Genomic DNA, 113,388 nt, shown 5'->3' on the forward strand with positions numbered 1-113,388 from the left:
CGCGAACCCGCCCGCTACAAACCCTGGCAAAAGGGCATGGATGGGGGTGCCCGAAATCCATTAGGCGCGCGTGCCTTGTATCTTTTCAAGAATGGCAAGGACACGTTGTTTCGTATTCACGGCACGACCGAGCCGTCGAGCATCGGCAAAGCCGTCTCGTCGGGCTGCATTCGAATGGTCAACCAGGACATCATAGACCTTTATAGCCGCGTGCCTGATGGTTCGAAGGTCGTGGTTCGGTGATGCGCATGAATGCTGGCGCAAGTCCGTTAGCAAACTAGGAAATCCGGATGAATGTGGATGAAAATCAAAGTCCAAATTCAGTGCCGTGGCCGCCGCTCATTCTGACCATGGCCGTGGCGGCAAGCCTGGGACTTGGCATGTTCAGGCCTTTGCTCGTCCTGGGCAATCTCTGGGTATGGGTTACGGCGTACGTCGTTGCGTCCATCGGCATCGCCCTTGATCTCATGGACCATCATGACCACGAAACGGGCTCAAACCAATATTCCCCCCTCATCAAGGCGCCACCCAGCGGGTGACCACCGGGCCATTCCGGCTCCCGCGTAGTCCCAAGGCATGCGGAGTTGTTGAGAGATGCGATCTGCGTGCGAGTCCAAGAATTCCTGGCTAATCGGCGTCGCGTTCGCCAATGCTGCAGGCAACAAATTGCTCGCGGAGACTTCCCGGTCAGGCGCCACCAATGAGGATACCCACACCCAAGACAATGGTCCCTCCGAGTACGATCTGGAAAGCGGCCTGGAGGAACGGCGTATCCATGTATTTCGCACGCACGTACGCTATAGCCCAAAGTTCGACGAACACGACCGCGCCCGCAGGAGCCATCGTCGGATAGCGCCTCGGCGAAGCCCATGCTGATACCCGCTCCGATCGACGCCGCCAGACCTACTAGAAACGTTTGCCAGTTGTGATGGGTGGCGAAAGCCGCCGCAAAAAGCGGCGCAAGTGTCGACACCGAGCCATCCATAAGGCCTGCGAGACCGGGCTGCACGTATTGCAGAACGAACATGCGCTTGCTGGTTTTGTCTTCCTCCGCGCGGACGTCCGGGGTTAGAAGTGTGTCGCTGAGCTTCGCTGCAATGTCTTCGTGCCCCTTGGCTCGGAAGGTTCGCATTGGCTGCTCTATGCGCTGGTTTTTATCACCACATTGACGGGTTGGTTCTTCGCATCGTTTCGTGGTTGGCACATTTCGTTTTTATTTGCGGTGCCGCTACCGATGCTGACCAATTCCGACGCTACGGTTGGTCGTGTGATCGGCGGTTGGCATCAAATCGCGGAATGGGGCTTGCTCATCACTATCGTAATTCACGTCGCGGCGGTATTGATACATCTGTTTCTGATTAGAGACCGGGTCATGCAACGGATGCTTCCTCTCGCCCGGACCTTTCGATCTTGAATTTACGCGAGCGCGTACTTCCGCCGCAGGTCTACCTCGAAACCGATGAATTACCGGCATTTCAAGAATCGCGCTGCGCAGCTGATGCTTCTCGCATAGGTAGTTTTCTCCAGTCTCATCGCTATGGATGGCGACGGGCAAGATCGGAAGCTTTTGAAGAGGAGCCCGACCGACGCGCGCGACCCAACGCCGCGCCGATACGCCCCAACTCGGCCAGGCGCAAATGGCCCGACCGGCTCACTTCCAATTTTGTAGCGAACCTATCTAGCCTCAGTCAGTGCCTGGGATAATCGCACAGCGGAGACGGGTCATGTCGGCTGCAGCGCCATTCCACAGATGGGACAGCTACCCGGGCCTATCTGCCGGATCTTCGGATGCATCGGGCAGGTGCAGATGGTGCCCTCGGGAACGTCCGCCGACCGTAGGGTCACGGACTTGTCGAGACACTGTTGCGGCGTGGCCGCGAACTTGGTGCGGCAACCAGCCGAACAGAAATGACGTCTCGCCGCAACCCATACCTGTAGGGGCATATGGAAATGTGCAAAGACATCAAGACGTCCTGTCAAAAACGCCTGAGCCCAATCGAGGGACGAGTGCGAGGCTTGTCCAAGATGGTCGACGAGGAACGGTACTGCATCGACATCGTGACGCAGATATCCGCCGTCCGGGCCGCACTGCGGCGCGTCGAGGAGGAGGTCAAGGATCACGTCTCGCACCGCGTCGAACATGCGACCGCGAGTGGCGACAAGGCGAATCAGCGCTAGAAGATTGCGGTACTGATGGCCGTCATAGGACGTGCGGAACGATGATCATCCGGTCCGGTTCCGTCTTGGCGGCCGGAGCTTTCGCGGCTATGTTTCCGAATCCTAACTGGGTAAATCGAAAGTATTGACGCGGAATGTTCGTCGGCCTTACCAGGACGCAGCGGTTGAGGGCAGGAGGGCAGGATGGCTGGTTGCCCTAGCCTATCTGTTTTGCGTGCTGGCCCCGACGATCTCCTTCGCGTTGCCCGGCGGTCATGCCACACCCTATTGTCTGACCGACGACGATCAAGGGCCCGGCGTGGTCCATGTGCACAACGAAGGCATCGTGCCGCATGTCCACAAGGACGGACATCTCCATGATCACTCCGGCATCCAAAGCCATGCGCATGCCGCAGGGGAGCATCACGCGAATCCGATCGCGTTGAATGACGGCTCTAGCCCCGCGAAGGCACCGCATTCGTCGGACGGAAAATGCTGCGGCCTGATGTGCGTCACCGCGCTTCCTGCGACGCTCGTCGACGTGGCAAAGCCATTGGTGCCGAAGGCCGTGCGCGAGGCCGAAAGCTACCGGAAGCTGACCGACAACGCGCCCCCACAGCGCTATCGCCCCCCCATTTCCTGATCTGACCAAGTGTGACGCGGTGCTGCGCCCGTTCAGGGTACGCGCACCTGTAGTTCATCGTCAGTTCAGGAAAGTATTATGTCAGCGCAGATTGGGGCGACTTCCGCCGCCGTTGGTTCGGTGGTGGGCAGACTATTCGAAATCAGGTTTGGAGCATTCGCGGGACTGGCCTTTGCGGCCATGATGCTCGGCGGCTGCGTGCTGCCTACTGCGCCGCTGGTCGGCAAAGATCCCGCGGATCCCGGCGCGAAGGTCGCAGGCGTCGGCTACCGGTCGAGCATAGCGCCTTACAGCAGCCTGCGTCCGACGGTGCCGTCCGGTTGGAAGGAACAGAACCAACGCGTCACTCCGACGCCGAAGTCCGGGCAATAGGAGCGTCCCATGACAAACATCGACTACGTCGGGCATCGCCGTTCGCTCCCAGTCGCTCGCAGACATCGTGCAATATTGGCAGTCTCGATCTCGCTTTTGCTTTCCGGCTGCGCCACGTTTTCGCCTGATGGCGGCATGACGGCCGTGGCCGACATCGCCAGCAACACGATCAAGAAGGACGTGATCGCGATCCGCTCGGTGGACGACGCGCAACGGGCGGACGACAGCGTCAAGCGCCTGCTGCACCGGACGCTCAACGTCGAAACCGCGGTTCAGATCGCGCTGCTCAACAATCGTGGGCTGCAGGCGGCCTACAACGAATTGGCGCTGGCGGAAGCAGACCTTGTTCAGGAGAGTCTGCCGCCGAACCCGACCTTCTCGATCTCGCGGATCGCGGGCGGCGGCACGGTCGAGATTGAGCGTCAAGTCGTCGGCGACATTCTCGCGCTGGCAACGCTGCCGTTCCGCTCGGAGATCGCAAGACAACGGTTCCGGCAGGCGCAACTACGGGCCGCACTGGAGACGCTGCGGCTCGCGTCCGATGTTCGGCGATTCTATTACCGTGCGGTTGCCGCCAATGAATTGGTCGGTTTGTTGACCGACGCGAAATCGACGGCGGAGTCCACCGCCAAGCTGGCTTCGAAGCTTGGCGAAACCGGTTCGCTCAACAAACTCGATCAAGCCCGCGAGCAGGTGTTCTACGCAGAGACGACCGCGGATCTCGCTTCCACGCGTCAGGAGGCGACCAGCTCGCGCGAGCGGCTCGCCCGACTCCTGGGCCTTTGGGACGGAGGCCTTGCCTTCCGGCTTCCGAAGGCACTCCCGGTGCCGCCGCGCCGCCCATCTGCGCTGCCTCTGATCGAGGTCGATGCAGTGACGCATCGGATCGACCTGCAGATTGCCCGGATCGAACTCGTTGCGCTCGCGAAGGCGCTCAATCTGACGGAAGCCAGCCGTTTCGTCACACTGCTCGATGTTGCGGGAATTGCGAAGACCACCAGGGATCCCGATGGCTCCCGGTTTCGCGAGCGCGGCTTCGATATCCAATTCCAGATTCCGATCTTCGATGGCGGTGAGGTCCGGGTCCGGCAGGCCAGCGAGACCTACAACCAGGCCTTTAATCGGCTGACGGAGAAGGCCGTCAACGTGCGTTCGGAGGCAAGGGATGCCTACCGCGTCTACCGCTCGACCTACGAGATCGCCGGACAGTACCAGCGCGAGGTTCTGCCACTCCGAAAAATTATCACCGAGGAGATGCAACTACGGTTCAGCAGCATGCAGGTCGACGTCTTCGCCCTGTTGACCGAGGCACGGCAACGCATCGCCTCGCTGCGCGCCGGAATCCAAGCCAAACGCGACTTTTGGTTGGCGCAATCCGACCTGCAGACCGCCATCAACGGTGGCGGCTCTGGAGACACTCAGAAGGAATCCCGCCCCACGACCACCGCCCAAGCGGGCGGTGGCGGCGGCCATTGATGGAGACGAGCATGCTATCGCGAAGAGGATTTCTCGGTACCGCAGCGCTGATGAGCGCCAGCGCCGTGAGCGGTCGTGTCCAGGCGGCCAACATTCCGGAAGCGCCGATCATGGACAAGGTGACGATGCAGCCGCCGCTGCATCCGACCAGCGGTCCGGATTATCGACCGGTCGTGACGCTGAACGGCTGGTCGCTGCCCTGGCGGATGAACGGCGACTGGAAGGAATACCATCTCGTCGCGGAGCCCGTGGTGCGGGAGTTCGCCGACGGCATGAAGGCATATCTGTGGGGTTACAACGGCCAGGCGCCGGGCCCGACGATCGAGGCCGTCGAAGGCGACAAGGTCCGCATCTTCGTCACCAACAAGCTGCCCGAGCATACGACTGTGCACTGGCACGGCATGATCGTGCCGAACGGCATGGACGGCGTCGGCGGTCTCAATCAGCCGCATATCAAGACCGGCAAGACCTTCGTCTACGAGTTCGAGATGAAGAACAGCGGCACGTTCATGTATCACCCGCACTCCGACGAGATGGTGCAGATGGCGATGGGCATGATGGGCATGGTCATCGTGCACCCGCGCGACCCGGCGTTCCGTCCTGTGGATCGCGACTTCGTCTTCATCATGAGCACCTACGACATCGATCCCGGCACCTATCTGCCGAAGGTCAACGAGATGACCAACTTCAACATGTGGACCTGGAACAGCCGGGTGTTTCCGGGGATCGATCCGTTGCCGGTCCGTCTTGGCGACAAGGTTCGTGTCCGCATCGGCAATCTCACTATGACCAACCATCCCATCCATCTGCACGGCCACCACTTTGCCGTCAGCTGCACCGACGGCGGCTGGGTTCCTGAAAGCGCGCAATGGCCGGAGACGACGACCGACGTACCTGTCGGCGCGGTTCGTGCGTTCGACGTCGTCGCCGACAATCCCGGCGACTGGGCGTTTCACTGCCACAAGTCGCATCACACCATGAACGCCATGGGACACGATATGCGCAACATGATTGGCGTCTCGAAGAAGGATTTGGCCAAAGCGGTCGGCAAGCTCGCACCTGACGCCATGGTGATGGGTTCGACGGGCATGGCGATGGGCGAGATGGAAATGCCCGCGCCGGACAACACGCTGCCGATGATGACGGGCTCCGGACAATTCGGGCCGATCGAGATGGGTGGCATGTTCACGGTGATGAAGATCCGCGAAGGCATGGCGCGCGACGATTACAGCGACCCCGGTCCCTACAAAAATCCGCAGGGCACCGTCGCCTATGAGGTCGATGCTCCATCTGCGGAGCCTGCCCGGCAGGACGGCGGCAAAGACAAGGGCGGGGCGACGGAGATGAAAAGCATGAAGGGAATGAAAGGCATGAAGATGAAGGGGATGTGAGCGCGAGGTTCAGACCGAATGTTTCAACCGAACGAAGGAGACGCGACATGAAAGAACTGCATCGAACTGGCATCGCATTATTTGCAACGCTGCTCTTGGCGGCGCCGGCATGGGCCGGGGCAGGGCCTGCCGGACATCAGGACGACACGTTTTCGGCTGGTGAGCCGGGCGAAGCGAGCAAACCAGCACGGATCGTTCAAGTGACGATGGGCGAAGCCGACGGCAAGATGACGTTCACGCCGAACAAGATCGAGGTCAAAAAAGGCGAGCAGATCAAGTTCATGCTGCGCAACAACGGCGAACTCGACCACGAATTCATTCTCGCGACCACTGCCGAAAATCTCAAGCATGCCGAGTCGATGAAGAAGAATCCCGACATGGAACACGATGATCCGAACGGCAAGCGCCTCGCGCCGAAGAAGACGGGCGAAATCGTCTGGAGATTCACCAAAGCAGGAGAATTCGAATATTCATGCCTGATCCCGGGACATCGGGAAGCGGGGATGATCGGCACGGTCGTCGTCAAGTGACTCGCATGATGTTTGCCGCGCAAGGAGAAACCTTGGACGAATGCCAAATCGACTGCGTGCCGGACGACGGTTGGCACGCAGCGATGGGTGCGTTTGCCGACGTCCACTACGAACAGACGGCAATCTACGGCTCCGGACAACGGGGCGAACGATCGAGCCATATTCTGCTGCGACGCGAGAGCACTCCCGTCGCAGGTGCCCGGATCGGATTGTATCTCGTGCCTTATCTCGGCCGCGGCATGGCGCTCGTGCGCTTCGCGCCTTTCTGGCGCCCCTTTGACGTTGCTCCCGACCCGGGGCGCTACCGGACGGTGGTGGGAGCGTTGGTGGACGAATATTGTCGGCGGCGAAAGCTTTACCTCGTCCTCCGTCCGCGTCCCCATCCGGACTTCTATCCGATCGAAGCGCAAATTCTGACCGAAATGGGTCTTACGGACTCCAAGTCATCGATGCTTGACCGCTATTTCGTCGATGCGTCGCTCGACGAGGCGGAGCAGCAGAAAAGCCTGGATCAGCGATGGCGCTACAATCTCCGCAAGGGTCTTGCGCACGGCCTTGACGTTCGTATCGGTGACGCTCCGGCCGACATCAAGACCTTCCAGGACGTCTATGCCGAGATGGTTCGGCGCAAGAACCTGAACTATCCGGGCGTCGATCTGCCCGCATCCATTCCGGACCTGATGCGGCTTCCGGAGCGAATGAAGATGCGCATTGCCTTGGCGTATCACGGCGGAAAGCCGATCGGCGGCATCGCATTCAGCGTCGTGGGCGATCTCGCCTATTACGTCTTCGGTGCGACGAGCGACGAGGCGACCACACTGAACGCCGGCTACGTCCTGCAATGGCACGTCATGCGCTGGCTGCGGGAGAACACGAAGGTGCGCTGGTACGAACTCGGCGGGCCCGGCGATCCGGGAATCCGGCAATTCAAAAAGGGACTCGCGGGCAAACGTGGCGTTCTGCTTGCCGTCCGGGAATTTCACTACTGCCCCGACGTGACCGCGCGCGTGGTCGTGGGAGGACTGTTCGCCCTCCGTGACGCGCGCAACAGGATCCAGCGCTGGCAGCGTGAAAGAAGGCCTTCCGAGGGAAGGCGAAGTAACTGAAGAGGAGTGAAAATGAAAAAACGCAACTTCATAGCGGGAATTCTCGCGATCTCTTTCGCTTTGTCGTCTGCCGCTGTAATGGCGCAGGCCGACATGGCCAAGGGCGAAGTCAAGAAGATCGACGAGTCCGCTGGCAAGATCACCTTGAAGCACGGGCCGATCAAGAACCTCGACATGGACGAAGACGGCATGACGATGGTGTTCCGCGTTCAGGATCCGGCGATGCTCAAACAGGTCAAGGTCGGCGACAAGGTGCAATTCCAGGCCGAACGGGCAACGGCTGGCATCACCGTCACCAAGATCGAGAAGCAGAAATAGCACCCGGCTTTTCGACGCCGTCGGCCTCAGGTTCGGCGGCGTCGAATGCGGCGGAGCAGGAGTTTTATGATGGAGGGATCGTTGCGTCGTAACAATGGGGCCAATGCAGAGTTTTTCTACGACCGCCAGAGCGGCAACCTAAGTGGGGCAAGCCTGGTCGACCAAATGGCGGTCTACGCACTGCAGATCGGCTCCGTTGTTACGCGGCCCTTCGGTCACCGCGGTTACGGATGGGGGTGCGACGTGGTTTCCTGCGCCGTCGCGCAACGCGACATCGTCGTTGGATTGAATGCAGATGCAAGATTTGCGATTCCGTTTTGTGATCGATACTGGAGCCGAATCCTCAACGGTCGATACGACTACGAAGAAGAGATCGAGGCGTTTCTGAAGAGCGTCGCCGACATCAGGTACAGCTTCGTCGATTGCGGGGCCAATTTCGGCTATTGGTCGGTTCTCGCATCGAGCGAACCGTTCGGCCGCCAGACCGTCCTGGCGATCGAAGCCTCACCCGATAACGCCGCGCGGCTCACATTGAACGCCGGATTGAATGGTAACCGGTATCGCTGCGTGAACGCGGCCATCGGCGGCAGCACAGGCGGATTCGTGCGTGTCGCGGGACGACGACATGAGGCATTTTCGACTTATGCGGTTGCGGATGACGATCACGGAGCGGTGAGACGAGTCTCGCTCGACGGCCTACTTGGCAGCGTCCTCGATGCACAGGCGCCGACGGTCATCAAGCTGGATGTCGAAGGGGTTGAGATCGAAGCAATCGAAGGCGCAAAGAACTTGTTGTCCGGAGATTCGCTTTTGATCTGCGAGGATCACGGCTCGGATCGGGCGCACGGTGTTTCGTATCATTTGATGAATGAGGCCGCGTTGAGGCTCTACATATTCGACCCCGCCGATTGTCGTTTCGTTCGCGTCGAAGGTCCGGCGGTGCTGGATCGCGTGAAGCGATATCGTTGGGTCGGCTACAACGTATTCGCCACGCGAAGCCCGGTTTGGGAAGACCGATTGCAGTCTGCGCAATGGATTCGCCGATGACCGAGGGCGACATGCGGTGCGCACCGAATGCAGGTTCGCCTGGCGGAGGCACGGTCGAAGGCCATGGAGTACGCAGATCATCATCCTTGGGGCGCGACTTGCGGCTGGATCTGTTCCGCGGACTGGCGAACTGGGCGATCTTCCTTGACCACATTCCGAACAATACGGTGGCATGGGTGACCACGCGAAACTACGGCTTCAGCGATGCCGCGGACGTTTTCGTGTTCATTTCCGGTTACACCGCAGCGTTCATCTACGCACGCAGGATGGCCGCGCAGGGATATCTCGCGGGGACGGCCTTGCTGATCCGCCGGGTGTGGCAGCTGTATGTGGCGCATGTCCTATTGTTCGTGTTCTACGCCGCGGCCATCGGGTACGTGGCGCAGGACTACGGACATTCCCACTTGCTGGATGAGTTCAACGTGGCCGGGCTTATAGAGCGGCCGGTGGCGACGCTCACACACGGCCTCCTTCTCCAGTTCAAGCCGCTTAATCTGGACGTCCTGCCTTTATATATCGTGTTGATGGCGGGCTTTGCCCCGTTGCTGATGCTGATGATGCGGACTCCGAATACGGCGCTGGCTGCCGCAATCGCGGTCTATTTGCTGGCCCGCCATTTCGGTTGGAATTTTCCTGCCTATCCCGCGGGCGGCTGGTACTTCAATCCATTCACATGGCAGCTTCTGTTCACGATGGGAGCATGGGCGGCGTTGGGCGGCGCCGCCCGGGCGCAAGCGTTGGCTCGGACCCGAACAGTCCTGATCGCGAGCGTGGCTTTCGTGGTTTTCGCATTCGTTGTAACGGTCGGCGCTCGCCTCGGTCTATCGACGTCGTTGTCGCCTGTTTTCGATGTGCTCAGCGAAAAAACCAATCTTGCCCCCTACAGAATCCTTCATTTTCTGGCGCTTGCTGTGATCGTGGTTCGTGTCGTTCCGCGAGACTGGAACGGCCTTCGTTCGAGGCTGGCGCGTCCGATCATCGTATGCGGTCAGAGGTCGCTGGAGGTGTTCTGCATAGGAATTTTCCTGTCGTTCGTCGGGCATTTCATTCTGGAGATGTATTCGGACCGTCTGCTTACCCAAATCGGGGTGAGTGTTGGCGGACTTCTGCTGATGACGGCCGTGGCGTTCTATCGGACATGGTCCCGAACGCTTGATGCTCGCGCCCCCAAGGCGCCGGTTACGCGCGCCGCCATCGACTGAAAGGAGAACGTTCAATGACGAGGGACAAATTCACACGCCGCGCGATTGCGGCTTCGTTCTCGCGAAGAACGATAAGTCGGCTCAGGCGTTGAGACGGCAACGCCGCAACAAGCCGCAGGCGATGCTGCGATCGCTGAACGCGGCAGCGATTGTACGCGAGTGAGGTCTCCATGATTGCACTTCCTTATGATTATTTCCTGATCGCCTGGTTCGTCATCGCGGCCGCCTCCACAGCGTACGTTGCATTCGACCAGTTCAACGGCAATCCCGAACCGACGGTCATGAAGTGGGGCTTCATCCTCGTCACGCTCTACATGGGGCCGTTCGGCCTACTGATCTACGTGCTGGCGGACAAAGAGCCGCATCCTGGTGAGCACGAGCAGTTCACGTCGCCGCTCTGGAAGCAGGGGATCGGAAGCACCATCCATTGCGTCGCCGGCGATGCCACGGGGATCATCCTCGCGGCCACAATAACGGCGCTCATGGGCCTTCCGATGTGGATCGACCTGATCGTCGAGTACGTTGCCGGGTTCTCGTTCGGCCTCTTCATTTTCCAGTCCCTGTTCATGAAGAAGATGATGGGCGGAACGTACTGGGAGAACGTGCGCAAGAGCTTCATGCCCGAGTTCATCAGCATGAATGCCATGATGGCGGGAATGGCGCCGACGATGAGCTTTCTGATGATGGGCCGCGACATGCGCGCCATGGACCCACTTGAACTGGTGTTCTGGGGCGTGATGTCGTTGGGAGTGATGGTCGGGTTTGCGACGGCGTATCCATTCAACGTCTGGATGGTGAAGAAGAAGATCAAGCACGGTCTGATGACCGAGCGGGTCGGGGACGCGGCATCGCGGACGCATCACGAAGGGCATGAGGAGCAGCATGATGCCGGACATCACGGCGGCGGAATGCAGCATGGCGGCGGTCACCGGATGGACGGCGAGGCCACCGTCCCGCAGTTGGTGGCATTGGCCGGGGTAACCTCGTTTCTTCTGATCTCCGGAATGGTGGTGCCGGGATTTTCGGTGAACTTGGGCCTGAGCGCCCGCGACGTCGATGCCTCCATCATGCCGCCGGGCATGATCAACACGTTCGACCTTCCGGGCGAGGCCATGAAGGACATGGCCGCGGTGAAGCCACGACAGGTTACCTACATTGCTCCGCGCGATGCAAAGGGCGACCAGGTGCTGCAACCGCGGATTGAGAACGGCGTCAAAATCTTCGACATCGAAGCCTCTATCATCCGCTGGAACATCCTGCCCGACGTCGCGGTCGATGCCTACGCCTACAATCATCAGGTGCCGGGCCCCCGACTACAGATGACCGAGGGAGATCACGTCCGCATCAACTTCCACAACAATCTTCCGGAATCCACCACCGTGCACTGGCATGGCCTGATCGTACCCAACGAAATGGATGGTCCGGCGAAGATCACCCAGGATCCGGTGCCCCCGGGCGGGTCCTACACTTACGAATTCACGGTTGGACAAAGCGGCACGTACTTCTATCACAGCCACGATCATCCGGATCGGCAGCAGGCGCTCGGACTCTACGGCGCGCTGCTGATCGCGCCCAAGGACCCCAGTGCCGAAGTCAAGGCCGACCTCGATTACACGATACAGCTACAGGAATGGCTCAAACGCGAGTGGCTGACCTATCCGGCCATGCTAATGGAGGGGGCGTTGCCGAACTATTTCACCATCAACGGCAAGGCCTATCCATCCACCGACACGGTACCGATGAAGGTCGGTCAGACCATCAAGCTGCGATTCATAGGCACCAACAACAATTTCGTGCACCCGATGCATGTCCACGGTGGGCCGTTCGAGGTCGTTGCCGTCGATGGTGTGACTCTTAACGAAAGCGCCCGGTATCAGGCGGACACCGTCAACGTCGGGCCGGGCCAGCGTTACGATGTCGTCTGGACGGCCCGCAAACCCGGCAAATGGCTGGTGCATTGCCATATCCCGCATCACACGGCGAACAACAATGTCGAGCAGCAGGGCGGCGGAGGCCTGATGCTCGTCCTCGACGTGAAATGAGCTTCCGCTTCACCGCAACAGGAAAACAAATGTCGAAGACTTCAACGGCCATGGGATTGATCGCAGTAATCTTTTCAAGCGGAATAGCTCTTGCTCATCCGCAACTCGAGGCGTCCGAACCTGCTGCTGGCGCAACGACGTCGTCGCCCAAGCAGATCAGGATCACTTTCAATGAAGTGGTGATACCCAAATTCTCCGGCATCGAAATCAAGGACAAGGCGGGTCGGACGATCACGACCGGGAAGTCTACGGTCGATCCGGCCGACAAGAAGCGATTGGTGGTGCCGGTCAAAGAGGAATTGTCTTCCGGCGAGTACAAGGTCGATTGGCACGCAGTCTCGGACGATACCCATCGCGTCAAGGGGACCTATTCGTTCAGCGTGACCCGCTGATGATCGAGGTCGGACTCATCATCGCGCGGCTCCTGCATTATGCAACGACGATCACCCTCGCGGGGCTGTCGTTGTTTCCGCTTTATGCGTTTGCGGGAGCCGAACCTGAAGTCTTGAGTCACTGGCGGCAAAGGTGGCTGTTGTGGACCGCCGTTGCAGCGTTGTTGAGCGGCCTCTGCTGGTTCGCGTTTACGGCCGCAAACATGAGCGGCAGCATGAACGATCTCGCCGATGTGGAGACGGTTTGGGCGGTCGTCCACGACACGGGTTTCGGTCACGTCTGGACGCTGCGCATGCTCCTTGCCGTCCTCACGGTTGGCGTGGCGGCATGGGGTATCCGTTCGAAGGCGGCGGCGCATCGCCTCAATTGGATGATGCCGCTCCTGGCCGCGCTTCTTTTGACATCTCTGGCCGGAACGGGTCACGCCCAGATCGAGGAAGGGTGGGCAGGCGTCATTCACGTTGTTGCCGACGCCGCGCACCTTCTCGCCGCTGGGGCTTGGCTCGGCGGTCTCATTCCGCTGGCCCTGATCCTGCATCGTTACCTTGGGACGGACCTGAACGTCGGACCGAAGGACATGGATCGAATTCTGATGCGGTTCTCCGGCACGGGATATATCGCGGTTGCCACCTTGATTGGGTCGGGCCTCGTCAACAGCTGGTTCCTGGTCGGATCGTTGTCCGGATTGAACACGCCGTACGGCCAAATCCTTCTCGGGAAGCTTGCCCTGTTCGGTGGAATGCTCGCGCTGGCGGTCGCAAACCGGTTCTGGCTCGTGCCGTCGATGCGCAACGTCCGGACAGACGCGGCCGAGGAATTGGCAATGTGGTCTGCAAGGCTGCGCAACCATGTGCTCGGAGAACAGGTCTTGGGGTGGATGGTTCTCCTGGCGGTAAGTATCCTTGGCACGATGCAGCCGGCCGTGGTCGGGCCGTGACAATGGATTCACGCAAAGGGATCGGCGATGAAGGCGATAGGCTTGGAAGGAGGATCAAGATGAACACATCTGACGTATCGCGGCGGAGCGCACTCGGAATTGGCGCGGCGGCATTGATGTCTCCGACGGTTTCCGTGGCCGCACAAAGCCCTGTCATTCGTGTCCACAAGGACCCGAATTGCGGCTGCTGCACCGGTTGGGTGCGCCATCTCGAATCCGCGGGATTTCACGTCACGGTTCAGGAAGAGAGAAACCTTCAGGACATCCAGAAGCGTCTTGGCGTCCCGGCCGACCTGGCCGCATGCCACACGGCCGAAGCGGGCGGATATGTCATCGAGGGACATGTTCCGGCGGCGGCCATCCAGCGTCTGTTGAAAGAACGCCCCGCTGCTACGGGCGTGGCGGTTCCGGGAATGCCGGTGGGGTCGCCCGGCATGGAGGGCGGCACACTTGAACGATACGCCGTCGTTCTCTTCGGGCCGGATGGTCGGCGTACCTTCATGGAGTTCGAAGGCCTGCGCCCCGTCGGTTGATTTAATCGCCCTGGGATTGCTCACATAAAATCCGTTCAGGCAACGACGTCAATTTTGCGCGGGTTCAAGGGAGCGTCGACGATATCGGCACCGATCGTTTGACGCCCCGAGTATGATCGGATGTCTCTGAATGGGTTCATTGATCTGAACGTCCGAATCCAAGAAATCCCGGACGTGTGGAGCGTCGACTCCGTTGTTCATTCGGTTGCAAAAACGGTTGGCGCCGTCCCATCCTTGGCGACGGCATAAATCGTAAACGGTCCTCTCTTCTGGCCCACCATGCCCGGAGACCCGGTCGGCATCCCCGGCAGGGTGATGCCAGCGATCGCGGGCCTTTCGGTCAGCAGTTTCCGGATCGTCTTGACCGGCACATGTCCGTCAACGACGTAGCCATCGATAAACATGGTATGACACCCCTGCAAGTTCTCCGGGATCCCGGCGTTGAGACTGATCTGGGCGAGGTCATTGGTGGGCTTGACGTCCACCGCAAATCCGTTCTCGCGCAGATAGGCAGCGTAGCCGTCGCAGCAGCTGCAATCGGGATTTTTGTACAAGGTGGCATGGAGCGTCTCCGCACGAGATGTCAGCGGCAATCCGACCAGCGCGGCGGCCGTCGTTAAGCAAAAGATTCGTCTGTTCATGGTCGCTCTCCTCTTTCGGGATTTCATCTCACGTCCAGGACGGACATCATTCCCGACACCTGATGGTCCGTGATATGACAATGCAGCATCCACTTGCCGGGATTGTCGGCGACAAAAGCGACATCGACGTTGTCTTTCGGCGCCATGAGCACGGTGTCGCCCCACTGACGGTGCGGAACAGGGGTCCCGTTCCGGCGCAACAATTTGAAGCTGTAGCCATGCAGGTGCATCGGATGCCACCACGCGGTCTTGTTCTGCATCTTCAATATGATGCTCCGTCCCCGAGGCAGCGTCAGGAGTGAGGGCATGCTCGCTTGGCCGTCTCCGATCATGGAGTGGCCATTGATGCTCCAACTCGCGTCGTGCGCCATTCCGGACATGCCGCCCATGCCATGCATCATCCCGCCGCCCATCATCCCGCCTTGCAAGACGATCTGATGCGGTTCGGCGCCCTGAAGATCCGGTTCGGGCAGGGGATTGCCCGGAAGCGGGACGTCGTTGTCGTCGCGCGCGGTGCGCAACGCTGCGTTTGCACTATAGTTGAGATGGGTGACCGTATAGGCGAGATTCTCGTAGAAATCGTCGCGGACGGCATAATGATGGCCGGGCTTTCCTCGCAAATTGAGCACAATGTCGATGCGCATCGCTGGCCCCAGTAAGAGCCGGCCGTTGGGGGGCTGGTGCGGTTGGCAGGGCTGGCCGTCAACGGCGATGATCACCGGACGGTGGCCTTCGAAACGAAGCGCCATGATGCGCGCAAGCGCGCCATTGATCAGCCGCAGGCGGATCCGCTCCCCGGCGTGGACTTGTTCGCCGCTCGAAATAGCGCCGTTGACCGTAACGGTGTTGCCGACACGACCGGACATCGCGGCTTCCATGGCGTTGCCAAATCCGGATGCAATCTGCGCATCCGTGGTGAGCCGCCAATCCGCGAACATCCAGACCAGATCGCGATCGACCGGATAACGTTCCGCCTCCTCGACAATCAATGGACCAGTGAGGCCCCGGCCGAGTTGCTGCAAGCTGTTGCTGTGTGAGTGGTACCAAAATGTTCCGGCGTCCGGCGGCGTGAATTTGTACGTGAAGGTTTCGCCAGGAGCGATCGGACGCTGCGTCAAGCCCGGGACGCCGTCCATGTTGTTGGGAAGCCGTATGCCGTGCCAATGGACCGTCGTCTCTTCCGACAGACCGTTGCGCACGTTGATACGAACAGGCTCGCCCTGACGGACTCGGATCTCCGGACCCGGAATGCTGCCATTGTAGCTCCAGACCTCCGTCCAGGGACGCGATGCGCCCAGGATCGGTGACTGCGCGCTCGCTGCGGTCAGGTTGTACTCGGCGCAGGGTGCTTCAGCGCGTCCGGAGCGCGGCAAGAGTCCGGCGGCGGCGGCGCCAGCACCCGCCAGCAAAAACGCGCGCCGATCAACAATTGGACTACCGAGTGAAGACATTGCAAATCGGCTTTCCATAAACGCGGCGTCCCGTACCGTGATCGGGAAGGGAGGTGCTTCGTCAACACCTCCCTCGTTGTGGCGGACCGGATCCAATTCGTTCCGTCCGCCACGTTCGTCAGGGCATCGGCATGATCGATTGGACGGTATAGGTGCCGCCGGAGCCGCTCAGGGTGAAATTGACCTTGTCGCCGGTCTTCACCTTCGCGAGATCGACCGACGGAGCAACGGCGAACTCCATCTTCATGGCGGGCCAGTTGATGGCGGGAATCGGACCGTGATCGAAGGTGATCTTGTGGTCGGCGGCGTTGAGCGCCGTGATCGTGCCGGTGGCGGTCGCGGTCGTCGCCGCCTTCGCGTCGCTCATCGGCGGCATCTTCTTCATGTCGGACATGCCCGCGCTTCCCTGAGCGAACGCGGCTGCCGCCGGCAGCGTCAGTGCCGCGCCGAGCAGCGCGGCGGTCATAACTCCGGCACGGCTGGCCCGGTGATGGCTGTCGATGAAATGCATGGATACTCTCCTGTTCTGGTGTGACGGTTGTTGAGCGCAGGGCTCGGAACGAATGAACCGATCCCACGAGGATGGTCCTCGCGCCCATTGCCGCCGTTTCCGGCGCGCAATTCTTGTGTGGCCGCTCGGCGTCACTGCACGTTCTCCGCACGATGCAGGTCGAGCTTCGGCGTCGAATCCCGCCGCCGGCCGCCTTTCTCTTCGCCGTCCTGCGGCGCTGCGGGCAACCCGAATCCCTTGACGACCGCAAAGATCGCGGGAATGACCACGAGGGTCAGCACCGTCGACGAAACCATGCCGCCGATCATCGGCACGGCAATGCGCTGCATGACCTCCGAGCCGGTCCCCGTGCTCCAGAGAATCGGCACCAGGCCCGCCATGATCGCGACGACCGTCATCATCTTGGGCCGCACCCGGTCCACCGCGCCGACCATGATCGCGTCGTACAGATCGGCGCGCGTGAAAGGCTCGCCCGTGGCCGCGCGTTCCGCCTTCAATTCGGCCATGGCCTGTTCGAGGTAGATCAGCATGACGACGCCAGTCTCGGCGGCGACGCCGGCCAACGCGATGAAGCCGACGGCGACCGCGACCGACATGTTGAATCCCAGCGACCACATCAACCAGATGCCGCCGACCAGCGAGAACGGCAGCGACAGCATCACGATGAGGGTGTCTGCCAGTTTCCGGAAATTCAGGTAGAGCAGCAGAAAGATGATCAGCAAGGTGACCGGTACGACGATCTTGAGCCGCGCCTCGGCGCGCTGCAGATACTCGAACTGTCCGCTCCAGGACACGTAATATCCCGGTGGAAACTTTACCTTCTGCGCGACCGCCTGCTGTGCCTCGGAGACGTAGCCGCCCAGATCACGACCGGTAATATCGACGTAGATGTAAACCGCGAGTTGACCGTTCTCGGTGCGAATCGACGTGGCGCCGCGGGTCAATTTCACGCTGGCGACCTGGCCGAGCGGGACGCTCCCGCCGGACGCCAACGGCACCTGGACATCGGTGCTGATCGTTTGCGGGCTGGAGCGCAACGCACGCGGATACCGAATATTGACGGAATAACGTTCCCGGCCTTCGACCGTCGTGGTGACCGTTTCACCGCCGAGTGCCGTCGAGATCACGTCCTGGATATCACTGATCGTCAGCCCGTAGCGGCCCAACGCCAAACGATCGGGGATGATCTCCAAATAGTATCCGCCGATCACGCGCTCGGCGTAAGCGCTTGAGGTACCCGGCACCGATCTGACCACCCCTTCGACTTCGCGGGCGATCTTCTCCATTTCCGCAAGATCCTTGCCGAAAATCTTGATCCCGACGGGCGTGCGGATTCCGGTCGACAGCATGTCGATGCGGGCGCGGATCGGCATCGTCCACGCATTCGACACGCCCGGAAACTGGAGCGCCTTGTCCATCTCGGCCTTGAGGCTGTCGATCGTTACGCCAGGCCGCCATTCCGACTTCGGCTTCAAATTGATGATGGTCTCGAACATTTCGGTCGGCGCCGGATCGGTCGCGGTCGAGGCGCGGCCCGCTTTGCCGTAGACCGATGCAACTTCGGGAAACGACTTGATGATGCGATCCTGGGTTTGCAAAAGCTCAGCAGCTTTGGTGATGGACAGCCCCGGCAGCGTCGTCGGCATGTACATCAAGGTGCCTTCATTGAGGCTCGGCATGAACTCGCTACCGAGTTGGCGGGCGGGCCAGATCGTCACCGCAAGCGCAACCAGCGCAAGCATGATCGTCAATGTCTTGGCGTTGAGAACCCACCGGATCACCGGTCGATAGACCCAGATCAGGAACCGGTTCACGGGATTCTTATGTTCCGAGATGATCCGCCCGCGGACGAAGACGACCATCAGGGCAGGCACCAACGTGATCGAGAGTAGGGCGGCCGCGGCCATCGAAAATGTCTTGGTGTAGGCGAGCGGCCCGAACATGCGTCCTTCCTGGTCCTCCAGGGTAAAGATCGGCAGGAACGCGACGGTGATCACCAGCAAACTGAAGAACAGCGCCGGTCCGACCTCGCTCGCCGCATCGATGAGGATTTGTGCCCGCGGCGTGCCGGGCTCCGCGCGCTCCAGGTGCTTGTGCGCATTTTCGATCATGACGATCGCCGCGTCGATCATGGCGCCGACCGCGATGGCGATGCCGCCAAGGCTCATGATGTTGGCGCCGAGTCCCATGAATTTCATGGCGGCGAAGGCCATCAGGATGCCGACGGGAAGCATCAGGATGGCGACGAGGGCACTGCGCAGGTGAAGCAGGAAGACAAAGCAAACCAAGGCAACGATGATGCTCTCTTCGAGCAGGGTACCCTTGAGTGTTTCGATGGCCGCTTTGATCAGTTCGGAGCGATCATAAACCGTGACGATGTCGACGCCCTTGGGCAGGCTTGAGGCAATCTCCGTAAGACGCGCCTTGACGTTGTCGATGACGGTGAGGGCGTTGGCGCCAAAGCGCTGCAGTGCGATGCCGCTGACGACCTCGCCGTCGCCGTTGAGTTCGGTAATTCCTCGCCGCTCGTCGGGACCGAGTTCGACGCGAGCAACGTCCCGCAATCGAAGCGGAGCCCCCGCGTCGGTCTTCAGCACGATATTTTCGATGTCTTCGATGCCTCTCAGATACCCGCGGCCGCGGACGACGAATTCAAACTCGGACAGTTCTACGGTGCGCCCGCCGACATCCATATTGCTGGCCCGAACGGCACTGCGGAGCTTGTCCAGGGAAATGCCCTGGGCGCGCAGTTTTTGCGGATCGACGACGATGTTGTACTGCTTGACGAAGCCGCCGACGCTGGCCACTTCCGCGACGCCTTCGGCTTTGGAAATGCCGTACCGGATGATCCAGTCCTGGACCGACCGCAGTTCGGCGAGGGTCATGTTCTTGGCCACGACGGCGTATTGATAGACCCAGCCCACGCCGGTTGCGTCGGGCCCAAGAGTGGGTGTCACGCCGTTAGGAAGCCGGCGCGCTACGGTGTTGAGATATTCCAGCACGCGACTTCGGGCCCAATAGGGGTCGGTGCCGTCCTCGAAGATAACGTAGACGAAGGACACGCCGAAAAACGAGAAGCCCCGCACCACCTTCGATTTCGGCACCGTCAGCATCGCCGTGGTCAACGGATAGGTCACTTGATCTTCGACGACCTGCGGCGCTTGCCCGGGATATTCGGTGTAGACGATCACCTGCACGTCGGAGAGGTCGGGGATGGCATCGAGCGGCAGGGTGCGCAGCGCATAGATGCCCGCCGCGATCGCGAACACTGTCCCGATCAGGACGAGCATCAGATTTCGCGCCGACCAGGCGATCAGGCGGGCGATCATTTCGATTTCTCTCCGTCTGTAAATGCCTGCAAGGCCGATTTCAGGTTGCTTTCGGCATCGATCAGGAAGTTGGCGGCAACGACAACGCGATCGCCTTCGCCGACGCCTTCGCGGATCTCAGTGTAGTCCTCGCCGTGCGTGCCGACCTTGACTTCACGCGGCTCGAAACGGCCTTCGCCTTTGTCGATGAAAACGATCTGCCGGGCTCCGGTATCGATCACCGCGCCGTTGGGTACCGCGACGACGGGCTTTTCCGCACCCGACGCGATTTCAACGTCGGCGAACATGTCGGGAAGAAGCACGTCGTCCGGATTGGGTAGTTCGATACGTACCTTGGTGGTGCGCGTCTCGGTGTTGACCTGGGGATAGATCAAGGCGACTGATCCCTTGAACTCCCGACCCGGCAGGCTCCGGACCCTGATCGTCGCAGCCGCGCCGATCTTTACGGCATCGATATCCTGTTCGGCGACGTCGGCGATGATCCAGATTACAGACGTGTCAGCCAACCGAAACAACACGTCGCCGGGCATCGCCCGCATGCCCTCGACGGCCGTTCGCTCCAGAATCACGCCGTCGCGCGGAGCCGTCCAGGTAATGGTCAGCGGGACCGTTTTGGTGCGATCGATCTCGGCGATTACGTCGGCGGGCACGGCCAGGTTTTCGAGTCGCCGCCGCGCGCCCTCGATCAGTTGCTTGCGTCCCGCGAGATTGGCAGTTCCAGCGCTGTCCCCGACGATGGAGAGATATTGGGCGCCGGCGGATGCCACATCCGGGGAATAAAGCTTCAGAAGGGGCTGTCCCTTGGTGACATGATCGCCTGTCGTGACGTTCTCGACGCTTTCGATGAATGACTGGGCTCGCAGCGAGATTACCGCCACGCGCCGCTCATCGAGCTTGATCGTTCCGGGCGCGCGGATGGGCCGCGTCACGGTGCGCAGAGCGGCGGGCTCGGAGCGCACGCCGGTGCGCTGCAATTTGCCTGGTGAAATCTGGATTGTGGAGGCGTCGTTCTGGCCTTCATAGACGGGGATGTAGTCCATCCCCATCGAGTCCTTCTTCGGAACGGGAGAGGTGTCAGGGAGACCCATCGGATTGCGATAGAAGAGAATACGCTTGGCCCCGGAGTTTGCGTCCTGGGTCGGCGTTGCAGCTTCGACGGGCTTGGCGGGCTGGGATCCGAGGAGGGCTGCGACACGAAGCGGGACCCAGCCAGGCAACGTTTGGTTAGAGTGGCCGAGTCGATAGCCAACTCCCAGCATTGCGACGAGTGCGCTTGTAGCAAACGCAACGAGCACGATCCGTTTCGCGGTCGATCTTCCGGTTTGGGCGCGGGGCCTCACGTATCCATCCTCGAATGGACGGTGTTCGGTCAACTTATCCATCAGTAGTGTACCCCTTGCACTGCTGCGGAATGCCGCAACTGAACCTGATTGCGTCTTTCCGGCAGAAACGATGTCAGCCCGGGAAGCGATCGCAAGCGGGTCGCCCGTTTCTGGCGATCCCTCCGTACCCGACCGCAAGCGGGTCGCCCGTTTCTGGCGATCCCTCCGTACCCGACCGAGCCGTGCTCGGCCGGGCACATCAGTCCACCGGTCGAAGATCGTACAAACGAACCACCGATTAGATCGCACCGGACACCGGACCGGTTACAGGCTCACGGCGATGTGAAAGACCCACTTGAATGGTCATTCGATGCCCCGAAAGCCGATTGATGCCGAGGCCGAACGATTCATGGACGCCTTTCCGAATGCAAAGTTCATCGATTGGCATGATGATCGGACGGCGGCTGTTTCAGCCGTGACGGTCTTTTTGCTTCGGTGCATCTTGCTTGTCGTGACGCTCGTTGCTGGCCTTCATCATTTGATTGCAGCTTTCCATCATCTGCTGCATTTGGCTCATCATGCCCATCATTCCCTGCATGCCTTGTGAGCCGTTGCCCATCATGGGTTGATTGGTTTCCGTCGGCGTCTTCGGTGGCGTGGACGTTTCGTCCGCCTGGACGGCGGCGGAAGCCGCTAACGACGCAATCAATGCGAGCGGGATGAGAGTGGTGATCTTCATTTTGTTGCCTTTCTAAAGAATGGCGCGCGTCGGTGGTGAACGCGGGCTGCGGTGCGGTTTGGAGTAGATTGCGACGCTTCGCGTCGCTCGCATCCCGAGGCATTGTTGCCACGAGAACATAGGTGCAGGGCGCACATGGCCAGACAGGGGAGGACTGGCAGGAGGAATGGCAGGGCACCTGATACCACGAGCCACCGCCAGTTGAACGCGATTCCGGCAAGCAACGCCGATGCAGCCAAGACCAGCCACAGCGTACGGCTGCGAGAATCAAACGTGCCAAGCATTCGGCGTTGGACGTCCAACGTTGGCATTAACATGGTCACCGTCGCGTCTTCCCGATCGTTCATGCACTATGCACCCACGTCTTGGCGCTCACCCTGGAAAGCGAGCGTCATCTGTTAGTTCGGGAAAAGGGTGCGTCCGGTTACAAGCTCACGATCTCGTGAGATCAGGCAGCCGACAGGAGTCCATCGGCATCAACGAACCCGAGGTCAGGTATCGTCTTCGCACTTACGTCCGCCGATGGCACGGCTTCCCGTCTCGAGATGAAGCCGATCTGGAATCCAAACACGCAGCCGATCTTGTCGAGGGTTCCGCGGGTCGGATTCGCGCCGCCTTCGGGAGTTCCGCGACCTGACGGATGGTCCGTCGATTTACCAACGCAGCAATTTGGGCCCGAGCACGGCGCCGGTGACCGTACATAAAACGATTGTGCCACCATACCAGAGCGCAATGAAGGGAAGCAGGTCATCCATGCAATGCAAAGCGTAGGCGGTTGCGCTGACGCCGCCCGCGACGAGTCCTGCAAGCGCGCCGGTGCGGACCAGGTCCGTAGGCGCGGCGCGGCGAACCGCCGACATGATGGCGGCGAACGGCACGACCGCGACCGTCGGGATGGCGATCAGACACTCAAGCCAATAGCTGCCGAATACCATGGTCTCCCAGTGCGACCGCGGTGCCGTGGCCAGACTGATCGCCGCGATGATCATGGCCGCGAGAAACGGCAGGACGGTGAGGGCGAACCGGACCCGGAATTCGCCGCCGGGACGGATGTACTTGACCAGGTAATGCGAGGCCAAAATCACGACCGACAAACTGAAGGCCAGTTTTGCGACCAGGAAGACTTGGGCGTGCATCTCGTTGAGGTCGGTGCGAACGCCGAGGACAAAAACCACCGCCAGCAGGGATGCCGCGGCGCCAACCAAGATTGCAATCCGGACGTTCCGGACAACTTCCCGCGTATCGACCGGGTCGACCTGCGAACTGAGCATGGAAATCAATTCATTGGTTTTCACGCTTTGGTCTCCCGTGCAATCAATGCGGTGAGGATCTTCAGCCCTCGGTGAATGTTGACCTTGACGGCGGATGGCGACATCCCGCTACGATCGGCGGCCTCGGCCACGCTCAGGCCGTCGAGCTTCACGTATTGGAGCGAAAGTCTCATTCGTTCCGGTAACCTCTCAAAGAGCTTGGCGAGATCGAGTTGGCTTTCAGCGGCGGCGTTGTCGTCGGATGCCAGGATGTATTCGGCGTTTTCCAATGGCACGTCCGCCGTCGTGGTCCTGGTGCGCCGCAAATGGTCGATCAGCTTGTAGCGGGCAATGGCGTACACCCACGGCGTCAGCGGCTGCTCCGGATCGTAGGTGTGACGTTGCGTGTGGATGACGATCAAGGCTTCCTGCACGAGGTCTTCAGTTTCCTCGGCCGGGCGTCCGGATCGCAAAAGTCTGCTCTTGTAGTAGCTCCGCAGATGTCCGCTCAAAGCCGTCAGCAGCGATCGATGCGCGATGGAGTCGCCTTGGAGGCTCGCCGTCATGAGCGCTTTGAGGTCGGACTCCTTCGTCATTTCTCCCTCTTTGAATTCGAATGAAGAATGCCCACGGTTACACTCTCACGAGATCGTGAGGCCCGCGCGGCGCGAAAGCCATGCTCAATCGCGAAGTGGGGGTCGGATGGAAATGCGTCCATTGATCAAACCGTTCGGACTTCAAAAACTCTGCTGGGAGTATAGCTTGCATCTGACTGCGCGCGGGTTGCGGATTCGCAATGTCTCGGGCCGTCAGATGAACCGTTAGCGACCTACGTTAACACCATCTTCCATCTCACAGGCCAAGTCAGGCGACTACGTGGCGCCCGACCGACTTCGGCACCGAGCGAAAGCTGCTGATCCGGCGTCAGTCGGGACGGCGGGTTGAATGCAGGTGTGGATGCGAAGTCGGCCGGAAATGATACCGTTCCGTCCGATCTCCCAACCTCTTTCCTTTCCCGCAACTTCCGTCTGCGCGGCGAGGAATTCAACCGCGCTCACATAGTCGTGACCTGTAACCGGCGCAGCTTCGTTTCCGAATTCATTCATGTGCGGTCCATTCAGGATCGGACGGCTGAGGAATCGTGGGAGGTAAAAATGTGCAGATCAAGCCTGGTTGCATTGTTGTCGTTGTTATTGGTCGCTTCAGCATCGCCAAGCTTTGCGCGCGCGACCGGGACCGAGGCACGCTTGGGTCCTCAGAGGACCTCGACCGCGGAGCAGATGGCACCTGTGATGCCCCGCACCGATCGGGCCGCTGCTCCACGTCCGCGCCCGAAAACTTGCAACTATCGCGGAGGACCCAAAACGGGTATCTGGTCGTGCGAATAATTTTCCCGGCCTCACAAGGGCAAGGCCACCCGCAGCACGGGGCGGGCTGCCTGACTGCTCCGCGAAGTGCAATCGATCGGTCCGATCCCGATAAAGAGACCTACGTCTTTTTTGAGAACGTGCGGCAGCGCCGCGCAGGGGATCAAACCAATGCGATGGGATCATCGCATCGGGTCTTAACGATCGAGTACCCGATTCAACACCCACTGTTTCGCGCAACCACTCGTGGCGTAATCATCTGATTTTGATCGGGATGATGATGTCGCCGCCGAACGTAAATTGCGAACGCTTCGTTCCGGCGCCGAATGGCGTCGTTCCGTTCAACGAAGTATCGTAACGAACTTCGGGCCTGACAACCAGGCCGTCGAATTCTTTGGGGACCGGGGGCCTGATCGCAAGTCCGACCGTCAGGGCGCCGTAGGTGGTCGCGCCGCCGCCGATCGCCGTACCCAACGGATTGCCATGCTCGACCCTGACAAAGTCTAGGTTGCCGGGGAATGCGGCAACGAAGAAACCACTGTTGTCGCGCCAGACTTCTCCGCGTCCGGTGATCTTGAGCCAATCGTTGAGGGCATAGGTGACGTATTGCGCGACGCCGCTTCCGACCGCGTTGAAGCCGTCCTCACGAATATAGTTCAGGTCGGTGGTGAGCGTGAGCTTGTCGGTTGCCTTCCAGACGATCGTCACATCGTTGAGATAACGCAGAGCCCTATTCGGATTGACACCCGCAAGCACGGCCGACGAGACATTGGGATTTTCCGGGCCGATGTGGGTCGTCGCCAGCACGGTCAGCGCGCCGTCCATCAAATTGAGTCCGATCCCACCGTGGAACGCCGCAGCCGTGTTGTTGTCGCCGCCATTGAAGCGGTCGAACCTGTTGCCGAAGGTTGTATTCACACCGGTGTCGATGCCAGCATAAACATCGAGGAGGTGCGTTAGATGGGTGGTCGTCATGATCCCGGTGTGCTTGAACGGAATGCCGAAATTGAAGATGTAGGAGTGCGAGTAGAGCGCATTGTCCGGCGCGTAAATAACTTCGGCGCCTTCCAGGGTTACGTATTGTCCGACCTTCACATCCACGCCACCCGACGTGAGCCACGGCAAATGAAACAGAGCGTGGGCCTCGACGATGTCAAACTGATTGCGGCCGCTGATCGATTGATCGAACTCACCCAGAAAATGCGTGTACCGGGCATCCGAGCCGTACATCGCCTGGAACTTGAATCCGAAATCGTATCCGCTCGCTTTGGGATCGAGCGGACGCTGAACCGTCAGCAGCGCCTGGTTCATCAACAGGGAATTGGCCTTATCGGTGAAGAGGTGGCCAAAATTAATGCCGCCGGAAGGCCCCTCATTGAAGGTGATCCCCGCTTGCACATGGCCGGTTATGGTGACGGTATCCCACCAGGACGGCAACGCGGGTACGGAAGTGCGCGCCTTCGTCGTCAAATCTGCACCCGCCGCGCCGCCGACCGAAAACACCAAAACGACCAGTCCGAGCAGTACACCCTTCCGCATTGTAGGCTCCCCCGCGCGACTACTTGCAATTTCGTCCTGTCTTGGAATTCAACAAAGCTTATCACGCTCCTTTTCCGCGGGGCGGTGATGGATCACCCAGAGCTCGACCGCGCCAATGGCTGCGACGACGATCCCCACCACGAGATGCACCTGCATCGCCATGGTATCGTCGTTGAAGTTGAGGACCCACGGGCATATTGCCAACCACGATCCGATCGTCAGATTGATCCATTCTTCCGATTCGAAAAACGCCGGAATTGAAACGGTGTCAAAAAGGTCGGCAATCGAAAAGATTGCGACGACGCCAATGGCGGCGCCGGCCATCCATGATGTGTGCCATCCGAGTTGCGATTTGAATCCGAGTAACCACGGCGACAAGATCAGAAAGCCGCCCAATGCGAGATTGATGAAATCGACGAAAGCTTCGGTTTTCCGGTTTCGCTGGAACATGGCGACCTCGCTTCGTGAAGGCCACACCACACTATTGTAACGACAGTATAGTCTCGTTCGACGGAAATGTGCCAGCGGTTTCCGCTTGGGAGCCCAGAGGACAACGCCATAGCATGCTCCATGGCCTAATCGTTCGCGGGGCTGGAGAGGCCGGCATGAGCCAAGCCGGCGCGGGGCGTTCCTGCGATGACGGGTTTGAAGCCGATGTTCAAAGAATCCGACGACGGCCTGTAACCATGCGTTCGCTCTGTTCGAACTAACTTAATAACAGGCGCGCGAGGAGCGATCGAGGTTCGCGAAAAGACGGGCCGCGAGCGGTGAGGACGCATAGCTTTGTCGTTTCGGGCGGGAGCCGAGAAAAGAAACGATATGCACTGCTTCTATTGTTCCGACTCATTGATTAAAACGCGGGGTCGGGCATCGCGTTGAGGCCATCGGATGGCCGTCCATAAACGCGGCGATTGCAGAGACAAACGCGCGCGTCAGGAGACGGGGCGTTTTGGCCGATCAAGAATCGGTACGAGGCAGATAAATGAACGAAAATATACTCTGGGGAGGAGCCACGATTTCAATCGTTGTCGTATCGTGGTGTTTCTACCGCCTTGTCGTGCCGAAGGGCTGGCGGGAGTGGACTCGCGCTGGAATCGTGCAGGCATTCGTCATCGCATTTTATGCCGAGATGTATGGATTTCCCCTCACGATTTACCTATTAGCCCGAGTCTTCAATCTGGACGTCGCGGGAAATCTTTGGGATGGCAATCTCTGGGTTTATCTGACGGGCAGTTGGTGGGTAATGCCAGCTTCCATGGCTCTCGGTTACACTGTTGTCTTTTTTGGAGCCGCTCTGATCATCGCCGGCTGGCGTGAAGTGTATCGAGCGAGAGCGAGAGGGCGGCTCGCCAGGGGTGGCCCTTACAGCTTGATGCGCCATCCACAATACGCTGGCATCTTTCTGGCGCTGTTTGGCGAAAGTGTTGTGCATTGGCCAACGCTATTCTCACTGACGGCCTTCCCTATCATCGTCGGCGCGTACTGGCTCCTGGCCAGAATGGAGGAGAAGCAGATGATCCAACAGTACGGTGATAAATATCGGAGCTACCAAAGACGGGTGCCGATGTTCTGGCCGGATCACCGCGGTTGGCGCGTAGCCTTTAGAAACTACTCGTTTCGACGGATGCTTTGAAGGCGGCAAAGGACCGCTCAATCTGACCAGTGTTTGGAGTGGGCCCCTGGTGCCGGACAGGTAAGCAGAGTTGAATTGACTGGGTGGCCGGGCTTTTGGAGAAAAGCCCATGCCGAGACACCGATCCCACAGCGTTGAGTTTAAGCGCCAGGTCGCCCAGGAATTTCTGAGTGGCGAGACGCTTCACGGCCTGGCCAAGCGCCACGACCTTTCGCGTAACCTGATCCGTATCTGGGTCGAAAAGTACGAGGCCGGCGCGCTGGGCGACGACGCGCGCGCTGCGGATCTGGTCCAGGAATATGAAGCGCGCATCGCCGCGCTCGAGCGGTTGGTCGGCCGTCAGGCGCTCGAACTGGAGTTTTTAAAAGGGGCTCTGAAAAACGTACCCCGGCAGAGAAGCGCGACTACATCCGTGATCACCGGCCCCGCGGCCTGTCCATCGCTGAAGGATGCCGGCTGATGGGCATCGCGCGATCAACCTATTATGATGCGCCTGCGGCGCGCACTGGCGATGTCGAGCTGTTGAACGCGATTACCGCGATCTGCGACGAGTTCGAAGCCTATGGCTGGCGCCGCGTGCAGGCGGCGCTTCGCCATCGAGGCGTGATCGCCAACCACAAGCGGATCAAGCGCCTGATGCGCGAGCACGATCTTCAGCCGCGCCGCCGCAGGCGTTATATCGCCACCACCGACAGCGACCATGATCAGCCCATCTTCCCGGATCGTTCGAAGGATATCATCCTTGATGGCCCGGACCAGCTCTGGGTAGCGGACCTGACCTACGTCGCCATCATCGGCGGCTTTGCCTATGTGGCGATCATCCTCGACGCCTGGTCACGCCGCGTCGTCGGCTATGCGATCGGCAGGTCGATCGACGCGCGGCTCGCGCTCGCGGCGCTGAAGGTGGCGATCGAGCGACGGCGTCCGCGACCAGGATGCATTCATCATTCGGACCGCGGATCGCAATACGCATCTGGTATCTATCAAGCATTGCTGGCGGCCCATAACTTAGTCGGCTCGATGAGCCGGCGCGGAAACCCGTACGATAACGCCAAGGCGGAGAGCTTCATGAAGACACTCAAAGTCGAGGCGGTCTATCCGATGGCATTCGAGACCTTCGACGACATCGCCGAGCAGCTTCCCAGGTTCATCGACGACGTTTACAATCAACGCCGCCTGCATTCCGCGCTCGGCTACATCAGCCCCGTGCAGTTCGAGGAGCAACATACCCGGCCATGGTCAAATCAGTAGTCTGATTTCTGTCCGGCACCAGGGGCCCACTCCAGTTGTCGTCCAATGGAGCGTCGAGGCCGAGAACCAGCACCCTGACCTTCCAATTGTTGGAGAGATTACATTGTCCTCTTGAAAGGAGATGAAACAATGGAACTGAATAGAAATCTGACGACCCGATCTTCTGGCTCTCCGGCGGCCGGCAGAAAGCGAGGTTGGCTCAGTGGATGGAGCGGGCTTGCGGTCTGCGCGGTCGTTTTCGTCGGTGCGATCCTTGTGTTCAGTGGCGCGTTCGGCACGCAGAGCGCTGGAAAACTGCTGCCACTGCTGTTCTTGCTGCCGTGTGCAATCATGATGTTGTGCATGAAAAATATGGGTGGCAATCAGAACGACACGGGCAGTTCAAATGTCAAAACTGGTGTTCACAAAACCGATTCTGACGACAGACATTGACCCTGAGGCTCAGGAAAAACGTTGCCGGGTAAATTGTGGCTGTCGGTCCGGAGAGAAGGCGTCGTGTCTCGTGAACGCGCGATCCTAGTGTCGTTTGCGACATTACCTTTCCACCCGACCGAGTATCAATCATTGCGTAACCAACCTGCGAGAAATTGTTCGCGATTTTATCAGCGCAGAGCATTGAAGCCGCCGTTGCCGGCGATCAGTAGGATATCACGGCCAGCTATTGACACTTCAAGTGAACGTTTTTGCGACTGCCGATCCCCACGTACCCGCCGTTCTTACCTTTCGTAAGAAAAGTCGGGTCGCTCCAGGCAAGTACGGTTTTGGAGCGCACTTCAGCATCATCGCTGTCAGCGGTCTCGATCACATCGCTCCCGGAGTGCCCTAAAAATGCGAGCGATCGTGGCTTATCGAACGTCTTGGACCAAGACGCGAAGTACGCAATTGCCGTCATTATCGAAAGTCCAGCTACACTGACGAGGATTTGTGCCAACACGGTCTGCGAGCCTGACTCCAATACGAAATGGGCCAAGAATGACAGGATAATTCCTGAACAAAAGACATGGAGAGACTGTTCTCCGCATTTGATCAGAGGTTGAAGAATACTGCATTGCAAGCCGCTCCAGTTCACGGGCAGAAGCCGTGTCGCCAACAGTGCAATGAACGCAAAATGGATCACGCGGTAAGGAGCGAGGTCGGTCTTGTCATTTGGATTGAATGCGTCAAAGAGCCATTTTGGAAATTCATTCGCCAGATTCGGGATATGACCGGCCATCGTCATTGCGAATGAAAATAGCAAATAGACGACTCCAACATAAAGAAGACTTCGTGAACGAATGAGACGGCGTGATCGCTTTGCGCCGCCCACAGCAAACCATGCGCCAAGAACGAACAGCAGCTGCCACGTAAAGGGATTGAAATACCATGCTCCTTCGGGGTAGGCGGACAAATTCCAGCCGAAATGTCGCGCAGCGAGGTAGAGATACAATGATCCCAACATCGTAGCATCGGGCAACCGCAACATGAGCCATAAAATTGGCAAGATACCTGCCAAAAGGACAATGTAGAGGGGGAGAACGTCCATGTTAAGGGGCTTGAAACGGAGGAGCAAGCCCTGGGTAAGGACGTCGAAAGGGTTGCTCACCAAACCGGCAATATTGAATTCATTTATGAGCGTAGGATTATCGTAACTTTGTGCGATATGGCCGATCATGGCCGCATACAACACAAACAAGAAAATGTGAGCGACGTAAAGCTGCCAGACGCGCTTCATCAACCAGGACATTCCCGCAACAAAGCCGCGCCGCCGCATAATATTCGTGCAAACCAGCGATGTCATATATCCTGACATAAAGATGAAAAGCTCAGCCGCGTCACTGAAGCCGTAGTTTCTGATCGTGATCCACGCGACAACGTTGTTTGGAATATGATCAAGAAAGATCGCCCAGTTAGCGATGCCGCGAAACAGATCAAGACGATGATCGCGTCCGCTGATTGGAAGAGTGTTGTTTGCCGGCGTGTGTACCATTTTAACTTCCGACTGCTTGCGTGCGGTGGCCCTGTTTGCGCTCGAACGACTATTCGAAGAAGCGGAATGCATTTGGAGAACCGATGTCGGGGATCCGGGCGCGTTGTGGAGGGATCGTTTTGTAAGTAGGTCGGTGTAGCCCGAAAATTGTGTTTGGCTCGATGACGATAGCCCCGTTGTCCAGAGTGATAACCTTATGCACCCGCTGTGAAGGCTAACCCTCACGGCGATCTCGCGATGTAGTCTGTCAGCGCGGTGATTTGACAATCCCCACAAGGAAGTTCGAAGAGATCACCGTGTTGGTTACAAGTTCACGCTGATGTGAGCGGCAGGGCGACTCTCTCAGCGGAAAGTGGTGGTGATAAATTGATGTCCTGGAATTGTCTCGAATGACGGGACACTCGATCAGCGGGCGACCGATCCGCAGCATCTGGTGCCGGGGTAATGAAAAGCCGTTCGACGGCAGCAAGGAGGATGGGTGATCGTGTCGCGGTGATCTTCGCCGAGCCGGGAAAGACCGACAGGCTTATCGAGCAGCATTGCTAGACCAGATGGTGAGGTCGGGCTCCCGTCGATGCCCAGCTTTTTGTCAGGAAGGCACCGCCGTTTTGCAATCGCGCCGGATTGTTCCGCGAAATGATAGAAGAGACGTTGCGCATGACGCCGCGTCACAAGACCGATTCCGACATCAGTCAAGAGGTAGGGCTTCGTCGCGAGACGATCGTAAGCGCCCTCGAGAGGCACACATTGGCGAAAGTTGGATTATGCCGCCCCGGACGTTCAGCGTTTCGGCGCCGAAGGAAAGCCGGCGCTGGTCGTCGCATTCGTCAGATCTTTGACCTCTGCCCGCGCGTCATCGAACACAACGATCGCCGTTTTTTCCTTAAACGAAACGGTGACTTTTGAGACGCCGGAAACCTTCTCGATGGTCTTCTTGACCATGTAAGGACAGGCTTCGCAGTACATGTTGTCCACCGCCAGGGTGACGGTTTGTTGCTCCGCCATTGCCCCGCCGGAGGAAATGATAAGCAACCCGAGCGCAAGCGAAGTGGGGAACTTCGTCATTGATCTCTCCATCATGATGTCAGCACGGGCCAAAGGACGTTGAACGCGATCGCAGCGACAACCAATATCGTCGCGACGACGAGCGTGGGATTTACGAATTTACTCGCCGATCGAGTTGAGCATGCCGCATCTCTTTTTTGGTTCGATGAGCGATGCCACAGCCAGTATCCACACCCAAGACAGGCAACCGCTACGGCAATGAAATAGGGCTGATAAGGGGCGAGCCGAACCAGCGTGCCTATCCATGGAGCGCTGGCTCCCAAGGTAAAAAGAAGCAGCGGCAACATGCTGCACGACGCCGCCGCGACAGCGCCCAAGGCACCACCCGCCGCGGCGGCATTTTGTAGGCGCGTTACGTCGCGAGAACTATCGGCACCTCTGCTCGTCATAACGCCAGCCTGTCAGACCGCCAGTTCGGGAATCCAGATGTACACCGCGTTCAACATGTAGAAGCCCATCGCGATCAGGAGCACGCCACCAGCAATCTCGAAACCTCGCCGGTATCGGGCAAAGTGGCTGAGGTTTTCAAGCCAACTGACGGCGAAGGCGCCGATGGCGATGGGCACGGCGCGGCCGAGAGCGAACGCAAGAAGCAACACCACTCCAAGCCAGACCGACCCGATTCCCGCCGTGACACCGAGCAACACCACCAAGGTTGGCGTGCAGATCGGGCACACCGCGATGGCGAACGGGATTCCGAGAAGGAAAGCTCCCCACGCGGCGGCTGGGCGGCTTGCCCGAAAGCCGAACGACGGCAGCGGTATCCGAAGCCAACCAGCCCACATGAGGCCCAGGATGATCAACAACGGCCCGAGAAAAAGCCCCCAGCCTCGTCCAGCGATATCCGCGACCCATTTCCCGCCCAATCCTGCGATCAGGCCGAGAACCACATGGGTGAGAACCATGCCCAGGATGAACATGGCGCCGAACAGGAATGCCTGGTCCTTGTCCCGACCCTTGGTGACGTAGGCGAGCGAAACCGGGATCGAAGCCAAAGCAACAGGATTGAAGCTGAACACAAGCCCGGTCAGAAACGCGACGCCCGCGGCGGCGCCGCCCGCATGCTCCACTGCCAGCCGTAGCGATTCTGCATCCATCATTCGCGCCCTTTACTTCGCTCGATCAGCGCCGTGCGCAGTTGCGCTACAGTCGGCATTGACGTGAAAATGAGTTTTCCGTCGACCGCGATGGATGGGAGCGTCAGCACGCCGAGTTCGACCGCATAATCGAGTTCATCGAGAACATTCAATTCTCGCCACACCAGATTCTTCACCGCTTCCTGAGCGGTTGTCCGGAGCCTGGCGTGCGCAACGACGCATTCGGAGCAGCCGGGGGTATAGAACATCTCGACTTTCATGGATCAATGCACCGGTGTCTTGACGTTGGCTCGTTCCAGAGCGGCGATAATCGTGCACTCGTTTACTGGCTGGGTTTCGTTCGCGCAGTCGGCTATCAGTTGATCGAGCGCCTTGGACATCGCCTTCATCGCGCGAATCTTGCTTTCGATCTGCAATTTCTTTTCGACGGCTCGGGTGCGGACGTCGCCGCAACAAGCCTTGTCGCGTCCCCGCAAGACAAGGAGATCGCGTATCTCGGCAAGCGTGAAGCCGCAGTTCTGGGCATGCTTGATGAAGCGGATGCGCCGTGCCGAGTCCTTGTCGTACAGCCGATAACCAGCAGGACTTTTCCCTGCAGGTTCGACCAGGCCTTCCTGTTCGTAATAGCGCAACGTGTCGTTGCTGACGCTTGTGAGGGAAGCCAATTTGCCGATGGTGAACATGCAGTCTCTCCAGCGTGTGTTCTAGACCCCGGAGTATACTCCAGGGTCAAGCGCATCATTGGGGTGTCAGCCGCCTGCCGCGCATCGGTCTGGATATGGTATCCAGGCCAGCCTGCATCACCCTTGGATGGATATCGTTGGGCGCGCGGACGGGACCTCGGAACGGAACAACGCCAAGGACAACAAGGCGAGGGTCATCTCGACGACTGCGAACACGCCCAACGCGGCCGCGAAGCTGTAACGAAGCAGTTCGCCGAAGATGAGGCTTCCTAGTCCGAAGCCGATGAAGAGCATGAAGACGTTCAAGCCCATCGCCTGCCCGGCACGTTTGCCGCCGAGCGAGGTAACAATTCCCGCGAAAAGCGGTTGGGTCATGTCGTAGCCCAAAGACAGGACCATCGCGACGATGGGGGCGAGAACCATCGGGAAGCCGAGCATCAGTGCCGCCGCCGCAAGAGCGCTCAGCGACAGACCAATGGGTATCAGTCTGGCCCGGCCGAAGCGATCCGCCGCCCGACCGATCAGCGGCCCGAACAGGAGGCCGGGCACGCCATAACCGAGGAGCGCGAGGCCAATTCCGATGGGCCCGACGCCGTATCGTTGCTCGAAGTACACGCCAAGCCAGGTGAAGACGCCGGAATGGAATATCGAGTTGACGAGGACAAAACCATAGGTGCGCTGCCCACGCGGCGTGCCGAGTAGATCCTTGTAGCCGCGGACCAGATCCCGGAGCGTACCGGTCACCGATTGAGCCGTGGCGGCAATGACGGATCGATAGGGCAGAAGGACAAGCAGAAGCACCGCGCCGACAGCCCCGACCACGACGAACAAGCCTTGCCAGCCGACGAACGGCACAATCATCGCGCCCAGTGGCGAACCGAAGGCCATGCCGCCAGCCATCGCGCCGAACAGCCAACCGAGCGGTCGGCCCCGCTGTTCGTAGGGATACAGCCGTCCTACCAGTGCTAACGCAAGCGGAACGACGCCGCTCGCGCCGATTCCAGTCACGGTCCGCCACAGTGTGAGCTGCTCAATGGACTGCGCGGTTGCCGTCAGCATGGTGAGCGCCGAGAAAGCCATCAAGGACACGAACATCACGCGATGGATACCGAGCCGATCCGCCAGAATGCCGTACGCGAGGGTCGCGATCCCATAGGGGATCAGGTAGGCTGGCACGATGAGACCGACGGTTTGGACCGAGGTTCCGAAGGCGTTCGACAGGACGGGTATGATCGGCGCCACCATGTAGGCCTGAAAGAAGATGATGAAGGTCGCCGCGGCGAGCATCCGCAGGAGGCGCTCGCGCCGCCGACCGTCGATCGCGCCCAGCGCCATTCGCTGCACTCTCACAAGATCATCCTGTGCCATGTCACGCCGCCTGCGATGTTGTGCGAGCAATCGGACGCCCGACACTCCGGATCGCATCAAAAAAGAGCCGCGGCGTTCCCCATAGCGAGTTGATGAAAATCGCAGTGACGCTGACGGCCATCGCCACCATCGCCCACACCGGATGGATCAGGCCGGTGGCGGCGAGCGGAATGCCGAGGCCGTTGAAGAGAAAGGCGAGGGCGACGTTCTGAACCATCTTGCTGTAGCTCCGGCGGCTGATATCGCGGGCGACCGGAAGCGCATCGAGACGATTGGACAGGATGATGATGTCCGCTGACTCGATCGCTATATCGGTGCCGCTACCCATGGCGATGCCGATATCAGCTTGCATGAGAGCGGGGGCGTCGTTGATGCCATCGCCTACCATCGCGACCCGGGCGTTGATCTGAAGCTCTCGAACGATTCTGGCCTTGTCCTGTGGCAAGACTCCCGCGTGAATCTCGTCGATGCCAACGTCCCGGCCGACCCGCTGTGCCGCGCGCTCGTTGTCACCGGTGACGAGGATCGTCCTGAGACCTGCTTTGCGCAGCGCGGCGACGGCCGAGACGGCGTCCGGTCGGAGTGCATCGCCCAAGGCGACAATGCCCAGCGCGCGTCCATCCCGAGCGACGGCGATCACGGTGCGTCCCGCGGCCTCCAGGTTTTCGATGGCCTCACGAAGAGGCGTGAGGTCAATATCGAGGTCGGCGAGGAAGCGCGGACTGCCGACGAAGACCTCGCGGGCGTCGATGCATGCAATGATACCCCTTCCGGGGAACGCCTCGAATGATTCAACGTCGCGAGGCGTTGCGCCGTAATCGAAAGCCGCCTTGATCACCGCCCGTGCCAGCGGATGCTCCGAGGATGCCTCGGCGGCGGCGGCAATGGCGAGAAGTTCCTGCTCACTTACATCCACCGCTCTGATCTCGCGCACCGTTGGACGGCCTTCGGTGAGCGTACCCGTTTTGTCGAGGATGATTTGCGTCACCGTTCGGAAGCCCTGGAAGGCCTCGCCAGTCCGCATCAGAATGCCGCGCTCGGCAGCCTGACCAGCACCGCGTACGATGGAGAGCGGCGCTGAGATGCCGATGGCGCAGGGGTAACCCATCACCAGGACACTCAGACCAGCAAACACCGCACGTTCTACGTCCACAGAACCCGTGCCGAGCCAGGAGCCGATGAGCCAGCCAATGAAGGCAAGGGCGGCGATCAAAAGAACGGTCGGCGTGTAGACCCGCAGCACGCGATCAACGAGATGAAGAAGACCGGGCTTCAGTGCGCGTGCGTCCTCAACGTGACGGATCACTTGATGCAGGAAGCTGCCTTCTCCGATCGCCGTGATCCGCAGCAGGAGGGTGCCCGTGCTGTTGATCGAGCCGCCGATGACGGAATCGCCTGCGGTCTTCTCGATCGGGACGGCCTCGCCGGTCACCAATGATTGGTCAACGCCGGAATGACCGTCGACCACCGTACCATCTGCGGGGATGCGCTCGCCGGGGCGAATCCGCACAAGATCGCCGATCCTCACCTCATCAATCGGCAGTTCCAGTTCCTCGGTGCCGCGCACGACGCGCGCGGTCTCAGGTTGCAGGTCCAGCAGGCGCTTCACCGCCTGGGAACTTCGCGTCTTCACGATGAGTGAAAGCCACTCTGAGAAAATATGATAGGTGCCGACCATCACCGAAACGGCGAAGAAGGCCGCGGTGGGATAGCCGGGCCGATCGAGGACCAGCCCGATGACACCACCAGCTATACCTGCGAACGCGCCGATCTCGAGAAGCACGTGTTGATTAAGGATGCCACGGCGTAGCGCCTGAATGGCCATGTAGAGAATGTGCCGTCCCACTCCGAAGACAAGCATCAGAGCCAAGGCACCCGCAAGCCAAGGTGCCGCGTCCGTCAGATATCCCTGCAGATTGAGGTAAAGCAGGCTGAGTGCCATGACCGTTAGGCCCAACGCGGCGCCGATGGCGGTCCACAATCCGCTTGATCGCAACACCAGGAATACAAACCCTCCGAGACTGAGGCACACCATGGCCGGTAGAAATCCGATCCAGCCCACGGCTGGATCGGCAATGATGGGAATAGCTGCGACGCTGAGAACAACCGCGAGAACGAAACGCCGGGCTTCGCGCACCAGATCGTGCTCTTCCTCTTCAAAGGCCCTGAGCTTGCGGGGGTCGGAAATCGTGTAGCCGATGTCGCGCAACGTTTGGAGCAGATGTTCGGGGCGCGCGATTGTTGGATCATACTCAACCAGCGCCTGTTCATGCGTCAGGCTCACGGCCACCTTGTCGACGCCCGGCATTCGGCCAAGCGCTTTCTCGATGGTGCCGGTGCAAAGCGAGCAATGCAGACCTCCGATCCGGGCGCGAATCTTTCTGCGATTTGGTCGCGTCGACGGTTCCTCTGTCCAAAGCGCAAATGGGGAGGCGGTTGCCGTTGAAAGAGCCATCGGAGTCTCCGTGAGTGCGCGAGCACGCGCTGAATGGGAAAGCGAGACGGGGCCGTGACGACCATGCCTAATCGCGTGCTACGACCCGAAAGCCGGGCTTTTGAATCGTATCGACGAGGCGATCCTCCTTGACGGATTTGGGATCGTAGAGGATGCGTGCCGACCCCTCGTCGAACGACACCTCGGCCACTCGTACCCCAGGTTCCTTTTCCACGAGCTTCTTGATCGTGTTGGCGCAGGCGTCGCAGTTCATGCCTTCGATTTTGAATGTTGTCGTTTTCATCCGATGCTCCAATTTGAGATATCGCGGTATTGGAGCGATGCTAACCCCTGGAGTTACCTCCTAGGTCAAGTCGCTGAGTCTCGAATCTTTTCGCTAGGCCCGCCCTCCGTCCTTTGGGTCGCTGCGCTTGACCAAATGACGACCTTAAAAATTAAACGGCGGCCACATCTGGCAACTCGTCGGTCGACTTCTCCATTTGTGAGCTCTTGCAACGGCAGGCATCAGCCGCTTGGATCGGGCTACGCTGCAGCTCCATAGTCTTCAAACGGATCAAAGCGCTTGGCCGCGTCGATCTAGGTTTGCCGCTGCAGGCGTCGCAAGGCGGCCGGCGCTGCAGTTGGCTGGCCGATGACGCGCAAGCGAGGCGCTCTCGCGCCAAGCGGGCTTCGGATCATTTGCTCTTCGAGCTTCTCTCAGCGCGAACTCTTGCATAGCCCGTTTCGTAGGCGCCGGGCCGCATCTCGAAGAGTGCATCGATGATCGGACACTCCGGTACCAGATCCCGCGTGCACTGCGCTGCCATATCCGACATCACTCGTTCCAGGCGCCGAAGATCTTTAATTTTCTGACGAATATCGGCGAGATGCTGGACTGTGAGTTCGTGCACCTCTCGGCAACTGCAGGTATGGCCGTCGACAACAAGCAGCAGCCCCCGCAGTTCGTCGAGACTAAAGCCCAATTCCCGGCCGCGACGCACGAAATGCAATCGTCTCGCGTGCTCCAGCCGATAGACGCGGTAGCCGCTTGCGCTACGTACCGGCGACGGCATGATTCCGATCTTCTCATAGTAGCGGATCGTTTCGACGTTCACGCCGCTGCGTTCTGAGAGAACTCCAATCGAAAACCCATCAATCTGTTTGATCATCGACGTCACGCATTCGTGAGAGATTTCGCTTGACCCTGTAGTCGCTACAGACTCTAGGGTCACCATAGACCGATTGCGAGAGAATGCTCAATGGTGGTACGCGACGAGACCTCGGCCCTACCACCAGCGCCAAAGCGCTTGGACGGCGTTGCGTTGCTGTCGGTTGGCGGCATCGTGGCGGCACTCGGTGCCGCTACGTGCTGCGTGGTGCCGTTCGGTTTGTTTCTCGCTGGCGTTAGCGGGGCGTGGATCGGCAATCTGACCGCGCTCAAGCCATATCAGCCCCTGTTCGTCGGACTCGCGGTCGCTTGTCTTGGATGGGGCTATTATATCGTTTACCGCAATTCGAAAGCGAATGATTGCGTCGAAGGCTCCTACTGCGCCCGTCCATCGTCCAGCAGAAACGCGAAGATCGGGTTGTGGGTGGCGACGCTCTTGATCGTCATCGCCGTGGGCTTTCCTTACATCGCTCGTCTTTTCCTCGACACCTGAAAATAGGGAGATCATCCGTGAAGATTCTACCGCTCGTCGTACTGATTGCTGTCCTTGTGTCATCCGGAGCAGCAGTCGCCACCGAGCAAACCGTGACGCTCAACGTCGCCAACGCTACCTGTGAGCTTTGCGGTCCGATCGTGAAGCGCTCGCTCAGCAGCGTATCTGGCGTGCTTGATGTACAGATATCGGAGGCTGAGGGGGCTGTCATTGCAAAGGTGCGCTTCGAGGATAGTCGCACGGATGTTCCCGCGCTGATCACCGCGACCACCAATGCCGGCTATCCCTCGCACATCTTGCAGTAAGGCCGCATCAGAACGATCATCGGGATGGATTCTATCGAAGTAACAATTTCATTCCGTCTGCCACCGCAGATTCCTGCAGGCGATCTAAACATACGAAAGTCGAAGCGATGACCGACTCCCGCAACCCGAGTGCCAACAACGGCAATGGCCGGTACGACCTTATTGTCGTCGGCGCCGGCTCGGCCGGCTTCTCGGCCGCGATCACCGCTGCCGAGCAGGGCGCGCAGGTCGCGCTCGTCGGGCACGGCACGATCGGTGGCACCTGCGTCAATTTCGGTTGCGTACCCTCGAAAACGTTGATCCGGGCAACCGAGGCAGTGCATCACGCCAATATTGCATCGACCAGGTTCGACGGCATCGAAAGCGGCGCGCGCGTCACCGACTGGGCTGCGCAGGTCGCGCAGAAGGACGCGCTGGTCGCGAGCCTGCGTCAGGCGAAGTATGCCGACTTGCTCTCGGAATATAACAACGTTGCCTACCATGAAGGTCGGGCACGGCTCGTCGAGGGAGGCGTCGATGTGGGGGCGCGGCTTCTCGCGTCGGAGCGCATCATCATTGCAACTGGTGCACGTCCCGCGCTGCCTTCAATTCCAGGGATCGGCGAAGTGTCGCCGCTCGACAGCACGATGGCGCTTGCCCTGACAGAGCTGCCGCGCTCCTTGATCGTGATGGGCGGGGGCTACGTAGGGGCCGAACTTGCGCAGACCTTCGCTCGCGCCGGGGTCGCGGTGACACTGGTCTTCCGCAGTCGCCTTCTGCCAGAGGCCGAGCCGGAGATTGGGCAAGCGCTCGCGGACTATCTGACCGATGAGGGGGTCACGATCGTGAGAGGCGTGACCTACGATTTCGTCCGCAAGACCGATGACGGCGGCGTCGCGCTCGCGATCACTCGGAATGGCGGCCTCGAGGTATTGACCGCCGAGCAGATTCTTGTCGCTACGGGGCGCACCCCGAACACCCAAGGCCTGGGACTTTCCGAAGCAGGCGTCGCGCAGACATCGTCCGGCGCGGTCGTCATCGACGACCGTATGGGCACTTCGAAGGCAGGCGTCTATGCGGCTGGTGACGTGACGGGCAAGGACCAGTTCGTCTACATGGCGGCCTATGGCGCAAAGCTCGCGGCCAGGAACGCACTGAATGGCAACAGCCTGCGCTACGACAACACTGTCATGCCCGCAGTTGTCTTCACCGACCCTCAGGTCGCCAGCGTCGGGGTCACCGAAGCGCAAGCTCGTGCTGCCGGGCACGCCGTGCGTACCTCAGTGCTCTCGCTCGACAACGTGCCACGCGCGCTCGCGGCCCGCGACACTCGGGGTCTGATCAAGCTTGTCGCGGATGGGGCGACCCGCAAGCTTCTTGGGGCGCACATTCTTTCTCCGGAAGGAGCCGACAGCATCCAGACGGCGGCGCTTGCAATCCGCTGTGGGCTGTCGATCGACGATTTGGCAGAAATGATCTTTCCCTACCTGACAACCGTCGAGGGCTTGAAGCTTGCGGCGCAGACGTTCGACCGGGATGTGAAGAAACTCTCCTGCTGCGCTGGGTAATGGCGGGGATTGTGCCATCTTCACGTCGGTCCCCAGTCCTTACACTGCCTGATCGAGATTCAATCGCTTCGCGAGTTTTTTGGCCGCTTCTTTGCGCTCGCTGTAACGATCCGTGAGATATCCGGATACGCCGCGCGTCAACAGCGTGAACTTCATAAGCTCTTCCATGACGTCGACGATCCGGTCGTGGTAAGGCGACGGCTTCATGCGCCCGGTTTCTTCGAACTGTTCGTATGCCTTGGCGACCGACGACTGATTGGGAATCGTAATCATTCGCATCCATCGACCGAGAACGCGGAGTTGGTTGACGGCATTGAACGATTGAGAACCGCCGCACACCTGCATCACGGCCAGCGTTTTGCCTTGCGTCGGCCGCACCGCGCCGATTGACAACGGAATCCAGTCGATCTGCGCTTTCATGATCCCAGTCATCGCGCCGTGGCGTTCCGGACTGCACCAGACTTGACCTTCCGACCACGCCGACAATTCGCGAAGCTCCTGGACCTTCTCGTGGGTCGCAGGTGCGTCGTCCGGAAGAGGGAGGCCGGAGGGATCGAAAATCCTGGTTTCCGCACCGAACGCTTGAAGGAGACGGGCCGCTTCCACCGTAGCGAAACGGCTGAACGACCGTTCGCGCAGTGATCCGTACAGCAGAAGAATGCGCGGACGGTGCGTTGGCATTGGACGATGCAGCAATTCAGGATCGGGAAGGGCGAAAGCTTCGTCATTGACGTTTGGCAAATCTTGCATCTCAGTCCGCATTTATGATCTCACCGTCTTCCTTCACGAACCGTCCGATATGAGGATTCGAAAGAATGGACAGCACTTCTTCGGACGGGCGACAGAGCTTGACGCCCTTGTGCGTCACGACGACAGGGCGGTTAATCAGAATGGGATGCGCAATCATGAAGTCGATCAGTTCGTCGTCGGTCCACTTGGGATCGGCCAGTTCGAGAGCGTCGTAGGGCGTACCCTTTTGGCGAAGCAGGTCACGAGGGGAGATACCCATTCGGGTCATCAACTCGATCAGATTTTCGCGCGACGGCGGTTGCTTCAGGTATTCAATGATTTCCGGCTCGACGCCGCTTTGACGGATCATCGCCAAAGTATTGCGGGACGTTCCGCAATCTGGATTGTGATAGATAGTGACGCTCATGAGTGAATCTCAACGCTTTTGGCTTTGTCCGGATCGCGGGATTCATACCAGCCGCGAGACATCTGCACGATCTTCACGACCGAGAGCATCACGGGCACTTCGACGAGGACGCCGACGACCGTCGCCAGTGCCGCTCCGGAATTGACGCCGAATAGGCTGATGGCCGCCGCCACGGCGAGTTCGAAGAAGTTGCTGGCGCCGATCAGCGCAGCGGGCGCGGCCACGCACCAGGCCACTCCGAAACGGCGACTGAGCCAATAGGCGAGGCCTGCATTGAAGTAGACCTGGATCAGGATCGGGACCGCGAGAATGGCGATGACGGCGGGCTGTGCGACGATCTGCTCGCCCTGGAAGGCAAACAGGAGGATCAAGGTGGCGAGGAGGGCGATCAGGGACAGCGGCTGAAGTCGGCTCAGGGCCCGGGTGAATGCGGCCGAGCCGATGTTGAGCAGGGCCCGCCGCCACACCTGCGCAATGATGACCGGTGCGACGATGTAAAGCGCGACGGACAGCAACAGCGTTTCCCATGGCACCGTAATCGACGCCACACCGAGGAGCAACCCGACCAGCGGCGCGAACAGGAACACCATCAGGACGTCATTGAGGGCGACCTGGCCAAGGGTGTAGTGAGGTTCGCCGCCAACGAGGTTGGACCAGACGAAAACCATCGCGGTGCAGGGTGCCGCCGCCAGCAAGATGAGTCCGGCGATATAGGACTGAATTTGGTCGGCCGGGAGCATCGGCGCGAATACATGGCCGATCAACAGCGTCCCGAGCAGCGCCATCGAGAAGGGTTTGACCGCCCAGTTGATGAAGAGTGTCACGCCAACCCCGCGGGCATGCTCTGTGACTTTCCGCATGGCGGTGAAGTCGATCTTCAAGAGCATCGGGATGATCATCAGCCAGATCAGAACTGCGATCGGCAGGTTGACCTTCGCGATTTCCGCGCCTGAAACCGCGACAAAGAAACCTGGCATCAGATGGCCGAGACTGATCCCGACCACGATGCAGAGCACAACCCATAGAGACAGATATCGTTCGAATGCGCTCATGTCATGCCACGCGCGGTCGGCCCAACGTCGAGCCCTCTGAATTTCCGATGTCGCGAAGCTTGGTGCCTAGCGCCATCGCATCGATCGAGCCGAGCGGCAGGGCGAGGAATGGCGCAATGCGGTTTTGCATGTAGCGAAAGGCGGAAACGAAGGCGGCCTCCTTCTGGAGGTCGGTGCCTTCGACGGCCGCGGGATCTTCGATGCCCCAGTGCGCGGTCATTGGCTGTTCCGGCCAGACAGGGCAACTCTCCCCCGCTGCGCTGTCGCAAACCGTAAAGACGAAGTCCATGACGGGTGCATCTGGAGTGGCGAATTCTTGCCAACTCTTCGAACGCAAACCGCCGGTAGGATAGTCGAGGCTCGACAGCACACGCAATGCAATCGGATTGACCTCTCCTTTGGGCTGACTGCCCGCCGAGAAGGCGTGGAAACGGCTATCGCCGTCCTTGCGCAGGATGGATTCGGCCAGAATTGAGCGTGCGGAATTCCCCGTACATAGGAACAGGACGTTGTAGATGCGGTCAGGCACGGGATTTCTCCTTCTTCCTCGGAGGCGGACAGCAAGGGACGAGGCTTTCGAAAATAGGAGCGCAAATTTCCTGACGGCCGCCGCAACAGTCCTGCAGCAGGAAGACGGTGATTGCCTGAAAGGTGGTTAGGTTTGCCCGATACACGATCGAACGGCTGTGCCGCTCGGATGTCACCAGATCGGCTCGCGTCAGCACGGAAAGGTGGGCCGAGAGCGTATTCTGCGGCACCTCCAGCAATCGCGCGAGATCGCCGGCGGCCAATCCATCGGGTTCATGTTGTATCAGGACCCGGAAGGCCTGGAGGCGGGTTTGCTGCGCGAGGGCGCCCAGCGCGAGGATGGCTTGTTCGTTTTCCATATATCCAGATGTATGGAAATACAGAGATTTGTCAATCCGTTTCAGAGAAATCGCGGGTATCGGCGGTGGTTTCCCTCATCGTGCCGGGCTTGATGTTCGCGACCAGCATGCCGCTTATGTATGCAATCGGCACTTCGCTCGTCGCCGTCACCGCCTTCGGCGCAGCCACGGCGGCAAGCTACGCGGCTTCCGGACTGATCGACTGGAGGATCGCGGCACTTTTCATCCTCGGCGGCGTTGTGGGAGGAGCAATTGGTGTTGCGCTTTGCCGCGTGCTGGCGTGGCGAAAACGCGTGTTCGCCTTTCTCTTCGCAAGCGTTGTTCTGAGTGTCGGCGTTTACGTGGTGGCACGCAGCATCATCGCACTCGCGTGAGTCCGGTCTGGCAAAGGAGAAAAGCAGATGATGAACGACATGATGGGCGTTGGGATGTGGGGCATGGGGTTCGTGTGGCTCCTTATCCTGGTCCTCGTGGTCCTCGGGATTGTGGCTCTCACCAAATACATCCGGCGATGACGCTTCAGGCCCGCTTAGCCTCTCACATAGGAGAATGGGACAATGAGCTACTACTTCGCGCAAACACTCCAGTCATCCTTCGATGACGCAGTCGCCAACACCACTACTGCACTGGAGGAGGGCTTCGGCATCATCACCGATGATCGACGTGAAAGCGCTCAAGCGCAAGCTCGACGTCGATTTCCGCCGCTACAAAACCCTTGGGGCGTGCAATCCGAAGCTGGCAGACGAGGCGCTGAAGCTGGAGGACAAGGTTGGTACGATGTTCAGGAGTCGGGGTCGACGCCGCGACGGGCAGGTGCTCGAAAACGAGATCGAAGGGCCTCTTCCGGATTGACGCCAGTCCGGGATGCGGCATCCCGATGCTGACCAAGCCGATCGCGTCCGAGGCGGGTTTCGATTTTGAAAGGCAGCGTATTGCCTCCGCAGGAGTGCAGGGACAAATGATAAAATCTCTTTAAAATCAGTTTCCGTGGTTGGTCGGCGTCAAGTTTACCAACTGATTTGCGTAACGTAATAGTATTCTCAAATTCGATCTGCTATTTCTGAATCATGGAACGCCGACCGCTCCAGGGTTTGTCGAAGCTGAAAGCGCCCTACCTTCGTAGGGCGACGCTGCTTTTGCTTGCCCTGATGTATCTATTCGTCGGCTTGGGCAATGTCGCTTTTTGCACCGAGGAAACGGTCGCCGCGACTGTTTTCTCGCAAGTTGGCACCGTAACCGGCACTGCGTCGGATGAGGGCGATTCCACGAAAGCGCCCATTCTTGCAGAGCATTGCCCTGTTTGTACACCGGTCGTGATGCCGACGTCCATGCCCCTGGCCTCGCCAATGGAGCATCCGGTCAAGATCGCCTTCGTCGCGCCTCAACGCTTGCTTGAGGACCCTCCCAAGCTCGACACGCCGCCCCCCAAGCACCTGACCTGAAGACCGCCATCACGCGCGCCAGGCCGCGCGTCGTCTTTACGCGTTTCAGGTTGATTTCATGCATCGATTCAATGGGGCAGTGCGCGTTGCGTGCGCATGGCTTATCCTCACAATTCCAGCGATTGCTGCGGAACGGTCGCGACCGATCTCATTGCCGCAAGCCTTACAGCGCGCGTTGGCTGCAAACCCGCGCCTCACCGCCGCCGAGCGGGACGTCGGCATCGCCGGCGGGTTGCGGATTCAGTCAGGCGCGTTGCCAAATCCTGAAGCCTCGTTCGAATTGGACAACGCGCTGGGATCTGGGCCCTACAGGGGAACGCGTTCCGCGGAAACTAATCTGCAACTCAGTCAGCTAGTCGAACTCGGCGGCAAGCGCGAAGCCCGCATTGCCGCAGGCCAGGCCGGTGTCGGTTCCGCGGTCTGGCAGCGGCGGGCGACACGGCTGGAGGTGCTGTCCGAGACCGCGATCGCCTTCATTACCGTCATCAGCGCGCAACGCCGGATCGAAATCTTCGACGAACAGATTGCGAGCTTCGATCAATTGATACCGCAATTGCAGAAGCGCGTGGAGGAAGGCGCGTCGTCGCCCGCGGAAACCGAGCGCGCCCAGGTGGCCGCCGACCTGTTCCGGGTCGAGCGGGAGCGCGCCAAGACGCAATTGGCGACCGCCCGGCGGGATCTCGCTATTCTAATGGGCGAAAGTATTCCCCATTTCGGCAAAGCGATTGGTCGGCTGGCCCTTGTCGGGCAGCCCCCATCGTTCCAGTCGGTCCTCAAGGCGATCGAAGCCAATCCGCAGTTGATGCGCTGGACCGCCGTGACCGCGCAGCGCAATGCCGAGTTGCTGATCGCGCGTTTGAAAATCATTCCGGACGTCCGCCTGTCTGCGGGATGGCGTCACTTCCAGGACACCAACGACAACGCGGTACGGCTGGGAATATCGATTCCGTTACCCGTGTTCGACCAGAACAGGGGCAACGTCATCGCGGCTCAGGAAACCCTCGCCAAGACCGCAGCCGAACGTTCGATCAACAAACTGGTTCTCATCAGCATCGCCGGACGAGCCTACGATTCGATCAACGGGGCACTGGCGGAAATTAAACTGTTGCGCTCCTCGGTCATTCCGAAAGCCCGTAGCGCCGCCGCAACCATCCAGAGCGGCTATGCCCAGGGCCGCTTCACCCTGCTTGAATTACTCGACGTCAAGGGCTCGGTCCTTCAGGCCCTGGTGCGCGAGCAGGAAGCCCTGCAAAACTTCCATATCGCTGTCGCGACCATCGAAGGTCTCGTCGGCAATCCGTTTTCGCTTACCCATCAGAGTTCAAGATGATCAAGGCATTCGCCCGCTATTTCGTATTTCTCCTGGTCGCCGCCGGACTGGTCTATGGCGGCTACCGGCTGTTGAAGCCCGCCACGTCGACGCCGACGCCAACCGAAGCCTCGGAAAGCGAGCACTCCGACAGCGTGGCTCTCAGCGACGCCAAAGTTGAGGCGTCGGGCATTGAGCTTGCCAAGGCGTCGTCTGGCGTGTTGCGCAACAGCATGTTCTTGAACGGAATCGTGCAACCCAACCAGGAATTGCTGGTGCAGGTGACGCCGCGGTTTGCCGGGATCGTCCGCGATGTTCGCAAGCGCATCGGCGACAAGGTCCAGAAGGGCGACATTCTCGCGATCATCGAGAGCAATCAGAGCTTGACGCCTTACGAATTGAAGGCGTCGCTGGCTGGAACTGTGATCGATCGCCAGATCACGCTGGGTGAATACGCCTCCGAGCAGAAGCCAGCGTTCGTCGTTGCGGACCTGTCGACGGTGTGGGTCGATTTTTCGGTGTATCGGCGTGACCTGAACCGGGTCAGCGTCGGCGACGAAGTGCTGATCGACCCCGCCGATGGCGGGACGCCAATCGGCGCCAAGATTTCCTATCTGTCGCCGGTCGGTAGCAGCGACACCCAGAGCGCCATCGCCCGGGCCGTGGTCCCGAACACCGGACAGCGGTTGCGTCCGGGCCTGTTCGTCACCGGGCGGTTGACGCTGTCGGCAAAGAAGGTCGGCGTCGCGGTGAAATCGTCGGCGCTTCAGACTGTCGAGAACCGCACGGTGGTGTTCGTGCGCAACGGCGACAAGTTCGAGGCGCGCGACGTCGAAGTCGGCCAACGCGATCCGCAACTCGTCGAGATCACCTTCGGCGTCCTTGAGGGCGACGTCTACGCGGCACAGAACAGTTTCATCGTGAAGGCGGAAATGACCAAGGGAGCGGGCGGCGATGAGCACTGACAATGGAATGATTTTGATCACCGCGTTGATCAGGCCTCATATGGAAGGTCACGTCGTCCGCGCGCTTCACGATCTGGCGGATTTTCCAGGCTTCACCTTCGATGAGGTTCGCGGCCAGGGCCGCGGGCGGGGACAAGGCGGGACCTACGTCGCGAGCGACGAGGACATCACCTATCACCAGTGCCTCGAATTGAGATTGGTGTGCCGGACGGATCAGGCCGACGGGATTTGCCGCCGGATCGAAGCGGCGGCTTGGACAGGACGAAAGGGCGACGGCGTGGTCTACACGATGCCGGTCAACACCTTCGCCCGGATCAGGGAAGCGGGAGCAAAGGAGCACCGCAATGATTGATGCGATCCTTTCATTTTCCATTCGGCAGCGGTGGCTGGTGATGATCGGCGTGTTGCTGATGGCCGCGTTCGGCGCATGGAATTTCACTCGCCTGCCGATAGATGCCGTTCCGGATATCACTAACGTTCAGGTCCAGATCAACAGTAGCGCGCCCGGCTATTCGCCGCTCGAAGTCGAACAGCGAATCACGTTTCCGATCGAGACCGCCATGGGGGGCCTACCGCATCTCGAGAGTACGCGCTCGCAGTCCCGCTACGGCCTGAGCCAGGTGACCGTCATCTTCAAGGACGGCACGGATATCTATTTCGCACGCCAACTGGTCAACGAACGAATTCAACAGGTCAAGGACCAGCTTCCCACAGGCGTCGAAACCGGGATGGGGCCGATCTCGACCGGTCTTGGAGAGATCTATCTGTTCACGGTGGAAGCCAAGCCCGGCGCGCGCAAGGCCGGGGGCGGAGAGTATACCCCGAGCGACCTGAGGACCATCCAGGACTGGATCATCAAACCGCAATTGCGCAACGTGCCGGGCGTCATCGAAGTCAACACCATCGGTGGTTTCGAACGGCAGTTCCAGGTGCTGCCGGATCCGGCGCAGTTGATGGCCTACAAGCTCAACTTTCGTGACGTAATGACGGCGCTGGCCGCGAACAACGCCAACGTCGGCGCCGGCTACATCGAACGCAACGGCGAGCAGTACCTGGTCCGGACGCCCGGTCAAGTGGCTAACGTCGAGGAAATCAAGGAGATCGTCATCGGGTCGCATAACGGTGTGCCCATCCGAATCTCCGACGTCGCGGAAGTTACCGAAGGCAAGGATCTGCGGACGGGCGCGGCAACCATCAACGGCAAGGAAACCGTGCTCGGCACCGCCATGCTGCTGATCGGCGAGAACAGCCGCGCCGTGGCGCAAAGCGTGGCCGCCAAGCTCAAGGAGATCGGCAAGTCATTGCCGGACGGCGTGATTGCGCACACGGTCTACGACCGCACGCACCTGGTCGAGGCGACGGTCGCGACCGTCGAAAAGAACCTCGTGGAAGGCGCCCTGCTGGTGATCGTGATCCTGTTCCTGATCCTCGGGAACTTCAAAGCGGCAATTGCCACGGCCTGCGTCATACCGCTCGCCATGCTGTTCACCATTACGGGCATGGTGGAGAACAAGGTCAGCGCCAATCTGATGAGTCTTGGCGCGATCGATTTCGGCATCATCATTGATGGCGCCGTCATCATCGTCGAGAACTGCTTGAGGCTGCTCGCAGCGGAGCAACACCGCTTGGGTCGTCTGCTCAGTCGCGAAGAGCGTTTCGAAACCATTCTCGCGGGCTCGCGCGAAGTCATCGGCCCCAGCCTGTTCGGAACGCTGATCATTGCCGTGGTCTATCTGCCGATCCTGACCCTCACCGGCGTGGAAGGAAAGATGTTCACGCCGATGGCGCTGACCGTGCTGATGGCGCTGACCGGCGCTGCCATCCTGTCGATGACGTTCGTGCCCGCTGCCGTGGCGCTGTTGGTGACGGGCAAGATATCGGAGCACGAGAACTGGTTCATGCGCGGCGCGCGCCACCTCTATACGCCGCTGCTCAACGCGTCGATCCGCAACCGCTTCGGCGTCGCGGCGATCGCGGCATTGTTCGTGATGGTCTGCGGCATCGGAGCCACGCGCATGGGCTTTGAATTCATTCCGAGTCTCGACGAGGGCGACGTGGCGCTCCAGGCCATCCGGATTCCGGGAACGAGCCTGACGCAATCGCTTGAAATGGAAGCAATGCTCGAAAAGCGCTTGCTCAAGATCCCGGAGGTCAAGGAGGTGTTCGCGCGAACCGGAACGGCGGAAGTCGCGACCGACCTCATGCCGCCTTCGACCTCGGACGGGTATGTCATGCTGAAGCCACGGAAGGAATGGCCCGACCCGGAAAAATCGAAGGCGGTCGTGGTTTCGGAAATCCAGGAGGCGGCCGAGGAAATTCCCGGCAACGTTTACGAAATATCGCAGCCCATCGAGCAGCGTTTCAACGAGTTGATCTCGGGTGTCCGCAGCGACGTCGGCGTCAAGATTTTCGGAGACGATCTCGACCTGCTCGTCCAATCCGCCGCCAAGGTGCAGGCCGTGTTGCAGAACGTTCAGGGCGCTGCTGACGTCAAGACCGAGCAGGCGTCCGGGTTGCCGGTGCTGACGGTCAAGCTTAACCGCCAGGCGTTGTCGCGCTACGGCATCAGCGTCGGCGACGTCCAGAACCTCGTCGAGATTGCGGTCGGCGGCAAGAAGTCAGGCCAGGTCTTCGAGGGCGACCGCCGGTTCGACATCGTGGTCCGGCTCCCGGAACATCTGCGCCTGGACATCGAGGCGATCAAGGCGCTCCCGGTGCCGCTGCCACCGCTCGACAATCAAACCAAGGCCACGCCTGCGGTATGGAACAACTCTGCGCTCGCCCAGATCCGGTACGTGCCGCTTTCTGAACTCGCGCAAATCGATGTGGCACCCGGGCCGAACCAGATCAGCCGCGAGCAGGGTAAACGTCGCATCGTCGTCACTGCCAACGTGCGCGGGCGCGATCTCGGTTCGTTCGTCGCCGACGCGGAGCAGCAAATCGAGGCCAAGGTCAAGCTGCCGGCCGGCTACTGGATCGGATGGGGTGGCCAGTTCGAACAACTGGTTTCGGCGACGCAGCGGCTGACTATCGTGGTGCCGATCGCGCTGCTACTGATCTTCCTCCTGCTGTTCATGAGCTTGGGCTCGATGGCAGACGCTCTGCTGGTGTTTAGCGGGGTCCCGCTGGCCCTCACCGGTGGCATCATTGCGTTGCTGTTGCGCGGCATTCCACTGTCGATCAGCGCCGGAATCGGTTTCATCGCACTGTCCGGCGTCGCGGTGCTCAACGGCCTCGTCATCATCACGTTCATAGAGCGCCTCCGCAGGGAAGGACACGCCCTTGTGGATGCGGTGCGTGAGGGCGCGCTGACCCGGCTGCGGCCCGTCCTGATGACTGCGCTTGTCGCTTCCCTCGGGTTCGTGCCGATGGCGATCGCGACAGGCGCCGGAGCGGAGGTGCAGCGGCCGCTGGCTACGGTCGTCATCGGAGGAATCATCTCGTCAACCATTCTTACGCTGCTTGTGCTGCCCGCTCTCTATGTCCTGTTCCGGCGCGAGGACCTTGAGAACGGTGAATTGAAAACGTCGGAACCGAACGGAGTGAAATCATGAAATACGTTCTCCTGCTTATCGCCGCTTTGACGTTCGCCGCCCCGGCTTCGGCCGAAGAATACGAAAAAGGACCAAACGGCGGCCTCATGCTCGACGTCGCCGGCATCGACGCTGAGCTTCTTACCGCCGGGACTACCGTCACCATCAACGTCTTCGTCCCAAACACCCCAAAGCCGGTATCTACAAAGGGCTTTACTGCAGCAGTGCTCATCGCGGGCGGCAGCGGACGGGAGACGGTCACGCTCTCTCCTCAGGGCGAGAATTCCCTCAAGGGTGACGCGAAGGCAGCGATACCGGCGGGTGCCACGATCACTTTGACCATCAAGACCGCGGAAGGAAAATCCGGACAGGCAAAATTTAAGAAGTAGAGCGGACGGTGAGTACGGTTCCGATGTGGAGCGCACAGGAAACTTCAGGCTGCGACGGCCGCCACGCGACCGTCGCAGCCCATGGTGTCGATCGGAAGGTTCGACGTCCGATCCTGTGCTTCATATTGACGGCGTTTGCATTGATGACATCCTCCACGGCGGACCTGAGGGCAGAAGGGCGAACTGCCAAGATCGTCGGCCTGGGCGCCTCGACCTGCAAGCAGTTCAACGGCGACGTCGTATCCAATCCCATGGTGCGGAGGGAATATCTAGCTTGGGCCCAAGGCTTCATGAGCGGAATCATATTGAGCAGGCCGCCGGGCGTGGATGAAGGCCTCGATCTCAATCCGGCGACCTTCGACCTGATCACTCAATTGCGGTTCCTCGAAGATCTCTGCGCGCGAAACGAGGCGCTCGATTTTTCCGAGGCTGTCGAGGCGCTCTACAAGCGGCTCAGACGGGAGGGCAAGACGTGAACGCACGCTACGCTGCACCCTCGACCTCGCGCTCCGGAAGCCCCAACCATGACTGAAACCGCTATGCTCGCCAAAGTCCGTCTACGCGTGGAGGGCATGGACTGCACCTCTTGCGCAACAAAGATTGAAAATGCCCTGCACCGCATGCGCGGTGTCAGCGATGTGATCGTGTCCGTGTCGGCGGGGACGGTGACGGTCGTCACCGACGACGACGAAGACCTAATCCGAAATCAGATCGTGAAACTCGGATACAGGGTTACAGGCAGTGAATTTGTCGAGAATACATCCGCCCGAGCAACGGGTGGCGGAACGTCGCTGGAACCCCGTCCGGAAAGTCGTGAGCCCGCTGGCGACGGCCAAGCTTGGTGGCAAACAAGGAAAGGGAAGCTCACCATCGGGTCGGGGTTGGCGCTGGCGACGGCCTTCATAATCGGCAAAACCGCTCCGGCGACCGAGCACTGGGCGTTTCTGCTGGCGATGCTGGTAGGTCTCGTTCCCATCGGACGTCGTGCAGTCGCCGCCGCGGGCGCCGGGACGCCGTTCTCGATCGAGATGCTGATGTCGATCGCCGCGGTGGGCGCGGTCATCATCGGAGCGACCGAAGAGGCAGCAACCGTCGTTTTCCTGTTTCTGATCGGGGAACTGCTCGAGGGCGTTGCCGCGAGCCGTGCCCGTGCCAGTATCCAGGACCTCACCAAGCTCGTTCCGAAGACGGCCCGCCTCGAAGAAAACGGCCAAATCCGTGAGGTCCAGGCCGACACCCTGGAAGTGGGTGCGACGATCCAGATAAGGCCCGGCGACCGGGTTCCCGGCGACGGTGTCATCCTGTCCGGAGAAAGCGCGATCGACGAAGCGCCGGTCACGGGAGAAAGCACGCCGGTCCGGAAGCGACCGGATGCGACCGTGTTTGCCGGCACCGTCAACGGCGACGGCCTGCTGCGCGTGCGGGTGACTGCCGCAGCCGCGGACAACACGATCGCGCGCGTGGTGCGCCTCGTCGAGGAGGCGCAGGAGTCGAAGGCGCCGACGGAGCGTTTCATCGACCGGTTTTCCCGCTTCTATACGCCGGGGGTGGTTGCGGCCGCCGCGTTGGTCGCGGTCGTTCCTCCTTTAGTGTTTGGAGGGGAATGGAGCGGGTGGATCTACAAGGGTCTGGCCATTCTGCTGATCGGGTGTCCTTGCGCCCTGGTCATCTCCACCCCCGCTGCAATCGCCGCCGCCCTGTCTGCCGGCGCCCGCCGGGGATTGCTGCTGAAGGGTGGCGCAGTTCTCGAACAGATCGGCAAGATCACCGTGGCCTGTTTCGACAAGACTGGCACGCTCACCTCCGGCAAGCCCCAGGTCACGGACATCATCGGCTTCGCGCGCAGCGAGGCTGATGTACTGCGCTTCGCTGCGGCGCTCGAGTCGGGGTCGAGTCACCCCCTTGCTACCGCAATCCTGACCCGGGCGGCAGTAAAGCAGATCTCGCTTCCGCCGACCTCCGACTCGAAGGCGATCGGCGGAAAAGGGATACGTGCGACCGTGGAAGGAGCGGAAGTATTCCTGGGATCGCCCAAGGCCGTCGCGGAATTCTGTCCTCTAACAACCGAGCAGGAGACGCAGATCGCAGCCCTGAACGACGAAGGCAAAACCGTTTCGCTCGTCGCGCTCGACGGGAAAATTGCGGGTGCGATCGCGATGCGCGACGAACCCCGTCCAGACGCGAAAAGCGGGCTCAAGCTTTTGACGGACGCGGGGATCCGGACTGTGATGCTGACCGGCGACAATCGGCGCACCGCGAACGCGATCGGCAAGCAATTGAGCATCGATATCGAAGCGGAACTGCTGCCTGAGGACAAGCAGCGGATCGTCGGCCAGTTTCAAAAGGCGGGCTGGTCGGTCGCAAAGATCGGCGACGGCATCAACGATGCGCCGGCACTCGCAGCAGCCGATGTGGGTATCGCTATGGGCGGAGGGACGGACGTCGCGCTCGAAACGGCCGACGCCGCCGTACTGCACGGGCGGGTCGCCGACGTTGCCGCAATGGTCGACTTGTCGAAGCGGACGATGATCAACATCCGGCAGAACATCGCGGTCGCTCTCGGGCTCAAGGCCGTCTTTCTTGTCACCACCGTCGTCGGATTGACGGGGTTATGGCCGGCCATCCTCGCAGACACCGGAGCGACGGTTCTGGTGACGATGAACGCCTTGCGTTTGCTCCGCTTGCCCACGACCGAGCCGTTCCAGTCTTGAGGAAGAAGAATTGAATGCTTTCCTGAGTGCCCCAACCCTGAGAGTGACGCGATGTTTCAAGCATTGAGCCGACTGTCCATCACGGAGGCGGCGCGTCATGCGGTGACTCAACTTGCGGTCATCGCTCTCACGCTCGGACTGACAACAGGTGGCGCCTTCGCAGCGGCAGGCGATGCCGGTGGTACTACCAGGTTCGATCTCGCGCTGCTTGTCCGGATCGCCGTTGCTGTCGCGCTGGCTTTCCCCATCGGATGGGAACGCGAGTTTCGCGGTTCGGAGGCCGGCGACCGTACCTTCATGCTCGTCAGCCTGGGAGCGGCCGCGTTCACGGCCGTTGGCGTCGAGAACTTTCCGGCGACCGCGGAGAAGATAATGGCGGGCGTCGTCACCGGTGTGGGTTTCCTCGGCGGAGGGATGATCCTCAAGGACGGCGGCAACGTTCGCGGCTTGACCACGGCAGCGGCCATTTGGGCAACGTCGGCGGTTGGCATGCTCGCAGGGATTGGCGAACTCCTCATTGCCGGACTAGTGACCGTCTTGGTCATCCTAATCCTGGAACTGCAATTCCTTCCTTTGATCGGTCGGCTCGATGCGCGGCGCTGGCGACCGAAGGAAGCTAAGCGGGAAGGGAATGGGCATGAGTTTTGACAGAAGTCACTGAATCCGAACGGGATAGCAATGAAGCGCTTTTTGGTCCTCATCGCGATCGCGGCATGTGCCGCTCTACCCGCCTTGGCTTTGCGAGCAGCGAATTGGCGTCTCGGACCGGTCGTTGACACTGCAATCTTCGGCGTTGCGATCCTCGCTGCCGGATTTCTTCTGTCGTGGGGTGCGGAAGCGGCCGAGCGGCACATCGCGCAGGGCCTGATCCTTGCGGCCGTCGCCTTGATAACGGTCCTTCCAGAATATGCGGTGGATATGTACTACGCTTTTCAGGCGGGCCAGGCCGGCCCGGAGTCGCCGTACGTCCACTATGCTGCGGCCAACATGACCGGCGCGAATAGGCTGCTTGTCGGCGTCGCATGGCCGCTTCTGGCACTGCTGCACTGGCTCAAGGATCGGCATCGCGCCATCGAACTGACAAACGACAACGCAATCGAAGTCTCGTTCCTTTTGCTCGCCAGCCTCTACGCGTTTGTCATTTTGTTCAAAGGCAGCATTACCCTTTTCGATTTCACGATGTTGGTGGCAATCTATGGAGGATATGTCTGGCGCGTCCGCAACGTTCGCAAAAGCGAGAACCCGGACGGAGAGGACGAACCCGGACCTGCCGCGGCGCTCAATGAATTGCCGCTCCGGACGCAGTGGATAGTTATGGCAGGCCTCGGGCTGGCCGCCTGCGGAATTATTCTCTGGAGCGCCGAGCCTTTCGCGGAAGCCTTGATCGAAGCGGGCCGCGCCTTCGGCATCAACGAATTCCTTCTCATCCAGTGGTTGGCGCCGCTCGCCAGCGAAGCACCCGCCGTATCTATCGCCGTCCTGTTTGTTCTAAAGGGGCGGGCCGCGGGCGGACTCATCACCATGATCAGCGACAAGATCAATCAGTGGACGCTCTTGGTCGGCATGCTACCGCTGGCGATGACCGTCGGCGCCCGCGGTGCGACAGCACTGCCGTTGGACGCGCGACAAATTGAGGAGTTTTTTCTGACTGCCTCTCAATCCCTGTTCGGGGTCGCACTGCTCATGCGGCTGCGTTTCAGTCTTCTGTCGGCGACCGCACTTGCGCTGCTGTTTTTGATTCAGGTGAGCTTGGCCTACTACTTCAGGAACGAGGAAATACGCACGATAGCCACTCTGTCGGGCTTAGCCTGGGTCTATCTGGCGCTTGCTTCGGTGCTCTTCATATGGAACGGCCGTCGATTACTAGAAATAATTCGCTTCACTCTTGGGTCGTCAACCGCGGCTGCAAATCCCAAGACATCGAATCCGGCTCGGGGTGAACGCTGATCCCTTGGAACCAGGCGTCAGAAAGCTCGAGGCAAGCATTTGCTCTAAACGTTCTAAAAAATCGTGCGGCAAGACGGACAATGACCGATGGAGGAATCCTATCGGCGTGGACCGTCAGGTGGATCCTATAACTAGCTTCGGTGCAGATAGTCTGGAGTCGGCGCTGCGCGACAACTGGGTTTCACGGACATCAATCTCTTCACTCGATCAAAAAAAGGAGATCAAAATGGGGTTCGATCAATATCACGAACCGCCGGAAGAACTTTCGCAGGAAATGCGCACATTCGCTCGGATGATCACGTCGCTCATAGAGGAGGCCGAAGCTATTGGCTGGTACGAACAGCGGATGTCGCTCGAAAAGGACAAGGAGGCGAAAGCCATCATGGCGAATGCACAAAAGGAAGAATTCAAGCACTTCGGGATGAACCTCGAATTCCTCCTGCGCCGCAACAAGGACTGGCGGACCGAACTTCAGAGCATCCTCTTCACGACGGGGGACATCGTGAAACAGGGAGAGGCGGCCGAAAAGAAAGTCGATTAGGCATGTCCCGGTGGGAGGCCCTCATGGAAGACAAGCGAAAACTGCGGCGAACGCGCGTTTTGAAGGCCGGAATGATCTCGTTCGGCGGCGCGGCCATCGATTGCACCGTCCGAAACCTGACGGCCTCCGGCGCACTGCTCGAAGTGGAGAGTCCGCTCGGCATTCCGCACCATTTCATCCTGGTAATCCCTTCGGAAGATATCTCGCGATCCTGTCGACTCATCTGGGCCTCCGAACGCCGCATCGGGGGCCGCTTCGATCGAACCGACGACGGCGCACCGAAGCAAAAAAGGAGGATCGTTCCGTGAAAGCGCCTCGACGAATTTCGCTGGCGGGTGCGCTGCTGCTGCTCGGCTCGCTGCTGACATGCGGGCAGTCGACCGCTCGCGGCAGCTTCGCCACTGAGAACCCGTGGGCATCCGAGCATATTGAGGGACTTCCGGCCGATATACGACGGGGGATTTTCGCGCGCGAAAGCGCGTGCGGCAGCGCGGCGGCTGCGGGGCATTACTTCTCGGTCTCGATCGAGGCGGGAGGCCTACGCTTCGTATCGCTGCACTTTGAAGACTTTGCCTGCGCGAACCGCGCCGCCGTTTGCAATGGCGGCGGGTGTCTGCACGAAGTGTACCTGGAATCACGTGGCCGACACCGGCTCGTCTTCAGCGTGCGCGCGCGCGATCTGAGGATGTTCGAGGACGGCGGGGCCGTCGGTCTGATGGTGACCGGAGGGAAGTCGGACCGTTTCTTTCGATGGGACGGACATCGTTTCGTTGCGGCCATCGGGAAGGGATCGCGGCAACTGCCATTGCCGATCATCGGACATCCTCATTCGGGCGGGCAGGACGTCGTCGCGACGGGCGAAGGCTTCGTGAGTCGGATCGAGCTTCTTCGTGCTGCTGGTCGAACTCGAAACGAAACTGCGCGATGCGATCGGCTCGAACACCGTACGTGGACGCCAGCACCATCGCACGTCAAAGCAGGTCGTCGCTTTCAGCCAGGATGAAATGCTGCCGGCGTCGTTCACGACCCTGCAGACTCAATTTCGAAAACACCGGACTCATTATTGATGGGACCGGCCTCAAAATCACTCAAACGGCACAAAAAATTCGAACCACCGAACGAGCCAAATGTTCCATAAGATGTCTTATGCGAATCCATTTTCATTATGTATCTCAGCTATGTGGCATACCTATTTTCCATAATGATGGGTTTCCATGTTTTCCCAAAAGCCGCGAGAGCGATCCTGCGCTTCACGACGAATATCATGGTCGCCATGCCTGCATCGCTTAATTGGGGGCGTCACCCTTTCTTTCTAATTCGCTATGTCGGAGTTGCCACAAGCCGCCGTGCAACCAGATGGCTGGCAATGTCGAACGTTAGGTCCAGTTAAATGGCTCCTTGGGTCTTGCCTTGCGGCGCACCATTTCTCTGGAATCATCCCGTCCTCATCCTCCCCATAAATCCCGCAAGGCCGGGAGCGGTTGTCCGCCACACGAGAGGTCTGACGCTAGCGTGAGCGCCACAAAGCACGTATCAATTTTATTCGACAACCTGCACCGCCCCTCGGAGATCCCCTTTGCAGTTCACGGTCATACCGTATTCGCGCAGTTCTCGCGCGGAGCGCGACATTGCTGGCGGTCGGCAATGCTTTCTCGTCGCCGATAATTGGGACGACTATTCGTATAAAACGGCGTTCTCGCTCGTCTACCTTGACGGCGACGGCACCCGTCACGACATCGGGGCCGTCAAAATCATGCGGCGTAGCATGAGCCACGGGTACACCCAGATCGAAGACGGCTTCGTCGCCCTCGGACAGGAATATGCGTCGCTTGGACAAAGCCAAGAATATTACGAAAATCTGATTGCGGTCGATGAAGAGGATCGCATCGCGATCTTGGAAGCACTGCAGGACGTGGTCTGGAATGATGACATTTTTGCCGCCTTCCAGAACGAAGCCGCGTTCGAGACGTCGCTTCTGCGCTCTGTTTCTGCGCGAGAATTGACCAAGCTCAGAACCATTGCGCACGAGCAAGCGATGCTGACGCCGTTCCATTTTCGCTACAAGTTCCCGGAATCGGATGATGCCGTCATCGAGGTTCAGGTGACCCCCAACGCGGTTCCGCCGACAAATATTCATGCCATCATCGGCCGCAACGGCGTTGGAAAGACGACACTCCTTCGTTCGATCAGTACCCTGCTGCGTGTCGGCCGGAAGCGATCACTCGGACGCCTGACCTTCATCACTGATGACGATGAGCTCAGCGGCGAGGAAGGCTTCGCAAATCTTGTCACCGTTGCTTTCAGCGCTTTCGATGAATTTGACCCCGCGATTCCGAACGACGGGACGGCCACAGGTCTGCAATACGCCTATATCGGCCTGAAGAAGAACGTGCGTTTGAAGAGCGGCAGGCGCGAGGCGCGAAATAAGACGACAGCCGATCTGCGCGCCGACTTTGTCGCGAGTACTCTCAAATGCCTGCGCAGCTCGCGAAAGCCGCGATGGCGCTCTGCCATGCGCGTCCTGGAAGGCGATCCGCTTTTTGCCGCGCTGCGATTGGAACGACTTGCCGACTTGCCGCAAGACGACTTCGAGGACACTGCAGTTCAATTGTTTGACGAGGCAAGTTCCGGCCACAAGATTGTCTTGCTCACGATGACGCGGTTGGTCGAACTGGTCAGCGAGGGAACGCTGGTTCTGATCGACGAGCCTGAAGCCCATCTTCATCCTCCTCTCGCCGCATCGTTCGTCCGCGCGCTCTCGGGTTTGCTGGCGCAACGCAACGGCGTTGCCATTCTGGCCACTCACTCACCCGTCATTGTTCAGGAAGTCCCCAGCAATTGCGTGTCGCTGTTTTTCCGCGATGGAGCAAGTGTTGAGATCGAGCGCCCTGAGGTCGAAACCTTTGCTGAGAATGTCGGGTTGCTGACACGCGAAATTTTTCGGGTCGAATTCACTGAGAGCGGATATCACGCGCTGATCTCGGATGTCGTTTCAAGATCAAACACTTTCGACCAGGCACTGGCGGCGTTTGAGGGCCATTTGGGTGCTGAGGGCCGCGCGCTAGTGCGGGCGCTCTGGGAGGAGCGCTGAGCCGTGATTGCGATTTCATGTCCAACTGATGATGCAGAGGCGGTGTTTCGCGAGTCGGCGGCGCGCACCCGTAACCCGGAGCTTCGAAGCGCTCTTCTCGCCCTGTCCGAGCGGATCAGCGAGCGTGCGACCGAATATCTGGACTTGGCGGTCCGCGCAGAGCTATTCCGACTGATGGCTGAGGACCCGGACGGCGTCAGCAAAGAGGATCTTTCGAACGTCTACGATCGCGTTCTCGTCCGTGGCAAAGGCCGCCCGGTCTACGACCGCCTGCGGGCAGGCGCGAAATATCGACGTTGCCCGCTCTGTGGCGCGCGAGATGTCAAAACGCTCGATCACTATCTGTCGCAATCGGAGTATCCCGAGTTTGCCGTGTTTCCGGCCAATCTTGTGCCGAGCTGTTCGGATTGTAACAAGGTCAAGCTAGCACATGCGCCTCGCACGCACGCCGAGCAGACATTTCATCCGTATTTTGACGATTGGAGTTCGCACCGCATTCTCCGTGCAGCAATCGATATTACCAACACGGTGCAGGTGAGCTTTTCCATCGAACAGGTCGCCGGTGTGCCGGCAGCACGCATAGCCAGAGCTCAGCAACACTTTGAATTGCTCGAACTCGGGTCGTTGTACGCGGGAAGTGCCGCAGTCGAGCTGGTCGAATCCAAGGACACCTTTCGGCGCAACTTTGCTGCCGGTGCAGACATCCTTCGGTCGGAACTCAACCACACCGCTCGCAGCCGCCAGCGCGGAAATCTGAATGCGTGGCGCGCGGCGCTCTATTGGGGCCTTGCGGCGAGCGACGACTTTTGCAACGGCGGGTTCAAACTGATCGAGGAAAGCTGATTTATCTGAAGAAAAGCGGTCGGTTCACGCTGAGGGCAGAGGTCATCTTTTCCAGAGTCACTGCGGCAGTTGCTGGATCAGCGCTCAATCGAAACGTCATTCTTCCTCCGTCTCCGGCTCATCCCCAAACGACCGGTGAAGGGACAGCAGCGTGTTGGCGGCCTCTTGCACCAGATTGCTCCCAGATCGGGTCCCGAGATGCAACGTCTTCATCATAGCTCCGAAGTTCTCATCCTGTTGCCCGCTGGCGGACGCAAGAATGTCGCGGACGTCGCAGCTATCACCCGGAGTGGATGGCGGGGATTCGCCCAGCGAAAGCGGCTTGCGTTCGGATTTTGGAGTCCCGCGCCGCGCTGTAATGGTAAGCGGCCCGGGGTTCAATGGAGCTGATGGCCTGGCGGTATCGGGTGACTTCTTCGGCGTGCGTTTTGCCGAAGGCCGGCGCAGCTGCCGGACTTTCGCCGGCGCGGCCGCGGTGATCCCGACACTGGTGTCTGCGCCCTCGACCGCCTCTGGCGCCGGATTGATGGCGCCGCCCAGCACTTCGTCCTGCCACGCCCGCAAGGCGGGAAGCTGTGGAGGGTGCCCCTTCGTTGCTTGATAATACCGGCGATACGGCTTGTCGACGTAATGCCGAATCTTCGTCAATTCGAACGATCGTGAGTTCTTGACCATCAGGATCGACAGCCGCGCGGACATTTCTCGAAGCTCAAGCGGGTTGCGCAGCGGCCGCGGCGTGTAATGCGGCGCCCAGACCCGCGGCGCGAAGATGCCCTGCCCCGGCCGCTTGATCGGTGTTTTGTAAATCTGCGTCGTCTCGCCCAGCATCTCGGAGACAAACTCCGACGTTTCGAGATCGTTGATCTGGATGAACAACTTGATCTGCGAGCCCGACACCGTGGTGATGCGCGTGTTGCGGCCGTAGAGCTCGTCGAGCTGCGCGATGTCTTGCATGACGATCGCCATGCGGAAGCCGTAGCCGGCGCTGATCGTGATCTTCGAGATCAACGAGTCCATCCGCCCGACGTGGTAGAATTCGTCGAGCATCAGCAGCACCTGATGGGGCTCATCGTCGCCAGGAATCTTCACCATCAGAAGATCGTGGATCTGCTGGAACAGAATTCGTATCAGCGGCCGGAAGATCGAGAGTTCTGCGATGGTGCAGCCGATGAAGATCGTCATCGGCTGGCGGCGTAACTCGCGAATATCGAAGTCGGACGTCTCGGTCGCTGCGGAGATCAGCCCGTTATTCCACAGCGACATCGCCATGTTGACATTGAAGACGGCGCTGTTGCGCGTCTCAGGTTCCAAGGCGATATACTGGTTAAAGCTGTCGACCACCCATGTCGGCAAATGCGGCCGTTCGGTCCTCACGATGGCGCGCAGCACCGATGAAATGTCTTTGCCGGTCGTGGTCATCCGCGCGACGCTGCGCATGTGCTGAGCACCAGCAATCAGAGGCGACGACAGCACGTAGCCGATCAGGGCAGACAGCAGGAGCCGCCCTGCCCCGGCCCAGGTATCGTCCGCCTTTTCAGGGATCACGAAGGAAGCGACGACCAGGCAGTCGGTCGCCATGCGCTCGTCACGTCGCACGAAATCCAGCGGGTTGTAGCGATGGGTGTCATTCGAGCCCGGCGAAAACATGAAGACCTTGTTGCCCATCGTTGCCCGATGATTTGCTAACGCGCCGAAGTTCTCCCGCTTGGGATCGAAGAACACCGCCGAACCCTGCCAGAAGTAACCGTTCGGGAGGACAAAGCCGGTGCCCTTCCCCGAGCGTGATGGACCGACGACGAGGATATGGGCGGGCTCGTCGGAGCGGATTGTCGCCCCGCCGAGCGTTCCGAGCACGATGCCCTGTTTGGGTGTGAGGCCTTGCTTCGCCGCCTCGATCAACGTGCCAAAGCGCGCGGCGCCGTAGGGCATTTGCCGGCGGTTGATAAAGGCGAATAGCAGTCCGGCCAGTCCCAGCGCGCCGACGGCGGCTGCGGCATAGCCGGCGCGAATGAGCGCTTCGACCCGTGTCGGCGCGAAGATCACGCGGTCATAGAAATGACGCCAGGCCACGAGGAAAAAGTCAACCGAGCGGTCGGCGTTCTGCATGCGGAAAAGAACCCAGCGGCTCGCGCCTTCGCTGGGAAAACGCGTTGGCGCCCAGCGGAGCGCCACGACGACTTCGTAGGCCATGCTCCATAACAGCCAGAAGGCGAGGAGAAGAAGGACCGCGATGCCGATCCTATAGGCGACGACGCGCGCCATGGCGGCCTTTCCCCCCTCGCCGTTCCTGACGCCATTCTTCGACGCGGGAAAAATAGACGGCCGAGGTGCCGCGCCAACCGCCGACTTTGGTCTGCTGGACCACGATGGGCAGCACCGATTTGATGTACCCGACGATTTCGTCGCGCCGCAGCCCGAGACCTGCTTGCATCACCATCAGCGCGAGCTGCTCGAACGCCCCCGCCGGGCTGTCGGCATGCACGGTGGTGATGCTGCCCGGATGGCCCGTGTTGATCGCGCGCAAGAACGAATAAGCCTCGGCGCCGCGAATTTCGCCGAGAAAGATGCGGTCCGGTCGCAAACGCATCGAGGCTTGCAGGAGCGTTTCAACGGTGACGCGGGCCTCCCCTTGATCGCCCTTGGAGGCGACAAGCGGCAGGTAGTTCTTCTGGATCGGATTGACCTCCCGCGTGTCCTCGATGGTGATGATGCGCTCGTCGACCGGTACTTCCTTGAGGATCGCGTTCAGAAATGTCGTCTTCCCCGAGCTCGTTCCGCCCGACAGCAGGATCGAATAGCGATTGACGACGGCAAGCCGGATGAACTCCTCGATGCAGCCGGCGTCGAGATGCTCGCACAGCCGTCGGTCGGTTTGCGACAGCGATCCTTCGCTGGCTGTCGTCACCTTGTCGAACGATCCGAGCTTGCGATAGTCGTCGAGCCGCATCTCCTTGATAACTTGCTTGCGGATCGCGAAGGCGCCTCCCGCCGTCGTCGCAGGCGGCATCACGCCCTGAAACCGCTCCCCTGTCGGCAGCGCGGCCGAGAGCAGCGGATGCTCCTCATTGACGCTCTGGCCGGAATGACCGGCGACCCGTTCAGCCAGATGACGAATGGCATGCTCGGTCAGAGCCGGCACCTCATGCCGCTCCATCGCCGAGTGACCAAACCGCTCGACCCAGACCTCGCCCGGACCGTTGGCGCAGATCTCGACGACCTGGTCGTCGTCGAGCCAGGGTCGGATCGGGTCGAGCGCCCGGTCAATGAAGACCGTCAGACTTCGTGCCAGCGCGTTCACGCTTCAGCTCCCTCAGGGCTTCCTTGACTGGGTCCGGATAGAGCGCGGAGAAGTCGAGGTCGCGCCGCACGAAGACGATGATCCGTGTGCCCTGGTCGAGATAGATCGTTGGCGGAATGTTGATCGAGTTGCGCAGCGCTTCCTGGGCGATGTTGGTGAGCGTCTGCGACACGTTCTGCGCTGCGATCTCGCGTGCCTGCAGACTCAGCTGGTTCTGATTCACGCCCGTCTGCGTCTGCGTCACGGCGCCTGTGACGGGATCGGTCGTGGTGATGATTGTGCCGTTGCCGGTGTTGTTGGTGTTCTGACCGTAGGCGCTGAGGAATTGCGCGGCGCCGCCCACGACGGACAGCAGGATAGCGGAGCCGAACCGCTCCAGATAATGATTGTCGACGAAGCCCGCGTTGCCGGCCCGCCCAAGGTCGTCCGTACCGTTCGAGCCGAGCTGGACCGAGACGCCGTCCGATCGCAGCATCCGCGTCCAGACGACAAAGACGCGCGTCTGCCCTTGCGCGATCCCTGATTTGTATTCGCCGATAAGCCGGCTTCCGGCCGGGATCAGCACCCGGCGCCCGTCGAACGACCAGACATTCTCGCTCACGACCGCCCGCACCATGCCTGGCAGATCGCTTTGAACGGCCGTCTCAAGCACGCCGCGAATCATCGTGCCTTGGGCCACCAGCGCGTCGATCCGGTTGCTCTTGCTGGCGCGTGAGACCTCTACGCCGGCGGCCGAAACGGACGCCAAAAAACGACGATTGGGGTCGTCCTCCGGAGCTGTGGCGGCCTTGGCTCCATCGTCCGGGTTTGCGGCATTCGTTGCCGCCGATGCGTTGTCGGCGATCACCTGGGGCGCGCGCAGGCGCTCCCATTTCCGCCGCTCTTCCTCCTGGCGCTGCCGTTCGAGCTCGGCGAGACGGCGCGCCTCATCGTCATTCGGCGGTGCACCAGCCAGCGGCGGCTCGGGCGGCGGCGGCGCTGGCAGCGCCAAGGGCGGGGCTACCGGAGGAGGTGGCGGTGCCTGTTCGACCGGCGCCTGCGGAATGACGATCGTGCCCTGGTTGGTCTGAGGGCGCGGCGTGGACAGCGATGGCGCCGGAAACTGCGTGGTGGTGAATTCCTCTTTATCCGGGGTCGTCAGCGTGGGCGAACGCCGCACCACCGACCCGTAGATCATCCAGGCGGCCACCAGGAGAGCACCGATCGGCACCCCGAATTTCAAAAAACTGCCAAGCGCGGTGCGCCCGCGCGCAACGGACGTCGCGGCCGCCGCCTCGAGTTCGAATGAGCGATAGTCGTCAGGCGTGGGCATTGTGCGTCAACCTCCCAAAGCCGTGGCCGATCCCACACGCTGCGGCGCATAGGGCTCGAGGCCGTTCGGCTCATGCACGTTGGTCAGACGCCGGTTGAAAATGCAGGTCGATTCCTGGCCGTTGCGCAGCGTCCACTGCGGCGATACCTTGTCGACGATGACGTAAGGCCCCTCGGTCCGGAAATTGACGAGGCTTTCGTTGCGCTCGGCGTCGACGATATAGATCGCCGGCGTCTCGCCCTCGAAGCGGAACCAGGTCTTGGTCCCGTCATCGAATGCGGCGACTGGCTTGTTTACCGACGAGCCTTTGTAGCCGTAATCGCTGTTGGCGTTGGCGATATTCAGATCCTTGAGGTTCGGATTGGCGGCGCGCTCTTTGGCTTCGGCTAACAGCTTCGCGCTCGCTTCATCATCCGGAAATCGGAACCGCACAGCGTAGATCTGCCCGCCGGGCGGCCGCGTGTTCGACCGCAGCAGGAACGAATAGATGCGCTTGTCGGTGACGACGTTGAGGTTCGATATCGCGTTCTTGTCGACCGGCTTCACGAAGATGATGTCGCCTTTGCGGTTGGGTTCGACCTTCCAGGCAATCGAGTCGCCGAGCGCCAGCGTTTCGATTTTCTCGTCCGGCTGCAGCTCGATCATCGTCGAGGTGCCGTAGCTGGCGTCGATCGCGGTGACATTGTCCTTGTTGTAGATGACGTCGCGCACCCGCGAGTCGACGCGGCCCGGCCGTGGCAGCGCCTCCGCGAAGGCGGAGCCCGCCGAGACGCACAGAATGAGACTCAAGACGACGCAACGCTTGATCATTGCTGCGCACCCACCGTTCCTGGCGAAGGCGCTGTCTCCTGGTCGCGACGATATTCGAGGACCTGGAAGCCGAGCGGATTGTCGAATCGCCATTCATTGCGCATCGGCGCGGTCGTATAGCGAAAGCGCACCAGCGAGACCCAGTTGCGGGTGATGATGTTGGTCGACGACTTCTCCTCGGTAGAGAAGCGAGCTAACGCGGTGCGGTTGTTCGGAAACGTGACCGACTTGATGGTGACGGCGACGACGGTATTGGAGCCGTAGACTTTCACGGGATTGACGGGATTGGCCGGGGAATAGATTTCCGTGAGTTCGCGCGCCGCGTCCCCTGTCGCGAGCAGCTGCGCCAGATCGAAATTGTCCTTCAGCGCCTTCGGATCATAGGTCTCCCGCGCCTTGATGTAGCGTACGACATTGAATGTCGTGACCGCCTCGTCCTGGGTCAGCGGACCCTCGGCCATCGACCGCTTCACCTCGACGAAGCCGGTGGTCTTGTCGACCACCACCATGTAAGGCTCATAGGTCTTGAGCGGGACCAGCAAAGCCAGGGTGCCGAGCGCGCCAACGGCTACGATCGTCATCACCGCGGCGACGATCCAGGCGAGTGCGCGCGAGTTGCGGTTACGGCGTGCGATATCCCGCTCCCACGTGGCGCCATCCGTGTAATAGCGCGGATCAACCTGTACGGGCTCTGGGGCAGTCATCTCTGTCATGGCCGGCCTCCGCCACTCGGCGCCGGCGGGACGCCGGCATTGCGGAGCTGATCAGCCAAGCGGCGAAATTCCGCGGATTGTGCCCAAGAGCCGGCGCGCAGACCAACACGCGCCCGTTGGCGCGAGGCCAGTTCCTCACGCCGCGACATCGAGGCAGGATTGAGCGGGTTACGGAACGCAAGGCGAGCCCGGTTCGCGGCCGCACCGAGCCGATAGCCGGTTGCGGTCGCGAGCACCGCACCGATGCGCGGCGCGAAGATCGGGACGCCGCCGGCGATCGCCGCGGCCATATTGTTGATTTGGCTGAGCAGCAGGATGCCGATGATCGCGAGCAGCACGACCGGACCGATGGTGGCCCAAGTGGCGGATTTGGAATTGGCGACGCCATTCAGCGTATCGATCGTCTGCTGGATCAGCGAAACGTAAAAAGCGAGGAACGCGTAGACCAGGACCTGCACCAGGAAATACTGGACCAGCGAACTCATCCAGCCGCTGAAAAATCGCGTCGTGACGCCGAACAGCAGTAGGATGATGAATAGCGGCGCCAGTGCCAGCAGCAGCCACATGAACATCTTCGACAGCACGATCAGGAAGAGTGCGAAGCCGATCAGGATCGCCATCACCACATAGAAGACCGCGGCGAAGATATAGGGTCCCCAATTGGTGATGCCCGCGTTTTGAAGAAACGCCTCCGTGGCGCTGTTGGTCGTGTTCCACATATTCTGAAGCGCCGACTGCACTCCGTTGACGGAGTTCAGATTTGCGGACGTTCCGGTGTTGTTGGCGGTGGTGACCGCGCTCAGCAACGCGTTGCCGATGGCGGAGGGACCATCGTTAAGGAGATTATAGGCCAGCGTCTGGAAGTCGCCCCACTTCGTGGCCATGGTGTAGATCAGCACCGCGCGGAACAGCCGGAACGCGTGGTCGGCGGGGCCGCCGGTCGCGGTGCCTTGCCAGATGCCGACGCCCCAAAAAATCACGTAGAGCGTGAGCAGCAACCCGGCGACGCCAGTCGCGCCGCCTGAGGTCGCTGCACTCGCCAGTGCCTGATAGGCGGTCGAGACATAGTTCTGGCCGAGCTGGTCGACCGATTGCAGCAGTGATGTGATATTGAAGGTGTTGCCCATCGCCCCTCTCAGATCGGCCGCATGGGACCGCAGCGATCGAGTCGCTGGAAAGCCTCCGCAACGGGCGGTGTCGTAAGCTCCGAATAGGCGAGCGGCGTCCCGCCTTCGTCGGGCGAGCATGGCGCCTTCAGCGGCTTGTAGGCGCAACCGCCGAGCGCGGCGGCCATCACCGTGATGATGGCGAATGTGGCGATAATCTTCACTGGGCCGGCGCCTTCGGTTGGCTGAATGTCATGGCGCGCGAGGCCGCTTTCGCCGCGTCATTCTCAGCCCCGCTCGCTCCGGCGCGAAGGCCGGAGGCGGGAGTTGGCGGAAGCGCGTAGCGGCCGATCGCGATGCCGCCAACGAGCGCGAGGATTGCGATAAGGATCAGAGTACGTCTGGACACGAGTCCCCCAATGCTGCGGTCACTGCTGTGTGAATTTCATCGCCCGGGCGGCCGATGACTCAGCGGCGATCCGATCGAGGTTTGCTTGATTGGCGGCCGCCGCAGCATTGTTGACGACGCCGTTGAGCTCGTTGATCGTTTGCCCGGTCTGGATTTGCACCTGGGTGTTCTGGTCGACGCTGCCTTTGAGGTCCTGCGCCTTGCCGATCTGCTGGCCGCCTTGCGTGAAGGCGGATGATCGCTGTTGAACAGCACCTTGCGTCGAGTTGATCAGTCCGGACAGCGTTGCAGCAACGTTGACGGAGTTTTTGTATGCCGTATCGGCGGGATGGGCCTGGCCGCTGACGAGACCGGTAATGGTCTGCACCAGCTGCAGCCCGTTGATGAGCGTCGAGACGATGTTCTGAGACGCCGATCCCATGCCCGCGAACGACAACGCCCCGCCCGAAATTACCGAACCGAGGGAAGGCGCTTGCGCCATCGAGAAGCCGCCGCCGAGCGCCATCTGGGCGAGCGTGCCTTGCGCCTGCGAGGAGCGATCGCCGGTGACAGCCTGCAGGGTCTTTTGCGTGAACTGGAGGATCTGTTGATCTGCCGTGAGGATCTGCTGCGTGCTGGTCGCGATCTGCTGCGCCTTGGCGAGATTCGCGCTATCGAGGACGGGAACTTGCGCCATCGCCGGCGGCGCTCCCGTCAAAGCCAGCGTCAACACGGCGAGCATGAATATCCAGCGCATCGGAGTCTCCCTATCGGCTGTTGGCGGAAATCGCGGCAAGCGCCGCGGTCACATCGGCGATCGTTAACGCCGCGTTCGTGCCGCCACCGCCGGTGTTGGTGGCGTTCTGGACTTGGGCGAGGTAAAAAATGACGTTGCCGTCGGTGTCGACATAGCGCGCGCTCACGCAGGAGGGGTCGGGCGACGAGCCGGGGGGCGTTGTCGAGCAGACCGATGACGTTCGACAGGGATCGGCCGCCGTCCCGGATCCGATCATGCCGATGGGACAGACCGGGCCTGATGTCGCCTGCGCCGCAGTGGTCGTTGCGCGCATGCCAAGCGCCGACCGGCTCATGTCGCTCGTCATCGCCAGATTCAGGCCATTGAGCGCCGTCACCCAGAGATTGGCCGAGCTGATCGCGCTGTTCCAAGCAAGGTTGTTTTGCAGCCGAGCCGCGCTGTTCATGTCGATCGCGGCCATCACCGTCGGCGCGGTTCCAACCTGCTGGCCGGCTGTCTTGAACGCCGATTGAGCCGCCGTCATTGTCGAGCCGCTGGCGTCGAGCCCGGCCACCACGTCCCCGCTCGACTTGAACAGGGTCTGGCTGTTGAGCGCAGCGCCCTGGGCGATTGGATCGGGCGTCGCCGGCAGGTCGGGGCCGTAAGATTGGATCGCCTGGCTGCCTGCGCCGCTTTGCGGCTGCACAGTGGGGTTGGTGATGGTCGCTTTCTTGCCGGTGGTCACCGCGCATTTGACGCCGCTATTGGCGTCCTGCCGTTGCGTGGTCACAGGCACGAGCTTCACGGTCGTGCCGGCCGTCTGCGAGCGCTGCGTCAATTGCGCTGCGTCGTTGACCGGAATATCCGCTAGCGCGGGCGTGGCGCCGGACAACAGGGCAGCCGCGACGATCGCAATCCGGAGCTTCATCCCTGGCTTCTCCCCATGAAAATCGGCAGCCACACGGCCGGGTCGTCGCCGACGCGCGCGCGGAGCGCGTCGAGCTCGGCGACCGTCTCGGTGCGCCCGGACAGCACCTTGATCATGTCCGGCATGCTGGCGAGGTTGAGCCGCGCCACGACGCTGTCGCGGCCATGCTTGATCAGAAACGAACGACTTTCCGGGACCGTGCCGCGGATCCAGGCGACCTCGCGTCCGGAGAGGCGAAAAGCCTTCTGGTAGCTTTCGTCGTCGGCCTTTGGATTGGGAAAGAAGATGTTGGTGCTGGTCTGTTCGATCAGCGTGTTCGACGCCTTCGACCGCACGATGTCAGCGGCAGACTGTGTGCCGAAACCGACGATGCCGTTTTGTTTGCGGATGGTCTTGAGCTTGTCGCGAATGAAGAAAGCGAACACCTCATCGTCGAGGAGGCGCCAGCCCTCATCGAGGAAAATCATCACCGGATCGCCCGTCAGGAGCTCGTCCGTCCTGTGGAAAATATACATGAGGGCCGCAGTCCGGATCACCGGATCATCGAGCACCCGCGTCATGTCGAATCCGAACACGCTTGACAGCGAGAACTGATCTTCCTCATTGTTGAACAGCCAGCCCCGCTGGTCGGGGCGCATCCAGCTCTCGAGACGCGCCAGCAGATCGCCCTCGCCGGCGCGGATCCGGCCGCGGAGCAGGGTCGAAAAGGCCTTGAGTGTCCGACCGGCCGGCCCGCCGGTGAGGGCCGCGGCGATCGCGTTGCGGATCACCTGCTCCTCCGACGCACTCAGATCTGCTCCGTTCGCCGGGCGCAACATGAAGGCGAACAGCTGATAGAGGAACTCGCGATTGGGTGCGCTATCTGGCAGCGACAATGGATTAAATCCAGTCGCCTCACCGGGCACGAGGGTCTCGTATTGACCGCCGAGCGCCCGGATGAAGATCTCCGCGCCGCGATCCTTGTCGACGAACAGCAGCTTGGGTCGCGGCTGTACACGCTGGGTCTGCGCCGCGATAAAGGACAGAAAGACCGTCTTTCCCGATCCGGTCGGTCCCACGACGGTGAAGTTGCCGATGTCGCGAACGTGATGGTTATAGTAGTAGGCGGTCTGCGACGTTGTCTCGAACACCGAGATGGCGGGGCCCCAGTGGTTGCCGTCCGGCCGTCCGCTCGGATAATTATGTAATGACGTAAATCCCGCAAAATTCTTCGACGAAATCACGCCCTTTCGCGCGATATAGGCAAAATTGCCCGGCAGCTGCGCCCAAAAGGCCGCCTCGCAATTGAGGTCCTCTCGGGTCCAGATCACCGAACGATCGGTGAGCGCCGCGCCGACCGCCGTAACTGCGGCCCCGACCTCGCCGAGGTTGCGGCCCAGGCACATCACCGTCATGTGGTGCTCGCCATAGATCGCCTCCGACGCAAGCAGTTCGTCGCGCGCGTCATCGAGATGCTCAGCGACGATTGAGCCGGCCTCGTCCGACATATCGACCTGGCGCGACACGCGGTCGATCTGCTTGGCGGCTTCGGGACGGTCGACGATGGCAAAGGTTTGTGTCGCGATGAACTCGTGCGGAACACGCAATAGATTGTCGAACGAGCCGGGACCGGTCTGCGCCGGGTATTCGCGGATCGAAACCATGGCGCCGAAACGGGTATCCTCGGGTCCGGCGCCGCGGATCTCGATTGCGTTGCGACCGAAAAAGAGTCGCTTCATCGAGAGCGCATCCGCGATGTTCATGCGCGGGAGGTGCATCGGGCGCGGTATGCCGCCGTTGAGCAACTGCACCAGGAACTCCAACGGCTCGGAAAACCATATTCCTTCGCGGCGAACCACGCCCAACTGGCGTGCCCCGTATCCGGCGAGGTTCTCGCGAACCGCAGTTGCGGCGTCACGAAGCTCGGTCAGCGCCGTTTGCCCGGCGACCGACTCGCCAGCCTCGTCCTTGCGGCCGAGCAGCTTCGTCAGCATGACGTCGAAGGTCCCGGCCTGGCCCTGCAGCGGGCGCCGGACGATGGTCAGGTAAATGTCGTTGACGAACATGCGCCGCTGGGACAGCGCCGCATCGTAACGCTCGTCGAGTTCGCGACACAACGGATTGTCGAAGGTCGAGTCGATCCGTGGCTGTACCTCGCGCCGGATGATGTGGCCGGCCAATGCGAACCGCGAATTCGCGAGGGTGCGGACGACGTCGTTGCGGCCCAGCAGGCGCGCGTTGACCTCGCTCATGTCCGAGGTCTCGAACGAATAACCGTCGAGCTTGAGGATGGTCATCACGAGGCCATCCCGCGTCTTGATGATGTGGTCATCCACGTGCCGGGTATAGGGCAGGTGCGATGCGACCGGACGCTCACGCCGTGAGACGGCGCCGTAGGTCAATTCGTCAAGCAGGGCACGCGCGACCATATCGAGTCCTCATGCGGAGTAACTGTCCGCGGCCCAGAAGGCGCGCGAGCGAGGCGGGCATTTGGTGGATTTGACGAAGAGGATTTCGAAAATGCGGTCGTCGCGGAGCGTCATGACATAGCCGAACAGATGCAGCGGGATCGCGACCAACAGCATGAAGAGATTGTGCGAGACCAAAAAGCACACGCTGGAGACCACTCCGTTGAACATGAAGTACATGTACGGCACGCCCATCAGGGTCGGCGCGCGCGTCAGTGCCTTGACGAGCGGTGTGATGAGGGGATCCTCGAGCTCGTTCTCTGTCATTGCCCCACCGCCGACTGGAAGAACTGCACGATCTGCGCCGAGCCGAACACGAGAACGATCCCGAAGATGACGCTGCCGGCGATGCCCCAGGTCAGTCGTCCGGACCATGCGAAGAACCCGCAGGCGATGACGGCAAGCGTTGCCAGCGCCGTGGCGATCGGCCCGGTGAGCGCCGACACCAATTGCGTCAGCGTGGACTGCACAGGCTGCAGCGTCCCGCCGCTCGATTGCGCCGCGGCGTCCGCGATGCTTCCCACCAAGAGCGCCCCCGCAAGCGGCCAGCGCGATACCCATTTCCTCATCCGATCCTCCGTTTTCAATCGACGTGCATGACGAATCCGTCGCTCCAACCCGCCTGAGGCGCTGCTTTCTCCACCGGAGGCGCGGCGGCGGCCGGCGTCCCGGGCTCGATCAGGTCCGGGCTGCCCATCGGGTTGCGCGCGTCGCGATGGGGCGCGCCGCCTGGCGTAGGCCAGAGGTAGAAGTCGTTGATGACCTGAGCGACGAACCGCACTGTCTCGGGAAACGGAGGAACGCCGCGGCTGTCTTCCACGGCGCCTTCGCCCGCATTGTAGGCGGCGAGGATGAAGAGCGGATTCCGATACTTCTCATGCAGAGCGCGAAGAAAGCGGACGCCGCCGCGCACGTTGTCCGCAGGATCGCAAAGATCAACCTTGAAGCGTCGCGCCGTCTCCGGTTTCAATTGCATCAAGCCGAATGCGCCCTTGTCGGACAGTGCGATCGAATTGAAGTGGCTTTCCGCCTTCGCGACCGATTGCACAAAATCTGGATAGAAATTCTCCTCTGTGGCGATGCGCACGACCAGCGCGCGCGCCGCCTCCGGCGCCATCGCCTTGGCGTCGGCGCAGGGAGCGGTTGCGGCAAAGGTGGTATCGATTCGTTCGATTGCAGGAGGTGGCGTATTAAGGGGCAGGATTCGGCCCGAGGCGTCGACGGCGGCCAGCCTGGGCGGCGCAGCGGCATCCTGCGCGCTTGCGGTCCCGAGAACCGCCAGGACGCTGCACCCGAGCGCTGCGATGCGAGTCGACATGCCACCCCGCCTCCATTTTCTAATAGACAATATATTGAATGTTGATAACTTGGCAACAGGATTAAACCATGCGTCCCCTGCTCTGACTCCCGGAGGATGGATGAAACGCGGTGCAGTTCTGTTGACGGCCGTCGGCGTTTTGTGCGCGTCCGGCATCGCCGTGAGCGCGCGCGCGCAAGATGCGTCATTCGGATGCAAGGTGCTGCTATGCGCGGCCGCAAGCGCGCCGGGCTGGTCGGGCATCCCCTATTGCGTGCCAGTCATGCAGACCCTGTTCCGCCAGTTGGCGAAGGGCGGCGGTTGGCCGACCTGCTCCGAGGGGAATGCCAGCGGGCTTGGCTACGAGCCCTATCAGGCGTGTCCGGTTGGGCTGACCCCCGTTCAAGCATCGTCGGACGGCGGAGCAGGTCTCTTCTCCGCGCCCAACGGCAATCTTTGCGCTGATCTTTCAAAGCCGCAACAAGTCTGTACGGGTGGCGACGGCGGTTGCACCACGACCTATCCAACGACGGCGCGAGAGTCGCGGAGCGATCCTTACTACGTCGACATCAACACGGCGAACGGCGCCCAGCGCTTCTATTTCTCCTTGCAGGGCTACTAATATGGGAAGAGCTGGGATTCTCGCCGTCGCCATCGCGCCGGTTCTGGCGTGGAACGCCGCAATCGCAGGACCCGCCGCATCGCGATGGTTCCCAGTCCCCGTAAATGCTCTCTATCTGACCGGCGACAGCTGGTCCGACGGTGGCGTCACCTATCGCCTCTATGGCGTTCAATCCTGCCTTCGCGGAACGAACTTCACCAACGCGCACGGTCTCCAACGCGACTGCGGAGAGGCCTCGCTTGCCATGCTGGTGGCGCTCATCCGCGATCTGCGACCGCATTGTTATGACGCTGCCGAGCAGCCTGGGACCAAAACCATCTTCGTGTTCTGCGTCGCGAGCCGCACGACCGGCGCCGGCGCCGGATCACGGATCGATCTCGGCACGGCGCTGATCGCCACGGGTTTCGCCTTCGCCGCCCTGAAGCCGGATGGTCAGCCCGCGCACGCGCCGTACTTTGTCGCGCAGCTTGTCGCGCAACGCGCCAACGCGGGTTTGTGGGCCTTTCCCGACCTGCCCGAACCGAATGCCATCATCCTGCGTGCCCTGCATGAGCAAACGCCGACAGCCTCACCTGAGGCGCTAACGTCATCTCCGCAAACGCCAACACCTTGATAGCCATCCAGCAACTTCGGGAGAGAGACTATGAGAACGACGAATCTTTTCATCCTGCGGGGCCGCGTCGGTCAGACCCCGAAGGCCTTCAACAAGGCCGCCAAGATCAACGTGGCGACCGACCGCGCATGGACCGACGGCAAAGGCGAACGGCGCGAGGAGACGGATTGGGTGACGGTCACGATCCTCAACGAAAAGGCGGCGGAATGGGCGATCGCGAACATCGCCAAGGGCGACGCTGTCTACGCCGAATGCCGGGTGGCCGATGGATCCTACAAGAAAGATGGTGAAACCATTTATACGACCGACATCATCGCCAACGTCTTCCACAAGCTCGATCTCGGGTTGCGCGATGAGGTCGCATAAACTCCTCGCTGGCGTGCTGTCAGGTTTTGCCGTCTTCGCCGGTCACGCGGGCCTTGCGCAAACACTCAGCCCGACCCCTGGCCTCTACTTCCCGAGAGCCGCCGTTCAGTCGCCGCCGCTGCGCGTCGAGGTGATCGACGGAACACGCTTCCGCGATATCGAGACCCAAGCGGTCTATCGGCTCTATGGAATCGACACCTGCGCACCCGATCAAACCGCGCGCCTCGGCCGCCAGCTTTGGCCCTGTGGCACGATGGCGACAGCCTGGCTCGTCACCGCGACGCTCAACGCCTGGCTTGCCTGCAGAACCTTGCGCGATGAGGCCGGTGAGCATTTGGTCCGATGTGCCTCGGCCGGTCATCAAGATATCGCTGCGGATATGGTGCGTGAGGGCGTCGCCGTCGCCCGTCCGTCGTCGCCGGACGACCCCGGCGTCCGCGCTTATGAGTTGGCCGAGCAGGACGCTCGCAAGGCGTATCGCGGTCTGTGGTCAAGCACCTTTCAGATGCCTTGGGACTGGCGCGCGGCTCCGGACGCCAAGCGCCAAGCCGCGCGGCAGGGCGAGGCGACGCCGTGATTCGCCCAGCCCATAGCCTGATCGCGCCCCTGCTGATGGTATTGGCGGGCTGCGCCGCGCCGGGGGCGCCTGTCGTTGAACTTGGACCACCGGCGCCCGAACCGCTCTATAGTCCCGAACAGGTCAAGCCGGGCCGCCTCGAATATGCACCGGATCGCTCGACTTTCGCGCCCCTGCTGACGGAACGAGTTTTTTACCCGACGCAGCCCGAGGCCAACGCAGCCTATCTTCGTCTGCTCGCGGCAGCGCCGGGCGATCGCAGCTACCCTGCCTCGATCTGGTTGTTTGGATGCAAGCCCGGCGCGCTCGATGAACAGACCGCGCGCGTCACACGCTACCGGGGTCCGGTCGTCCATTGTGCGACGGATTTTCTGGATGGATCCGGACGGCGATTGCGGCGCGAAACCGCGAATTATTATTACTACGCCTCAGTGTGGAACATGCAGTCCGTCTATCCACCGCGTGTCGCCGCGCCGTGGCGCAATCGCGAGCGGTCGCCCAAGGACTTCTGGTGGTGGGTGCCTGGCCGGCCTCGCTACGAATAGGAGGACGGGTCGTGCGTGGCGGGCCGGCGTCGACAAAGCAAAGACAATATATTAGATGTTATCATCGCTCCAGAGCTGCTTTGAGCAATTGACGGGACGCGGGGCAAGCACCCTGATCGCGGGAATAATGACGATGATCGAGCTCACCACTGCTGCTCATCCCCAATCGCTCACTCCCGATCCCGCGGCGTGGCGACCGATGTCATACGCCAACCTTCAAAAACCTTCATCGCAGACGGCGACCTATGTCGACATCTGGAAAGACGCCATCGAGGCAAATAATCGCGCTTACAAAGCACGGGGCGATCTCCGGTTTTCCGGCGGCAACGCCCCGGTGACGGAGGCCCACTTCGTCATCTGGAGCGCCCGGCGTTCCGTCGTTCTCAGCGTTCTCGACACCGCAATCGAGTGCTCCGTCAAGCAGGTCGCGCCGGACGCCCATGCAACAGTAAAGCTCTGCCCGATGCGGATCGCGATCTATGAGGGTTTGCAGGTCAAGACGATGGATGGCGGCCGTGGCTGCTTTCTCGAGCTCGCGCCGGGAGCCGCGCCGGACCCCGAGGCATCGGTGGCCTATGCGTCTTACGACGTTGCCACAAAGACAGTGAAAACCGGAATGATCGTCAACCACAAGGCCGTGGACGGATGCTCCCTCGAGCTTCCGCTGTATCGCCAATGAAGGTCCGACTCACAACGCCGCGTGCCGATGCGCACACCAACCAGCCGCCGCCCCCAGGGCGTGCCGGCGTCGCGTGCTTTTCGTTGCAGGAGAATCGCTCATGAATCCTCGACATCTCTTATCGATCAGCATTGGCGTCTTCGCCATGGTTTCGGTCGCAACGCCGTCCGTCGCGGCCGATGCCGCCTTTGCCTACAAGACGTCGTATCGGAACGTCACCAAGGATCCGGACAATATCTGGACCGGCGACGCGCTCGCGCCCAATCCGAAGGGCACCGTGACCATTCATGAGTACCAGCTTCGCACGAGCCAGGGCGACTGGTTGATCTCGCAAATCTGGAACGAGGATTGCTCGTCGGGCACGTGCCCCACGCGTCTTGTCCAGATTGGGCCCGATGGGCATCGCGCAATCCTTGTCGATGACATGATGCACCAGATCGTGCCACTCAACGACCCACGCTATGCGGGTGCGCCCGCGACGAAAGCCCAAACCGAGTTCGCAGAGCACCCTTTCCTGCTGAGCGATGACGGCAAGACCCTCCTGAATGGCGATTACAAATTCCAGCTCGCCGGAGGCAGACCGTGAGCGTCTCAACAGCCATCCGGCAGGTGCTCGTCGACGCAGGTCTCCTGTTGTGTTTTTCTGCCGCCGCAGCCCTTGCCGGTCAATCCGCCGCGAGCCTCACGGCCGCCGGGATCCCTTCCAATTGCGCCGATTTCGCCGCCAAGGTATCCAGCAGTGAAGGTAATTTCGGGACCACCAACCAATATGGTTGCCTCGGTGCCTTCCAGTTCTGCCCGGGCACCTTCGAACGATACTACAGTGGCAGCGCCCAGAGTTTCCTCAACAGTCCATCCGCGCAGACCGCCGCCTGGACGCAATATGAGGAGAATTCCTGGGGCCAGGCACAGAAGAACGGGTTGACCTCGCTTGTCGGTCAGCAGGTGTGCTCGGGCGGAAAATGCGCGACCATCGATCAGTCGGCGATCCTCATGGCGTGCCAGTTCGGCTGCGGGGCGAACGGAAAGCTCGCCAACTATGCGGCAAGCGGAGATTGCAACGCCCGCAATGTCAAGGACGGCAACGGCGTGAGCGTCTGCACGTATTTGGTGCGCGGATCAGGCTACGACGTCTCGTGCTTCACCGGCCAGCAATCCGCGGTGTGCGCGCAGACGCCGACCGGACCTGGGGATTTTCCAACTTCGACTGGCATCGCCGCGAACCCGCCCGCGGCCGGTAGCGCCTCGATCGTCGTCGCCCCGACCGACGTCTAGGCGGCGCCTTGTCGTCAATTTCTCTCCGAGGGATCGCGGATGATGAAATCGGCGAAGGCGCGCAGTTGCTCTTCGGTCGCACCGCAAAGATCGCCGCCGCGATAGTGCGCATGGACAAGCGCCCAGAACACCACCTCATCGGAACGGCCTGCAAATAACGCCTTCTGCAGCGTTCGTCCAATGAGTGTCACAGCACGCGCATGGTCGTATCGTGTGCGCAGTTCTTGAGCGACGATCTTAGTATCGGCGGTCCGAATCACCTGACGTTCCTCCTATCCTTTCTTGATGTGACGTGACGCGCGGCGCTAAGCCGCCGAAGGCAGCAGGTCTGGCAGCACCGGGTCGTCACATCCGCGTGCCTGGCGGATCGTGGCGAGCGTTTCGCGATTGAAGGACATGCGCAGCGCGACCACCTCATCGCGGCCGATGCGCTTGAGAAAACCCAGAGGTCGTACGAAGAACCGCAACTGCATGGCGATCACCATCAGACGCCAATCGATCGCGACCGTGACAGTGTCGACCCGGTGTGCCATCCCCCATTCGACGACGCCTTGCGCGAGCTCGAGAAAGGGGCCATCCGCACGCGGCCGCATCTCGCGGCTGCCGGGGGCAACACAAAAGCGCGTCCACTCGAAGACGCGCGGACCGCGCGGCGGCCGGCGATGACACAGATCGGTCAGGACGTCGCTGAGGAGATGTGGCCTGGTCGTCGGCAGAAGACGCTGATACCCGACGATCTCGTCGCCACGAAGGCAGATCTGGTGAATCGCATGAACATCGTCGAAGCGGTCGCGCTCCAGGCCGTCCGGCTGGCGCAGGTCCATCCAGCCCTTCTCGTCGACAAAGATCGAATGACGGAAACGGAAGACGCGATCCATCAGCGTAGCATGCCGACTGATGTCTGAGCCAGGAATGACCATGAGCATTGAAGACTCCTCAGCTTGTGGGACAAGCCGAGTTGGTCATGAACCGAATCGGAGCGGTATGGTCACAAAGCACCATTGCGCGACGGTTCGCTCACCGGTTGCACAACCTTAGAAGGCTTCTGATCATGGGGCGTGGGCTCCAGTCGGTAAGTCACAGAGCCCGCAGTTAACACGATGGCCAGATCCAAATCCGTGAGGATCGTCGCAAGATCGCCGCGGCAATCGACCAGGCGTGGCGTCGCGACTGCCACCAGCTTTGGTATAGCCCTATCGAAGACAACGACGTTCGTCTCGCCATTGAGTCGCGGGTCGTACATCAGGTCGTCAGGGTTCGCGTCGTGCGACCACAGAGCCCGCGACCAGATGCGGGCAAGACCCTGCGCGCTTGCGCGCGCGACGTCGGTTGGAATTCCCATTCGAACGTGGCCGCGTTTTATTCACGGTCGCTTCGCAATTCGTTGCGGTGTTTCTTGCGAAATCCAGGTCGTGTCCGGCTGTATGAATTTGATCTGGAGGGAAAGCGAGATCGATCCTATGAGGAGGCGCCCTGGTCCGCGATAAACAGCCAGTCAGATTGGCCAAACGCCTTATTACTCAAATGACACCGCTTGCGAGGCACGATGGTTGGCGCTTGGCAACAAAAGCAGCGCCACAAGTGCCGCAATACTCAAGAGCGAGGAGACCGCCACAATCCCGCGTCCTATTGGTTCGATCAACAGTCCGAAGCCGAGCGGCGCCAGCGCCTGGGCGATGCGCGACGGGGCGCCGATGAGTCCGAGCCGATAGGCGTAGTTGTCCGGACCGAAGATCGCCAGCGGCAGCGTGCCCCGCGCGATCGTAAGGATACCGTTGCCGGCGCCATGCAACAGGGCGAACGCCGCTGCGCCGCCGCCGCCGAAGATTCCGATCACGCAGGCTCCGATCGGATGCGTAATGCAGGCGAGCCGTGTCGAGAACAACGGGTGAAACCTGCTCAGTGTGCCGGCCTCGAGAACGCGTGCCGCGACCTGCGCGGGTCCGATCATTATGCCGGCGAACACGGCCTGCGCCGGTGTGGCGCCGAATGCCTCGACGATACGTGGCAGGTGCGCCGCCATCGCTGACGTCACCGTCCATGCCGCTGCGAAGGCGAACGACAGCAGAACCATCGTCCGGTCGATCGGGATGTGCGGCTTGACGACCGGACTATCGGTTCGCTTCGTCGGCGCCGTCTTCGGCAGAAAAAACAGATTGAGCGGAAGTCCGATCACGATGTGCGCCGCGGCCCACGCGTAGCATGTTTCCCGCCATCCGATGATCTCCAGCCCGAGCGAACTGAGCGGCCACCCGACCGTACTGGCGAACCCAGCGATCAATGTGATCCCGGTGATGGCTCGCCGGGCGTTCTCGCCGTAGATCCGTCCGAGCGCACCGAATGCCGCGTCGTAGAGGCCCAAACCCATGCCGATACCAAGCAGCAGCCAAGCAGCACCGAGCATCCACAAGGTGGTCGATGCCCCGAGTAGCACAAGACCACCGGCAAATATGATGTTCGACGCCGAGAGCACCTGGCGGCCGCCGACGCGGTCGATCTGGCGGCCGACGCGTGGCCCGAGCAACCCCGAAATCACCAGCGACGCCGAGAACGCGGCGAAGAACCAGTTGCTGGAGATTCCAAGATCGCGCGCGATCGGATCGGCGAGGATCGCCGGCAGGTAATAGCTCGAGGCCCAGGCGAGAGTCTGCGTCGTGCCCAACGCGGCAATGACCGGCAACTGGCGATCGCTCATGCGGTTGCCTTCATGCACAGCCGCATCCGGACTTGCCAGCGATCTTTGCGTCCGCGTCCTCCATGCAGCATGCATCAACGGCTGTCGGCGCCGGACCGCCGCAGCATCCAGCCGATGCCGGGTCACCCTCGACGCCACCCCGCGTGCATACCCCCGTCTCGGGGAGCTCGAGTTCGACGCGTTCGGCGGCTTCGCGGTCACCGGCGATATCGGCGGCAATCGACCTGACCTGTTCGTAACCAGTGATCATCAGGAAGGTCGGCGCGCGGCCATAGGATTTCATGCCGGCAAGGTACAGGCCCGGTTCGTCCTGCGCCAATTCCCGCGCGCCATGGGGGCGCACCGTCCCGCAGCTATGTTCGTTGGGGTCGATCAGCGGCGCGAGTGCGACGGGCGCTTCGATCGCGGGGTCGAGCCGGAGGCGCAGTTCGCTCAAGAAACTAAGATCCGGCCGGAAGCCCGTGGCGACAATCAACTCATCCACGACGACGTGGCGGCCGCAACATGAGGAGCCGGCGCCGATGCGCAATCGATCGCCGGCGGCCGATAGGTGTGTCACGCCGAATCCAGGCTCGACCCGGATTTTGCCCGCTGCAACGAGTTCGGCGAACGCGGCACCGAGTTCACCCCGCGCTGCGAGCTTGTCGTTGGCGCCTCCCCCGAACGCCTTTGACGGATCGGAGCCGCGCAGGAGCCAGACGACTTCTGTCCCAGGCGCCTCGTCGCGAAGCCGCGCCAGCTCGGTCAGCGTGCCGATCGCTGAATGGCCCGCGCCGAGTACGGCGACGGTCTTGCCTGCATACCGAGCGCGGCCGGCGCCGCGGATATCGGGCATGGCATAGGCAATGCGATCGGCAAACTCTTGCTCTCCCATCGCCGGCAGACCATTTGCGCCGGCGGGATTGGGGGAAGACCACGTGCCCGAGGTATCGATCATGGCATCGGCGCGCAGCGTCTCCGGCCCCTTGCCGTTCTGGTAGCGGATTTCGAATGGTGCTTGCTCGCGTCCGCTGGTCTTGGCCTTGTCGAAGCCGACGCGACTGATCGCGGTCACACGGCTCGACGTGCGGATCACATCCGCAAGCGGCGTGCGGGTCGCAAGCGGATCGAGATACTGCTCGAGCAGCTCGGCCCCGGTCGGATAGACATGCGGATCCGGCGAGTTCCAGCCCGTCGCGGACAGCAGCCTCGCCGCGGCCTTGTCGACATTGTACTCCCAAGGCGAGAACAATTGGACGTGTTTCCACTGGCGAACGGCGTGCCCGGCGGCAGGCCCGGCCTCCAGCACGATCGGCGTCATGCCGCGTTCCAACACGTGGGCGGCGGCGGCCAGGCCGACGGGGCCGGCTCCGATGATGGCCACTTTCTTTGTCATCTTCTTCTCCTGTATTTCTGGAAACGTCGAATTATAGAAGCCAAAAAAATCAGGCGGCGGACTTTGCGTCGGAGCACTCTGTCTCGTCCGCGCAGCATTCCGCCGCCAAAAAATCGACCAGGCCACGCATCGTGTCGTATTCGGCGTGACAGATCAGCGTCACACCGTCTCGCTTCTGGAACACCAGACCCACCGCCATGAGCGCCTTGAGATGATAGGACATCGTCGAACCTGCGACCTTGAGCTTCTCACAGAGCCGGCCTACGGGCATCCCTGCGTGTCCGGCGCGAACCAGAACGCGATAGATCTTCAACCTCGTGGGGCTTCCGAGCGCCTCGAGGCGGGCGGCGGCATCATCTATTCTCATGGCTCCAAGATGGGGCGTCCGCCCTCCCCTGTCAACCCTCTATCTTTCTATAATTACTGAATTATGGATCGAAGTGTTCCCGCGTCTGCCTCGCACGTTCGGCGGCGGCGAACTCCGGGATGCTGATCATGACCGAACGCAAAGCGCTCATGGCAACGGATGGGACATGCTTGTCGTTCAGGAGCGGTGATGAGCCTCCGGTCCGTCTCCAATATCAAATTGATAGACAGCTCCGCCTCCGGAAGCGGCCATGACCGTCGTTCCGCTGCCCGGCGAGCACTCTCAGTCGGACATCGTCTCAGTCATTTTTGCCGAGCAAGTCCCTCAGCGTCGATATATCCAGCATCGATTCGATCAGGATCGTCCTCAGCTTCTGGTTCTCGTCTTTCAATGCTCTAAGCTTCTGCCCTTCAGAGACCTCCATACGGCCAAAGCGGGATATCCACGTATAAAGCGTTGTACGGCCGATGCCGTGTTTGCGGCATAGTTCGCCTACCGGCAACCCGGCTGCGTCCTCCTGCAAAATCTTGAGGATGCGCTCGTCCGTGAAAGTGCTCATTGGAGAACGAAGCCCTAGCTCAGTGTTATTTCGGGGAGTAGATCAATTGCCTGATCCGGGCAGAAACAAAATCAATCGTCGCAACCGTGATGAGGATCATCAGGATGATGAACGACACATGGTCCCAGTTCTGCTGGTTAATCTCGTTCGAAAGATACAAGCCAATTCCACCGGCTCCCACGATGCCGATGACCGTCGCGGAGCGCGTATTCGATTCGAAATAGTAGAGAACCTGGCTCAGGAAAATTGGCAGCACCTGTGGAACGATGCCGAAACGCAGCCTGTGACTCCTGGATCCACCCGTGGACACAATACCCTCCACGGGCTTGCGATCAGCGGTCTCGATGACTTCCGAAAACAGCTTCCCAAATGAACCCACATCGGACATCGCAACCGCCAGGATGCCAGCAAAAGGCCCGAGCCCGACGACGTTGATAAAAACCAGCGCCCAGATCAACGTGTCCACGCCGCGGATGGCATCGAACCAGCGGCGGGCAAAAAAATGCACGACGCCCTGGTTAACAACGTTCCTCGCGGCCAGGAGCGATAGCGGAAACGCAATCAGAGACGCCAGCAACGTTCCCAAAAACGCGATGGCAAGTGTCTGTGCCAGCGCCTTCACGTATGTCGGGAAAAGCTCACCGGCGCTCGGCGGGAACATCAACCCAAGAATGATGCGGAGCCTTTCCGCCCCATGAATAATCGCCATGGGCGAGAATCCCAGCCAGATAAGGCCAAAAATGAAAAGCCCAAGCACGGACAAAACAAGCCCGACCGCTTTCGCTCGGGTGGCCCATCGGACCGAAAACAGATGAGGATAGGCCGCTTGCAATGCCGCCAGATCCGCTTGCTGCACACTTCTATTGCTCATTGCGGCAGTCCGATATCGAGGAAGCGATGGCGCAGCTTCTCGGTAAAGAGATCGATCAGGGATACGGTCAAGACGATCATGACTAAGATCGCGCTGACATCGGAATAGTAGAATTGCCGGATGGAGCTGAGAAGTTCTTTGCCTATTCCGCCAGCGCCGACAAATCCCATCACCGTCGCGCCCCGGACGTTGATTTCGAATCGAAGCAGTCCGTAGCTGACGAAATTCGAGATGACCTGTGGAAGAACAGCGAAACGAATCTGCGCGAACCAATCAGCGCCCGTCGAACGAAGGCCTTCAACGGGTTTCAGGTCGATATTCTCGACAACTTCGGAAAATTGTTTCCCGAGTGCACCTGTGGTGTGAATGGCGATTGCCAGAACGCCGGGTATCGGCCCTAGTCCAATCGCGTAAACAAAGAGCAGTGCAAATACGATGTCGGGAACGGTTCGACAGAATTCGAGACTTCGCTTGACGACAAAGGTCAGAACAGGCGCATTGAGAATATTTGCACTCGTCAGAAAACATAGACAGAAACCGATCCCCGCCCCGGCCAACGTTCCGACATAGGCGACAAGAAGCGTTTCGAGCAGGAGCTCGACCCAGAACCAGCCATTCCAGTACCATTCCGAAATATCTTCCGACAAATGCGCCAAACGCAAGGTCGGCGTGATGTCGTAGAAGTATGACCAGAAACGCGGGATTCCTGCAGCGAATCTTGCCAGGTCGACCTCTCCGACCCATGCGGCGATAAGCACGCATGTGAGGAAACCGATCCCGGAAGCAATTCTGCGCTGCCTCTTTTCGGAGACTGAACGCTCATAATCCCTCAGCAGCAGGTCCACTCGCTGCTGACGGATTAACGGTGCAATCCTCGCCATCGAAGCAGCCCGTTGTCTTAGGAGGCACGCTTCTTTCGTTGCGCATCAAGCCAAAGATTCATTTTGACCGATTCTTCGTAATCCTTGGCCGTGACCTGTACGAAGCCAAGATCCTTGCCATCGGAAAGTTTTGCGAACGCTTCCTTGCTCTTCTGAGGCGCATCAAGGAAGGCCTTCGCAATCGCGGCTTTCATATCCTCGGGAAAGTCGGCGAGATAGGCGAAAGGAGAACCAGGCAACAGCGGTGACTTCCAGATCACTCTGAAATCGCCAATTGTCATTACCGTTCCATCGATCTTCTTGACCATGCCCTTGTTGAGCATACGGGTCAGGTTCGAGTCCGTCTCAGAATTCCACCAATTGACAGCGGCATCGACCGTTCCTGCGGCCAGCGCGAGCACTGCGTTTTCGTGGCTGCCTGTGGTCTGTGCGAGCTTGAAATGCTTATCGATCGGAAAGCCCTGTTGCGTCAGAAAATAATTCGGGGCTTTGTATCCGGAGGTCGACTCGACGTCGACATAGCCAAGTGTCTTTCCCTTGAGATCCTCGACTGACTGGAAAGAGCTGTCTGACCGCACGTACATGACTGAATAGTATCCAATCGATCCGTCACTATTTCGCGTCGTGACGAACGGAACGACGTTTCCGCCTGAGACGCTGTTCGCTCGCGCATAAGCGCCGGGACCATAAAATCCAATATGGATTTGTTTGTTCTTCTGTCCTTCGATCACAGCCGTGTAGTCGTTCGCGACACGAAGCGTCACTTTCACGCCGAGCTCCTTGGAAAGATAGTCCACGAATGGCTTGTAACGTTCGATCACCCCTGTCGCGTTTTCTGCCGGGACGATCGCAAGCACGAGTTCCGGATACTTGTCGCGCCAGGTTTCGGCCTGAGCCGAACCAGCAATCAAAGCTGCCGCACCCATAGCCAATATGAATTTGCGTCGAGACGTCATTTCACCCTCCGAGTCGATTTGTCGAGAATAATCGACATAACCCATGACAATCTGATGACCGATCGGATGATCGCCCGAGGCGACGCGGACCACGCGGCCGACTGGTGAGGCGACAAGGCGGGGATTCGTCGTTATCCAGACGCTTTTGGCGCGACATCGGGGCGGTCGGGCGCGACATTATCGTTTGACATCGCTCCATATATCCACAAGTCTAGATATATGAAGAACGATCAAGCCGTCGAGGTTTTGGCTGCCCTCGCCCAACCCACCCGGATGCGGGCGTTCCAGACTCTCGTGAATTGCGAACCGGCGGGCGTTTCCGCCGGCGATCTCGCAAGGATGCTCGATGTCCCGCAGAATACGTTGTCCTCCCATCTTTCGATTCTTTCCCGGGCGGGACTGGTGACCGCCGAGCGGCAGAGCCGCTCGATCATTTACCGTGCCGACCTGGAGACGTTTCAGGCGGTCGCGCTCTTTCTGCTCCAGGACTGCTGTCGCGGCCGTCCGGAATTTTGTGCGCCGCTGATTGAGAGTTTAGAATCCTGTTGCGTGCCGGCAAAGGAGGCCGTGGGTTCGAGACGTTAGCCGACGCATCGGGCATATGGCCAACGACGCGTGGCTGAAGAGGAGTGCGAATATGTCGTGTTCTCCGTACGCCAAATTGAGCCGCCGCGGTGTCTTCTCGCTATGCGCGGGCGCGCTGTTCGCTCCGCAGTTCGGCTGTCCCGCGATCGCGCGCGAGACGACTATTCAGTTCGGGCTGACTCCGGTATTTCTCACGTCCGATCTGGAATTGCTCGGCCGGCTGCAGTCCTATCTGCAACGCGTAACGGGATGCGCCGTCAGCCTGGTGAACCGCAGAACGTATCAGGAGGTCACCGCGCTCCTCACCTCCGGTCAGATCGACGGCGCCTGGATCTGCGGATATCCGTTCGTGAGCCACAAACCCGAACTCCAGCTTGTCGCCGTCCCCCTGTGGCACCGGAAACCGCTCTACCAAAGCTACACCATCTGCGACGCGGGCCGGAACGCGCGAGACCTCATGTCGCTTGGCGGCGACGTGCATGCTTTCTCGGATCCGGACTCGAATTCCGGGTTTCTCGTCACCCGCGCAGCCTTGGCCGAGCGCGCGCTTCGTCCGGAGACGTTCTTCTCCAGAACGATGTTCACATACGGACATCGCAACGTGATCCGCGCCGTTGCATCCGGACTGGCGCAATCGGGTTCGGTTGATGGTTATGTGTACGACGTCGTCTCAAAGCTCGAGCCGGAACTGACCAAGCGAACGCGGATCGTCACCGTGTCCGAATGGCTCGGTTTTCCGCCGATCGCCGCACCGAAGAACCCTCCCGATCCGGAGCGCCTCGCGCTCTTGAAGACCGCCTTGTTGGGTATGCACGAGGCAGACGATGGCCGGGCAGTGTTGGAGATGCTTCAACTCGATGGATTCGCCGTCGAGGATCCGTCGCTGTTCGATCCCATCGCAAGGAAGGCGGCGCTCGTCGCTGCCGCGGAGCGGGGCACATGAGGTTCTCGCGATATCTCCGCCACCCCTGGCCTGTCGCGGCGAAGGTTCCTGTCGCCGTGGCCGGCCTCATGATCGTCGTCGGGATCGTGCTCTCGCAGCAGGTTCTCGCAAAGCTCGCGGATACGCAGGAACAGTTCCTGAACGACCTCTCGCAAAGCTATCTCGACGGTCTCACATCAGCCATCGGGCCGTCCGTCCTGCGGGAGGACAATTGGGAGGTATTCGACGCGATTGAACGGGCCCAGACCAGCCATCGCAGTTTGCGGCCCATCGAGACGATCGTGACCAACGCCGAAAACCGCATCATTGCGGCATCGGATCCGCACCGCCACCCGATCGGCGCCGAATTCAAGGAGAGTCTTCTTGACGGACGCGTCAATTTCGATCCCGCTGGGGACGTCGCAACCATATCGCGCGTTCTTGCTTATCCGGGCAGAACGGCAGGCGCGATTTTTGCCAGGTTCGATACGCGGCACCTCGCAACCGAAAGACGCGACGTCACGCTTGCGCTCGCTCTGACCAACGGCGTTCTCGTACTGGCGCTTGCCGCGGCGGGCTGGCTGGTGATGTGGCGGATGCTGCAGCCGGTGAGAATCCTTTCGTATCATCTCGGCGCGGCACGGATGGATGAAGCGAAGCCAATTCCCGAGACGACGATCGAGGGGACGCATGGCGAATTCCGCCGCCTGTTCCGCTCCTACAACGACCTCGTCCGCTCGCTAGGAGATCGGGAGAACCTCGCACGGCGGCTCGCGGAGGAACGCCGGATCAGCAGCCTGGGTCGGCTGGCGTCATCGGTCGCACATGAGATCAACAATCCCCTCGGCGGTCTTTTCAACGCCGTCGCGACGCTGAAGTCGCATGGATACTTGCCGGGGGTCCGCGAGAATTCCCTTGGCCTTCTCGATCGCGGCCTGCAGGCGATCAAGGACACTGTTCGCACCACTTTATCGGTCTACCGCACGGATCGAACGCCACGCGCACTCGAGTCGCACGACCTGGACGATCTCGCGCTCCTCGTCGCACCCGAGGCCAAGCGCAAGGGCGTCAACGTAAAGATCACGAATGCCCTCGAAACCGGCCTTGAGATCCCGAGCACTCCGATACGCCAGGCGTTATTAAACCTTATTCTCAACGCGATCGCCGCAACACCGCCCGGTGGCAGCGTATCTGTGGGGGCACGATCCGACAAAAGCGGTCTCACCCTGACGGTGGACGACGAAGGACCAGGACTGCCTGCATGGGCGATCCCGGTTCTGAGCGACGCCAGCACCCTTCCGCCGCTCGACCGCAGCGGTCTCGGCCTATGGGCGACAAGCCGCCTCATAGCGGACCTCGGCGGCATGATCTCGGTATCGCGCAGCCCGTCGGGTGGAGCGGCTATCCGGATCAATATTCCAAGACATGACACGGAGTTTGCTGATGTCGCGTGAAGGCCGATCGATCGCGCTGATCGAGGATGACCCGATCATGGGAGAAAGCCTTGTGCAGCGGCTCGCGCTGGATGGTATCGCAGTCAAATGGTGGCGCAACGGACGCGACGCCGTAGCTGGGATAGGCACCGCCCGTTTCGATGCAGTCGTTTGCGACATCAGGCTTCCGGACATGACGGGGGAAGATCTGTTCAAGGAGACCGGGCTATCGACAAGAACTCCGCCGTTCCTCTTCATCACGGGCCATGGCGACATCGACCAGGCGGTGCGGCTGATGCGCGCCGGCGCCGCCGACTACCTGACCAAACCGTTCGAGATCGAGAAGCTGCTTGCGAGGCTGGGAGAGATCGTGCGGCCCGGCTCGACGGCCTCCGGCGTTCTCGGACTCTCGCCGGCGGCCAAGACGTTGGAACGTCTCTTGCTGCGCCTCGCCTCCCTGAATTCCACGGTGCTCCTTACCGGGGAGACCGGCAGCGGCAAGGAGGTCGCCGCGAGGTTTCTCCACGCCTCTTCCAGCCGAAACAGGGAACCGTTCATGGCGGTCAATTGCGCGGCCATTCCGGCCCACCTGCTGGAGAGCGAACTCTTCGGTCACGAAAGGGGAGCGTTCACGGGAGCCACACAGCGGCATCTCGGCTATGCCGAACGCACCGGCAAGGGCGTCCTGTTCCTCGACGAAATCGGCGAGCTGCATCACGAGTTGCAGGCCAAGCTGCTGCGTCTGATCGAAGACCGTACGTTTCACCGCGTGGGCGGCGAGCGTACCCTGCCCTTCGAAGGGCGGCTGGCGACCGCGACGAACGCCGATCTGCTGGCGCTCGTCAAGGCGGATCGTTTCCGGGAGGATCTCTACTACAGAGTCAACGTGGTCAGCGTGGAGGTGCCGGCGTTGCGCGATCGCCCCGACGATATCGTTTGGCTGATGGAGAAGTTCTTCATCGAACACGCCGCCGCCATGGAGAGTCGTATCCATGGATTCAGCGTCATGGCGGAGGAAGCCGCCCGGATGCACGATTGGCCTGGCAATATCCGCGAGTTGCGTAATCGCGTCGAGCGCGCGGTGGCCTTGGGAGAAGGCCCCTGGATCATGCCGGCCGACCTCTTTCCCGAATACGCTCACGATGCGGGACGCGGGGACCCGGTGCTCCAGTCGCTCGAAAACGTGCGTCAGGACGCCGAGCGAAGGCACATTCTGCGCGCCCTCGCCTCGACCGGTGGAGAGATTGGCGCGGCGTCGAAGCTGCTCGGAATCGGTCGGACCACGCTCTGGGACAAGATGAAACGACTCGGCTTGAGCCCGGACGCCTGATCCCGTTCGCGTGCATCATTTGTCGGCGGCGGTTACGGTGCTGACGCTGCTGCTGCTGTCGAGCTTGACCCGCTCCTGCGGCGGCAGCGAGCCGGTCACGATGAAATAGACGTTCTCCGAGATGTTGGTGACATGATCGCCGATGCGCTCGATGTTCTTGGCGCAGAACAGGAGATGCGTGATGCCGGCGATGTTGTTGTAGGTCCGGGCGATGTAGTCGATCGACTCGCGGAAAAACTCGGTGTTGAGCACGTCGATCTCGCCGTCTTCATTGCGTATCGCAATCGCCCTGTCCGCATCGCGCTCGGCATAGGCTTCCAGCACGCGGCGAAGCTGCTCGCCTGCCAGTGTGCTCATCCGTCCAATCCGATCCGCAAGAGCCGGCGGCGGCCGTTCGTTTCCCAAGGCCTGGGCGCGCTTGGCGATGTTCTTCGACAGGTCTCCGATCCGTTCCAGGTCCGAAGCGATGCGGACCGCCGCCATGATGTCGCGCAGATCGACGGCCAGCGGCTGCCGCCGCGCGATGGTGAGCACAGCTCCCTCCTCCACTCTCCTCTCAAGAGCGTCGATTAGTTCGTCCTGCGCAATGGCGCGCGTGGCCGCCTGTTGATCGCCGGACAGCAGGGCATCGACGCATGCGGCGAGGGTCGCCTGCGCAATGTCGCCCATCTGCCGGATATTGTCCCGCAATCCGTCAAGATCCGCATCGAATGCCGTGACTGTATGCTTGGAGTTAGACATCAGTTATCTCCTCGACGTCTTCGACAACGCTCAGTGTCTTATCCGAAGCGGCCGGTGATGTAGTCTTCGGTCCGTTCGTCCTTCGGCTTGCTGAATATCTCTCTCGTATCGCCGTCCTCTATCAACTCGCCCATGAACATGAACGCCGTTTTTGAAGAGATCCGCACGGCTTGTTGCATGTTGTGGGTGACGATGATTATGGTGTAGTCGTCCTTTAAGGTATCGATCAGTTCCTCGATCCGGGCGGTGGAGATCGGATCGAGCGCCGATGTCGGCTCGTCAAGGAGGAGCACCTCCGGCCTGAGCGCGATCGCGCGGGCGATACACAGTCGTTGCTGCTGCCCTCCTGAGAGGCTCAAACCGCTCTGGGCAAGCTTATCCTTCACCTCGTCCCAGAGCGCCGCCTGTCGCAGCGCGCTTTCGACCCGCGCATTCATCTCGCTGCGCGACAAGCGTTCGTGGTGCCGAATGCCGTACGCCACGTTCTCGTAGATCGACATCGGGAACGGCACCGGCTTCTGGAAGACCATGCCGACCTGCGATCTCAGCCGGCCGATGGGATATGCGGAATCGAGGATGTTCCTACCATCGTACGCAACCGAACCCGTCGCGCGCTGCGTCGGATAGATCGCGTAAATCTTGTTTAGGATGCGCAGCAGCGTCGATTTTCCGCATCCCGATGGCCCGATTAGCGCCGACACTTGGCCTGCGGGAAACGAAAGGTTCACGTCACGGAGCGCATGCGTGGCGCCGTAGTAGAAGTCCACGCCGCGCAGAACGAATTTCGCGCGCTCCTCGGGACCCGCAGAGCTGCCGATCCGGATCGGCGTATTGTCATGCATTGTCGGCGCTCCTTCTGTTCAGCAGCGCACGCGACACGATGCTGAGTGCCAGCACGAACAGGGTCATCGCGAATGCGCCGGCCCATGCCAGCGTGTGCCATGCCTCGTACGGACTCATGGCATACTGGAAGATCACCACCGGTATGTTGGCCATGGGCTCCGACAGCTTCGTCGTCCAATATTGGTTGTTCAGCGCCGTGAACAGCAGAGGCGCGGTCTCGCCGGAGATGCGCGCCACTCCCAGCAGCACGCCCGTCAGGATGCCGGCCTTTGCCGCCCGGTAGAGGACATGCCCGACCATCTTCCAGCGCGGGATGCCGAGCGACAGAGCTGCCTCGCGCATCACGTCCGGCACCAGACGCAACATTTCATCCGTCGTTCGGACCACGACGGGCAGAAGGATGAATGCGAGCGCGATGCCGCCCGCATAAGCGGAAAAATGTCCTGCCTGCCGCACGACCAATTCGTAGACGAACAGCCCGATGACAATAGAGGGCGCGCTGAGAAGGATGTCGTTGACGAACCGGATCACTTCTCCAATCCGGGTTCCGCGGGCGTACTCGGCCAGAAACGTCCCAGCCGCGATGCCGATGGGACTGCCGATCGCGGCAGCGATCAGCACCATGACGAAACTTCCGAAGAAGGCATTCAGCAGACCGCCGCTCTGCCCCGGCGGCGGTGTCATCTGAGTGACGAGCTTCAGATTCAAGGCATTGAACCCCTCGACAAACGTGGTACCGAGGATCCAAAGGAGCCAAACGAGTCCGAAGATCGTGGCGAGGGTCGCGAGGGTCAGTACGAAGAGACTGGTAAGCCGACGGCGGCGCTGACGGGGCCCGGCGAGAATCATGTCACTCCCCTTTCTGTCGTGCGATGCGCTGGAGCATCAGTTTCGCTGCCGCAAGGACGATGAACGTCACGACGAACAACACGAAGCCCAATGCGATCAGTGAGGACAAATAGAGGTCGGAATCCGCTTCGGTGAATTCATTGGCTATCGCAGCGGCGATAGAGTTGCCGGGCTCCATCAGCGAAAGGCTCAGGTTGTGGGCATTGCCGAGTACGAAAGTAACGGCCATCGTCTCCCCAAGCGCACGTCCGAGCCCGAGAAAGATGCCGCCGAGGACAGCGGTGCGGGTGTAGGGAACGACGATGTACTTGACGACTTCCCACTTGGTGCAACCGAGGGCGTATGCCGACTCCTTCAAAGTCGGTGGAACGACGGAAAAAACGTCTCGCATCACGGCCGTGATGAAGGGAATGACCATGATGCCCAGGATGATTCCGGCGGTGAGCATGCCGATGCCCATCGGAGCGCCATCGAAGAGGGCACCGATCAACGGCAATGGACCCAAGTGATCGATCATCCATGGCTGGACGTGAGCGGACATGAACGGGACGAAGGTGAACAAGCCCCACATGCCGTAGATGATGCTGGGAATGCCGGCCAACAGTTCGATCGCCGTTCCGACGGTGCCACGCGCCCATCGGGGACAGACCTCGGTCAGGAAGACCGCGATTCCCAAGCTGACCGGAATGGCAATGATCATCGCGATGAGGGACGTGACGAGAGTGCCGTAGATTGGAACGAAGGCGGCGAAGCGTCGCGCAACCGGATCCCACTCCGTTCCGTAGAAGAAGCGCCATCCGAAGGTCTGGAACGCGAGCTTCCCGCCCCAGGCCATCGATAGCGCGGCGGCACCGAGCGCCAACAGGACGAAGTAAGCCGCGCACGCGACGACGACGTGAAAGAGACGGTCGCCGGCCGCATCGCTGAGAAGGCGTGGCCGCTCGGCGCGGTCACTGCGCGCCGGCTGCGCGACATCAATGATATTGTAGGCCATGGCCGCCTCCGACGTTTGGACGATCCGGAGGAAGGGCGCCCTTCCTCCGGAGGGAACCGATGTCAGCTCTTGAACTCGGTGCTCCAATACGTCTCGATCTGCTTAGCAAGCGTGTCCGGAAGCGGGACGTAGTCCAGCTCGGTTGCCTGTTTCTGGCCTTTCTCGAGCGACCACTTGAAGAACTTGAACGCCGCCGAAGACCGCGCGGCGTCCTTGGGCTGCTTGTACATGATGATGAAGACGGTCGCCGTGACGGGATAGGCCTTGTCCCCGGGGGCATCCGTCATCACGAGATAGAAGTCTTGCGCCTTGGTCCAGTCGGCACTGGCGGCGGCGGCCTGAAAGCTTTCATTGTCGGGTTTGACAAACTTTCCGGCCTTGTTCTGCACCGCGCCGTACGTCATCTTGTTTTGTAGAACGTAGGCGTACTCCACATATCCGATCGAATTCGCGATGCGGTTCACGTACGCGGCGACGCCTTCGTTGCCCTTTCCGCCCACGCCGGTCGGCCACGACACCGAGGTGCCCTCGCCCACTTTGCCTTTCCACTCATCGCTGACCTTGGAAAGGTAGTTCACCCAGTTAAAGGTCGTTCCGGATCCGTCGGACCGGTGGACGACCGTGATCTTTCCATCGGGAAGCTTGAGGTCGGGATTGAGCTTCGCGATCGCGGGATCGTTCCAGTTGACGATCTTTCCGAGATAGATGTCAGCGAGTATCGGACCGGTGAATTTGATTTCGCCGGGTTTGACCCCTTCGATGTTCACCACGGGGACCACGCCGCCGATGACCAGCGGAAACTGTCCCATGCCGAGATCCTTTAGCTCTTCCGGCTTCATCGGCATGTCCGAGGCGCCGAAGTCGACCGTTGCCGCCTTGATCTGCGCGATGCCGCCGCCCGAACCGATCGATTGATAGTTGAGCTTGTCGCCGGTCTGCTGATTGTAGTCGGCCGACCACTTCGACAGGATCGGATAAACAAAGGTCGAACCTGCCCCCGTAATGTCTGCTGCGTTCGCCACCGATGCGACCGCGAACAAAACCGCGCCGAATGCGGCCGCGGCAATCCCCATGCGTTTCGTCACGATTGATCTCCTATCCATCTGCCTACGGATGGTGGAGACCGCCACGATTCGCCGATCTCCCCAGCACGGCGGATCGTTAACTCATTCATGGCGACATGTCGAGACTTATCGACACATAATGTCGCTATCGACGGTTTTTGCGGACTAAGTGGGAGCTTTCAATCGGTTGTCCTTCCGGTTCGAACCCTGAATAAAATATGCGTCTGACACCGCGCGATCGAGAGCGGATTGTGCAATGGACCCGAAGGCTATCGATGCCTTTCCACATATCCGCGTGCCACCGCCACGGCGCAATCGCAGTACTGATATCTTCCGTTCAGACGGTCGACGGTGCGTGAGAGTGATCGTGGGCTAATTCTTGGAGCGCCTGGACGCCAACCGGCGGGGTCGCCTGCCACGGCACGAAGAATAATCTCTTTGCCATCGATCCGCGCACACGATCGATTTGTTTTTTTTCACCCAGCAGTCGCTGTTGAAGCAGCCTATCTCGCGTGCCGGCGGCCAGCAGGCTCTTATTGATGACCCAAGCATAGGGCTCGACATGCGCGCGCCGCAAGTCCTCCTGCAGTGCAGCGGCCTGGGACACGGGAGTGGTTTCGGCCAAGGTGACCAGCAGAATGTGCGTATAATTCGGATCTTGGAGGCGCATCAGGGGCGTGGTGATCCGGCCAATGAGATCGTGTGAAGCCGACTGCCGCATCACCTCCCGGTGATAAGTGCCAGCGGCGTCCATCAGAAGCAAGCTATGACCTGTCGGCGCGGTATCCAGTACCACGAAGGCGGTGCGTGCCTCCGCGACAATTCGCGAGAACGCATGGAAGACGGCGACTTCTTCCGTACAAGGAGAAGCCAGATCTTCGCGCAGCAGGGCTTGCCCCTGTTTATCCAAGGTATTGCCGCGCTGATTCATTATCGTCGCGATGTAACGCTCAGTCTCCGCCTTCGGATCGATCCTGTCGACGCGCAAGCCAGGAACCTCGCCAGTGAGCGTCATTGCGAGGTGGGCCGCGGGGTCGGTCGTACTGAGATGCACGCTATGGCCGCGCTGGACCAAACCTAGTCCGATGGCCGCGGCGATCGTGGTCTTGCCGACACCGCCTTTCCCCATGACCATGATCAGGCCCTTTCCATCCGCCGCCAGAAGGTCGATCAATCGATCCAGGGCGGGAAGATCATCGGTAAAAGACACGAGAGCTGAGGGCTTGATTGGCGTCGCCGATGCCGGAACAGTACGGAGCAGCGAGCGCAACGCGTCCAACCCCAGCATTTCAATAGGCCGCAGCAAGACGTTATCGCGCGGAAGCGTCTGGAGTGCAGCAGGCATACCTGCGAGCGCTTGCTTGCCCTGTCGCTCCAACGATGCCGCCGTCGCATCGGAGGAATCGCTTGCCCGGAACACGCCATTGACTACCAGACGCTGGTTCGAGAGGCCGAGAGCGCGAAGCTCAGTTGAAGTTCGGGCAGCCTCAGCGATCGCACTTGTTTCAGGGCGTGTTACAAGGATGATGGTCGTCATCGCTGGATCGCAGAGCGCAGCCATCGCTGTCTTGAAACGCGCTTCCTGAGTCTTGAGACCCGAATGTGGTCCCAAACAGGATGCTCCCCGGTCATTGACGTCAAGAAAACCGCTCCAGGCTTTTGGCAGGCTGAGGAGCCGAAGCGTGTGTCCGGTCGGGGTAGTATCAAAAATAATGTGGTCGTACACCTTATTGTCGTTGACTAACCAACTGACGAATTCGTCAAACGCGGCGATCTCGGTTGTGCACGCGCCCGACAATTGTTCACGAACCGTGTTCCGATCCTGCTCGCTTGCGGTCGGAGTCATTTGAGCCAGCACCCTTTGGCGATAGGACTCGGCGGCGACGGTGGGATCAATGTTGAGCACATGCAGACCCTCGACACCGGGGACCGCGACGGGAAGATTGCCTAAAGGCACGTCCAATATCTCGTCGATATTAGACGCCGGATCAGTGCTAACCAGCAGCACCGACTTTCCGCCATCGGCGAGCGATAAGGCCGCGGCGCAGCCGACTGAGGTCTTGCCTACGCCACCTTTCCCGGTGAAGAACAAGAACCGGGTCGGACTGGTCAGGAAGCCAGGAAGGTGAACCGTGGCAATATCGTTTGTCATATCTTAATCCTTCCAGAATATATGATTGCTTAAAATCCAGATGATGGGCTTGATCTCGATCAAGACCACACGCCAGGTACATGCCTGATACGGGCTAGGCGGCTTGTGGGGCCGAAAGGGTCATGTCGGTTGCGCCTTCCATCCGGCCGATGGCGGCGAGCTCCTTCTTCAGATTAGCAAGGTCCAAGCTTTCAACCGGAAGATTCACCAGAGCTGTCAGACGTGCGGTGAGGCGCCGATAGGCTGCAAGAAAGGCCGCGCGCTGCACGTCCTTAGTTCCCTTCACGAGCGCAGGATCGGGAATTCCCCAGTGAGCCTGTAGAGGATGGCCCGGCCAGAATGGACATTCCTCTCCCGCTGCGGCGTCGCAAACCGTGACAACAAAATCCATGGTGACAGCGCGTTTGCCAGCGAATTCGCTCCAGCTTTTCGACCGCAGATGCGATGTTTCGTAGCCTAGGCTTTCGAGCAGTTCCACTGCGAGACGATGTGGCCGCTCCTGCGGGCGGCTTCCCGCGGAATAGGCGCGAAACCGTCCGGCTCCCTCCCGGTTGAGGATAGCTTCGGCCATGATCGAACGGGCGGAGTTGCCCGAACACAATATCAGGAGGTTGTAGCCCTTGGCGTCGCCTGCTGCGGGACGCCGCTGCGGGAACGACGCGCCGTCGCGATCGGCAGACGGCCGCATCTCGCCGAGCATGACGTCGAACAGGCTTCCGAGCTTGATCGATTTCGCCGCATAAATGATCGACCGGCCCTCGCGCCGGCTGGTCAAAAGACCCGCGCGCTCGAGCTGGGACAGGTGTGTCGACATCGTGTTGTGCGGCACCGCCAATAGCCTCGCGACATCTCCCGCCGGCAGACCGTAGGGAAGATATCGTGCCAGCAGTCTGAAGACTTCGAGCCGCGTGGGCTGCGCCAGGCTGGCGAACATCTCGACGGCATCGTCGGTCGTGAATTGATCTGCGGTCATCGTGATTTGTCACCTTCCGACGGAACGACACATCCGTCGAGGATAGTGGACACTTCGATTCCTGCAAACGGGTTCGGCGACGCTGCGCGAACGCGGCAAGCCACTGATTTATTTATGAAATCTCATCAGCTCGGCGTCCGGAAGATGATCCTTCGACCGATCTGGGGCGGGATCGCGCCCGGGGGCCCTCCCGCACGTGCGAAATTTCGCAGATCGTCTCGAAATCCGAACGGACGGCGCTGCACCATGTTCTGCTTTCTGAACATCGCACCGGCTTGGATCGGGACGCGGAGTTGATTCATCGGGACTTTTCACCGGACCGGCACTTGGCCCGTGTCGTGCACATCGTGATGCGTCCGATGGGACGCAAAAAAATTATGGTCTGGGGAGATCAAGGAAATGAAGAGATGCGACAATCTTGTCGACGTTCGCCGTCGGCAATTCCTCGGCGGCGCCGGTGCGATGACCGCGGCCGCTGCTGCGCTCACCGTCCTGCCGAAGGAGGCGAAAGCTGACACGCTCGCGACGGCGACGCTCGTCAAGTATCCGTCCAATCGCCTCGGCAACCTCAAGGATCTCAAGGTCAACGAACCTCTCTCGGTCGCATATCCGGACGACGACGCTCCCGGCGTCGTGCTCAAGCTCGGTCGGCGCGTACCGAGCGGAGCAGGACCGGACGGAGATATCGTCGGCTTCTCGACCACCTGTCCTCACAAGGGTTTTCCCCTCAGCTACAACGCGACCGACAAGACGATGAACTGTCCCGGCCACTACTCGCGTTTCGACTGCGAGCGCGGAGGTCAGCAGGTCTGGGGACAGGCCACGCAGAACCTTCCCCAGTATGTGCTCAGGATCGACGGCAACGGTGAGATCTTCGCCGAGGGCGTCGACGAGTTGCTGTACGGCCGCTTGTCCAACGTGCTCTGAGGAGGATCCATCATGTCTTACAAACGCCAGATCGGCCGTCTTCCCATCGTGCCCGTGGATGCCAAGGAGCACAACGTCGTTTGCCACTACTGCATCGTCGGATGCGGGTACAAAGCCTACTCGTGGGATGCGCGCTATGAAGGCGAGAACGCGCCGGGCAGCAACAAGTTCGGCGTCGATCTCTCGAAGCAACAGGAGGCGGAGACGGCGGCCTGGTATGCGCCCTCGATGTACAACATCGTCAAGCAAGATGGGCGGGACGTCCATCTGGTCATCAAGCCCGACAAGAATTGCGTCGTCAATTCCGGCCTCGGTTCGCCGCGTGGTGCGCGCATGGCCGAGATGAGCTACTCGCGTCAGCGCAACACGCAATTGCAGCGCCTCACCGATCCCCTCGTCTGGCGCTACGGTCAAATGCAGCCAGCGAGCTGGGACGACGCCCTGGATCTGGTCGCACGCGTCACCACCGCGGTTATCGCCGAACAGGGCGAGGATGCTCTCCTGGTGTCGGCATTCGACCACGGCGGAGCCGGCGGCGGTTACGAGAATACCTGGGGCACCGGAAAGCTCTACTTCGGCGCCATGAAGATCAAGAACATCCGCATCCACAACCGTCCTGCCTATAACTCCGAGGTTCACGGCACGCGCGACATGGGCGTCGGAGAACTGAACAATTGTTATGAGGACGCCGAGCTGGCCGACACGATCGTCGCTGTCGGCACCAACGCGCTCGAAACGCAGACCAACTACTTTCTCAATCACTGGATTCCGAATCTGCGGGGAACGTCTCTCGACAAGAAGAAGGCCGAGTTCGGCAACGAGCCCGTCGACCGCGCCCGCATCGTGATCGTCGACCCGCGACGGACCGTCACGACCAACGCGTGCGAAATCGAAGCCGGCAAGGAGAACGTGCTTCATCTCGCCATCAATTCGGGCACGGATCTCATCCTGTTCAACGCATGGTTGACCTACGCGGCCGATAAGGGATGGGTCGACAAGCCCTTCATCGCAGCGTCCACGAAAGACTTCGACAAGGCCGTTGCGGCGAACCGGGTCTCTGTCGCCGACGCTGCGAAGGTCACAGGTCTCCCGGAAGCTGACATCGTCAAGGCGGTCACCTGGATTGCCGAACCCAAGACGGGTGGCGCACGGCGTAGAGCCATGTTCGCCTATGAGAAAGGCCTGATCTGGGGCAACGACAACTATCGCACCAACCAATCTCTCGTGAACCTGGCGCTCGCGACCGGCAATATCGGTCGTCCAGGCGGCGGGTGCGTGCGCATGGGAGGACATCAGGAAGGTTACTCGCGCCCGTCGGACGCGCATGTCGGCAAGCCGGCGGCCTACGTCGACCAGTTGCTCATCAACGGCAAGGGTGCCGTACATCACATCTGGGGCTGCGACCACTACAAGACCACGCTCAACGCGATGGAATTCAAGCGGGTCTACAAGAAGCGCACCGACGTCGTGAAGGACGCAATGAACAGCGTGCCCTATGGCGACCGCAACGCGATGGTGAAAGCCATCGTCGCGGCCATCAAGAACGGGGGTCTGTTCGCCGTCGATGTCGACATCGTGCCGACCAAGATCGGCGAAGCCTGCCACGTGGTCCTGCCGGCCGCGACGTCGGGCGAAATGAACCTGACGTCGATGAACGGCGAGCGACGCATGAGGCTGACCGAGCGCTATATGGACCCGCCCGGTCAGGCGATGCCGGATTGCCTCATCGCCGCCCGTATCGCCAACAACATGGAGCGGGTCTTTCGCGAGATGGGTAAGAACGACGTTGCCGACAAGTTCAAGGGCTTCGACTGGAAGACCGAGGAAGACGCCTTCATGGACGGCTACGCGAAGCACGAAAAGGGCGGCGAGTTCGTCACCTACGCGCGGCTTCGTACCATGGGAACTAATGGATTCCAGGAGCCAGCGACCGCTATCGAGACGACCGGCTCGACCCAAACCGGCGCCCCTACCACGATCTCTACAGGCGCTCAGAGGATTATCGGCACTAAGCGATTGTATGCCGATGGCAAGTTCAGTTCGAAGGACGGAAAAGCGACGTTCGCGTCCACCCAATGGCGCGGACTTCAGGCTCCGGGAAAGCAGGCCGAGAAGGACAAATTCCAGTTCCTCATCAACAACGGCCGCGCCAACCTGGTCTGGCAGAGCGCGTATCTGGACAAGGAAAACGAGTTCGTGATGGATCGATGGCCGTTCCCATTCATCGAACTCAACCCGCAAGACATGGCGGACTTGAAGCTCAATGAAGGAGATCTCGTGGAGGTCTACAACGACAATGGCTCGACCCAGGCGATGGCCTATCCGACGCCGACGGCGAAAAGGAAGCAGGCTTTCATGCTGTTCGGATTCCCGACCGGCGTGCAGGGCAACGTCGTGTCCAAAGGCGTCAACGAACTCGTCATTCCTAACTACAAGCAGACATGGGGCAACATCAGAAAGATCTCGGATGCGCCCGAAGGCGTCCGCCACCTGACGTTCAAATCGAAGGAGTACTCGGTCTGAACGTGGAAGGGCGGCGCCTCCTCCCTGCTCCGCCATTCCCTTCGGCCTTCCGCCGCATGAATCTCAGAGTTCAGAACGCTTCCACGGCGACGTCCGATGATTGTCTGGACGGGCGACAGGCACTGCTTTCGCCCGTAGCGGCGCTCGAGATCATGCTGGCGAATGTCGTGCAAATCGAGGGTTGCGAAACCGTCGGAGCCGCGGCCGCATCCGGCCGCGTCGCGTCGGCCGCCGTGATCTCCGAAACCGCGTTGCCCCGCTTCGACAATTCGGCGGTCGACGGCTTCGGCGTACACGCGGACGATTTGCGCCGAAGCGCTCCGCTTTCGCTCGATCTCGATGCCTGTGTGCGCGCGGGCCATGCCGGGCCTCGCCGGTTATCGTCCGGCCAGACCGTAAGGGTGCTGACGGGTGCGCGCGTCCCGGATGGCGTGTCCGCCATCGTGATGGAGGAGCGAGCGCACCGCTGTGGATCTCGTGTGCTCTTCGAAAACATTCCGGAAAATGGCGCCAACATCCGCCGGCGCGGCGAGGACGTATCTTCCGGCACAATCGTCCTGGTCCGCGGATCTGTCGTCGACCCCCGCCATGCCGCGATGCTCGCCGCCTGCGGTATCGTCACGATCGGCGTCCGACGCCGTCTTCGCGTAGGCGTCCTCTCGACGGGAGACGAACTCGTGGATGCGACATCCGAGCTAGGGCCGAACGAGATTGTCGATAGCAACCGGCCGTTGTTGATGTCGCTGCTGTCGGGGCCAGCCGTCGAGGCAACCGACCTCGGAATCATCGCAGACGATCCGAAACGATTGTCGGCAACCCTGGCGGAAGCGGCCTCCCGCTTCGACCTGCTCGTCTCGACCGGCGGAGTCTCGGGAAGCGAGGCCGACTACCTTTATCCCGCCCTCATCGCTGCGGGCGGGCGTTGTGATGCGATGAAGCTCGCATTGCGACCAGGTAAGCCGATCGCTTGCGGATCCCTCGGCGCGATGCAGGTCATGTCGTTGCCGGGAAATCCCGTCGCCGCACTCGTCAGCTTCCTCCTGTTCGTGCGCCCCATCGTGAGAAAGCTGATTGGCGCTTCGGTCGCGCAGACGGGATCGATGTCTGCACGAACGGCGGAAACGTTCTTTCATAAGACCGGCCGCACGGAGTTCATACCCGTCTCTGTCGTCGGCCGATCGGACATGGGTCTACCGCTATTGCGCAAACTCGGTCGAGGAGGATCGGCACGACTGTTGCCGATCGTTCAGGCCGACGGTTTCGCACAGATCGATCCAGGCGCGGGAAACGTTGCCGAAGGAGAGATCGTGATGTTCCACCCCTTCGCCTCCAACAGCCAACTCTGAGAGCCGGAAATGCCCTCCAGATCGATCGTTGTCGCCATCGCGGCCGCCCTGTTCGCTGTCATCTCCACCGACACGCACGCGCAAGACGCCGATGCAGGCAAGCGCGTGTTCAACAAGTGTCTCGCCTGTCACGCGATCGGACCGGGCGCGACCACGAAGGTGGGGCCGGAACTGAACGGGTTGATTGGCAGGAAAGCAGGCTCGGTGGCCGGCTACAACTATTCCGACGCCAACAAGAACTCCGGGATCACATGGACCGAGGATGAGTTCACCGGGTATATCCGCAATCCACAAGGGGTTGTCAAAGGAACGAAGATGACTTTCGCTGGCCTGAAGAGCGACAAGGAAATCGCCGACCTCACCGCATTCCTCAAGTCTTTTGGTCCCGATGGAAAACCATTGTGAAGCGACGCCTGCTGCTACTCGGCGCTCTGGCTGACCCTGTCCGCGGGATGTCCTTCGTACCACCCCCGCGTCCTGTTCACGATCCATACGACGGTCAGCATGACCGGGACCTCGATCAGGACTCCGACGACGGTTGCGAGCGCAGCACCAGATTCCAGTCCGAACAGGCTGATCGCCGCCGCGACGGCGAGCTCGAAGAAGTTGGACGCGCCGATGAGCGCGGATGGTCCCGCGACGCAATGCCGTTCGCCCATGAGGCGGTTGAGCAGATAGGCGAGGCCCGCGTTGAAGTAGACCTGGATCAGGATCGGCACGGCGAGGAGCGCGATGACGAGTGGCTGATCGAGTATCTGCCGTCCCTGAAAGCCGAACAGGAGAACCAGCGTGGCAAGCAGCGAAACCAGCGATACCGGCTGGAGCCGACCGAGAAGACGTTTTAGCGCCGCTTCGCCGCCTGTGCTCAGCGTGCGCCGCCGCAACAGTTGCGCAAGTATGACGGGAATCGCGATGTAGAGCGCGACCGACAGCACGAGCGTTTCCCACGGTACGGTGATCGCGGACATTCCGAGCAGAAGGCCCACGATCGGCGCGAATGCGAACACCATGATCGCGTCATTGAGCGCGACCTGGGACAGCGTGAAGTGAGGCTCGCCCTCGGTAAGGTTCGACCATACGAACACCATGGCCGTGCAAGGCGCCGCCGCAAGGATGATGAGGCCGGCGATGTAACTGTCGATCTGAGCCGCCGGCAGGTAGTTCCGGAAGAGATGCCCGATGAACAATCCGGCCAATGCTGCCATCGTGAATGGTTTGACCGCCCAGTTGACGAACAGCGTCACCCCGATTCCGCGCCAATGCTCCTTCACCTTGCCGAGTGCGGCGAAGTCGATGCGGATCAGCATCGGCACAATCATGAGCCAGATCAGGGCGGCGACCGGAAGATTGACCTTGGCAATCTCCGCGGACCCGATCACGCTGAACACCCCCGGCAACAAGTGTCCGAGGGCAACACCCACCACGATGCACAGTGCCACCCACAGCGTGAGATAGCGTTCGAATGTCGACACAGAAAACCTCCGTTCAAGTATGGGCGACGTGCTGTCCGCGACGATCGACGACGAGTTCGCCGTCCTCCTTGCGGAATTCTCCACGCTGCGGCTGCGGGAGAATATCCAGCACCGCCTCCGAAGGACGGCACAGCTTGACGCCTTTTGACGTGATCACGATCGGACGGTTAAGCAGAATCGGATGGGCCATGATCGCATCCAATAATTCATCGTCCGAAAGCCTGGGGTCGTCCAGTGCCAGTTCCGCATAGGGCGTGCCCTTCTGCCGGATTACGGCACGCAGCGGCACACCCATCCTCACGACAAGAGATGTCACCATGTCTCGCGACGGAGGCGTCTTCAGGTACTCGATCACATGCGGCTCGATTCCAGCGTTTCTTATCATGGCGAGCACGTTACGCGACGTCCCGCACTCGGGATTGTGATAGATGATGACGTCGTCCATCATTCCCTACGCTCCGAAATCGCTCTTCAGGTACTTTCCGATCCTGTCCACGAGCGGTGCTGGGAGCGGAACATAATTCAGCGCGCCCGCCTCGACCTGGCCGTTCTCGAGCGACCATTTGAAGAAATCGGCGGCGATCTTCGATCGGTCGCGGTCCTTCGGATGCTTTGGCATCAGGATGAAGGATGTCGCCGTGATCGGGTAGGCGTTTTCTCCGGGGGCGTCCGTCATGATCCTGTAGAAGTCCTTCGTATTTTCCCAGTCCGCGCTGGCGGCTGCGGCCTGAAAGGTCTGCGCATCGGGGCGGACGAAGCGGCCGGCGCTATTCTGCACCAGACCGTAGGCGAGGTTGTTGCGGATGGCATACGCGTATTCAACGTAGCTGATGGAGTTCTTCGCGATGCCGACATAGGCAGCCACGCCTTCGTTGCCCTTGCCGCCGATGCCAAGCGGCCATTCGACTGTCACGCCCTCGCCCACCTTCGCCTTCCACTCGGGACTGACTTTGGAAAGGTAATTGGCCCAATTGAATGTCGTGCCGGATCCGTCAGTCCGGTGAACAACGGTGATCGGCGCGGCGGGCAGCGCGACGCCGGGATTCAGCGACTTCAGAGCGGGATCGTCCCAGTTCTTGATTTTGCCCAGGAAAATATCCGCCAATACGCTTCCGGTGAACCGGATTGCTCCCGGACCGACACCATCGATGTTGACGACCGGAACCACGCCGCCGATCACCAACGGGAATTGCCCCAGACCCGCTTTCGCCAATTCGTCGGGTTGCAGCGGCATATCGGAGGCGCCGAAGTCGACGGTGCCCGCCTTGACCTGTTGCAGGCCGGCACCCGAGCCGTTGGAGACGTAATTGATCTTGTTTCCGGTCTTCGCCTGATATTCGGCGGCCCATTTCGAAAGGATCGGATAGACGAATGTCGAGCCCGAACCGCTGCTTTCGCCGGCCAGGGCAGTTCCGATGGGGGTTAAGAGGATGGCGCCGAGAGTAAGGGCCCGAAACAGCTTGATCATGAGTCGCTCCTCCGTTATATGTCGATATGTCTCGACATATATAGACTTCATGACACCGCTTTGACAAGCGCTTTGGGGGACCGGGTTATGCAGCAGCCGAATGCCAGCGACGTAGCGGTCGAACGTTTCGCGTCCATAGCGCAGCCGACCCGGCTGCAGGCGCTGCGGCTGCTGTTGTCCGTCTATCCGGAAAGCCTCGCCGCCGGCGAAGTGGCTCGGCGCTGCGACGTCCCTCACAACACGATGTCGACCCATCTGGCCACGCTGACGCGTGCAGGTCTCATTGAGGTGGCGAAGGATGGCCGCGCGATGAACTACCGAGCGGATGTGTCGGGCTTTCGCGGACTTGTGGATTATCTTGCCCGGGACTGCTGCAACGGTCGTCCGGAAATGTGCGGTCAAGCCATCGAGAGCGCGGACGACGGATCTGACATGCCGGCGGCGGACGTGATCGCGCCGGCCTTCAATGTTCTTTTTCTTTGTACCCACAACTCCGCGCGCTCGATCATGGCCGAGGCGATCCTGGAAAAGATTGGCAAGGGAAAGTTCCGGGCCTACTCAGCGGGATCCGATCCCGCGAAGGCTCCTTTGCCCGAAGTGCTGGAGAGGCTTCGTCAGCTCGGTCACGACGTCGATGGCTTGCATTGCAAATCGCTGAACGACTTCTCTGGCCCGGATGCTCCAAGGATGGATTTCGTGATCGCGCTCTGCGACACGCCCGAAGGTCAATTCTGCCCCGATATCGACAGCAGGTTCGTGACCGGCGCGTGGCCACTGCCGGACCCGGCGCAATTCAATGGTTCCGCCACCGAGAAGACCACATTGCTGAATGAACTCTACGCGATGATCCGTCGGCGTGTCGAAATCTTCGTCAGCCTTCCCTTCGCCGCGCTCGACCGGATGGCGCTGAAAACGCGGCTCGACGAAATCGGCGATACCACGCGCGTCACACCCTAGAAGGCATCGCCATGAAAATCGGAATCAACGGAATGGGCCGTATCGGTCGCCTCGCGCTGCGGGCGGGCCTCGGCGGACTCTATCGACCGGAAGGCGACCCTTACCGCGCAAACCGCCTCGACGTCGTCCACCTCAACGAAGTCAAAGGCGGCATCGAGGCGACCGCGCACCTTCTCGAATTCGACAGCGTCCACGGCAGGTGGCGTGAGGAGATCGGCGTCCACGATGGCAAATCGATCGGCATCGCCGAGCGACGAATGGGATTCTCCGACGCTGCCAATCCAGGCGACGTCGACTGGGGCGGTCTCGGATGCGATGTCGTTCTGGAGTGCACCGGAAAATTTCTGACGCCCGACCAGCTTCAGGCGTATTTTGAACGGGGCGTCAAGCGGGTCATCGTGGCGGCTCCCGTGAAGGACGATGCCGCGCTGAACGTCGTGGTCGGCGTTAACGACAAGCGCTACGATCCGCAGCGCCACCGTCTCCTGACAGCCGCCTCCTGCACGACGAACTGTCTCGCCCCCGTCGTCAAGGTGATTCACGAAGCGATCGGAATCCGTCACGGGCAGATCACAACGATCCATGATCCGACCAACACGAACGTCGTCGTCGACGCGCCGCACAAGGACCTCCGCCGTGCGCGGTCGGCCATGCTGTCGATGCAGCCGACGACGACTGGCAGCGCGACCGCGATCTCCCTCATCTATCCGGATCTCAAGGGCAAGTTGAACGGCCACGCCGTTCGCGTCCCCGTGCTCAACGCGAGCCTCACCGATTGCGTCTTCGAGGTCGCGCGCGAGACGACGGTCGCGGAGGTAAACAAGCTGTTCGAGGCCGCCGAGAAGACCGTACTCGCCGGCATCCTCGGCATCGAACACCGTCCGCTGGTGTCGGCCGACTATACCAACGACACCCGCAGCGCCATTGTCGACGCGCAGAGTACGATGGTGACGGATGGCACGCTCCTGAAGGTCTACGCGTGGTACGATAACGAGGTCGGATATGCATGCCGCATGGTCGACCTGGCCAACATCGTGGCGAGGGCCGGATTATGACTTCGACCGCCAAGAACTATCTGATTGTGACGGCGTCCTATTGGGGCTTCACGCTCGTCGATGGCGCGCTTCGGATGCTAGTGCTGCTGCACTTTTTTCGCCTGGGCTACACGCCGTTCGCGTTGGCGTTCCTGTTTCTGCTCTACGAGGCCGCCGGAATCGCCGCCAACCTGGCGGGCGGCTACTTCGCGTCCAAGTACGGCATTCCGAGGATGCTGGCGGCCGGACAACTGCTCCAGATCGCAGGTCTGTTGATGTTGTCCTGTCTCGACGCACAGTGGAGCCAGATCGTGTCGGTGGCGTGGGTGGTCGGCGCGCAGGGAATCGCCGGCGTTGCGAAGGATCTCACCAAGACGGCGTCGAAATCCGCGATCAAGGCAACAAGCGCCGAAGGAAGCGGGCAGCTCTTCAAATGGGTTGCATGGTTCACCGGATCGAAGAATGCGATGAAAGGGGTCGGCTTCTTTCTGGGCGGACTACTGCTCGAAATCATCGGCTTTCGCTCGGCCCTATGGGCGATGGCCGCCCTGCTCGCGCTCATCTTCGTGGCCGGACTCGCGCTGCTGCCCCGCCAGCTCGGCAAGGCGAAGTCGTCGAAGACGATCCGCGAGCTGTTCGGCAAGACACGGGCCGTGAACCTCCTCGCCGCCGCCAGGATATTCATGTTCGGCGCCCGCGATGTCTGGTTCGTTGTGGGACTGCCGGTCTTTCTCTACGCGAACGGTTGGCGATTCCTCGAAGTCGGCGGCTTTCTCGCGGCGTGGACCATCGCCTATGGCGGAATCCAGGCCGTCGCGCCTTCGCTGGTGCGCCGAAGCGCCGACGGTCTCAGCCAGGAGGTGCCTGCCGCGCGGATTTGGGCGGCGGCTCTTGCGGCGGTTCCGATCGCGCTCGCCATCGCGATGTATCTTTTCGACGTGCCGCGTCCGGATCTCCTTCTCGTATCCGGTCTGGCGCTGTTCGGGTTGCCCTTCGCAGTCAATTCGTCGCTGCATTCCTACCTGATCCTGGCCTATGCGGGATCGGAAAAGGCAGCCGAGGATGTCGGCTTCTACTATGCAGCGAACGCCGCGGGACGGCTGCTCGGCATCACCCTGTCCGGCGCCCTCTATCAGCTTGCCGGAATCCAGGGCTGCCTGATGGGCTCTGCGGCGATGCTGCTGATCTGCTGGGGAATGACCTACGCGCTGCCGCTGAAACCAGCGTCTGAGAGCGGCCTCGAGGCAGAGATTGATCCGCGGCAGTTGCAACCTCGCTGAGTGGAGCCGGCCATGGAATGGACCACGACCAGTTTTTGCATCCAGATCATTGGGGGCCTGATTGGCGCGCAGGTGGCTGCTGTGGTCGTGCGGGAGCATGCTTTCGGCTTCTGGTGGCATACGGTCGTCGGATTGATCGCTGGCGCTCTCGGAGGATACTTCCTCCAGACATATGCGGCGACGATGGTGACCGGAAGCGGAAGCCTAAATCAACCGAGACCTGCTGACATTTTCGTACTGCAAGCAGTTGCAGGTGCTGCCCTTGGAGCGATCGCCACGATGGCCATCGGATTCCTCTTAGGCCTGCGGCCGTCAGGCAGCCGTTAGCCGGGCAATCTGGATTTGAAGACGAATGCCGTCGGCAGACACAAACTAGCAGCGCAATGCTGGCGGCAACATCGGAGGGCTGCAGGTGGGGCTTCTTGAGCCGTCGCCTCTTACCGAACGTGTTCCTTTTTGCGTCTTGGACCGGCGCGTCTCGTCACTCGCAACCTTCGTCGAACGCCAGCTCCAGGTTGGCGCTGACCGAAATACACGCCGCCGAAACGCTCCGGAGCAACCAACGTCGTCTCGGGATCGCTGAATCGGCTCGGGCTGAAACCATAGCCAAGCGCGTCCGGAAAGCGGTTCTTGTAAACCCGCCGCCATGCCGCGCGACGTCGACAAGCGACAGCGCGCGATGCAAACCCGGCCGGCGGCAACGGTCCTGGCGACGACGCAGTCAGGAGAAGGCGCCTCTGCCGATGGTCTCCGCGGTTGCCATCACGTCGGCGATGCGGCCGGCGCGAAGTGCCTCGAGCCCGCTGCGGCCGTCAAGTTCGCCATGCCCTTCGAGCAAAAAGCGGTAGATCGTCCACGGACGGTCTCCCAAGACCTCAAAGAGCTGCGGCAGGCTCGGGATCAGGCCGCCCGACTCGCTGACTTGCCATTTCGGGAAGCGGACGCCGCGTTTCGGGCCTTCAAGACCGAGCACCTCGTGCCGCCGGCGCTTCTTGTGCACCGTTTCACGGGTAGCGCCAATCTCCTCGGCAAACGCATCGGCCGACAGCATGTCGGTGCTGTTCAAGATTTCAGCGACCCGCGCAGAGCCGCGCTGACGTGCAGCTGCCAAGGCCGTGTCAAGCATATCGCCCCTCGGCGTCGAGACCTCCTCGACGGCGATTTGCGGGGCGGCAGCCTTGGGATCGACCAAGACGGTCATCCGCACAGACTTGCCGGTCTGTTCCGCCCGTTTCATGGCGTTCGCAAAACCGGACAAGAGACCTCGCGCCGCCTTGCGGCTGGCGACGTCCTTTCCGATCGACCCGAGCGAGGTTGCGAAGCCGAGCGTGAGGGTTTCGCGCCGCGCAGGTCGTTTGCGGGCGTTGCCGCGTTTTTTGTGAGTGACCGGCATGAGCCACCTCCAATGCTTCGCCCAATATGGTGGCTTTCGTCAGTTTCGTCAACTTCGTCAGGGTGGCTGGGGGCGGGCCGCCTTCCCTCACCTCGGCGGGCGTCAGTTGGGTGAGCGGCCGCGACAACAGGGGTGATCTTCAGGCGGCAAGGCAACCCCTTGACCGGTCGGCACAAATCCAAGCTCGTCGCAAAGATCGCGAAAGGCAGCTCGGCAGCGCTCTTTCTCCGCCTCTGCGGCGTCGCACTGACGCTGCTGTTGTTCGGGGGACACATCTTCCGTCCGGCAGACAGGGCAGGTCGCCCGGTGGGCGATTCGCTCCCACGCCACCAAAGCGGTCACATATGCCCGGTGCGCGGCGACGGTTCGCGCCTCCAGTGATCCCTCTTGAGCTGATCTCAGCTTGGGCACCGCATGTTCCCCGGATAAGGATTTGTCTGCGGTACGCCCCCGCAAACGATCCCTCGCTGACTCTTGGTGATCGGGGAGTTGGAAACCGTACGAAACGGCCCTGTGGCCTTTAGTTCGGGTGAACCTGTTGCATACGCCACAGGCTCCCCGACCATAAGGTCAAGGAGTGCGGCGCCGTAACGGCCGGCACCAAACCGTTCGTAGAGGTTTCCACGCCCCAGGGCAGCGCGTACCGCCCCGCCCGATTCATAACCGTTTGGCAGCCTGCGTTCTAGGTCCCTTCGGTAAATGACTGATTGCTGGAAATTTCTGGCACCCCGGCGGGGCAAGCGACCGTGATTCGAGAAAGCGGTTGGGCGTCGCCCTGCCGGGCCGGGCTGGCGGCTGCGCTGAAGCCCCGCATCCGGGGCTTCCCCCTCGCGGGCGGCCATCCCTGACGCAAGAGCGCAGTGCAGCGGCTAACACCGGCTATAAACCCGAGACCATTCGGCAGATCATGAAGCGACGGCCTCTTGGTCCCCGAGACCGTCGCGGTCAGCTTAGCCATTGGATATATCGGGTCTGACGTTAAACTCCGTCATCGAAGGACGATTCGTCGTCCTCCCCCGCATGATCAAATGTTGCTCGTAGATCCTGCACGTCAACATTGGTGTCGGCGGACGGATAAACGTGGCAGAAGCGGTACTCAAACTGACGGCGTTGGACGCTCCGCCCTATCGGGAGCTTCCTCAGAACATCGAGGCCGAGCAAGCGCTGCTTGGCGCCATTTTCATCAACAACGATGCCTTCTATCGCGTTGCCGACTTCCTGAAGCCGAACCATTTCTTCGAGCCTCTGCATGGCCGCATATTCGAGCTCATGAGCGAGCTGATCCGCTCGAACCGAATTGCCAGCCCGATCACGCTGAAGACCTTCCTTCCCGCGACACTCGACATCGTCGGACTATCTGTCGCGCAATATCTCGCGCGCCTGGCCGCGGAAGCGACGACCGTCATCAACGCACCCGATTATGGCCGCACCGTCTACGATCTCGCGGTGCGACGCGAGCTGATCAAGATCGCGGAGGACATGCTCGGCAGCGCCTTTGACGCGGCGGTGGATTGCGCACCCCAAGATCAGATCCAGCATGCCGAGCAGCTCCTCTACGACATAGCCGAAACCGGACGCTATGGCGGCGGCTTCGAGACGTTCGAGACCGCACTCGACAGCGCCATCGATCGGGCCGCGCAGGCGTATCAGTCGGACGGCAGACTCTCCGGCCTCGCGACCGGGCTCAAGGACCTTGACGCCAAAATGGGTGGTCTCCAGCCGACCGACCTGATCATCATCGCCGGCCGGCCCGGCATGGGCAAGACCTCGCTCGCGACCAATATCGCGTTCAACGTCGCAAGCGCCTACGATCCGATACAACAGGTCGACAGCTCGTTGAGGCCCGCCGCCGGAGGTATCGTCGCTTTCTTCTCGCTCGAGATGTCGTCGGAGCAGCTTGCCACGCGCGTGCTCTCCGAACAGGCGGAGGTCCCCTCCTCCAATATTAGGCGCGGCGAGATCGCCGAAACGGATTTCAGTAGGCTCCTCGACCACCGCCAGAGAATGCGGCGTCTGCCTCTCTTCATCGACCAGACCGGCGCGCTCTCGATCGCCCAGCTTGCGGCCCGCGCCCGCCGCCTGAAACGACAGCGAGGCCTGCATCTCATTGTCGTCGACTATATTCAGCTCATGCAGGGCAGATCCCAGCGCGCGACGCAGAACCGCGTTCAGGAAATCACCGAGATCACCACCGGGTTGAAAGCGCTGGCCAAGGAGCTCAACGTCCCGGTCGTTGCGCTGTCCCAGCTCTCGCGCGGGGTCGAAAACCGCGACGAAAAGCGGCCGCAACTCTCCGATCTGCGCGAGTCAGGTTCGATCGAACAAGATGCCGACGTCGTCCTGTTCGTCTACCGCGAAGAATATTATCTCAAGAACAAAGAGCCCAGGCCCGGCACCGACGATCATCTCACCTGGGAATCCGAGATGAGGGACGCGCGCGGCAAGGCGGAAGTCATCATCGCGAAGCAGCGGCACGGTCCGACAGGGACGGTCGCCATGACGTTTCAGGGTGAA

At 60.7% G+C, this 113,388-nt stretch carries 117 protein-coding genes and 5 pseudogenes (2 of these 122 cut by a window edge); 62 read left to right on the forward strand and 60 right to left on the reverse strand.

The genetic code is table 11. The features are described from left to right. Together J0H39_22750 and J0H39_22755 are read left to right on the forward strand one after the other, a co-directional pair. A protein-coding gene (locus tag J0H39_22750; GenBank protein ID MBN9499584.1) for a L,D-transpeptidase crosses the window boundary here: on the forward strand, positions 1-243 show its 3' portion. It extends 372 nt beyond the left edge of the window; only the last 243 of its 615 coding nucleotides appear in the window; its start codon lies beyond the left edge, outside the window; it ends in the stop codon at positions 241-243. 47 nt (positions 244-290) lie between these two features. Beyond that, positions 291-539, forward strand: a complete 249-nt coding sequence (locus tag J0H39_22755; GenBank protein MBN9499585.1) for a hypothetical protein — start codon at positions 291-293, stop codon at positions 537-539. A 148-nt stretch (positions 540-687) separates the two neighbouring features. Here J0H39_22755 and J0H39_22760 read toward each other — a convergent pair. Continuing rightward, positions 688-1,114: pseudogene (locus J0H39_22760) on the reverse strand (rubrerythrin). Between J0H39_22760 and J0H39_22765 the strand changes: the two are divergent. From J0H39_22765 to J0H39_22835, 15 genes are all read left to right on the forward strand, one after another. After that, a complete protein-coding gene (locus J0H39_22765) occupies positions 1,106-1,414 on the forward strand; it encodes a cytochrome b/b6 domain-containing protein (protein MBN9499586.1) in 309 nt (102 codons plus the stop codon). The pseudogene J0H39_22760 and the gene J0H39_22765 sit on opposite strands and share 9 nt — an antisense overlap. A 536-nt stretch (positions 1,415-1,950) precedes the next feature. Continuing rightward, positions 1,951-2,178: a metal-sensitive transcriptional regulator gene (locus J0H39_22770; protein ID MBN9499587.1), complete on the forward strand. Its 228-nt coding sequence runs from the start codon at positions 1,951-1,953 to the stop codon at positions 2,176-2,178. 214 nt (positions 2,179-2,392) lie between these two features. Continuing rightward, positions 2,393-2,800 (forward strand): hypothetical protein, encoded by a 408-nt coding sequence (locus tag J0H39_22775; GenBank protein MBN9499588.1) that lies wholly within the window; start codon positions 2,393-2,395, stop codon positions 2,798-2,800. Between the two features lie 78 nt (positions 2,801-2,878). Continuing rightward, positions 2,879-3,172, forward strand: a complete 294-nt coding sequence (locus tag J0H39_22780; protein MBN9499589.1) for a hypothetical protein — start codon at positions 2,879-2,881, stop codon at positions 3,170-3,172. A gap of 9 nt (positions 3,173-3,181) precedes the next feature. Beyond that, on the forward strand, positions 3,182-4,648 hold the full coding sequence (locus J0H39_22785; GenBank protein MBN9499590.1) for a TolC family protein: 1,467 nt from the start codon (positions 3,182-3,184) through the stop codon (positions 4,646-4,648). Positions 4,649-4,659: 11 nt separating this feature from the next. Next, positions 4,660-6,039: a copper oxidase gene (locus tag J0H39_22790; protein MBN9499591.1), complete on the forward strand. Its 1,380-nt coding sequence runs from the start codon at positions 4,660-4,662 to the stop codon at positions 6,037-6,039. Between the two features lie 47 nt (positions 6,040-6,086). After that, entirely contained in the window at positions 6,087-6,569 is a 483-nt protein-coding gene (locus J0H39_22795; GenBank protein ID MBN9499592.1) for a cupredoxin family protein, read from the forward strand. A gap of 5 nt (positions 6,570-6,574) precedes the next feature. After that, positions 6,575-7,675: a GNAT family N-acetyltransferase gene (locus J0H39_22800; protein ID MBN9499593.1), complete on the forward strand. Its 1,101-nt coding sequence runs from the start codon at positions 6,575-6,577 to the stop codon at positions 7,673-7,675. Positions 7,676-7,687: 12 nt separating this feature from the next. Then, positions 7,688-7,993 carry a copper-binding protein gene (locus tag J0H39_22805; GenBank protein ID MBN9499594.1) on the forward strand — a complete coding sequence of 102 codons (306 nt, stop codon included), beginning with the start codon at positions 7,688-7,690 and terminating at the stop codon, positions 7,991-7,993. A 69-nt stretch (positions 7,994-8,062) separates the two neighbouring features. Next, positions 8,063-9,040 (forward strand): FkbM family methyltransferase, encoded by a 978-nt coding sequence (locus J0H39_22810; protein ID MBN9499595.1) that lies wholly within the window; start codon positions 8,063-8,065, stop codon positions 9,038-9,040. Positions 9,041-9,126: 86 nt separating this feature from the next. After that, the gene (locus J0H39_22815; GenBank protein ID MBN9499596.1) at positions 9,127-10,242 is read left to right on the forward strand and encodes an OpgC domain-containing protein; all 1,116 of its coding nucleotides are present in this window, start codon (positions 9,127-9,129) and stop codon (positions 10,240-10,242) included. A 170-nt stretch (positions 10,243-10,412) separates the two neighbouring features. Then, entirely contained in the window at positions 10,413-12,284 is a 1,872-nt protein-coding gene (locus tag J0H39_22820) for a DUF4396 domain-containing protein (GenBank protein ID MBN9499597.1), read from the forward strand. 29 nt (positions 12,285-12,313) lie between these two features. Further along, entirely contained in the window at positions 12,314-12,676 is a 363-nt protein-coding gene (gene copC / locus J0H39_22825) for a copper homeostasis periplasmic binding protein CopC (GenBank protein ID MBN9499598.1), read from the forward strand. Then, entirely contained in the window at positions 12,676-13,614 is a 939-nt protein-coding gene (gene copD / locus J0H39_22830; protein MBN9499599.1) for a copper homeostasis membrane protein CopD, read from the forward strand. Before copC ends, copD begins: the two co-directional genes overlap by 1 nt. Positions 13,615-13,673: 59 nt before the next feature. Continuing rightward, complete coding sequence (locus J0H39_22835) at positions 13,674-14,147, forward strand: DUF411 domain-containing protein (protein ID MBN9499600.1); 474 nt, start codon at positions 13,674-13,676, stop codon at positions 14,145-14,147. Positions 14,148-14,344: 197 nt separating this feature from the next. On the opposite strand, the gene J0H39_22840 is transcribed toward J0H39_22835, so the two are convergent. The 10 genes from J0H39_22840 to J0H39_22885 form a co-directional block, all read right to left on the reverse strand. Further along, positions 14,345-14,788 carry a CopG family transcriptional regulator gene (locus J0H39_22840; GenBank protein MBN9499601.1) on the reverse strand — a complete coding sequence of 148 codons (444 nt, stop codon included), beginning with the start codon at positions 14,786-14,788 and terminating at the stop codon, positions 14,345-14,347. Positions 14,789-14,811: 23 nt separating this feature from the next. Beyond that, on the reverse strand, positions 14,812-16,239 hold the full coding sequence (locus tag J0H39_22845) for a multicopper oxidase family protein (GenBank protein MBN9499602.1): 1,428 nt from the start codon (positions 16,237-16,239) through the stop codon (positions 14,812-14,814). 118 nt (positions 16,240-16,357) lie between these two features. Then, a complete protein-coding gene (locus tag J0H39_22850) occupies positions 16,358-16,750 on the reverse strand; it encodes a copper-binding protein (protein MBN9499603.1) in 393 nt (130 codons plus the stop codon). A gap of 131 nt (positions 16,751-16,881) precedes the next feature. Next, the gene (locus J0H39_22855; GenBank protein ID MBN9499604.1) at positions 16,882-20,079 is read right to left on the reverse strand and encodes an efflux RND transporter permease subunit; all 3,198 of its coding nucleotides are present in this window, start codon (positions 20,077-20,079) and stop codon (positions 16,882-16,884) included. Beyond that, positions 20,076-21,461, reverse strand: a complete 1,386-nt coding sequence (locus J0H39_22860) for an efflux RND transporter periplasmic adaptor subunit (protein MBN9499605.1) — start codon at positions 21,459-21,461, stop codon at positions 20,076-20,078. The genes J0H39_22855 and J0H39_22860 overlap by 4 nt, the downstream gene beginning before the upstream one ends. A gap of 409 nt (positions 21,462-21,870) precedes the next feature. Further along, a complete protein-coding gene (locus tag J0H39_22865) occupies positions 21,871-22,140 on the reverse strand; it encodes a hypothetical protein (GenBank protein MBN9499606.1) in 270 nt (89 codons plus the stop codon). A gap of 653 nt (positions 22,141-22,793) precedes the next feature. Next, positions 22,794-23,435, reverse strand: a complete 642-nt coding sequence (locus J0H39_22870) for a DUF1109 domain-containing protein (protein MBN9499607.1) — start codon at positions 23,433-23,435, stop codon at positions 22,794-22,796. Continuing rightward, on the reverse strand, positions 23,432-23,986 hold the full coding sequence (locus tag J0H39_22875; GenBank protein ID MBN9499608.1) for a sigma-70 family RNA polymerase sigma factor: 555 nt from the start codon (positions 23,984-23,986) through the stop codon (positions 23,432-23,434). Before J0H39_22875 ends, J0H39_22870 begins: the two co-directional genes overlap by 4 nt. Positions 23,987-25,012: 1,026 nt before the next feature. Beyond that, positions 25,013-26,296 (reverse strand): porin, encoded by a 1,284-nt coding sequence (locus J0H39_22880; protein MBN9499609.1) that lies wholly within the window; start codon positions 26,294-26,296, stop codon positions 25,013-25,015. Between the two features lie 48 nt (positions 26,297-26,344). Next, on the reverse strand, positions 26,345-26,746 hold the full coding sequence (locus tag J0H39_22885; protein MBN9499610.1) for an SPW repeat protein: 402 nt from the start codon (positions 26,744-26,746) through the stop codon (positions 26,345-26,347). Positions 26,747-27,278: 532 nt separating this feature from the next. Between J0H39_22885 and J0H39_22890 the strand changes: the two genes are divergently transcribed. The 4 genes from J0H39_22890 (at position 27,279) to J0H39_22905 (ending at position 29,612) form a co-directional block, all read left to right on the forward strand. Beyond that, the gene (locus J0H39_22890) at positions 27,279-27,929 is read left to right on the forward strand and encodes a DUF1295 domain-containing protein (GenBank protein ID MBN9499611.1); all 651 of its coding nucleotides are present in this window, start codon (positions 27,279-27,281) and stop codon (positions 27,927-27,929) included. 109 nt (positions 27,930-28,038) lie between these two features. Further along, positions 28,039-28,389, forward strand: coding sequence for a transposase (locus J0H39_22895; protein ID MBN9499612.1), 351 nt, complete (start codon positions 28,039-28,041; stop codon positions 28,387-28,389). Next, entirely contained in the window at positions 28,338-29,180 is an 843-nt protein-coding gene (locus tag J0H39_22900) for an IS3 family transposase (protein ID MBN9499613.1), read from the forward strand. Before J0H39_22895 ends, J0H39_22900 begins: the two co-directional genes overlap by 52 nt. Positions 29,181-29,309: 129 nt before the next feature. Further along, positions 29,310-29,612 (forward strand): hypothetical protein, encoded by a 303-nt coding sequence (locus J0H39_22905; protein ID MBN9499614.1) that lies wholly within the window; start codon positions 29,310-29,312, stop codon positions 29,610-29,612. A 226-nt stretch (positions 29,613-29,838) separates the two neighbouring features. On the opposite strand, the gene J0H39_22910 is transcribed toward J0H39_22905, so the two are convergent. The 10 genes from J0H39_22910 to J0H39_22955 all read right to left on the reverse strand — a co-directional run bounded on the left by J0H39_22910 (position 29,839) and on the right by J0H39_22955 (position 38,962). Continuing rightward, entirely contained in the window at positions 29,839-31,146 is a 1,308-nt protein-coding gene (locus tag J0H39_22910; GenBank protein MBN9499615.1) for an OpgC domain-containing protein, read from the reverse strand. A gap of 780 nt (positions 31,147-31,926) precedes the next feature. Beyond that, positions 31,927-32,211: a mercury resistance system periplasmic binding protein MerP gene (merP, locus tag J0H39_22915; protein ID MBN9499616.1), complete on the reverse strand. Its 285-nt coding sequence runs from the start codon at positions 32,209-32,211 to the stop codon at positions 31,927-31,929. Between the two features lie 11 nt (positions 32,212-32,222). Then, on the reverse strand, positions 32,223-32,600 hold the full coding sequence (locus J0H39_22920) for a mercury transporter (GenBank protein MBN9499617.1): 378 nt from the start codon (positions 32,598-32,600) through the stop codon (positions 32,223-32,225). Between the two features lie 12 nt (positions 32,601-32,612). Further along, on the reverse strand, positions 32,613-33,311 hold the full coding sequence (locus J0H39_22925) for a sulfite exporter TauE/SafE family protein (protein MBN9499618.1): 699 nt from the start codon (positions 33,309-33,311) through the stop codon (positions 32,613-32,615). After that, complete coding sequence (locus J0H39_22930) at positions 33,308-33,568, reverse strand: thioredoxin family protein (GenBank protein MBN9499619.1); 261 nt, start codon at positions 33,566-33,568, stop codon at positions 33,308-33,310. Before J0H39_22930 ends, J0H39_22925 begins: the two co-directional genes overlap by 4 nt. A 3-nt stretch (positions 33,569-33,571) precedes the next feature. Then, positions 33,572-33,991, reverse strand: coding sequence for a heavy metal-responsive transcriptional regulator (locus J0H39_22935; protein ID MBN9499620.1), 420 nt, complete (start codon positions 33,989-33,991; stop codon positions 33,572-33,574). Positions 33,992-34,108: 117 nt separating this feature from the next. Next, positions 34,109-35,326: an MFS transporter gene (locus J0H39_22940; GenBank protein ID MBN9499621.1), complete on the reverse strand. Its 1,218-nt coding sequence runs from the start codon at positions 35,324-35,326 to the stop codon at positions 34,109-34,111. Positions 35,327-35,360: 34 nt separating this feature from the next. Further along, complete coding sequence (locus tag J0H39_22945; GenBank protein ID MBN9499622.1) at positions 35,361-37,814, reverse strand: cation-translocating P-type ATPase; 2,454 nt, start codon at positions 37,812-37,814, stop codon at positions 35,361-35,363. Between the two features lie 67 nt (positions 37,815-37,881). Further along, the gene (locus tag J0H39_22950; GenBank protein MBN9499623.1) at positions 37,882-38,097 is read right to left on the reverse strand and encodes a heavy-metal-associated domain-containing protein; all 216 of its coding nucleotides are present in this window, start codon (positions 38,095-38,097) and stop codon (positions 37,882-37,884) included. A gap of 391 nt (positions 38,098-38,488) precedes the next feature. After that, on the reverse strand, positions 38,489-38,962 hold the full coding sequence (locus J0H39_22955; protein MBN9499624.1) for a helix-turn-helix domain-containing protein: 474 nt from the start codon (positions 38,960-38,962) through the stop codon (positions 38,489-38,491). A 90-nt stretch (positions 38,963-39,052) separates the two neighbouring features. On the opposite strand from J0H39_22955, the gene J0H39_22960 reads away from it, so the two are divergent. The 3 genes from J0H39_22960 to merA all read left to right on the forward strand — a co-directional run bounded on the left by J0H39_22960 (position 39,053) and on the right by merA (position 41,306). Beyond that, complete coding sequence (locus tag J0H39_22960; GenBank protein ID MBN9499625.1) at positions 39,053-39,454, forward strand: mercury transporter MerT; 402 nt, start codon at positions 39,053-39,055, stop codon at positions 39,452-39,454. A 17-nt stretch (positions 39,455-39,471) separates the two neighbouring features. Continuing rightward, positions 39,472-39,759, forward strand: coding sequence for a mercury transporter (locus tag J0H39_22965; protein ID MBN9499626.1), 288 nt, complete (start codon positions 39,472-39,474; stop codon positions 39,757-39,759). Between the two features lie 107 nt (positions 39,760-39,866). Then, positions 39,867-41,306 carry a mercury(II) reductase gene (gene merA, locus J0H39_22970; protein MBN9499627.1) on the forward strand — a complete coding sequence of 480 codons (1,440 nt, stop codon included), beginning with the start codon at positions 39,867-39,869 and terminating at the stop codon, positions 41,304-41,306. A 39-nt stretch (positions 41,307-41,345) separates the two neighbouring features. Here merA and arsH read toward each other — a convergent pair whose 3' ends face one another. From arsH to J0H39_22995, 5 genes are read right to left on the reverse strand one after another with little or no spacing between them, the layout of a single operon-like run. Then, on the reverse strand, positions 41,346-42,056 hold the full coding sequence (gene arsH / locus J0H39_22975; GenBank protein ID MBN9499628.1) for an arsenical resistance protein ArsH: 711 nt from the start codon (positions 42,054-42,056) through the stop codon (positions 41,346-41,348). A gap of 1 nt (position 42,057) precedes the next feature. Continuing rightward, positions 42,058-42,462, reverse strand: coding sequence for an arsenate reductase (glutaredoxin) (arsC, locus tag J0H39_22980; GenBank protein ID MBN9499629.1), 405 nt, complete (start codon positions 42,460-42,462; stop codon positions 42,058-42,060). Next, positions 42,459-43,514 (reverse strand): ACR3 family arsenite efflux transporter, encoded by a 1,056-nt coding sequence (arsB, locus tag J0H39_22985; protein MBN9499630.1) that lies wholly within the window; start codon positions 43,512-43,514, stop codon positions 42,459-42,461. Before arsB (J0H39_22985) ends, arsC (J0H39_22980) begins: the two co-directional genes overlap by 4 nt. 1 nt (position 43,515) lies before the next feature. Beyond that, positions 43,516-44,043 (reverse strand): arsenate reductase ArsC, encoded by a 528-nt coding sequence (locus J0H39_22990; protein MBN9499631.1) that lies wholly within the window; start codon positions 44,041-44,043, stop codon positions 43,516-43,518. Further along, entirely contained in the window at positions 44,036-44,401 is a 366-nt protein-coding gene (locus tag J0H39_22995) for a helix-turn-helix transcriptional regulator (protein ID MBN9499632.1), read from the reverse strand. The genes J0H39_22990 and J0H39_22995 overlap by 8 nt, the downstream gene beginning before the upstream one ends. Here J0H39_22995 and J0H39_23000 point away from each other — a divergent pair. The 17 genes and pseudogenes from J0H39_23000 to J0H39_23080 all read left to right on the forward strand — a co-directional run bounded on the left by J0H39_23000 (position 44,382) and on the right by J0H39_23080 (position 61,172). Further along, a pseudogene (locus J0H39_23000) lies at positions 44,382-44,775 on the forward strand (sulfite exporter TauE/SafE family protein). The gene J0H39_22995 and the pseudogene J0H39_23000 overlap by 20 nt on opposite strands. A 183-nt stretch (positions 44,776-44,958) precedes the next feature. Next, positions 44,959-45,253, forward strand: a pseudogene (locus tag J0H39_23005) (DUF302 domain-containing protein). Positions 45,254-45,468: 215 nt separating this feature from the next. Further along, positions 45,469-45,843, forward strand: a complete 375-nt coding sequence (locus tag J0H39_23010) for a hypothetical protein (protein ID MBN9499633.1) — start codon at positions 45,469-45,471, stop codon at positions 45,841-45,843. A 58-nt stretch (positions 45,844-45,901) separates the two neighbouring features. Next, positions 45,902-47,173 carry a TolC family protein gene (locus tag J0H39_23015; protein ID MBN9499634.1) on the forward strand — a complete coding sequence of 424 codons (1,272 nt, stop codon included), beginning with the start codon at positions 45,902-45,904 and terminating at the stop codon, positions 47,171-47,173. After that, on the forward strand, positions 47,170-48,117 hold the full coding sequence (locus J0H39_23020) for an efflux RND transporter periplasmic adaptor subunit (GenBank protein ID MBN9499635.1): 948 nt from the start codon (positions 47,170-47,172) through the stop codon (positions 48,115-48,117). The genes J0H39_23015 and J0H39_23020 overlap by 4 nt, the downstream gene beginning before the upstream one ends. Further along, positions 48,107-48,469, forward strand: coding sequence for a P-II family nitrogen regulator (locus J0H39_23025; protein MBN9499636.1), 363 nt, complete (start codon positions 48,107-48,109; stop codon positions 48,467-48,469). The genes J0H39_23020 and J0H39_23025 overlap by 11 nt, the downstream gene beginning before the upstream one ends. After that, the gene (locus J0H39_23030; GenBank protein ID MBN9499637.1) at positions 48,462-51,671 is read left to right on the forward strand and encodes a CusA/CzcA family heavy metal efflux RND transporter; all 3,210 of its coding nucleotides are present in this window, start codon (positions 48,462-48,464) and stop codon (positions 51,669-51,671) included. Before J0H39_23025 ends, J0H39_23030 begins: the two co-directional genes overlap by 8 nt. Further along, the gene (locus tag J0H39_23035; GenBank protein ID MBN9499638.1) at positions 51,668-52,039 is read left to right on the forward strand and encodes a hypothetical protein; all 372 of its coding nucleotides are present in this window, start codon (positions 51,668-51,670) and stop codon (positions 52,037-52,039) included. The genes J0H39_23030 and J0H39_23035 overlap by 4 nt, the downstream gene beginning before the upstream one ends. A 143-nt stretch (positions 52,040-52,182) precedes the next feature. Beyond that, positions 52,183-52,515 (forward strand): hypothetical protein, encoded by a 333-nt coding sequence (locus J0H39_23040; GenBank protein MBN9499639.1) that lies wholly within the window; start codon positions 52,183-52,185, stop codon positions 52,513-52,515. Between the two features lie 48 nt (positions 52,516-52,563). Beyond that, a complete protein-coding gene (gene cadA, locus J0H39_23045; protein ID MBN9499640.1) occupies positions 52,564-54,750 on the forward strand; it encodes a cadmium-translocating P-type ATPase in 2,187 nt (728 codons plus the stop codon). A gap of 51 nt (positions 54,751-54,801) precedes the next feature. Then, complete coding sequence (locus tag J0H39_23050; protein ID MBN9499641.1) at positions 54,802-55,398, forward strand: MgtC/SapB family protein; 597 nt, start codon at positions 54,802-54,804, stop codon at positions 55,396-55,398. A gap of 30 nt (positions 55,399-55,428) precedes the next feature. After that, the gene (locus tag J0H39_23055; GenBank protein MBN9499642.1) at positions 55,429-56,697 is read left to right on the forward strand and encodes a sodium:proton exchanger; all 1,269 of its coding nucleotides are present in this window, start codon (positions 55,429-55,431) and stop codon (positions 56,695-56,697) included. 226 nt (positions 56,698-56,923) lie between these two features. Then, a complete protein-coding gene (locus J0H39_23060; protein ID MBN9499643.1) occupies positions 56,924-57,238 on the forward strand; it encodes a hypothetical protein in 315 nt (104 codons plus the stop codon). Positions 57,239-57,261: 23 nt separating this feature from the next. Next, positions 57,262-57,546, forward strand: coding sequence for a PilZ domain-containing protein (locus J0H39_23065; GenBank protein MBN9499644.1), 285 nt, complete (start codon positions 57,262-57,264; stop codon positions 57,544-57,546). 14 nt (positions 57,547-57,560) lie between these two features. Beyond that, a pseudogene (locus tag J0H39_23070) lies at positions 57,561-57,998 on the forward strand (hypothetical protein). Positions 57,999-58,814: 816 nt separating this feature from the next. Beyond that, positions 58,815-60,329 (forward strand): AAA family ATPase, encoded by a 1,515-nt coding sequence (locus tag J0H39_23075; protein MBN9499645.1) that lies wholly within the window; start codon positions 58,815-58,817, stop codon positions 60,327-60,329. A 3-nt stretch (positions 60,330-60,332) separates the two neighbouring features. Further along, a complete protein-coding gene (locus tag J0H39_23080) occupies positions 60,333-61,172 on the forward strand; it encodes a hypothetical protein (protein ID MBN9499646.1) in 840 nt (279 codons plus the stop codon). 96 nt (positions 61,173-61,268) lie between these two features. Here the strand turns inward: J0H39_23080 and J0H39_23085 are convergent, their stop codons facing one another. From J0H39_23085 to J0H39_23145, 13 genes are all read right to left on the reverse strand, one after another. Further along, positions 61,269-63,434 (reverse strand): type IV secretory system conjugative DNA transfer family protein, encoded by a 2,166-nt coding sequence (locus J0H39_23085; protein MBN9499647.1) that lies wholly within the window; start codon positions 63,432-63,434, stop codon positions 61,269-61,271. After that, entirely contained in the window at positions 63,412-64,470 is a 1,059-nt protein-coding gene (gene virB11, locus J0H39_23090; GenBank protein MBN9499648.1) for a P-type DNA transfer ATPase VirB11, read from the reverse strand. Before virB11 ends, J0H39_23085 begins: the two co-directional genes overlap by 23 nt. Beyond that, complete coding sequence (gene virB10 / locus J0H39_23095) at positions 64,433-65,782, reverse strand: type IV secretion system protein VirB10 (protein ID MBN9499649.1); 1,350 nt, start codon at positions 65,780-65,782, stop codon at positions 64,433-64,435. Before virB10 ends, virB11 begins: the two co-directional genes overlap by 38 nt. A 6-nt stretch (positions 65,783-65,788) precedes the next feature. Next, complete coding sequence (gene virB9 / locus J0H39_23100) at positions 65,789-66,592, reverse strand: P-type conjugative transfer protein VirB9 (GenBank protein MBN9499650.1); 804 nt, start codon at positions 66,590-66,592, stop codon at positions 65,789-65,791. Beyond that, positions 66,589-67,305: a virB8 family protein gene (locus J0H39_23105; GenBank protein ID MBN9499651.1), complete on the reverse strand. Its 717-nt coding sequence runs from the start codon at positions 67,303-67,305 to the stop codon at positions 66,589-66,591. Before J0H39_23105 ends, virB9 begins: the two co-directional genes overlap by 4 nt. Continuing rightward, positions 67,302-68,432 carry a type IV secretion system protein gene (locus J0H39_23110; protein MBN9499652.1) on the reverse strand — a complete coding sequence of 377 codons (1,131 nt, stop codon included), beginning with the start codon at positions 68,430-68,432 and terminating at the stop codon, positions 67,302-67,304. The genes J0H39_23105 and J0H39_23110 overlap by 4 nt, the downstream gene beginning before the upstream one ends. Before the next feature lie 8 nt (positions 68,433-68,440). Beyond that, positions 68,441-68,635, reverse strand: coding sequence for a hypothetical protein (locus J0H39_23115; GenBank protein ID MBN9499653.1), 195 nt, complete (start codon positions 68,633-68,635; stop codon positions 68,441-68,443). A gap of 204 nt (positions 68,636-68,839) precedes the next feature. Then, the gene (locus J0H39_23120) at positions 68,840-69,556 is read right to left on the reverse strand and encodes a conjugal transfer protein (protein ID MBN9499654.1); all 717 of its coding nucleotides are present in this window, start codon (positions 69,554-69,556) and stop codon (positions 68,840-68,842) included. Positions 69,557-69,566: 10 nt separating this feature from the next. Next, positions 69,567-70,463: a hypothetical protein gene (locus J0H39_23125; GenBank protein ID MBN9499655.1), complete on the reverse strand. Its 897-nt coding sequence runs from the start codon at positions 70,461-70,463 to the stop codon at positions 69,567-69,569. Continuing rightward, positions 70,460-72,871, reverse strand: coding sequence for a VirB4 family type IV secretion system protein (locus tag J0H39_23130; GenBank protein MBN9499656.1), 2,412 nt, complete (start codon positions 72,869-72,871; stop codon positions 70,460-70,462). Before J0H39_23130 ends, J0H39_23125 begins: the two co-directional genes overlap by 4 nt. 9 nt (positions 72,872-72,880) lie before the next feature. After that, positions 72,881-73,177 carry a VirB3 family type IV secretion system protein gene (locus J0H39_23135; GenBank protein ID MBN9499657.1) on the reverse strand — a complete coding sequence of 99 codons (297 nt, stop codon included), beginning with the start codon at positions 73,175-73,177 and terminating at the stop codon, positions 72,881-72,883. After that, a complete protein-coding gene (locus J0H39_23140; protein MBN9499658.1) occupies positions 73,174-73,479 on the reverse strand; it encodes a TrbC/VIRB2 family protein in 306 nt (101 codons plus the stop codon). The genes J0H39_23135 and J0H39_23140 overlap by 4 nt, the downstream gene beginning before the upstream one ends. 14 nt (positions 73,480-73,493) lie before the next feature. Continuing rightward, positions 73,494-74,228: a lytic transglycosylase domain-containing protein gene (locus J0H39_23145; protein ID MBN9499659.1), complete on the reverse strand. Its 735-nt coding sequence runs from the start codon at positions 74,226-74,228 to the stop codon at positions 73,494-73,496. 100 nt (positions 74,229-74,328) lie between these two features. Here J0H39_23145 and J0H39_23150 point away from each other — a divergent pair, with 100 nt between their 5' ends. From J0H39_23150 to J0H39_23185, 8 genes are all read left to right on the forward strand, one after another. Further along, a complete protein-coding gene (locus tag J0H39_23150) occupies positions 74,329-74,829 on the forward strand; it encodes a hypothetical protein (GenBank protein MBN9499660.1) in 501 nt (166 codons plus the stop codon). Position 74,830: 1 nt separating this feature from the next. Further along, on the forward strand, positions 74,831-75,442 hold the full coding sequence (locus J0H39_23155; GenBank protein MBN9499661.1) for a thermonuclease family protein: 612 nt from the start codon (positions 74,831-74,833) through the stop codon (positions 75,440-75,442). A 30-nt stretch (positions 75,443-75,472) separates the two neighbouring features. Then, the gene (locus tag J0H39_23160) at positions 75,473-75,808 is read left to right on the forward strand and encodes a single-stranded DNA-binding protein (GenBank protein MBN9499662.1); all 336 of its coding nucleotides are present in this window, start codon (positions 75,473-75,475) and stop codon (positions 75,806-75,808) included. Then, on the forward strand, positions 75,795-76,385 hold the full coding sequence (locus tag J0H39_23165; GenBank protein ID MBN9499663.1) for a thermonuclease family protein: 591 nt from the start codon (positions 75,795-75,797) through the stop codon (positions 76,383-76,385). Before J0H39_23160 ends, J0H39_23165 begins: the two co-directional genes overlap by 14 nt. Before the next feature lie 35 nt (positions 76,386-76,420). Next, on the forward strand, positions 76,421-76,930 hold the full coding sequence (locus J0H39_23170; protein MBN9499664.1) for a hypothetical protein: 510 nt from the start codon (positions 76,421-76,423) through the stop codon (positions 76,928-76,930). A gap of 199 nt (positions 76,931-77,129) precedes the next feature. Further along, on the forward strand, positions 77,130-77,609 hold the full coding sequence (locus J0H39_23175) for a hypothetical protein (protein MBN9499665.1): 480 nt from the start codon (positions 77,130-77,132) through the stop codon (positions 77,607-77,609). 145 nt (positions 77,610-77,754) lie between these two features. Further along, positions 77,755-78,195, forward strand: coding sequence for a hypothetical protein (locus J0H39_23180; GenBank protein MBN9499666.1), 441 nt, complete (start codon positions 77,755-77,757; stop codon positions 78,193-78,195). Next, the gene (locus J0H39_23185) at positions 78,192-78,884 is read left to right on the forward strand and encodes an acyltransferase (protein ID MBN9499667.1); all 693 of its coding nucleotides are present in this window, start codon (positions 78,192-78,194) and stop codon (positions 78,882-78,884) included. Before J0H39_23180 ends, J0H39_23185 begins: the two co-directional genes overlap by 4 nt. Before the next feature lie 14 nt (positions 78,885-78,898). Here J0H39_23185 and J0H39_23190 read toward each other — a convergent pair whose 3' ends face one another. From J0H39_23190 to phnD, 10 genes and pseudogenes are all read right to left on the reverse strand, one after another. Further along, positions 78,899-79,144 (reverse strand): hypothetical protein, encoded by a 246-nt coding sequence (locus tag J0H39_23190; GenBank protein ID MBN9499668.1) that lies wholly within the window; start codon positions 79,142-79,144, stop codon positions 78,899-78,901. A 45-nt stretch (positions 79,145-79,189) separates the two neighbouring features. Beyond that, on the reverse strand, positions 79,190-79,810 hold the full coding sequence (locus J0H39_23195; protein ID MBN9499669.1) for a GNAT family N-acetyltransferase: 621 nt from the start codon (positions 79,808-79,810) through the stop codon (positions 79,190-79,192). A 170-nt stretch (positions 79,811-79,980) separates the two neighbouring features. Then, a pseudogene (locus J0H39_23200) lies at positions 79,981-80,226 on the reverse strand (RES domain-containing protein). Between the two features lie 174 nt (positions 80,227-80,400). Continuing rightward, on the reverse strand, positions 80,401-81,579 hold the full coding sequence (locus tag J0H39_23205; GenBank protein MBN9499670.1) for an MFS transporter: 1,179 nt from the start codon (positions 81,577-81,579) through the stop codon (positions 80,401-80,403). Positions 81,580-81,589: 10 nt separating this feature from the next. Further along, the gene (locus tag J0H39_23210; GenBank protein MBN9499671.1) at positions 81,590-82,954 is read right to left on the reverse strand and encodes an NAD(P)-binding domain-containing protein; all 1,365 of its coding nucleotides are present in this window, start codon (positions 82,952-82,954) and stop codon (positions 81,590-81,592) included. A gap of 49 nt (positions 82,955-83,003) precedes the next feature. Then, a complete protein-coding gene (locus J0H39_23215) occupies positions 83,004-83,321 on the reverse strand; it encodes a helix-turn-helix transcriptional regulator (protein ID MBN9499672.1) in 318 nt (105 codons plus the stop codon). 298 nt (positions 83,322-83,619) lie between these two features. Further along, complete coding sequence (locus J0H39_23220; protein MBN9499673.1) at positions 83,620-83,880, reverse strand: transposase; 261 nt, start codon at positions 83,878-83,880, stop codon at positions 83,620-83,622. 25 nt (positions 83,881-83,905) lie between these two features. Beyond that, complete coding sequence (gene phnE / locus J0H39_23225) at positions 83,906-84,751, reverse strand: phosphonate ABC transporter, permease protein PhnE (GenBank protein ID MBN9499674.1); 846 nt, start codon at positions 84,749-84,751, stop codon at positions 83,906-83,908. Further along, entirely contained in the window at positions 84,748-85,632 is an 885-nt protein-coding gene (gene phnE / locus J0H39_23230) for a phosphonate ABC transporter, permease protein PhnE (protein ID MBN9499675.1), read from the reverse strand. The genes phnE (J0H39_23225) and phnE (J0H39_23230) overlap by 4 nt, the downstream gene beginning before the upstream one ends. 17 nt (positions 85,633-85,649) lie before the next feature. Continuing rightward, a complete protein-coding gene (phnD, locus tag J0H39_23235) occupies positions 85,650-86,588 on the reverse strand; it encodes a phosphonate ABC transporter substrate-binding protein (GenBank protein MBN9499676.1) in 939 nt (312 codons plus the stop codon). Positions 86,589-86,807: 219 nt separating this feature from the next. Between phnD and J0H39_23240 the strand changes: the two genes are divergently transcribed. Genes J0H39_23240 through J0H39_23255 form a run of 4 tightly spaced genes read left to right on the forward strand, consistent with a single transcriptional unit; the run spans position 86,808 to position 90,858 of the window. Beyond that, positions 86,808-87,173, forward strand: coding sequence for a helix-turn-helix transcriptional regulator (locus J0H39_23240; protein MBN9499677.1), 366 nt, complete (start codon positions 86,808-86,810; stop codon positions 87,171-87,173). Between the two features lie 52 nt (positions 87,174-87,225). Continuing rightward, a complete protein-coding gene (locus J0H39_23245) occupies positions 87,226-88,116 on the forward strand; it encodes a PhnD/SsuA/transferrin family substrate-binding protein (GenBank protein ID MBN9499678.1) in 891 nt (296 codons plus the stop codon). Further along, on the forward strand, positions 88,113-89,549 hold the full coding sequence (locus J0H39_23250; GenBank protein ID MBN9499679.1) for a HAMP domain-containing histidine kinase: 1,437 nt from the start codon (positions 88,113-88,115) through the stop codon (positions 89,547-89,549). The genes J0H39_23245 and J0H39_23250 overlap by 4 nt, the downstream gene beginning before the upstream one ends. Continuing rightward, positions 89,539-90,858 carry a sigma-54-dependent Fis family transcriptional regulator gene (locus tag J0H39_23255; protein ID MBN9499680.1) on the forward strand — a complete coding sequence of 440 codons (1,320 nt, stop codon included), beginning with the start codon at positions 89,539-89,541 and terminating at the stop codon, positions 90,856-90,858. The genes J0H39_23250 and J0H39_23255 overlap by 11 nt, the downstream gene beginning before the upstream one ends. Positions 90,859-90,873: 15 nt before the next feature. Here the strand turns inward: J0H39_23255 and phoU are convergent, their stop codons facing one another. The 7 genes from phoU to J0H39_23290 all read right to left on the reverse strand — a co-directional run bounded on the left by phoU (position 90,874) and on the right by J0H39_23290 (position 98,474). Beyond that, complete coding sequence (gene phoU, locus J0H39_23260) at positions 90,874-91,599, reverse strand: phosphate signaling complex protein PhoU (GenBank protein MBN9499681.1); 726 nt, start codon at positions 91,597-91,599, stop codon at positions 90,874-90,876. A gap of 38 nt (positions 91,600-91,637) precedes the next feature. Then, the gene (gene pstB / locus J0H39_23265; protein MBN9499682.1) at positions 91,638-92,441 is read right to left on the reverse strand and encodes a phosphate ABC transporter ATP-binding protein PstB; all 804 of its coding nucleotides are present in this window, start codon (positions 92,439-92,441) and stop codon (positions 91,638-91,640) included. After that, positions 92,434-93,291: a phosphate ABC transporter permease PstA gene (pstA, locus tag J0H39_23270; protein MBN9499683.1), complete on the reverse strand. Its 858-nt coding sequence runs from the start codon at positions 93,289-93,291 to the stop codon at positions 92,434-92,436. Before pstA ends, pstB begins: the two co-directional genes overlap by 8 nt. Before the next feature lies 1 nt (position 93,292). After that, the gene (gene pstC, locus J0H39_23275; GenBank protein ID MBN9499684.1) at positions 93,293-94,285 is read right to left on the reverse strand and encodes a phosphate ABC transporter permease subunit PstC; all 993 of its coding nucleotides are present in this window, start codon (positions 94,283-94,285) and stop codon (positions 93,293-93,295) included. 62 nt (positions 94,286-94,347) lie between these two features. After that, the gene (gene pstS, locus J0H39_23280; protein ID MBN9499685.1) at positions 94,348-95,388 is read right to left on the reverse strand and encodes a phosphate ABC transporter substrate-binding protein PstS; all 1,041 of its coding nucleotides are present in this window, start codon (positions 95,386-95,388) and stop codon (positions 94,348-94,350) included. A 298-nt stretch (positions 95,389-95,686) separates the two neighbouring features. Continuing rightward, positions 95,687-97,501: an arsenical pump-driving ATPase gene (arsA, locus tag J0H39_23285; GenBank protein MBN9499686.1), complete on the reverse strand. Its 1,815-nt coding sequence runs from the start codon at positions 97,499-97,501 to the stop codon at positions 95,687-95,689. Between the two features lie 94 nt (positions 97,502-97,595). Further along, positions 97,596-98,474 carry a metalloregulator ArsR/SmtB family transcription factor gene (locus J0H39_23290; protein MBN9499687.1) on the reverse strand — a complete coding sequence of 293 codons (879 nt, stop codon included), beginning with the start codon at positions 98,472-98,474 and terminating at the stop codon, positions 97,596-97,598. 399 nt (positions 98,475-98,873) lie between these two features. Between J0H39_23290 and J0H39_23295 the strand changes: the two genes are divergently transcribed. The 4 genes from J0H39_23295 to J0H39_23310 are packed head-to-tail and all read left to right on the forward strand — an operon-like array spanning position 98,874 to position 103,675. Next, positions 98,874-99,401 carry an arsenate reductase (azurin) small subunit gene (locus J0H39_23295; GenBank protein ID MBN9499688.1) on the forward strand — a complete coding sequence of 176 codons (528 nt, stop codon included), beginning with the start codon at positions 98,874-98,876 and terminating at the stop codon, positions 99,399-99,401. 12 nt (positions 99,402-99,413) lie between these two features. Continuing rightward, positions 99,414-101,924: an arsenate reductase (azurin) large subunit gene (locus tag J0H39_23300; GenBank protein ID MBN9499689.1), complete on the forward strand. Its 2,511-nt coding sequence runs from the start codon at positions 99,414-99,416 to the stop codon at positions 101,922-101,924. 56 nt (positions 101,925-101,980) lie between these two features. Continuing rightward, a complete protein-coding gene (locus J0H39_23305) occupies positions 101,981-103,270 on the forward strand; it encodes a molybdopterin molybdotransferase MoeA (protein ID MBN9499690.1) in 1,290 nt (429 codons plus the stop codon). A 9-nt stretch (positions 103,271-103,279) separates the two neighbouring features. Further along, entirely contained in the window at positions 103,280-103,675 is a 396-nt protein-coding gene (locus tag J0H39_23310; protein MBN9499691.1) for a cytochrome c family protein, read from the forward strand. A 14-nt stretch (positions 103,676-103,689) separates the two neighbouring features. Here J0H39_23310 and arsB (J0H39_23315) read toward each other — a convergent pair whose 3' ends face one another. The 3 genes from arsB (J0H39_23315) to pstS (J0H39_23325) are packed head-to-tail and all read right to left on the reverse strand — an operon-like array spanning position 103,690 to position 106,261. After that, complete coding sequence (gene arsB / locus J0H39_23315) at positions 103,690-104,742, reverse strand: ACR3 family arsenite efflux transporter (protein ID MBN9499692.1); 1,053 nt, start codon at positions 104,740-104,742, stop codon at positions 103,690-103,692. A gap of 13 nt (positions 104,743-104,755) precedes the next feature. Continuing rightward, positions 104,756-105,187 carry an arsenate reductase (glutaredoxin) gene (gene arsC / locus J0H39_23320; GenBank protein ID MBN9499693.1) on the reverse strand — a complete coding sequence of 144 codons (432 nt, stop codon included), beginning with the start codon at positions 105,185-105,187 and terminating at the stop codon, positions 104,756-104,758. Positions 105,188-105,193: 6 nt separating this feature from the next. Further along, the gene (gene pstS, locus J0H39_23325) at positions 105,194-106,261 is read right to left on the reverse strand and encodes a phosphate ABC transporter substrate-binding protein PstS (protein ID MBN9499694.1); all 1,068 of its coding nucleotides are present in this window, start codon (positions 106,259-106,261) and stop codon (positions 105,194-105,196) included. A gap of 36 nt (positions 106,262-106,297) precedes the next feature. Here pstS (J0H39_23325) and J0H39_23330 point away from each other — a divergent pair, with 36 nt between their 5' ends. From J0H39_23330 to J0H39_23345, 4 genes are read left to right on the forward strand one after another with little or no spacing between them, the layout of a single operon-like run. After that, a complete protein-coding gene (locus J0H39_23330) occupies positions 106,298-107,167 on the forward strand; it encodes a helix-turn-helix domain-containing protein (protein MBN9499695.1) in 870 nt (289 codons plus the stop codon). A gap of 11 nt (positions 107,168-107,178) precedes the next feature. After that, the gene (locus J0H39_23335) at positions 107,179-108,222 is read left to right on the forward strand and encodes an ArsJ-associated glyceraldehyde-3-phosphate dehydrogenase (protein MBN9499696.1); all 1,044 of its coding nucleotides are present in this window, start codon (positions 107,179-107,181) and stop codon (positions 108,220-108,222) included. Continuing rightward, positions 108,219-109,481 carry an organoarsenical effux MFS transporter ArsJ gene (gene arsJ, locus J0H39_23340; GenBank protein ID MBN9499697.1) on the forward strand — a complete coding sequence of 421 codons (1,263 nt, stop codon included), beginning with the start codon at positions 108,219-108,221 and terminating at the stop codon, positions 109,479-109,481. The genes J0H39_23335 and arsJ overlap by 4 nt, the downstream gene beginning before the upstream one ends. A gap of 12 nt (positions 109,482-109,493) precedes the next feature. Further along, entirely contained in the window at positions 109,494-109,808 is a 315-nt protein-coding gene (locus tag J0H39_23345) for a hypothetical protein (protein ID MBN9499698.1), read from the forward strand. Between the two features lie 394 nt (positions 109,809-110,202). Here the strand turns inward: J0H39_23345 and J0H39_23350 are convergent, their stop codons facing one another. Continuing rightward, positions 110,203-110,874 (reverse strand): hypothetical protein, encoded by a 672-nt coding sequence (locus J0H39_23350; GenBank protein ID MBN9499699.1) that lies wholly within the window; start codon positions 110,872-110,874, stop codon positions 110,203-110,205. Between the two features lie 1,074 nt (positions 110,875-111,948). On the opposite strand from J0H39_23350, the gene J0H39_23355 reads away from it, so the two are divergent. Further along, on the forward strand, positions 111,949-113,388 hold the 5' portion of the coding sequence (locus J0H39_23355; GenBank protein ID MBN9499700.1) for a replicative DNA helicase. 57 nt of this gene lie beyond the right edge of the window; the window shows 1,440 of its 1,497 coding nt (coding positions 1-1,440); it begins with the start codon at positions 111,949-111,951; its stop codon lies off the right edge, out of view.

Source organism: Alphaproteobacteria bacterium (assembly GCA_017308135.1).
In the GTDB taxonomy this organism is placed as follows: Bacteria; Pseudomonadota; Alphaproteobacteria; order CACIAM-22H2; family CACIAM-22H2; genus Tagaea.

Excerpts from the sequence above, each read along its gene's own strand:
- J0H39_22755 (MBN9499585.1), top strand. The coding sequence starts at position 291 with ATGAATGTGGATGAAAATCAAAGTCCAAATTCAGTGCCGTGGCCGCCG.
- J0H39_22770 (MBN9499587.1), top strand. The coding sequence starts at position 1,951 with ATGTGCAAAGACATCAAGACGTCCTGTCAAAAACGCCTGAGCCCAATC.
- J0H39_22780 (MBN9499589.1), top strand. The coding sequence starts at position 2,879 with ATGTCAGCGCAGATTGGGGCGACTTCCGCCGCCGTTGGTTCGGTGGTG.
- J0H39_22785 (MBN9499590.1), top strand. The coding sequence starts at position 3,182 with ATGACAAACATCGACTACGTCGGGCATCGCCGTTCGCTCCCAGTCGCT.
- J0H39_22790 (MBN9499591.1), top strand. The coding sequence starts at position 4,660 with ATGCTATCGCGAAGAGGATTTCTCGGTACCGCAGCGCTGATGAGCGCC.
- J0H39_22795 (MBN9499592.1), top strand. The coding sequence starts at position 6,087 with ATGAAAGAACTGCATCGAACTGGCATCGCATTATTTGCAACGCTGCTC.
- J0H39_22800 (MBN9499593.1), top strand. The coding sequence starts at position 6,575 with ATGATGTTTGCCGCGCAAGGAGAAACCTTGGACGAATGCCAAATCGAC.
- J0H39_22805 (MBN9499594.1), top strand. The coding sequence starts at position 7,688 with ATGAAAAAACGCAACTTCATAGCGGGAATTCTCGCGATCTCTTTCGCT.
- J0H39_22810 (MBN9499595.1), top strand. The coding sequence starts at position 8,063 with ATGGAGGGATCGTTGCGTCGTAACAATGGGGCCAATGCAGAGTTTTTC.
- J0H39_22820 (MBN9499597.1), top strand. The coding sequence starts at position 10,413 with ATGATTGCACTTCCTTATGATTATTTCCTGATCGCCTGGTTCGTCATC.
- copC (MBN9499598.1), top strand. The coding sequence starts at position 12,314 with ATGTCGAAGACTTCAACGGCCATGGGATTGATCGCAGTAATCTTTTCA.
- copD (MBN9499599.1), top strand. The coding sequence starts at position 12,676 with ATGATCGAGGTCGGACTCATCATCGCGCGGCTCCTGCATTATGCAACG.
- J0H39_22835 (MBN9499600.1), top strand. The coding sequence starts at position 13,674 with ATGAACACATCTGACGTATCGCGGCGGAGCGCACTCGGAATTGGCGCG.
- J0H39_22840 (MBN9499601.1), bottom strand. The coding sequence starts at position 14,788 with ATGAACAGACGAATCTTTTGCTTAACGACGGCCGCCGCGCTGGTCGGA.
- J0H39_22845 (MBN9499602.1), bottom strand. The coding sequence starts at position 16,239 with ATGTCTTCACTCGGTAGTCCAATTGTTGATCGGCGCGCGTTTTTGCTG.
- J0H39_22850 (MBN9499603.1), bottom strand. The coding sequence starts at position 16,750 with ATGCATTTCATCGACAGCCATCACCGGGCCAGCCGTGCCGGAGTTATG.
- J0H39_22855 (MBN9499604.1), bottom strand. The coding sequence starts at position 20,079 with ATGATCGCCCGCCTGATCGCCTGGTCGGCGCGAAATCTGATGCTCGTC.
- J0H39_22860 (MBN9499605.1), bottom strand. The coding sequence starts at position 21,461 with ATGGATAAGTTGACCGAACACCGTCCATTCGAGGATGGATACGTGAGG.
- J0H39_22865 (MBN9499606.1), bottom strand. The coding sequence starts at position 22,140 with ATGAAGATCACCACTCTCATCCCGCTCGCATTGATTGCGTCGTTAGCG.
- J0H39_22875 (MBN9499608.1), bottom strand. The coding sequence starts at position 23,986 with ATGACGAAGGAGTCCGACCTCAAAGCGCTCATGACGGCGAGCCTCCAA.
- J0H39_22880 (MBN9499609.1), bottom strand. The coding sequence starts at position 26,296 with ATGCGGAAGGGTGTACTGCTCGGACTGGTCGTTTTGGTGTTTTCGGTC.
- J0H39_22885 (MBN9499610.1), bottom strand. The coding sequence starts at position 26,746 with ATGTTCCAGCGAAACCGGAAAACCGAAGCTTTCGTCGATTTCATCAAT.
- J0H39_22890 (MBN9499611.1), top strand. The coding sequence starts at position 27,279 with ATGAACGAAAATATACTCTGGGGAGGAGCCACGATTTCAATCGTTGTC.
- J0H39_22895 (MBN9499612.1), top strand. The coding sequence starts at position 28,039 with ATGCCGAGACACCGATCCCACAGCGTTGAGTTTAAGCGCCAGGTCGCC.
- J0H39_22905 (MBN9499614.1), top strand. The coding sequence starts at position 29,310 with ATGGAACTGAATAGAAATCTGACGACCCGATCTTCTGGCTCTCCGGCG.
- J0H39_22910 (MBN9499615.1), bottom strand. The coding sequence starts at position 31,146 with ATGGTACACACGCCGGCAAACAACACTCTTCCAATCAGCGGACGCGAT.
- merP (MBN9499616.1), bottom strand. The coding sequence starts at position 32,211 with ATGACGAAGTTCCCCACTTCGCTTGCGCTCGGGTTGCTTATCATTTCC.
- J0H39_22920 (MBN9499617.1), bottom strand. The coding sequence starts at position 32,600 with ATGACGAGCAGAGGTGCCGATAGTTCTCGCGACGTAACGCGCCTACAA.
- J0H39_22925 (MBN9499618.1), bottom strand. The coding sequence starts at position 33,311 with ATGATGGATGCAGAATCGCTACGGCTGGCAGTGGAGCATGCGGGCGGC.
- J0H39_22930 (MBN9499619.1), bottom strand. The coding sequence starts at position 33,568 with ATGAAAGTCGAGATGTTCTATACCCCCGGCTGCTCCGAATGCGTCGTT.
- J0H39_22935 (MBN9499620.1), bottom strand. The coding sequence starts at position 33,991 with ATGTTCACCATCGGCAAATTGGCTTCCCTCACAAGCGTCAGCAACGAC.
- J0H39_22940 (MBN9499621.1), bottom strand. The coding sequence starts at position 35,326 with ATGGCGCTGGGCGCGATCGACGGTCGGCGGCGCGAGCGCCTCCTGCGG.
- J0H39_22945 (MBN9499622.1), bottom strand. The coding sequence starts at position 37,814 with ATGGCTCTTTCAACGGCAACCGCCTCCCCATTTGCGCTTTGGACAGAG.
- J0H39_22950 (MBN9499623.1), bottom strand. The coding sequence starts at position 38,097 with ATGAAAACGACAACATTCAAAATCGAAGGCATGAACTGCGACGCCTGC.
- J0H39_22955 (MBN9499624.1), bottom strand. The coding sequence starts at position 38,962 with ATGATCAAACAGATTGATGGGTTTTCGATTGGAGTTCTCTCAGAACGC.
- J0H39_22960 (MBN9499625.1), top strand. The coding sequence starts at position 39,053 with ATGGTGGTACGCGACGAGACCTCGGCCCTACCACCAGCGCCAAAGCGC.
- merA (MBN9499627.1), top strand. The coding sequence starts at position 39,867 with ATGACCGACTCCCGCAACCCGAGTGCCAACAACGGCAATGGCCGGTAC.
- arsH (MBN9499628.1), bottom strand. The coding sequence starts at position 42,056 with ATGCAAGATTTGCCAAACGTCAATGACGAAGCTTTCGCCCTTCCCGAT.
- arsC (MBN9499629.1), bottom strand. The coding sequence starts at position 42,462 with ATGAGCGTCACTATCTATCACAATCCAGATTGCGGAACGTCCCGCAAT.
- arsB (MBN9499630.1), bottom strand. The coding sequence starts at position 43,514 with ATGAGCGCATTCGAACGATATCTGTCTCTATGGGTTGTGCTCTGCATC.
- J0H39_22995 (MBN9499632.1), bottom strand. The coding sequence starts at position 44,401 with ATGGAAAACGAACAAGCCATCCTCGCGCTGGGCGCCCTCGCGCAGCAA.
- J0H39_23010 (MBN9499633.1), top strand. The coding sequence starts at position 45,469 with ATGGAACGCCGACCGCTCCAGGGTTTGTCGAAGCTGAAAGCGCCCTAC.
- J0H39_23015 (MBN9499634.1), top strand. The coding sequence starts at position 45,902 with ATGCATCGATTCAATGGGGCAGTGCGCGTTGCGTGCGCATGGCTTATC.
- J0H39_23020 (MBN9499635.1), top strand. The coding sequence starts at position 47,170 with ATGATCAAGGCATTCGCCCGCTATTTCGTATTTCTCCTGGTCGCCGCC.
- J0H39_23025 (MBN9499636.1), top strand. The coding sequence starts at position 48,107 with ATGAGCACTGACAATGGAATGATTTTGATCACCGCGTTGATCAGGCCT.
- J0H39_23030 (MBN9499637.1), top strand. The coding sequence starts at position 48,462 with ATGATTGATGCGATCCTTTCATTTTCCATTCGGCAGCGGTGGCTGGTG.
- J0H39_23035 (MBN9499638.1), top strand. The coding sequence starts at position 51,668 with ATGAAATACGTTCTCCTGCTTATCGCCGCTTTGACGTTCGCCGCCCCG.
- J0H39_23040 (MBN9499639.1), top strand. The coding sequence starts at position 52,183 with ATGACATCCTCCACGGCGGACCTGAGGGCAGAAGGGCGAACTGCCAAG.
- cadA (MBN9499640.1), top strand. The coding sequence starts at position 52,564 with ATGACTGAAACCGCTATGCTCGCCAAAGTCCGTCTACGCGTGGAGGGC.
- J0H39_23050 (MBN9499641.1), top strand. The coding sequence starts at position 54,802 with ATGTTTCAAGCATTGAGCCGACTGTCCATCACGGAGGCGGCGCGTCAT.
- J0H39_23055 (MBN9499642.1), top strand. The coding sequence starts at position 55,429 with ATGAAGCGCTTTTTGGTCCTCATCGCGATCGCGGCATGTGCCGCTCTA.
- J0H39_23060 (MBN9499643.1), top strand. The coding sequence starts at position 56,924 with ATGGGGTTCGATCAATATCACGAACCGCCGGAAGAACTTTCGCAGGAA.
- J0H39_23065 (MBN9499644.1), top strand. The coding sequence starts at position 57,262 with ATGGAAGACAAGCGAAAACTGCGGCGAACGCGCGTTTTGAAGGCCGGA.
- J0H39_23085 (MBN9499647.1), bottom strand. The coding sequence starts at position 63,434 with ATGGCGCGCGTCGTCGCCTATAGGATCGGCATCGCGGTCCTTCTTCTC.
- virB10 (MBN9499649.1), bottom strand. The coding sequence starts at position 65,782 with ATGCCCACGCCTGACGACTATCGCTCATTCGAACTCGAGGCGGCGGCC.
- virB9 (MBN9499650.1), bottom strand. The coding sequence starts at position 66,592 with ATGATCAAGCGTTGCGTCGTCTTGAGTCTCATTCTGTGCGTCTCGGCG.
- J0H39_23105 (MBN9499651.1), bottom strand. The coding sequence starts at position 67,305 with ATGACAGAGATGACTGCCCCAGAGCCCGTACAGGTTGATCCGCGCTAT.
- J0H39_23110 (MBN9499652.1), bottom strand. The coding sequence starts at position 68,432 with ATGGGCAACACCTTCAATATCACATCACTGCTGCAATCGGTCGACCAG.
- J0H39_23120 (MBN9499654.1), bottom strand. The coding sequence starts at position 69,556 with ATGCGCTGGATATTCATGCTCGCCGTGTTGACGCTGGCTTTGACGGGA.
- J0H39_23125 (MBN9499655.1), bottom strand. The coding sequence starts at position 70,463 with ATGAAGCTCCGGATTGCGATCGTCGCGGCTGCCCTGTTGTCCGGCGCC.
- J0H39_23130 (MBN9499656.1), bottom strand. The coding sequence starts at position 72,871 with ATGGTCGCGCGTGCCCTGCTTGACGAATTGACCTACGGCGCCGTCTCA.
- J0H39_23135 (MBN9499657.1), bottom strand. The coding sequence starts at position 73,177 with ATGACAGAGAACGAGCTCGAGGATCCCCTCATCACACCGCTCGTCAAG.
- J0H39_23140 (MBN9499658.1), bottom strand. The coding sequence starts at position 73,479 with ATGAGGAAATGGGTATCGCGCTGGCCGCTTGCGGGGGCGCTCTTGGTG.
- J0H39_23145 (MBN9499659.1), bottom strand. The coding sequence starts at position 74,228 with ATGTCGACTCGCATCGCAGCGCTCGGGTGCAGCGTCCTGGCGGTTCTC.
- J0H39_23150 (MBN9499660.1), top strand. The coding sequence starts at position 74,329 with ATGAAACGCGGTGCAGTTCTGTTGACGGCCGTCGGCGTTTTGTGCGCG.
- J0H39_23155 (MBN9499661.1), top strand. The coding sequence starts at position 74,831 with ATGGGAAGAGCTGGGATTCTCGCCGTCGCCATCGCGCCGGTTCTGGCG.
- J0H39_23160 (MBN9499662.1), top strand. The coding sequence starts at position 75,473 with ATGAGAACGACGAATCTTTTCATCCTGCGGGGCCGCGTCGGTCAGACC.
- J0H39_23165 (MBN9499663.1), top strand. The coding sequence starts at position 75,795 with ATGAGGTCGCATAAACTCCTCGCTGGCGTGCTGTCAGGTTTTGCCGTC.
- J0H39_23170 (MBN9499664.1), top strand. The coding sequence starts at position 76,421 with ATGGTATTGGCGGGCTGCGCCGCGCCGGGGGCGCCTGTCGTTGAACTT.
- J0H39_23175 (MBN9499665.1), top strand. The coding sequence starts at position 77,130 with ATGTCATACGCCAACCTTCAAAAACCTTCATCGCAGACGGCGACCTAT.
- J0H39_23180 (MBN9499666.1), top strand. The coding sequence starts at position 77,755 with ATGGTTTCGGTCGCAACGCCGTCCGTCGCGGCCGATGCCGCCTTTGCC.
- J0H39_23195 (MBN9499669.1), bottom strand. The coding sequence starts at position 79,810 with ATGCTCATGGTCATTCCTGGCTCAGACATCAGTCGGCATGCTACGCTG.
- J0H39_23205 (MBN9499670.1), bottom strand. The coding sequence starts at position 81,579 with ATGAGCGATCGCCAGTTGCCGGTCATTGCCGCGTTGGGCACGACGCAG.
- J0H39_23210 (MBN9499671.1), bottom strand. The coding sequence starts at position 82,954 with ATGACAAAGAAAGTGGCCATCATCGGAGCCGGCCCCGTCGGCCTGGCC.
- J0H39_23215 (MBN9499672.1), bottom strand. The coding sequence starts at position 83,321 with ATGAGAATAGATGATGCCGCCGCCCGCCTCGAGGCGCTCGGAAGCCCC.
- J0H39_23220 (MBN9499673.1), bottom strand. The coding sequence starts at position 83,880 with ATGAGCACTTTCACGGACGAGCGCATCCTCAAGATTTTGCAGGAGGAC.
- phnE (MBN9499674.1), bottom strand. The coding sequence starts at position 84,751 with ATGAGCAATAGAAGTGTGCAGCAAGCGGATCTGGCGGCATTGCAAGCG.
- phnE (MBN9499675.1), bottom strand. The coding sequence starts at position 85,632 with ATGGCGAGGATTGCACCGTTAATCCGTCAGCAGCGAGTGGACCTGCTG.
- phnD (MBN9499676.1), bottom strand. The coding sequence starts at position 86,588 with ATGACGTCTCGACGCAAATTCATATTGGCTATGGGTGCGGCAGCTTTG.
- J0H39_23240 (MBN9499677.1), top strand. The coding sequence starts at position 86,808 with ATGAAGAACGATCAAGCCGTCGAGGTTTTGGCTGCCCTCGCCCAACCC.
- J0H39_23245 (MBN9499678.1), top strand. The coding sequence starts at position 87,226 with ATGTCGTGTTCTCCGTACGCCAAATTGAGCCGCCGCGGTGTCTTCTCG.
- J0H39_23250 (MBN9499679.1), top strand. The coding sequence starts at position 88,113 with ATGAGGTTCTCGCGATATCTCCGCCACCCCTGGCCTGTCGCGGCGAAG.
- J0H39_23255 (MBN9499680.1), top strand. The coding sequence starts at position 89,539 with ATGTCGCGTGAAGGCCGATCGATCGCGCTGATCGAGGATGACCCGATC.
- phoU (MBN9499681.1), bottom strand. The coding sequence starts at position 91,599 with ATGTCTAACTCCAAGCATACAGTCACGGCATTCGATGCGGATCTTGAC.
- pstB (MBN9499682.1), bottom strand. The coding sequence starts at position 92,441 with ATGCATGACAATACGCCGATCCGGATCGGCAGCTCTGCGGGTCCCGAG.
- pstA (MBN9499683.1), bottom strand. The coding sequence starts at position 93,291 with ATGATTCTCGCCGGGCCCCGTCAGCGCCGCCGTCGGCTTACCAGTCTC.
- pstC (MBN9499684.1), bottom strand. The coding sequence starts at position 94,285 with ATGGCCTACAATATCATTGATGTCGCGCAGCCGGCGCGCAGTGACCGC.
- pstS (MBN9499685.1), bottom strand. The coding sequence starts at position 95,388 with ATGGATAGGAGATCAATCGTGACGAAACGCATGGGGATTGCCGCGGCC.
- arsA (MBN9499686.1), bottom strand. The coding sequence starts at position 97,501 with ATGACAAACGATATTGCCACGGTTCACCTTCCTGGCTTCCTGACCAGT.
- J0H39_23290 (MBN9499687.1), bottom strand. The coding sequence starts at position 98,474 with ATGACCGCAGATCAATTCACGACCGACGATGCCGTCGAGATGTTCGCC.
- J0H39_23295 (MBN9499688.1), top strand. The coding sequence starts at position 98,874 with ATGAAGAGATGCGACAATCTTGTCGACGTTCGCCGTCGGCAATTCCTC.
- J0H39_23300 (MBN9499689.1), top strand. The coding sequence starts at position 99,414 with ATGTCTTACAAACGCCAGATCGGCCGTCTTCCCATCGTGCCCGTGGAT.
- J0H39_23305 (MBN9499690.1), top strand. The coding sequence starts at position 101,981 with ATGAATCTCAGAGTTCAGAACGCTTCCACGGCGACGTCCGATGATTGT.
- J0H39_23310 (MBN9499691.1), top strand. The coding sequence starts at position 103,280 with ATGCCCTCCAGATCGATCGTTGTCGCCATCGCGGCCGCCCTGTTCGCT.
- arsC (MBN9499693.1), bottom strand. The coding sequence starts at position 105,187 with ATGGACGACGTCATCATCTATCACAATCCCGAGTGCGGGACGTCGCGT.
- pstS (MBN9499694.1), bottom strand. The coding sequence starts at position 106,261 with ATGAAGTCTATATATGTCGAGACATATCGACATATAACGGAGGAGCGA.
- J0H39_23330 (MBN9499695.1), top strand. The coding sequence starts at position 106,298 with ATGCAGCAGCCGAATGCCAGCGACGTAGCGGTCGAACGTTTCGCGTCC.
- J0H39_23335 (MBN9499696.1), top strand. The coding sequence starts at position 107,179 with ATGAAAATCGGAATCAACGGAATGGGCCGTATCGGTCGCCTCGCGCTG.
- arsJ (MBN9499697.1), top strand. The coding sequence starts at position 108,219 with ATGACTTCGACCGCCAAGAACTATCTGATTGTGACGGCGTCCTATTGG.
- J0H39_23345 (MBN9499698.1), top strand. The coding sequence starts at position 109,494 with ATGGAATGGACCACGACCAGTTTTTGCATCCAGATCATTGGGGGCCTG.
- J0H39_23350 (MBN9499699.1), bottom strand. The coding sequence starts at position 110,874 with ATGCCGGTCACTCACAAAAAACGCGGCAACGCCCGCAAACGACCTGCG.